General features: G+C 67.4%; 91 protein-coding genes, 2 pseudogenes and 1 riboswitch (2 of these 94 running past the window's edge). Of the genes and pseudogenes, 61 read left to right on the plus strand and 32 right to left on the minus strand.

The genetic code is table 11. The annotated features are described in order from the left end of the window. Nucleotides 1-2,664, plus strand: partial view of a two-component regulator propeller domain-containing protein gene (locus ACAH41_RS10985; RefSeq protein WP_325654443.1) — the 3' portion only. The gene continues 447 nt to the left of window position 1, outside the view; 2,664 of the gene's 3,111 nt are visible here — the last part of the coding sequence; the start codon falls outside the window, past its left edge; its stop codon occupies nt 2,662-2,664. On the opposite strand, the gene ACAH41_RS10990 is transcribed toward ACAH41_RS10985, so the two are convergent. Further along, entirely contained in the window at nt 2,661-3,056 is a 396-nt protein-coding gene (locus ACAH41_RS10990; RefSeq protein ID WP_325654445.1) for a hypothetical protein, read from the minus strand. The genes ACAH41_RS10985 and ACAH41_RS10990 overlap by 4 nt on opposite strands. A 139-nt stretch (nt 3,057-3,195) precedes the next feature. Between ACAH41_RS10990 and ACAH41_RS10995 the strand changes: the two genes are divergently transcribed. From ACAH41_RS10995 to ACAH41_RS11010, 4 genes are all read left to right on the plus strand, one after another. Beyond that, nucleotides 3,196-4,107, plus strand: coding sequence for a DUF4743 domain-containing protein (locus ACAH41_RS10995; protein WP_325654447.1), 912 nt, complete (start codon nt 3,196-3,198; stop codon nt 4,105-4,107). Between the two features lie 167 nt (nt 4,108-4,274). After that, a complete protein-coding gene (locus ACAH41_RS11000) occupies nt 4,275-4,826 on the plus strand; it encodes a cytochrome b (RefSeq protein ID WP_325654450.1) in 552 nt (183 codons plus the stop codon). A gap of 80 nt (nt 4,827-4,906) precedes the next feature. Then, a complete protein-coding gene (locus ACAH41_RS11005; RefSeq protein WP_325654453.1) occupies nt 4,907-5,491 on the plus strand; it encodes a YceI family protein in 585 nt (194 codons plus the stop codon). 58 nt (nt 5,492-5,549) lie between these two features. Beyond that, nucleotides 5,550-6,122, plus strand: coding sequence for a YceI family protein (locus ACAH41_RS11010; protein WP_141286271.1), 573 nt, complete (start codon nt 5,550-5,552; stop codon nt 6,120-6,122). Nucleotides 6,123-6,213: 91 nt separating this feature from the next. Here ACAH41_RS11010 and ACAH41_RS11015 read toward each other — a convergent pair whose 3' ends face one another. From ACAH41_RS11015 to ACAH41_RS11040, 6 genes are all read right to left on the minus strand, one after another. After that, complete coding sequence (locus ACAH41_RS11015; RefSeq protein WP_325654454.1) at nt 6,214-7,341, minus strand: hypothetical protein; 1,128 nt, start codon at nt 7,339-7,341, stop codon at nt 6,214-6,216. Nucleotides 7,342-7,393: 52 nt separating this feature from the next. Next, complete coding sequence (locus ACAH41_RS11020) at nt 7,394-8,083, minus strand: sulfotransferase family 2 domain-containing protein (RefSeq protein WP_325654456.1); 690 nt, start codon at nt 8,081-8,083, stop codon at nt 7,394-7,396. A 6-nt stretch (nt 8,084-8,089) separates the two neighbouring features. Continuing rightward, nucleotides 8,090-8,980, minus strand: a complete 891-nt coding sequence (locus ACAH41_RS11025; protein ID WP_325654457.1) for a sulfotransferase family 2 domain-containing protein — start codon at nt 8,978-8,980, stop codon at nt 8,090-8,092. A 24-nt stretch (nt 8,981-9,004) separates the two neighbouring features. Further along, nucleotides 9,005-9,916: a sulfotransferase gene (locus ACAH41_RS11030; RefSeq protein WP_325654459.1), complete on the minus strand. Its 912-nt coding sequence runs from the start codon at nt 9,914-9,916 to the stop codon at nt 9,005-9,007. A gap of 223 nt (nt 9,917-10,139) precedes the next feature. Then, nucleotides 10,140-11,084, minus strand: a complete 945-nt coding sequence (locus ACAH41_RS11035; RefSeq protein WP_325654461.1) for a hypothetical protein — start codon at nt 11,082-11,084, stop codon at nt 10,140-10,142. A 90-nt stretch (nt 11,085-11,174) separates the two neighbouring features. Then, the gene (locus ACAH41_RS11040; protein ID WP_325654463.1) at nt 11,175-12,230 is read right to left on the minus strand and encodes a hypothetical protein; all 1,056 of its coding nucleotides are present in this window, start codon (nt 12,228-12,230) and stop codon (nt 11,175-11,177) included. Nucleotides 12,231-12,687: 457 nt separating this feature from the next. Between ACAH41_RS11040 and ACAH41_RS11045 the strand changes: the two genes are divergently transcribed. From ACAH41_RS11045 to ACAH41_RS11085, 9 genes are all read left to right on the plus strand, one after another. Next, nucleotides 12,688-14,136, plus strand: a complete 1,449-nt coding sequence (locus ACAH41_RS11045; protein WP_325654465.1) for a mannose-1-phosphate guanylyltransferase/mannose-6-phosphate isomerase — start codon at nt 12,688-12,690, stop codon at nt 14,134-14,136. Nucleotides 14,137-14,258: 122 nt separating this feature from the next. Beyond that, the gene (locus tag ACAH41_RS11050; RefSeq protein WP_325654467.1) at nt 14,259-15,119 is read left to right on the plus strand and encodes a hypothetical protein; all 861 of its coding nucleotides are present in this window, start codon (nt 14,259-14,261) and stop codon (nt 15,117-15,119) included. Continuing rightward, the gene (locus ACAH41_RS11055; RefSeq protein WP_325654469.1) at nt 15,109-16,338 is read left to right on the plus strand and encodes a glycosyltransferase; all 1,230 of its coding nucleotides are present in this window, start codon (nt 15,109-15,111) and stop codon (nt 16,336-16,338) included. The genes ACAH41_RS11050 and ACAH41_RS11055 overlap by 11 nt, the downstream gene beginning before the upstream one ends. 43 nt (nt 16,339-16,381) lie before the next feature. Continuing rightward, a complete protein-coding gene (locus tag ACAH41_RS11060) occupies nt 16,382-19,021 on the plus strand; it encodes a glycosyltransferase (protein WP_325654470.1) in 2,640 nt (879 codons plus the stop codon). A gap of 141 nt (nt 19,022-19,162) precedes the next feature. Then, entirely contained in the window at nt 19,163-19,444 is a 282-nt protein-coding gene (locus ACAH41_RS11065; protein WP_325654472.1) for a hypothetical protein, read from the plus strand. A 97-nt stretch (nt 19,445-19,541) separates the two neighbouring features. Then, entirely contained in the window at nt 19,542-22,490 is a 2,949-nt protein-coding gene (locus ACAH41_RS11070; protein ID WP_325654474.1) for a glycosyltransferase family 61 protein, read from the plus strand. 103 nt (nt 22,491-22,593) lie between these two features. Then, nucleotides 22,594-23,697: a DegT/DnrJ/EryC1/StrS family aminotransferase gene (locus ACAH41_RS11075; RefSeq protein ID WP_325654477.1), complete on the plus strand. Its 1,104-nt coding sequence runs from the start codon at nt 22,594-22,596 to the stop codon at nt 23,695-23,697. Then, the gene (locus ACAH41_RS11080) at nt 23,694-24,497 is read left to right on the plus strand and encodes a methyltransferase domain-containing protein (protein WP_325654478.1); all 804 of its coding nucleotides are present in this window, start codon (nt 23,694-23,696) and stop codon (nt 24,495-24,497) included. The genes ACAH41_RS11075 and ACAH41_RS11080 overlap by 4 nt, the downstream gene beginning before the upstream one ends. Then, nucleotides 24,494-25,909, plus strand: coding sequence for a radical SAM protein (locus ACAH41_RS11085; protein ID WP_325654480.1), 1,416 nt, complete (start codon nt 24,494-24,496; stop codon nt 25,907-25,909). Before ACAH41_RS11080 ends, ACAH41_RS11085 begins: the two co-directional genes overlap by 4 nt. Nucleotides 25,910-25,915: 6 nt before the next feature. On the opposite strand, the gene ACAH41_RS11090 is transcribed toward ACAH41_RS11085, so the two are convergent. Both ACAH41_RS11090 and ACAH41_RS11095 read right to left on the minus strand, forming a co-directional pair. Continuing rightward, a complete protein-coding gene (locus ACAH41_RS11090) occupies nt 25,916-26,329 on the minus strand; it encodes an FdtA/QdtA family cupin domain-containing protein (protein ID WP_325654481.1) in 414 nt (137 codons plus the stop codon). Between the two features lie 4 nt (nt 26,330-26,333). Further along, entirely contained in the window at nt 26,334-27,338 is a 1,005-nt protein-coding gene (locus ACAH41_RS11095) for a GNAT family N-acetyltransferase (protein WP_325654482.1), read from the minus strand. A 99-nt stretch (nt 27,339-27,437) separates the two neighbouring features. On the opposite strand from ACAH41_RS11095, the gene rfbB reads away from it, so the two are divergent. From rfbB to ACAH41_RS11165, 14 genes are all read left to right on the plus strand, one after another. Next, complete coding sequence (rfbB, locus tag ACAH41_RS11100) at nt 27,438-28,502, plus strand: dTDP-glucose 4,6-dehydratase (RefSeq protein ID WP_325654483.1); 1,065 nt, start codon at nt 27,438-27,440, stop codon at nt 28,500-28,502. Continuing rightward, nucleotides 28,499-29,386: a dTDP-4-dehydrorhamnose reductase gene (gene rfbD, locus ACAH41_RS11105; RefSeq protein ID WP_325654484.1), complete on the plus strand. Its 888-nt coding sequence runs from the start codon at nt 28,499-28,501 to the stop codon at nt 29,384-29,386. Before rfbB ends, rfbD begins: the two co-directional genes overlap by 4 nt. After that, the gene (locus ACAH41_RS11110) at nt 29,383-30,372 is read left to right on the plus strand and encodes a hypothetical protein (RefSeq protein ID WP_370538289.1); all 990 of its coding nucleotides are present in this window, start codon (nt 29,383-29,385) and stop codon (nt 30,370-30,372) included. Before rfbD ends, ACAH41_RS11110 begins: the two co-directional genes overlap by 4 nt. Beyond that, entirely contained in the window at nt 30,369-31,412 is a 1,044-nt protein-coding gene (locus ACAH41_RS11115) for a sulfotransferase family 2 domain-containing protein (RefSeq protein ID WP_325654488.1), read from the plus strand. The genes ACAH41_RS11110 and ACAH41_RS11115 overlap by 4 nt, the downstream gene beginning before the upstream one ends. Before the next feature lie 92 nt (nt 31,413-31,504). Then, a complete protein-coding gene (locus ACAH41_RS11120; protein ID WP_325654490.1) occupies nt 31,505-32,848 on the plus strand; it encodes a UDP-glucose/GDP-mannose dehydrogenase family protein in 1,344 nt (447 codons plus the stop codon). Next, the gene (locus ACAH41_RS11125) at nt 32,845-33,855 is read left to right on the plus strand and encodes an NAD-dependent epimerase (RefSeq protein ID WP_325654492.1); all 1,011 of its coding nucleotides are present in this window, start codon (nt 32,845-32,847) and stop codon (nt 33,853-33,855) included. Before ACAH41_RS11120 ends, ACAH41_RS11125 begins: the two co-directional genes overlap by 4 nt. Nucleotides 33,856-33,930: 75 nt before the next feature. Further along, nucleotides 33,931-34,818, plus strand: a complete 888-nt coding sequence (gene rfbA / locus ACAH41_RS11130) for a glucose-1-phosphate thymidylyltransferase RfbA (protein WP_325654494.1) — start codon at nt 33,931-33,933, stop codon at nt 34,816-34,818. A 2-nt stretch (nt 34,819-34,820) separates the two neighbouring features. After that, on the plus strand, nt 34,821-35,360 hold the full coding sequence (gene rfbC / locus ACAH41_RS11135; RefSeq protein ID WP_325654495.1) for a dTDP-4-dehydrorhamnose 3,5-epimerase: 540 nt from the start codon (nt 34,821-34,823) through the stop codon (nt 35,358-35,360). Nucleotides 35,361-35,376: 16 nt separating this feature from the next. Further along, entirely contained in the window at nt 35,377-35,817 is a 441-nt protein-coding gene (locus ACAH41_RS11140; RefSeq protein ID WP_325654496.1) for a hypothetical protein, read from the plus strand. A 47-nt stretch (nt 35,818-35,864) separates the two neighbouring features. After that, complete coding sequence (locus ACAH41_RS11145; protein ID WP_325654497.1) at nt 35,865-38,396, plus strand: glycosyltransferase; 2,532 nt, start codon at nt 35,865-35,867, stop codon at nt 38,394-38,396. 20 nt (nt 38,397-38,416) lie between these two features. Then, complete coding sequence (locus ACAH41_RS11150; protein ID WP_325654498.1) at nt 38,417-39,241, plus strand: sulfotransferase family 2 domain-containing protein; 825 nt, start codon at nt 38,417-38,419, stop codon at nt 39,239-39,241. Between the two features lie 229 nt (nt 39,242-39,470). Beyond that, the gene (locus ACAH41_RS11155; protein ID WP_325654500.1) at nt 39,471-40,220 is read left to right on the plus strand and encodes a hypothetical protein; all 750 of its coding nucleotides are present in this window, start codon (nt 39,471-39,473) and stop codon (nt 40,218-40,220) included. A gap of 167 nt (nt 40,221-40,387) precedes the next feature. Continuing rightward, nucleotides 40,388-41,509 carry a glycosyltransferase family 61 protein gene (locus tag ACAH41_RS11160; protein WP_325654502.1) on the plus strand — a complete coding sequence of 374 codons (1,122 nt, stop codon included), beginning with the start codon at nt 40,388-40,390 and terminating at the stop codon, nt 41,507-41,509. A 230-nt stretch (nt 41,510-41,739) separates the two neighbouring features. After that, the gene (locus tag ACAH41_RS11165; protein WP_325654504.1) at nt 41,740-42,777 is read left to right on the plus strand and encodes a sulfotransferase; all 1,038 of its coding nucleotides are present in this window, start codon (nt 41,740-41,742) and stop codon (nt 42,775-42,777) included. Nucleotide 42,778: 1 nt separating this feature from the next. Here the strand turns inward: ACAH41_RS11165 and ACAH41_RS11170 are convergent, their stop codons facing one another. From ACAH41_RS11170 to cysD, 4 genes are all read right to left on the minus strand, one after another. Next, nucleotides 42,779-44,323, minus strand: a complete 1,545-nt coding sequence (locus ACAH41_RS11170; RefSeq protein ID WP_325654506.1) for a DUF1501 domain-containing protein — start codon at nt 44,321-44,323, stop codon at nt 42,779-42,781. A gap of 8 nt (nt 44,324-44,331) precedes the next feature. Then, the gene (locus ACAH41_RS11175; protein ID WP_325654507.1) at nt 44,332-46,335 is read right to left on the minus strand and encodes a DUF1800 family protein; all 2,004 of its coding nucleotides are present in this window, start codon (nt 46,333-46,335) and stop codon (nt 44,332-44,334) included. Nucleotides 46,336-46,594: 259 nt separating this feature from the next. Next, nucleotides 46,595-48,499 carry a sulfate adenylyltransferase subunit CysN gene (gene cysN, locus ACAH41_RS11180; protein WP_325654508.1) on the minus strand — a complete coding sequence of 635 codons (1,905 nt, stop codon included), beginning with the start codon at nt 48,497-48,499 and terminating at the stop codon, nt 46,595-46,597. Between the two features lie 112 nt (nt 48,500-48,611). Then, the gene (gene cysD, locus ACAH41_RS11185; RefSeq protein WP_325654510.1) at nt 48,612-50,471 is read right to left on the minus strand and encodes a sulfate adenylyltransferase subunit CysD; all 1,860 of its coding nucleotides are present in this window, start codon (nt 50,469-50,471) and stop codon (nt 48,612-48,614) included. Nucleotides 50,472-50,590: 119 nt separating this feature from the next. On the opposite strand from cysD, the gene cysQ reads away from it, so the two are divergent. From cysQ to ACAH41_RS11200, 3 genes and pseudogenes are all read left to right on the plus strand, one after another. Further along, nucleotides 50,591-51,379 carry a 3'(2'),5'-bisphosphate nucleotidase CysQ gene (gene cysQ, locus ACAH41_RS11190; protein WP_325654512.1) on the plus strand — a complete coding sequence of 263 codons (789 nt, stop codon included), beginning with the start codon at nt 50,591-50,593 and terminating at the stop codon, nt 51,377-51,379. A gap of 242 nt (nt 51,380-51,621) precedes the next feature. Then, nucleotides 51,622-53,517, plus strand: coding sequence for a capsular polysaccharide biosynthesis protein (locus tag ACAH41_RS11195; RefSeq protein WP_370538292.1), 1,896 nt, complete (start codon nt 51,622-51,624; stop codon nt 53,515-53,517). A gap of 648 nt (nt 53,518-54,165) precedes the next feature. Continuing rightward, nucleotides 54,166-54,999: pseudogene (locus ACAH41_RS11200) on the plus strand (capsular biosynthesis protein); the annotation flags it as partial. Between the two features lie 56 nt (nt 55,000-55,055). Here ACAH41_RS11200 and metH read toward each other — a convergent pair. Then, on the minus strand, nt 55,056-57,776 hold the full coding sequence (gene metH / locus ACAH41_RS11205; protein WP_325654596.1) for a methionine synthase: 2,721 nt from the start codon (nt 57,774-57,776) through the stop codon (nt 55,056-55,058). Nucleotides 57,777-57,913: 137 nt separating this feature from the next. After that, a riboswitch (S-adenosyl-L-homocysteine riboswitch) is annotated at nt 57,914-57,988 on the minus strand. A 205-nt stretch (nt 57,989-58,193) separates the two neighbouring features. Between metH and ACAH41_RS11210 the strand changes: the two genes are divergently transcribed. After that, nucleotides 58,194-59,210 carry a hypothetical protein gene (locus ACAH41_RS11210; protein WP_370538290.1) on the plus strand — a complete coding sequence of 339 codons (1,017 nt, stop codon included), beginning with the start codon at nt 58,194-58,196 and terminating at the stop codon, nt 59,208-59,210. Nucleotides 59,211-59,380: 170 nt separating this feature from the next. Then, entirely contained in the window at nt 59,381-59,983 is a 603-nt protein-coding gene (locus tag ACAH41_RS11215; protein WP_325654518.1) for a cyclic nucleotide-binding domain-containing protein, read from the plus strand. A gap of 14 nt (nt 59,984-59,997) precedes the next feature. On the opposite strand, the gene ACAH41_RS11220 is transcribed toward ACAH41_RS11215, so the two are convergent. Further along, nucleotides 59,998-61,446, minus strand: a complete 1,449-nt coding sequence (locus tag ACAH41_RS11220; RefSeq protein ID WP_325654520.1) for an HD domain-containing phosphohydrolase — start codon at nt 61,444-61,446, stop codon at nt 59,998-60,000. Nucleotides 61,447-61,583: 137 nt separating this feature from the next. Here ACAH41_RS11220 and ACAH41_RS11225 point away from each other — a divergent pair, with 137 nt between their 5' ends. Further along, nucleotides 61,584-62,348: an alpha/beta hydrolase gene (locus tag ACAH41_RS11225; protein ID WP_325654521.1), complete on the plus strand. Its 765-nt coding sequence runs from the start codon at nt 61,584-61,586 to the stop codon at nt 62,346-62,348. Between the two features lie 38 nt (nt 62,349-62,386). Here ACAH41_RS11225 and ACAH41_RS11230 read toward each other — a convergent pair whose 3' ends face one another. Next, a complete protein-coding gene (locus ACAH41_RS11230; protein WP_325654523.1) occupies nt 62,387-63,463 on the minus strand; it encodes a homocysteine S-methyltransferase family protein in 1,077 nt (358 codons plus the stop codon). A gap of 165 nt (nt 63,464-63,628) precedes the next feature. Here ACAH41_RS11230 and ACAH41_RS11235 point away from each other — a divergent pair, with 165 nt between their 5' ends. The 6 genes and pseudogenes from ACAH41_RS11235 to ACAH41_RS11260 form a co-directional block, all read left to right on the plus strand. Further along, complete coding sequence (locus ACAH41_RS11235; RefSeq protein WP_325654597.1) at nt 63,629-64,945, plus strand: HD domain-containing phosphohydrolase; 1,317 nt, start codon at nt 63,629-63,631, stop codon at nt 64,943-64,945. Further along, entirely contained in the window at nt 64,942-67,062 is a 2,121-nt protein-coding gene (locus tag ACAH41_RS11240) for an EAL domain-containing protein (protein WP_325654525.1), read from the plus strand. The genes ACAH41_RS11235 and ACAH41_RS11240 overlap by 4 nt, the downstream gene beginning before the upstream one ends. A gap of 60 nt (nt 67,063-67,122) precedes the next feature. Then, nucleotides 67,123-67,440, plus strand: a complete 318-nt coding sequence (locus ACAH41_RS11245) for a DUF1840 domain-containing protein (RefSeq protein WP_325654527.1) — start codon at nt 67,123-67,125, stop codon at nt 67,438-67,440. 2 nt (nt 67,441-67,442) lie between these two features. Next, complete coding sequence (locus ACAH41_RS11250) at nt 67,443-68,102, plus strand: histidine phosphatase family protein (protein WP_325654529.1); 660 nt, start codon at nt 67,443-67,445, stop codon at nt 68,100-68,102. Between the two features lie 144 nt (nt 68,103-68,246). After that, nucleotides 68,247-69,335, plus strand: a complete 1,089-nt coding sequence (locus tag ACAH41_RS11255) for a sterol desaturase family protein (protein ID WP_325654599.1) — start codon at nt 68,247-68,249, stop codon at nt 69,333-69,335. A gap of 119 nt (nt 69,336-69,454) precedes the next feature. Continuing rightward, a pseudogene (locus ACAH41_RS11260) lies at nt 69,455-70,486 on the plus strand (sterol desaturase family protein); the annotation flags it as partial. A 109-nt stretch (nt 70,487-70,595) separates the two neighbouring features. Here ACAH41_RS11260 and ACAH41_RS11265 read toward each other — a convergent pair. From ACAH41_RS11265 to ACAH41_RS11295, 7 genes are all read right to left on the minus strand, one after another. Continuing rightward, nucleotides 70,596-71,519, minus strand: a complete 924-nt coding sequence (locus tag ACAH41_RS11265) for an AraC family transcriptional regulator (protein WP_325654531.1) — start codon at nt 71,517-71,519, stop codon at nt 70,596-70,598. Nucleotides 71,520-71,541: 22 nt separating this feature from the next. Beyond that, the gene (locus ACAH41_RS11270) at nt 71,542-72,333 is read right to left on the minus strand and encodes an L-iditol 2-dehydrogenase (RefSeq protein ID WP_325654532.1); all 792 of its coding nucleotides are present in this window, start codon (nt 72,331-72,333) and stop codon (nt 71,542-71,544) included. Between the two features lie 106 nt (nt 72,334-72,439). Beyond that, nucleotides 72,440-73,678 (minus strand): hypothetical protein, encoded by a 1,239-nt coding sequence (locus tag ACAH41_RS11275; RefSeq protein ID WP_325654533.1) that lies wholly within the window; start codon nt 73,676-73,678, stop codon nt 72,440-72,442. A gap of 61 nt (nt 73,679-73,739) precedes the next feature. After that, nucleotides 73,740-75,236, minus strand: a complete 1,497-nt coding sequence (locus ACAH41_RS11280; RefSeq protein ID WP_325654534.1) for a choice-of-anchor tandem repeat GloVer-containing protein — start codon at nt 75,234-75,236, stop codon at nt 73,740-73,742. 428 nt (nt 75,237-75,664) lie between these two features. Beyond that, nucleotides 75,665-76,558: an EamA family transporter gene (locus tag ACAH41_RS11285; RefSeq protein ID WP_325654535.1), complete on the minus strand. Its 894-nt coding sequence runs from the start codon at nt 76,556-76,558 to the stop codon at nt 75,665-75,667. Beyond that, the gene (locus ACAH41_RS11290; protein WP_325654537.1) at nt 76,540-77,103 is read right to left on the minus strand and encodes a phosphonate degradation HD-domain oxygenase; all 564 of its coding nucleotides are present in this window, start codon (nt 77,101-77,103) and stop codon (nt 76,540-76,542) included. Before ACAH41_RS11290 ends, ACAH41_RS11285 begins: the two co-directional genes overlap by 19 nt. Then, nucleotides 77,084-77,788, minus strand: coding sequence for a phosphonate utilization associated transcriptional regulator (locus ACAH41_RS11295; RefSeq protein ID WP_325654538.1), 705 nt, complete (start codon nt 77,786-77,788; stop codon nt 77,084-77,086). The genes ACAH41_RS11290 and ACAH41_RS11295 overlap by 20 nt, the downstream gene beginning before the upstream one ends. 136 nt (nt 77,789-77,924) lie before the next feature. Between ACAH41_RS11295 and ACAH41_RS11300 the strand changes: the two genes are divergently transcribed. The 7 genes from ACAH41_RS11300 (at nt 77,925) to ACAH41_RS11330 (ending at nt 87,406) form a co-directional block, all read left to right on the plus strand. After that, nucleotides 77,925-78,959, plus strand: coding sequence for a putative 2-aminoethylphosphonate ABC transporter substrate-binding protein (locus ACAH41_RS11300; protein WP_325654539.1), 1,035 nt, complete (start codon nt 77,925-77,927; stop codon nt 78,957-78,959). A gap of 100 nt (nt 78,960-79,059) precedes the next feature. Next, nucleotides 79,060-80,187: a putative 2-aminoethylphosphonate ABC transporter ATP-binding protein gene (locus ACAH41_RS11305; RefSeq protein WP_325654541.1), complete on the plus strand. Its 1,128-nt coding sequence runs from the start codon at nt 79,060-79,062 to the stop codon at nt 80,185-80,187. A gap of 7 nt (nt 80,188-80,194) precedes the next feature. Next, a complete protein-coding gene (locus ACAH41_RS11310; protein ID WP_325654543.1) occupies nt 80,195-81,937 on the plus strand; it encodes a putative 2-aminoethylphosphonate ABC transporter permease subunit in 1,743 nt (580 codons plus the stop codon). A 19-nt stretch (nt 81,938-81,956) separates the two neighbouring features. Beyond that, nucleotides 81,957-83,069: a 2-aminoethylphosphonate--pyruvate transaminase gene (locus ACAH41_RS11315; RefSeq protein ID WP_325654545.1), complete on the plus strand. Its 1,113-nt coding sequence runs from the start codon at nt 81,957-81,959 to the stop codon at nt 83,067-83,069. Further along, entirely contained in the window at nt 83,066-83,872 is an 807-nt protein-coding gene (phnX, locus tag ACAH41_RS11320) for a phosphonoacetaldehyde hydrolase (protein WP_325654547.1), read from the plus strand. The genes ACAH41_RS11315 and phnX overlap by 4 nt, the downstream gene beginning before the upstream one ends. A 66-nt stretch (nt 83,873-83,938) precedes the next feature. Next, the gene (locus tag ACAH41_RS11325; RefSeq protein ID WP_325654549.1) at nt 83,939-85,639 is read left to right on the plus strand and encodes a Na/Pi cotransporter family protein; all 1,701 of its coding nucleotides are present in this window, start codon (nt 83,939-83,941) and stop codon (nt 85,637-85,639) included. Between the two features lie 123 nt (nt 85,640-85,762). Continuing rightward, on the plus strand, nt 85,763-87,406 hold the full coding sequence (locus ACAH41_RS11330) for a hypothetical protein (RefSeq protein ID WP_325654551.1): 1,644 nt from the start codon (nt 85,763-85,765) through the stop codon (nt 87,404-87,406). 74 nt (nt 87,407-87,480) lie between these two features. Here the strand turns inward: ACAH41_RS11330 and ACAH41_RS11335 are convergent, their stop codons facing one another. Together ACAH41_RS11335 and ACAH41_RS11340 are read right to left on the minus strand one after the other, a co-directional pair. Next, the gene (locus ACAH41_RS11335; RefSeq protein ID WP_325654553.1) at nt 87,481-87,927 is read right to left on the minus strand and encodes an SRPBCC family protein; all 447 of its coding nucleotides are present in this window, start codon (nt 87,925-87,927) and stop codon (nt 87,481-87,483) included. A 153-nt stretch (nt 87,928-88,080) separates the two neighbouring features. Beyond that, the gene (locus tag ACAH41_RS11340) at nt 88,081-91,641 is read right to left on the minus strand and encodes an indolepyruvate ferredoxin oxidoreductase family protein (RefSeq protein ID WP_325654602.1); all 3,561 of its coding nucleotides are present in this window, start codon (nt 91,639-91,641) and stop codon (nt 88,081-88,083) included. 175 nt (nt 91,642-91,816) lie between these two features. Here ACAH41_RS11340 and ACAH41_RS11345 point away from each other — a divergent pair, with 175 nt between their 5' ends. The 5 genes from ACAH41_RS11345 to ACAH41_RS11365 all read left to right on the plus strand — a co-directional run bounded on the left by ACAH41_RS11345 (nt 91,817) and on the right by ACAH41_RS11365 (nt 98,944). Next, a complete protein-coding gene (locus ACAH41_RS11345) occupies nt 91,817-92,443 on the plus strand; it encodes an Lrp/AsnC family transcriptional regulator (protein ID WP_325654555.1) in 627 nt (208 codons plus the stop codon). Then, nucleotides 92,443-93,153: a hypothetical protein gene (locus ACAH41_RS11350; RefSeq protein ID WP_325654557.1), complete on the plus strand. Its 711-nt coding sequence runs from the start codon at nt 92,443-92,445 to the stop codon at nt 93,151-93,153. Before ACAH41_RS11345 ends, ACAH41_RS11350 begins: the two co-directional genes overlap by 1 nt. A 1,076-nt stretch (nt 93,154-94,229) precedes the next feature. Further along, nucleotides 94,230-95,288 (plus strand): thiamine-phosphate kinase, encoded by a 1,059-nt coding sequence (locus tag ACAH41_RS11355; protein ID WP_325654559.1) that lies wholly within the window; start codon nt 94,230-94,232, stop codon nt 95,286-95,288. Continuing rightward, nucleotides 95,266-96,486: a hypothetical protein gene (locus tag ACAH41_RS11360; RefSeq protein WP_325654561.1), complete on the plus strand. Its 1,221-nt coding sequence runs from the start codon at nt 95,266-95,268 to the stop codon at nt 96,484-96,486. The genes ACAH41_RS11355 and ACAH41_RS11360 overlap by 23 nt, the downstream gene beginning before the upstream one ends. Before the next feature lie 904 nt (nt 96,487-97,390). Then, nucleotides 97,391-98,944, plus strand: a complete 1,554-nt coding sequence (locus tag ACAH41_RS11365; protein ID WP_325654563.1) for a hypothetical protein — start codon at nt 97,391-97,393, stop codon at nt 98,942-98,944. A gap of 659 nt (nt 98,945-99,603) precedes the next feature. On the opposite strand, the gene ACAH41_RS11370 is transcribed toward ACAH41_RS11365, so the two are convergent. Continuing rightward, the gene (locus tag ACAH41_RS11370; RefSeq protein ID WP_325654565.1) at nt 99,604-100,743 is read right to left on the minus strand and encodes an ABC transporter substrate-binding protein; all 1,140 of its coding nucleotides are present in this window, start codon (nt 100,741-100,743) and stop codon (nt 99,604-99,606) included. Nucleotides 100,744-100,992: 249 nt separating this feature from the next. Here ACAH41_RS11370 and ACAH41_RS11375 point away from each other — a divergent pair, with 249 nt between their 5' ends. Genes ACAH41_RS11375 through ACAH41_RS11385 form a run of 3 tightly spaced genes read left to right on the plus strand, consistent with a single transcriptional unit; the run spans nt 100,993 to nt 102,414 of the window. After that, nucleotides 100,993-101,262, plus strand: a complete 270-nt coding sequence (locus ACAH41_RS11375; protein ID WP_325654567.1) for a BrnT family toxin — start codon at nt 100,993-100,995, stop codon at nt 101,260-101,262. Beyond that, a complete protein-coding gene (locus tag ACAH41_RS11380; protein ID WP_325654569.1) occupies nt 101,246-101,542 on the plus strand; it encodes a BrnA antitoxin family protein in 297 nt (98 codons plus the stop codon). Before ACAH41_RS11375 ends, ACAH41_RS11380 begins: the two co-directional genes overlap by 17 nt. Before the next feature lie 47 nt (nt 101,543-101,589). Then, the gene (locus ACAH41_RS11385; protein WP_325654571.1) at nt 101,590-102,414 is read left to right on the plus strand and encodes a hypothetical protein; all 825 of its coding nucleotides are present in this window, start codon (nt 101,590-101,592) and stop codon (nt 102,412-102,414) included. Nucleotides 102,415-102,455: 41 nt separating this feature from the next. Here ACAH41_RS11385 and ACAH41_RS11390 read toward each other — a convergent pair whose 3' ends face one another. Next, nucleotides 102,456-103,646: an MltA domain-containing protein gene (locus tag ACAH41_RS11390; RefSeq protein WP_325654572.1), complete on the minus strand. Its 1,191-nt coding sequence runs from the start codon at nt 103,644-103,646 to the stop codon at nt 102,456-102,458. On the opposite strand from ACAH41_RS11390, the gene ACAH41_RS11395 reads away from it, so the two are divergent. Next, on the plus strand, nt 103,645-103,767 hold the full coding sequence (locus ACAH41_RS11395; RefSeq protein WP_325654574.1) for a hypothetical protein: 123 nt from the start codon (nt 103,645-103,647) through the stop codon (nt 103,765-103,767). The genes ACAH41_RS11390 and ACAH41_RS11395 overlap by 2 nt on opposite strands. A gap of 7 nt (nt 103,768-103,774) precedes the next feature. Here ACAH41_RS11395 and ACAH41_RS11400 read toward each other — a convergent pair whose 3' ends face one another. Beyond that, nucleotides 103,775-105,883: a site-specific recombinase gene (locus ACAH41_RS11400; RefSeq protein ID WP_325654575.1), complete on the minus strand. Its 2,109-nt coding sequence runs from the start codon at nt 105,881-105,883 to the stop codon at nt 103,775-103,777. Then, nucleotides 105,883-106,257, minus strand: a complete 375-nt coding sequence (apaG, locus tag ACAH41_RS11405) for a Co2+/Mg2+ efflux protein ApaG (RefSeq protein WP_325654576.1) — start codon at nt 106,255-106,257, stop codon at nt 105,883-105,885. Before apaG ends, ACAH41_RS11400 begins: the two co-directional genes overlap by 1 nt. Nucleotides 106,258-106,331: 74 nt before the next feature. Between apaG and rpe the strand changes: the two genes are divergently transcribed. Then, nucleotides 106,332-107,018, plus strand: a complete 687-nt coding sequence (gene rpe, locus ACAH41_RS11410; RefSeq protein WP_325654578.1) for a ribulose-phosphate 3-epimerase — start codon at nt 106,332-106,334, stop codon at nt 107,016-107,018. A 7-nt stretch (nt 107,019-107,025) separates the two neighbouring features. On the opposite strand, the gene ACAH41_RS11415 is transcribed toward rpe, so the two are convergent. Then, complete coding sequence (locus tag ACAH41_RS11415; RefSeq protein ID WP_325654579.1) at nt 107,026-108,009, minus strand: DMT family transporter; 984 nt, start codon at nt 108,007-108,009, stop codon at nt 107,026-107,028. Between the two features lie 137 nt (nt 108,010-108,146). Between ACAH41_RS11415 and ACAH41_RS11420 the strand changes: the two genes are divergently transcribed. Together ACAH41_RS11420 and gph are read left to right on the plus strand one after the other, a co-directional pair. After that, nucleotides 108,147-109,022, plus strand: coding sequence for a LysR family transcriptional regulator (locus ACAH41_RS11420; protein ID WP_325654580.1), 876 nt, complete (start codon nt 108,147-108,149; stop codon nt 109,020-109,022). A gap of 46 nt (nt 109,023-109,068) precedes the next feature. Next, on the plus strand, nt 109,069-109,728 hold the full coding sequence (gph, locus tag ACAH41_RS11425) for a phosphoglycolate phosphatase (protein WP_325654603.1): 660 nt from the start codon (nt 109,069-109,071) through the stop codon (nt 109,726-109,728). A gap of 11 nt (nt 109,729-109,739) precedes the next feature. Here gph and ACAH41_RS11430 read toward each other — a convergent pair whose 3' ends face one another. Beyond that, nucleotides 109,740-110,633: a TonB family protein gene (locus ACAH41_RS11430; RefSeq protein ID WP_325654581.1), complete on the minus strand. Its 894-nt coding sequence runs from the start codon at nt 110,631-110,633 to the stop codon at nt 109,740-109,742. Between the two features lie 633 nt (nt 110,634-111,266). Here ACAH41_RS11430 and trpE point away from each other — a divergent pair. After that, nucleotides 111,267-112,742 (plus strand): anthranilate synthase component I, encoded by a 1,476-nt coding sequence (trpE, locus tag ACAH41_RS11435; protein ID WP_325654583.1) that lies wholly within the window; start codon nt 111,267-111,269, stop codon nt 112,740-112,742. Between the two features lie 188 nt (nt 112,743-112,930). After that, on the plus strand, nt 112,931-113,929 hold the full coding sequence (locus ACAH41_RS11440) for an AraC family transcriptional regulator ligand-binding domain-containing protein (RefSeq protein ID WP_325654584.1): 999 nt from the start codon (nt 112,931-112,933) through the stop codon (nt 113,927-113,929). A 161-nt stretch (nt 113,930-114,090) separates the two neighbouring features. Here the strand turns inward: ACAH41_RS11440 and ACAH41_RS11445 are convergent, their stop codons facing one another. Beyond that, nucleotides 114,091-115,078, minus strand: the 3' portion of a protein-coding gene (locus ACAH41_RS11445) for a DEAD/DEAH box helicase (protein ID WP_325654586.1). 1,556 nt of this gene lie beyond the right edge of the window; only the last 988 of its 2,544 coding nucleotides appear in the window; its start codon lies off the right edge, out of view — the gene reads right to left on this strand; its stop codon occupies nt 114,091-114,093.

The raw sequence follows: 115,078 nt of genomic DNA on the forward strand, positions 1-115,078 counted from the left end.
GCCACGGACCACCGCGGCCGCATCTGGGCCGCCACCAGCTTTGGCGTGTTCTACCTGGACGGCGAACGCTGGCACGAGGTGAAGACGGCTGACGGCGCGACGCTGCAGGTGCTGGGCTTTCGCGCCTTCCTGGGTGATGGCGAAGGCCGGCTCTGGGCCGTGGCCTCGGAGGCCGGCGTGTTCTCGCTCGAACCCGGCGCCGGCGCCTTCGTGAAGCGGCGTGCGGCCAGCGAAGTCAGCGGCAGCCTGCTGCTGGACACAAGCGGCACCGCATGGATTGCCGACGACATGGGCGTGGCCGCGCTGAGCGGCCCGCCGCGCGGCATTGCGCAGCGTGCGCTGGCGCGTCTGGGCAGCGGCCGGCAGGCGACCTCGGTGCTGCGCTTCCTGGACAGCGACGGCGTGCTTTGGGGCCACAGCGACGGCCGCCTGCTGCGCCTGCCTTGCGCCGCCTGCGGGGGCGACGACACGCCGCGGCCGCTTGCGCTGCAGCGCTGGCCGCGCGACCGCGAACTGAGCGGCAGCCAGTTCCTCAGCTTCTTCGAGGACCGCGAGGGCAACCTGTGGATCGGCACCAACGGCGGGCTGGACCGCTTCAGGCCGCACAAGTTCAAGCGCGCGATGGCCGACGGCATGCCGCTGGCCGACGTGGCCATCGCCCCCGGCCCGGATGGCCGGCTGATGGCCGGCACCCACGCCATGGGCCTGTTCAGCACCGGCGCGGCCGGCACGCGCCGCGAACCGTTTGGCAAGGCCGACGACAACTTCATCACCAGCCTCTACCGCGCCCGCGACGGCACGCTGTGGGTGGGCGGTGACGGCGAGCTGCACCGCAGCGGCCCACGCGGCTACGAGCGCGAGCCCTTCTTGGCGGCTGGCGAAAACTACGAAGTCCAGGCCATGGCCGAGGACCGCGAAGGCGGCTTCTGGGTCTCGGCCGCGCTGAGCGCGCTTTACCGCCAGAAGGACGGCCAATGGCTGCGCAATGGCGGGCTGGCCGGGTTGCCGGACAAGCCGCCGCTGTCGCTCGCATCGGACGAAGGGCAGGGCCTGTGGCTGGGCTACCCCGGCAGCCTGGTGCTGCAGCTGCAGGGCGACCGCGTGCGGCGCTGGGGACCGGACCAGGGCCTGGCCGTGGGCAACGTGCTGGCCTTCCTGCAGGACGGGCCGCGCACCTGGATCGGCGGCGCCACCGGCCTGGCGCTTTACCAGGACGGCCGCATGCGCGCGGTCACCACGGCGGCAGGCGAGCCCATTGCCGGTGTCTCCGGCCTGGTGCGAAGCGCCGATGGCGAGCTGTGGCTGAACGCTGCTTCAGGCGTGATGCGCGTGGCGGCCGACGCGCTGGGGCGTGTGGCCGCAGCCGGTGGCAGCGTCGCGCTGGAAGCCGAGACCTTCGGCGTGCATGCCGGTGTCGAAGGCCTGCCGGAAAACCTGCGGCCCATGCCCTCGGCTGCCGCCACGCCGGACGGCAAGCTCTGGTTCGCCACCACCAGCGGGCTGTTCTGGATCGACCCGCGCCACGTCCCCCGCAACCGCGTGGCGCCGCAGGTGCAGGTGCTGGCGCTGGCGGCCGACGGGCAGGCGCAGCCGCTGCAGCCCGAGCTGTCGCTGGCTGCCGGCACGCACACGCTGCAGATCGACTACACCGCGACAAGCCTCAGCGTGCCCGAGCTGGTGCGCTTCCGCTACCGGCTCGACGGCGTGGACACGGCCTGGCAGGCCGCCGGCGCGAGGCGCCAGGCCTTCTACACCAACCTGCAGCCTGGCCGCTACCAGTTCCATGTGGCCGCGACGAACGAGGATGGCGTGCCCGCCGCGGCGGATGCCACCGTCACCTTCGACATCCCGCCCAGCTTCTGGCAGACCGGCTGGTTCATGGCACTGTGCGCGCTGGCGGCGCTGCTCCTTGCCTGGAGCCTGTACCGCCTGCGGCTGGGCACGCTGACGCGCCGCGTCCGCATGCGTTTCGAGGAGCGGTTGCGCGAGCGCGAGCGCATTGCCCGCGAATTGCACGACACCTTGCTGCAAGGCACGCAAGGCCTGGTGCTGAGCTTCCAGGTCGCGGCCAGCAAGCTGCCGCGCACCGACCCGCGGCGCCAGGAGATGGAAACCATCCTGGACCGCGCCGACCTGGTCGTTGCCGAAGCGCGCGACCGGGTGCACGGCCTGCGCAACCCGGACCCGTCCGAACAGGACCTGGTGTGCGCGCTGACGGCCGTCGGCGAAGACCTGGCGGCGGCCAGTGCGGCCGTCGGCGTGCGCTTCGAGGTGCAGGCCGACGAGGCCTTGCCGCCGCTGCGCGCCGATGTGCTGGGTGAGGCCTTCATGGCCGGCCGCGAGGCGCTGGCCAACGCCTTCCGGCATGCGCAGGCAACGAGCGTGCAGTTGGAGATCCGCCGCGACCGGCGCGAACTGCACTTGCGCGTGCGTGACGACGGCAAGGGCCTGGACGCCGAGACGCTCAGCCGTGGCAACCGGCCCGGCCATTGGGGCCTGGTTGGCATGCGCGAGCGGGCCGAAAAGTCCGGCGGGCGCTTGCACATTCGCAGCGAGCCAGGGCAGGGCACCGAGGTCTGGCTGTGCTGGCCATGCAAGGTCGCTTTCGAGCGGCCACCGGGTTGGCTCGCACCCCTGCGGCGACGTAGGCCAGCATTGCCCTAGGCCTTCAGCGCTGCGAGCGTGGCGGCGTGCGCGTGCGCCAGGTCCGGCGAGGCGTCGAAATGCAGCGCGTAGCGGATTGCAAAAGCATCGCTGCTGTCGCGGTCCAGCCGCAGCAGCGCACGCGCACGTTCGGCCACGGCATGCGGCGTCAGCGCGGCATCGCCGTCGGCGTCCATGGCCTCGTCCAGCATCACGATCAGGCGGCTCAGCGGTTCCAGCCAGCGCATCTCGTCGGCATAGGCCATGACCTGCAGGAACTCGCCTGCGGACTGCCGGCCATGCAGCTTCTCGTAGGCCATGCGCTCCTGCTCGACCAGCGTGCGGTGCAGGTTCAGCAAGGCCTTGCGCAGCGCGGCGCAGGCTTCGGGCGAGGGAGGCGAGGAAAGGGTCACGGTGGGGCTCCGGTGGGCTGGCGGTGAAGTAAATGGCGCGACTCTGGCACAGGCAGGGGCAGTCGCGCCACTCCCGATCGGCTGGGGTGGGCGGAGGATGGGAAGGTTGTTGGCAAAGGCGGTCTAAGATCGCCGCCACATGTTCGAGGCCAACTCCGCCGCTGCCGGTTTCCCGTCCACCCAATGGCCCTGCATCGCCCATGCGCGGGCGCAGGCCGGCCGGCCGCGGGTGCCGCTGCGGGTGGGCGGCGCGGCGGCCGGCTCGGTCGCGCAGGCCGACCTGCCAGCGCTGGCGGCCTGGCCGCAGTGGCTGCTTGTGGACGCGCAAGGCGTGGCGCTGACGGCGCCGGCCGAAGCGCTCAGCGCGGTGCTGGCCGAAGTCAACGAAGCGCTGCGGGCGCAAGGCCTGATCCGTGCCTGGCGCGACGAGCCCTATCCGCTGCTCGACGACGAAGACCGGCTTTGCGCAACCCTCGAACGCGCCTCGGCGCGCTTCTGGGGCACGCGGACCTTTGGCGCGCATTGCAATGGTTTTGTCGCCGACGCCACCGGTCGGCCGGCGCAGCTGTGGATCGCCCGCCGGGCATTCGACAAGGCCACCGACCCCGGCATGCTGGACAACCTGATCGGCGGCGGCGTGCCGCTGGGGCAGACGCCGCGCGAGGCCTTGCTGCGCGAGGCCTGGGAGGAGGCCGGCCTGTTGCCTGCGCAGATGGCGGCGCTGCGGCCCGGCCGCGTGCTGGCGCTGGACTGCGACCTGCCCGAGGGCCGGCAGGTCGAATGGCTGCATGTCTACGACCTGCCGATGCCGCCGGGGCTGCAGCCGCAGAACCAGGATGGCGAGGTGGCCGAGTTCAGGCTGATGCCAGTCGCCCAGGCGCTGGCGCATGCGGCTGCAGGTGACATGACGGTGGACGCAGCCCTGTGCACGCTGGACTTCGCGCTGCGCCACCGGCTGTTGCCAGCGGACCAGACCGAGGCGCTCGCAGCGGCGCTGGCGCCGCTGCTGGTACCGCCCGGACACGCGGCGCGCTTTGATCCGCCGCCGTGAAACCAGGTCCCCGAACAGGTCGGCGATGACGGCAACAACCAATCGTCATTCAGAAAAACTGAAGTGCTGCCTTCAATCGGCCTGAACCGCGCAATGGCTCGCGTTGCGGACACTCCAGTCCTTGCTTCACCCCACATGGCCTGCATCGGGCCGACAGAGAGTGCCACATGACCCGGTCATCATTCAATCGGACAGAACGCTACAGCGGCGTCGCCATCGGCCTGCACTGGCTGCTGGCGCTGTTGATTCTTGGCGTGTTCGGCGTTGGCTTCTACATGGCCGACCTGCCGTTCTCGATGACCCGGCTGAAGCTGTTCAACTGGCACAAGTGGGCCGGCATGACCATCCTGGCGCTGTCCGTCCTGCGCCTGCTGTGGCGTGCCACGCACCGGCCGCCGGCCGACCTGCCCGCTCCGAAGTGGCAGCTGACGGTGGCGCACCTGACCCACTGGCTGATGTACGCGCTGTTCTTCGCGGTGCCGCTGGTCGGCTGGGCCTACAGCTCGGCGGCGGGCTTTCCCATCGTCTGGTTCGGCATGCTCCAGTTGCCGGACTTCGTGCCCAAGGACAAGGCGCTGGCCGAGATGATCGAGCCCTGGCATGGCGCGCTGGCCTGGGCGCTGATCGTGCTGGCCGGGCTGCACATTGCCGCCGCGCTGAAGCACCAGTTCATCGACCGCGACGGGCTGATCAACCGCATGCGCCCCGGCCGCGGCTGAAAGCCCTCATGCCAACCAAGACTCTCTGTTGCGCCGTCCAATCGCGGCACTTCGCAAGACTCCGGACACCACCAAGCACCATGAACACTGCCACCGTCTCCTCCAAGTTCTTCAAGACCCTGGCTGCCGGCCTGCTCGTGCTGGGCGCTGGCGCCGCGCTGGCTGACCAGAAGATCGTTCCGGCCCAGAGCGACATCAGCTTCACCTCGCGCCAGATGGGCGTGCCGGTGGACGGCAAGTTCAAGAAGTGGGACGCGCAGATCGCCTTCGATCCGAAAAAGCCCGAGACCGGCAAGGTCAGCTTCACGATCGACACCGGCAGCGCCACCTTTGGCGCCGCCGAGACCGACGCCGAAGTGCCCAAGGCCGCCTGGTTCAACGTGCCCAAGTTCCCGCAGGCCACGTTCCAGTCCAGCGCCATCAAGGCTGCCGGGCCGGGCAAGGTCGAGGTCACCGGCAAGCTGAGCATCAAGGGCGCCGTGCATGACGTTGTCGTGCCCGTCACCCTGACCCAGGCCGGTGCCACCACGACGGCGGCCGGCAGCTTCACCATCAAGCGCCTGGACTTCAAGATCGGCGAAGGCGAATGGGCGGACACGTCCATGGTCGCCAACGACGTGGTCGTGAAGTTCAAGCTGGCGGTCACCGGCGTTGCGCCGCTGTGAGCCGGGCGCCCGCCATCCTCCTCATTTCCCCTCACCTGTCATCCCACGGAGTTTCCGAATGAAAACCGCCCTGATCGCTGCCGCCATTGCCCTGCTGGCCTCCACCGCCGCCCAAGCCGAATCGGCCACCTACGCGATCGACCCCGCGCACACCTACGCGACCTTCGAGATCACCCACTTCGGCACCTCGACCAACCGCGCCCGCTTCGACAAGAAGGAAGGCTCGGTCACGCTGGACAAGGCGGCCAAGACCGGCAAGGTCGACCTGACCATCGACATGAGCTCGGTCAACTCAGGCTTCGAGGCCTTCAACAAGCACCTGAAGAGCGCCGAGATCTTCAACGCCGAAGCTTTCCCGACCGCCAAGTTCGTCGGCGACAAGTTCACCTTCGCCGGTGACAAGGTGACCGAGATCGGCGGCTCGCTGACGCTGCTGGGCAAGACCAACCCGGTCACGCTGAAGGCCACCAACTTCAACTGCTACGTCAACCCGATGAACAAGCGCGAAGTGTGCGGCGGTGACTTCGAGACCACTGTCACGCGCAGCCAGTTCGGCGTCAACTACGGCCTGAACTACGGCTTCCCCGACGCTGTGCGCGTCGTGATCCAGGTCGAAGCCGTCAAGCAGTGAGCTTGAAGCGGCCTGGCCGCTGGACATGAAAAAGGCCGGCAGTGATGCCGGCCTTTTTCGTGAGTGTTGCCCTGCGCCCGGCCCGGCGTTCTCAGGCGTTGGGCGCGGTGCGGGCCGCGGCCAGGCGGTCCGCACGAGGCGTCTTCGCGTTGGACTTGCCTGCGCCAGCGCGCGCCGCTTGGCTGCGCAGACCCGCCAGCCACAGGTCCATGGCGGCAACCACCTGCGCGTGGGTGGGTGAGTCAGGCAGGGCTTCACCGAGCGTGCGTTGCAGCCAGGTCAGCGCGCGGGGCGTGAGTGTCAGCAGGTCGGCCTCGGTGCTCAGGGCGCCTGGCCGCGCCGGTGGAAGTGCCGAGATCGAGCTGCCCAGCCGCTCTTCCATCCAGGCCATGTCGTCCGCGGTGAGTTCCAGGTACGGCTTCAGCACGGAGGGCGCCAGGCGCATCTTGTCGCCTTCGATGTCACGCAGCTGCCGGGTCAGCAGGCGGATGTCCAGCTTGTCCTGCGAGCTCAGCTTGCCCTGCTTGGCCAGCCGGCGATAGAGGTACAGCAATGCCAGTCCATCCACCGACACGCCCTCGTTGTCGATGATGACCTGCGAGGCATCGAACGGGATGCCCAGCTTCTGGCAGAAGTCCAGCACCACGTCCTTGCCGGGGAATTCAGCCGGGTTGAAAGGCCACAGCACCACGTTCTCGCGGCCAAAGGCGCGGTCGAAGCGCTGGAACTTGGTTCGGTACTTCGGCAGTACGTTGCGCAGGTTGTTGAAGTCGGCCGGTGAGCCGGTCTTCAGGCGCTGCTGGAAAGCGCTTTCGATCCAGCTGGCGGCGCCGCGCACATAGGCGACGACCTTGACCTGGTCGACGTGCCGCGCCAGTGCCTCGCGCAAGTCCTTCAGCTGAGGCGCCGTGAGGTTGTGCAGCCGCTCGCCGGAAAGGATGAAGGCCTCGTGCTGCGTGCCGAAGCTGCCGTCGAGCTGCTGCCGCAGGCGGGCCTGGTTGGCTTGTACCTGCTCAGGCGTCCAGCCGGCTCGCAGCTCCTGATCGCGCAAGCTGACTTCCCCGGCAAAGATCTCCAGCAAGGCGGCGCTGCAGTTGACCTGCCTGTCCAGCACGATGTACTTGAACTTGTCGCCCAGCGAAGCCGCCCGGCCCAGCGAGGCCTGGATCGACATCGTGCCGGTCTTGGGCATGCCGATGTGAAGGTAGCAGGTGCGCATGTGGTTGGGCTGGCTGCGGCAAAAGGGGGCGGCAGCGCGCGCTGCCAGCGGGTCAGTGGGGGTCGAAGCCGTAACCGAAGCGTTCGATCACTGGCGCATACAGCTTGCGCACCAGGTCCACCGTTGCATCGTCATAGTAGCTCCGGTAGTCACGCTTCTGGCCGCCATCGATTCTTTGCGAGGTGACGTTGTGCTCGGCCACCGGGATGTCCTCCGTGATGCCGAGCCGTGCCAATGCCTCCTGGAACCCTTGGGCCAGCGCCTCGAAGCGAATCACATGATCCACGCTGTCGACAAAGACCATTGGCCCCATGACGGGCTTGTCTGCCGCCAGGTATTGTTCATGTGCCTTGCGCACCCATTCGGGGAAAGGCAGCTCGACTGCAAAACCGACAACCTCGCGGGCGCGGGTGTTCTTGCGGATGTGGCCTGAAATCTTGCCGGCTTCGGTGTGCCGGCCGCGCAGTTTCTCGTAGCGGCTGACCAGCAGGTCAAACGGATTGCGCACGCCGCAGAACTTGAAGGCCTGCTGCACCTGCGCCTCGGTCAGCAGCTTGTGATGGACCAGCATCTTGGTGGTCGTGTGATGCTTGCTCAACACGATCTTGCCGTTGCGCAAGATGCCTTGCGAGGGGATCTGTTCCCCGTCGAGTTTCTCCAGCAAGGTCTTGGCAATGGCCTTGCTGCCGGTCTGCGGGCTGGCGAGAAAGAGGTAGTTGCGCTTGGCTGAGTAGACGGCCATGACGCATCAAACCACAGGCGCGGGGATGGGGGCGCGAATTTCCATGGATGCGCCAACGGGCAACTGTGCTGACTGCACGGCTGCAGCCGCTTCGATCTGGGCGGCAGATTTCCGCTCGACGTGGCGCTGCAGCGGCGCTGGCAACGCATAGCCGAAGATGCGGAAGTCCCGCAGGCAATGGCGTTTGATCATGGCCCAGGCCTGCGCCGAGAGCTCTTCCTCGTGCCAGCCGCGGGGCGGGGTGGGCTTGGCCAACTGCGGGCTTGCCTCCTGCTGCTCCGTGCCCAGGCTCTTGTTCTGCACACCGATGGGCGCCGTGACGCCCATGCGGTTCTGAACCCGCTGCCAATCCTTGTCGATGCGCTCGACATGGCCGACGAATTTGACCAGGCGCTGGCCATCCTCGTCGCACAGGCTCTGCCATTGCGGTTTGGCGCCGTCGTCCTGCCAGCAGCGGGGATCACGCAAGAAAGCGTCGAAATTCTCACTGGCGAAGGCGGCCTGCGCGGCCTTGAAGCAATACGGCGGACGGCTTGGCAACTCGCCGTTGAGCGCGTAGGCCTCGGCCTCGGTCAGCGTCATGGGCTTGCGTTCGAGCTGGCCGATGGCATAGGTGTAGAGCGAATACAGCCGGTCGATCGGATGGCGGACAAAGCCGAAGGTATAGAAGTTCTTCCAACGTTCGGCGCCGATCAGTGCTCGCGCAGCTGCCGCACCCGAGTGCTTGTGAAGCCCCACCATTTCCCCAAGCAGCTTCTTGTGCTTTTCCCCTTCCGCGGTGGAGCCGATGATCAGGTCATTGGCTGCCAACAGCGGCGCCAGGGCCACCTCGATGCTGGTGCCCGCACACTTGTGGACGTGGACAAAAACGAAACGGCGATTCAGGGAGAGGATCATGGCGCGAACAGCTCAAATAGCGCGTTAACCGCCTCCTGCAACTATCGCGCCAGGGGCGGCTATCCCGGTGCTTGTGCCTGGCGTGTCCCACAGTGGCATCTGTTTTGCCATCTGCTGCCGGATCATGGCCTGTGTTTGTGCATCGACAAACTGATCACTTTCTGAAGCCCGCCTGGAAATCGGCTTGGACAGCATTTCGTCCACCTTGCGGTCCGGCACCTCCTGTGGCTTCAGGACCGCGTCGACAAAAGGCAGGCCTGCGAAGTCGCAAAGCTGCCGCATGGCGGTTTCCGGATCGTTGGTGATCCAGGCGTAGGGTGCGACAAACACCTGTTCGGGCCAGCGCTGCCGGGCGGCCGCGATGTGTTCGGACACGGTGTGGAAGTGGGCCAGCAGCTGTTCGGCCGTGCGGTCCAGCCAGCCCCATTCTTCGCGCGAGCGGCCGAGTGACTGCTCCTTCTTCAGGCGCTTGCGGTAGCTGGCCACCACGTCCACCGGATCGCGCGTGCAGACGATCACCCGTGCCCTGGGAAAGATCTCCAGCATCCTGGCCAGCCTGCGCACATGGGAAGGCGTCTTTTCCAGCGGTTGCCGCCCTGGGTACACCTTGTGGGCGCAATACCAGAAGAAGGTCCGGATGATGTCTGCCTCGGACAGCTCTGCACCGCCAACGCGCAAGCCGGCGCAGAGCTCGCGGAACCGCTTGGCATGCTCGTCGCCCTGGAGATAGGCCTTTGTCATCGCTGGCGCCCGCACTTCCAGCGCCGAGCGTGGATTGGCGAAGATGAAGGTCTCGTAGACATCCTTCACCGGAAACAGCTGCGGATGGCGCGAAAACGACACCTGCAAGATCGAAGTGCCCGAGCGCTCCAGCCCGCAAATAAATACCGGCTGCGCATGAACAGCCCAGGCGCGGATGTCCTGCAAAGTCCTCATTCCTACGTCCCTTGATTCACAGGTGTGCGTCGCGCTTCACCTTCTGACGGGTGGTGGCGTCGCAGCAAGTCTGCCCCAGCGGATGCGGGGGTATCCGGCTGCGCGCAGGCGATGGCGTTAAAAGTGCCAGCTTATCAGTCCTTGAACAAAGGACAAAACGGGGCTTGACACGAATTCGTGGCATATGGCAGCAATTCGACGGGCAATACCACAGCGGGCGATTTCAAATCGCACCCGGCTGAAGGGTGGCAGCCCGCTTGCCGTTGAGGTAGCTCAAATCGCCCAGCGTGATCATGCGCATCGCCTTGGCGATGTCGTAGTCGCGGGCCGCCGCGGTGTCGAGGATCAGGTCGTAATCCGCGCGCAGCGTCGCGAAATCGGGAAAGAGCGACCCGGCCATTGCGCCGCTGCGCTCGGGAATCTCCACGCCATAGCGGTCGAGCAGGACTTTGCGATCACCCTTGTACATGCCGGCCACATAGCCCACCAGCGGCGCATCGACCTGCATCGCGCCGAGAAACTCCGGCTTGAGCTTGGCCAGTTCGGTGGTCTCGTTGACCATGTTGGACGCAGTTTCCTTGTCCAGCAAATTGTTCAAGAGGCGCTTGATGAACAGCAGGTTGCCGGACACGGAGGGATTGTTCTCATAACGCTTGCGTTGAAAGCGTTCGAGGTCTCCTGGCACGCCGACGATTCGCACGAAATCCAGCAGCACGTCTCCGCCGGTCAAGGCCTTGCGGTCATAGAGCCGCAAGAACATGTTTTCGCGGCCCATGGACTCGGTCCAGGCATCGGCCAGGGTGTGCAGTGGCTTGCGCGTCAGATGGCAAAACGTGTCAAAGCTGCATGACAAATGCGACGCCTGCACATTCTGCTGGTACCAACTGGCGAGGTAGCTCAGGTGTTCGCGCACATAGAACACCACCTTGACTTGATGTCCCGCAAACAGGCGTTTGAGGATGCGGGCGCCGCGCGCGCCATGGGTGTGCAGGTCCTCGGAAGAAATCACGACCTTGCTGGCGCCGGCGATCTCCTTGCGCAGCGCCAGCACCATTGGCGATTGCTCGAAATTGCGGTCCGGCTCGGGTGTGCCCAGCCAATACGACAGCGCGTGGTGGGCTGCGCCATCCAGCCCTGCGCGGGGATAGCAGATGCCTTCCTGCGCCATGGCGTCGATGTTCAGGAAGAAGAAATCCTGGATCGACGAAGTGCCGGTCTTGTTGAGGCCAATGTGCAGGTAAACGTCAGCCATGAGGACTCAGGACAGGGACATCGGATTGGGGGCGTGGAGGCCACCGAGATGGGCAAGGCCTGGCACATGCAATGGCGCTTTCAGGCCCACGCCCTTTGAAAGCACCCTGGCGGCCGCGGCAAAGCCGAAGCCCCGTGTTTCCGCAGTGTGGACGATCAAGGCCCAGTCTTCGGCGAATGTTTCAAGGTCCGGGGTGGCATGGCCTGCACGCACCCCGCTGAGCTCGGGAATCTTTGCACCGTATTTGTGCGCCAGGATGCGTCGGTCCTGCTTGTAGCTTTGCACCACCATGTCGACCACATCGCCTGCGACCAGCATGTGGCCCCCGAACGAAGGCTTCAGCTTGGACAGCGCCGACACCTCGTGGACATATGCTGCCGCCTGCGACTTGTCGCAGAAGTTGTTGATCAGGCGTTTCGCAAACAGCAGGTTGCCGGAGACCGATGGATTGCTTTCATACGGCTTGCGCTTGAGTTTGGTGACATCCAGCCTTGGATTGACCTGTTCCAGGAAATCCTGAGCGATGTCGCCGCCCAGTAGTTGCGACCGGTCATAAACCCGAACCGACACATGCTGCTTGCCAAAAACCGTTGCCCAACGTTCAACGATGGCGTGCAAAGGCTTCTTGTTGAAATAGCAGAATGTGTCAAAAGCGCATGAGAGATGCGTACCCTGCACATTCTGTTGATACCAGCTGGCCAGGTAATTCAAATGTTCACGCAGGTAAACAACGACCTTCACGCGATGGCCCTTCAGGATCTCCTTCATCATTTCCACGCCACGGTCTGTCAGGGTATGGAAATCTTCCGACGACAGCACGGTGAGCCGGGTGTCCTCGATTTCCTTGCGAAGCGACTGCACCAGGTCGCTCTCGAGGGCTGCAGGATCATCCTTGTTGACCTTGATCCAGCGCGACAGTGCGTGATGGGCGGTGCCATCGCGGCCCGTAGTCGGGTAGCACATGCCATGGCGCAGCAGTTTTGCCGCATTCATGTTCATGAGGTCCTGAATCGACGAGGTGCCTGTCTTGTTCAGGCCGATGTGCAAAATGATGTCGGACATGGAGGATTCAGCTGCAACAAGAGATTGACACGCGGACCGCCAGCAGGGGCCACCTGTTGACTATACGTGAGCGAGCTGCGGGTGGGCGTGTGGCTTCCCCTGCGGCAGGCAAGTGCTGGCCGCTGCCGGTGGATTCCGTGAAAAACGCGTGCTCGTGGGCAGCTCGCCTGCTTGCCGCGCTGCCTGTGGCTGTCCCTTCTTGTGGGCTGGCGTTCACAAAGCTGCGCGTGGCCCGAGCTCTGCGCAGCCGGGACGCGCGGCGGGCGTGAGGGGCGTGAGGGGCGTCATGGTATGGTCAGACCTGCGTCATATTCGACAACACCGGGTGTTATTCCGCATCAACAGGGATGGCGCGCGGCTTTGATTTGTTCGATAGTTTTTATCCCGCCGGCGCGCTGCCGGTCCGGTCGTGCAAGCTCATGCCGGCCGTGTACGTAAATCCACAGCGAGTTTTTCCATGTCATCTCCCATCCCCGTCCTGCCCGTGATCATGGCTGGCGGCAGCGGCACGCGGCTTTGGCCACTGTCGCGAGCAGGCTTTCCCAAGCAGTTTCTGGTGCTTTCAGGAGACGACAGCCTTTTCCAGCAGGCAGCGCAGCGCCTGGCGGGCCTGGCGGCAGATGACATCGCCGTGGCGCCACTGGTCGTGGTCGGCAACGCCGAACACCGCTTCCTGACGCTGGAGCAGTTGCGCGAGATCGGCCACGAGCCGACAGCCGTGCTGCTGGAGCCGTCCGGCCGCAATACCGCGCCTGCTTTGACGCTGGGCGCGCTGCAGGCACTGGAAGGGGGCGTCGATCCGGTGCTGGTCGTGACGCCGGCCGACCAGACGGTCGCCGACGGCGCAGCTTTCACGGCCGCGCTGCAAAGTGCGGTGCGCGCCGCGACCGAGGGCGCGATCGTCATCCTGGGCATCACGCCGGACCGGCCGGAAACCGGCTACGGCTACATCCGCGCCGAAGCCTGTGCCGATGGCCTGCACAAGGTGGCGCGCTTCGTCGAGAAGCCGGACGAGGAGACCGCCCGCCGCTACCTGGCCGAAGGCGACTACACCTGGAACAGCGGCATGTTCGTGCTGCGCGCCTCGACCTGGATGAAGGCACTGGACAAGTTCCGCCCCGACATCGCTGCCACCACCCGCGCCGCCTGGGCCGTGCGCCAGCACGACGCCTGTTTCGTGCGCCCCGGCAAGGCCGAGTTCGCCCACGTGCCGTCTGAATCGGTCGACTACGCGGTGATGGAGCAATGCCCCGGCAGCGAGTTCGACATCCGCATGGTCGCGCTGGACGCCGGTTGGAACGACCTGGGCGCCTGGGACGCCGTCTGGCAAGCCGGCACCAAGGACGCCGCTGGCAACACCACCACCGGCGACGTGATGCTGGAAGACACCCGCAACACACTGGTGCATGCCACCAGCCGGCTGGTCAGCACCGTCGGGTTGTCCAACATCGTCGTTGTCGAGACCCCCGACGCCGTGCTGGTTGCCGATCGCTCGCGCAGCCAGGACGTCAAGCGCATCGTCAACCGGCTGACCGAAAAAGGCCGCGGCGAGCACACACTGCACCGCAAGGTGCACCGGCCCTGGGGCTGGTACGACAGCATCGACAACGGTGGCCGCTTCCAGGTCAAGCGCATCATGGTGCATCCGGGTGCTTCGCTGAGCTTGCAGATGCACCACCACCGCGCCGAGCACTGGATCGTCGTCACGGGTACAGCGGAGGTTACCTGCGGTGACAAAAAAGTTTTGCTGACAGAGAATCAGAGCACCTACATCCCCTTGGGCGAGGTGCATCGGCTGGCCAACCCTGGCAAGGTCGAACTGGAAATCATCGAAGTCCAGTCCGGCAGCTATCTGGGCGAAGACGACATCGTGCGATTCGAAGATACGTACGGCCGTACCAGCTGAGGCTGGCACTTCGCCTGTGCCGACCTGCCGGCCCGCCGGCCGGCAACAAGACGGCTACACGCTTGCACAGGAACCTGGCTTTGAATCCACAACGCTTGCCCGAACGCGTGAAGCGCTTCACCATGAGTGAGCTGCTTCACGGCGACATCAACGGCTTCATCATCAATGCCTACTTGGCCATCCAGCATCAGTGGCCGGACGAAGGCGGCTTTCGCCACTACCACTACATGCTGGTCACGCAGCCCGAGGCCCGCCCGCGGGTGCTGCGCGAGCTGGCCCTGTCGACCAGTGCCAAGCGCATCGGCACCGAGCTGGAAGACGACCTTCCGCCGGACCTGCCGTACGACCCGGCCAACAATGACCTGAGCACCTACCTGCGTGTCACGCAGAAGCTGCAGCTGCTGCATGTCATCCACGATGCGCGCGACCTGCGCGAGGCGGTGTCGCGCATCACGTTGGAGGGCATCTCCGAGGCGGTCCAGCTGGTGGTTGAAACGGCCATGGGTTCGCTTGCGCAGATGGACTCCCGCATTGCCCAAGCCGAGGCCGACGTGACTGCGCTGCGCCAGGTGGTGGCCGGCGCGGCCCTCGGGGCGTCGACCGACGAGCCGGTGGCGCCTGCGGTGCCGGCCGCGCTCTCGGGTGGCGATGACCCCGAGCGGGCTTGGCTGCGGCACGAGGTGCTCCGGCTGGGGCGGCGGCTGCACATGCTGGAGCAGCACGGGGTGCCCGGGGCTGCGCCGGCAGATGCCTCGGGTGTTGCCGCCCCGCGGGCCGGGGTGCCTCAGATCGGCCGGCTGGAAGGCGAACTGGCGGACCTGCGCAATGTCGTCATGCCGCTGCATCAGTTCACCACGGTTGACCTGAAGCGCCACCTGGCGGATTACGTCAACGCGCTGGTGCTGGCCCATGCCAACGCCACCACCTTCGACCCGCCCGGTTTCCCCGTCGCCAGCACGCAGAAAGTGGACGATGTCCTCTAACCTCCTGACCACCGTGCAGACCGACACCCTGGTCATGTTCTCGCCGCTGCCGCCGCGCAAGTCCGGCATTGCGGCCTACACCGCCGAGTTGCTGCCTTCGCTGTGCCTGAAGCGTCGCGTGGTGCTGGTCAACGAGGAAGGCCTGACGCCCGAGGTGCAGGCCGAGCTGCCGTATTGCGGCGACGCGCTGCGCGTGATCTCGCCGGCCGAATACGAGGCCGACACCAGCTTGGCCGCGCACCCTCACGTCTACCAGATCGGCAACAACCGCGATCACGTCTTCGCCTACGAAGCCTTCAAGAAGCGCCCTGGAGTGCTGGTCCAGCACGACTTCAACCTGCACTACCTGGTCGAGGACGCAACCCTGGCGCGCGGGGACGCCGTCGGCTATCGCGATGTGCTCCGCGAAGAATACGGCGAACCGGGCGCCATGCTGGCCGACCTGCGCCGCATCGGCGTGTTCTCGGAAGCCCAGAAGCAGACGCTGCCGGTCAACCGCCACCTGTTGCACCTGGCCACCGGCGTGATCGTGCACAACCACTGGGTCTACGACCGGCTGCCAACCGATGTGAAGGCCCGCACGCTGGTCATTCCGCACCACTTCTCGCCGCTGGTGATCGAGGTCGAAGGCCTGGAGCAGGCCCAGGCGCGGGCGCAGCTCAAGCTGCCGACGCAGGGTTTCATGGTGCTCTCGCTGGGCTTCATCACGCCGCCCAAGCAGATCCAGGCCACGCTCGCCGCGCTGGCCGCGCTGCGCGACCAGGGCCTGAACTTCTTCTTCGTCATCGCTGGCGAACGCAATGCCGGTTTCGACATCGACGCCATCATTCGACAGCATCGGCTTGAGGATCGTGTCATCGTCACCGGCTATGTCCCGGAGTCGGCGTTTTTCCAGTACATCGTTGCCGCGGACAGCCTGGTCAACCTGCGCCACCCCACTGTCGGCGAAAGCTCGGGCACGTTGGCTCGCGCGCTTGCCTTGGGTTTGCCTGCGGTCGTGCACAACTTCGGTCCGGCTTCGGAATTCCCGGATGACGTGGTGCTGAAAGTGCCGCTGGAACTCGGCGAGCCGCGCCAACTGGCGGCCACGCTGGAAACGCTGATGCACAGCACCGAGCTGCGGACCGCGCGTGGCCGGCGTGCCGAGCAGTACATGCGGCATCATTGTTCGGTGCAGCACTCGGCTGCGGCGTATCTGCACTTCATCGATCAGCTGTGAGCAACTTGCCGACGTGACCACCTCTGCGCCTTCGCCGACACCCTTGCCTCTGCTTCCTGCTGCGCTGCCCGACACCCCCCCTGGCGCTGTATCGCCCCCCGTGGAGGGCCTGGCCACTGGCGAAGACCTGCGGCAGCTCTATCGCGCATTCCTCGGGCGCGACCCCGAGGCGCAGCTCATCAAGCGCGGCGGCACGCGGCCGCTGCGCGGGCTGGTGCGTGAAATGGCCGCCAGTGCCGAGGTCAACCAGCAGGTGCTGCATGCGCTGGTGCAGCAGCGCCCGCTGCCGCACCGCCTGCTGTCGACCGAGGCCCTGGCCGCGTTGGAAGCCTGGCTGACAGATCGCCTGGACCTGGTGCCGGCCGACGATGGTTTGCCGCGCGCTTTGCCTGCGCTGCTGTTGGCGCTCTATCGGCTGCCGCTGGTGGCGCCGCACCTGTTGCAAGCCCATGGCGGCCTCTACACCCAGGCGCTGGAAGATCTCGCGCTGCTGGTGCAGGCCGGCGGCAGGGACCTGACCGGCAAGATCGAGTTTGCCAACCGCGAGTTCATTGCCGGCTGGCTGATGGACCGCCACAGCGGCCAAGGCCAGCTGGCGCTGGAAATCCGACTGGACGGCAAGCTGATCGCCGCCGGCAGTGCCCACAGCTACCGCCCCGACATCCACCAGCACCATGGCGGCGACGGCATGGTCGGGTTTCGCGTGCGGTGGCACCCGGGCAGCCACCCGGCAGGCCGGCCGCTGGAGCTGCGCCTGCACGAAGCCAGCACCGGCGTGCCGGTGGGGCTGCCGTACAAATTCAAGAACAGCTTTGTCGACCAGCTCAGCGTGGGCGAGCTGCTGGCCAAGGAACTCGAAGAGATCAAGCGCCGGCTCGACGCGCTGGCCGGCATGGTGCCGCAGTCCCTGAGCTACAGCGCCTTCCCGCTCGAACACTACGACCTCTACCGCCGCACCCACCGCGTACCGCCGCCACCTTGGCGCGTGGCTGCCGAGCAGCCCGGCGGGCGCAAGCCCGGCTGGCGCACCGCCTTCACCGTGCTGCTGGACGCCAGTGCCAACGACCCGATCGCCGTGCGCCAGAGCGTGGACGCGCTGCGCAACCAGGGATGGCCGAACTGGCAGGCATGGATCATGGGCGGTGACAGCCGGGTCGACCAAGTCGCAGCGCTGCTGGGCGCCGCCGACCGCCGGATCCAGCGGGTGCCGGACGGCGAGGGCTTGCGCGGCCTGCTGCACCGCCGCGCAGCCGAGCCCGAGCATTGGGCCCTGCTGTTGGAAGCCGGGGAACTGCTGAACAACCAGGCCCTGCCGTGGCTGGTGCAGACAGTGCAGCGCAGCGACGCGCTGGCGCTTTATTGGGACGAGGACCAGCTCGAATACCTGGGCGGCCGGCTGCCGCGGCGCACGCCGCGGCATGTCAACCCGATTCTGCGCGCCCCTTTCGACCCGGACGCGATGCTGGAGCTGAACATCGTCGGTACCAGCTTTGCGGTGCGCATCGACGCGCTGGAAGCCGCGCTCGGCGCCGTCTCGAGAGCGCCCGGCGGCGATGTGGCCGAACCCGAGGCCGGGCTGGCGCTGGCCGAACGTGAGCGCCTGGTCTGGGCCATCGCCCTGACCGGGCCGATGGTGCACATCGCTCAGCCGCTGCTCAGCCGCCCGCTGGCCGGGCATGCCGAAGACAGCGGCCCCGACCTGACCCGACTGATCGCCAGCGCCTCGCCGCAGGCGCTGGCGCCGCTGCTGCCGCCCGGCTGGCGCGAGCGCAGCTGGACCCGCCTGCCCGATCCCGTCACCCAGGGCGCCAAGCCGCTGGTGCATTGGCAGGCCACGCAGCCGCAGGCGGTGATCAGCGTGCTGATCCCGACCCGCGATTACGGTGAGCTGGTGCGCGACTGCGTCAACAGCCTGCGCAGCTTCGCGCGTCACCCGGACGCGCTGGAGATCCTGGTCGCCGACAACGGCAGCACCGACCCGGACACGCTGGCCTACCTGGCGCAGGCCGAGGCCGCCGGCGAGTTGCGCGTGATCCGCATCGACGAGCCGTTCAACTGGAGCCGGCTGAACAACCAGATGGCCGCCGCCGCGCGTGGCCCGCTGCTGCTGTTCCTGAACAACGACACCCGCATGCTCACGCGGCACTGGGACGACCTGCTGCGCGGCTACCTGTCGCGGCCGGAGGTGCGCGCGGTCGGTGCCCGCCTGCTGTACGAGGACATGACGCTGCAGCACGCCGGCGTGGTGTTTGGCACCGAGGACTTTGTCGCCCACGAACACATGGGCGCCGCGGTGGACGCGCCGGACAACCTGCTCAACACCCAGTTGACGCGCCGGGTCCAGGCCGTCACTGGCGCCTTCATCGGCTGCACCCGCGAGACCTTCGAGGCCGTGGGCGGTTTCGACGAAACCCAGCTCACCGTGACCTTCAACGACGTGCAGTGGTGCATGCGGGCACAGGACGCCTCGGCCGCGGCCTGCATCCTGTACGCGCCGGCCATCAGCCTGATCCACCTCGAATCCAAGAGCCGCGGCTTTGACTTCGAGGACCTGGACAAGCAGCGCCGCGCCAACTACGAGCGCGATGCCCTGGAGGCCCGCTGGCGGCCACAGATGACGGCCGCCATCCGGCTGCACCCCGCGCTCAGCCGCTGGACTTCGGCCGGCACCGCTTTGCGCTGAGCAGGTTCCCCATGGGTTGCCACAACATGGGATTGGCTTTGCCCGTTTCGATGGGATGATGCAAATCCGAATTCGATCGCGCCCGGCCACTGCGTGGCACCGCAGGGCGCCTGTCTTGCCTACCACTTCCGGAGTACCTTCATGAAAATCGCTGAACTCGCTGCCCAGATCAAGGAAAAGAACCCCGCCGCCGCCGGCAAGCTGGCCGACAAGGCGCTGGAGCGCCTGCTGCGCATCGCGCTGGTCCAGGTGCGTTCCGCCGTCGCCGAAGCCGAGGAGAACGTGCACATTGAAGGCCTCGGCCGTTTTGCCGTGCGCAATGTCGACAAGGTCGTCAAGGGCGAGAAGGTGCCGACCCGCCGCGTGATCTACGTTGCGCCGAAGCCCAAGGCGGCTTCCGAAGCCGAGCCCGCCGCCGAATGAGCTGCGCTCGCCCGGCGCACCCTGCGCCGGTGTCGAGCATCCTCCGGCCTGGCGCCTCGTGCCAGGCCGCTGAGGATTTCCGGAAAGTTTGCGCTGCATGTCACTGGTCGACTCCGCAGAACCTGGCTTGCCGTTGACAGACCCGGCCTGGTGGCCCGAGATGCTGCCGCCCGCGTTGAAGGCGGCCTTGCGGCAGTCTGGCGTCAGTGCGCCCAAGGACTTTCCCGGCGGCGCTGAACTGCTGCAGCGACTGCAGGGGCCCAGCGCCGCGCCGCCCGTCTGGATGCGTCTGGCGCATGCCCTCAACGGCGGGCCCTTGCGCGGCAAGCCCCACCCCGAAGCACACTGGTGCGAGGCGTTTCTGGCAGTGCTGGCGCTGGCCTGGGCCAATCTCAGCGAAGACCAGCGCCGCGCCCACGGCCTGTACCCACAGGCGCTGCGCTGCGCCGGGGAGCTGCAGCGCACCGAATGGCTGGACCAGCAGGTCACGCTGCATGCGCAGGCCTGGCGTGCGGGCGAGCAGCCCGCTGCGGCGCTGGTGCTGCTGCGCACGCTCAAGCGGCTGCAGCGCCTGCAGGCCTGCCAGGCACTGGTCGAACACCTGGGCGCCTGGCTGGCCAGCGTGCCGGCCGGGCAGGTGGACCCGCCCATGGCCGACTGGCCTGCCGAACTGGCAGGCGGCATTGCCGCCGTCGCACGCGGTGCCGAGTCGCTGGACACGCTGCACTGGGCCCAGGCCTGGCTGCCGCGCCTGCTGCCGAACCTGCTGGCGCGCCTGGCCGAGACGCCCCAGCCTGCCGCCTCCGACCCCGATGCGCCGCCCCCGCACTGGCTGCTGCACCGCGACCTGGCGGTGATTGCCTTGTGCACGCTGGACCTGCCGGTGTTGCGCCAGCTCGGCGAACTGCTCTGCCGGCGCCCGTTGCTGCCCACGATCTGCGTGCCGATGCTGGTCGACATGCTGGGCCGGCTGGCCCAGTTCGATGCAGCGCAGGACGCCGAGGCGCTGCTGGCGCTGGCCGCGGCCAGGCTGCCGCGCCACCCGGTGCTGGCGCTGGAGCGGGCCAAACGCGCGCTGCTGGATGGCGTGGACGAGCTGTCGCTGCTGCCCTTCTTCGAGCCCATGGACCCCGGCCTGCCGGGCTACCACGCGGCCTGCAGCTGGTTCGCCTCACAACTGGCCCAGGCTGGCGCCGAAGCCCAGGCGATGGACTGGTACCGCCGCATCGAGGCAGTCGCGCCGCTCAGCAGCCTGGACCAGCTGCGCCTGGCCCAGCTGCAGGCGCGGCACGACCCCACGGCCCAGACCGCTGCCGAAGCGCCGCTGTTCGACGAAGGCGTGACGCCGGTGCTGCAGCAGGCGCTGGCCGGCCTGGTCACGCTGCTGGGCGAAGACCCGTTCCACAACCCCGCGCTCAGCCGCGAGGCCTGGGCCAGCCGCTGCGCCGCCAGCTTGCCGGCTTTTGCGCAGGTGCTGGCTGCGCTGCCGCCGCAGCCGGTGGGAGACGTGCTGGTGGCAGTGCGCCAGCTGCGCCTGCTGGAGCGGGCCCACGCCAGCGCCGCGATGTGGCAGCAGAGCTTCCCTTTTGAATTCGACCCGGCGTACGGCCGGGTCGACCCGCTGCGCTACCTGGCGCTGCAAGAGGCCTTGTGTGGCCACCTGCAGGCATTGGCCGACCATGTGTTGCGCGGGCCGGCACCGCTGCACGGCGGCGGCGGGCGCTTGCGCCAGCTGATCGAGCTGCTGCGCTTTCGCTGCGAAGCCGCGCTGTCGCAGGACCGTCCGGCCGACGCGCTGGCCAGCATCGACCAGCTGGCCGAGCGCATCGGCACCATGGCCGAGGCCTACCTGCAGGCCTTGCGTGAACGCTGTGCACTGGCCGAGGGCGACCTGGCCACCGCGGCCGAGCTGCGCGCCGGCCTGCGCTGGGGCCGAGAAGCCGAGCTGCAAAGGCTGAGGCCTTGGCCCGCATGGCTGGCGGCAGAAGGCACAGCCGAGCAGCGCGTGCTGGAAGCCCCCGCGGTGCTGGGCCATTTCGAATCGGTGCGGGCTGACGGTGTGGTGCAACGCTTCCCACACGCCACCGCGGCCACCGGGCTGTCGCTGGTGGCCATGCGTGAGCTGCGGGTGCGCAACTCGTACCTGCTGATCGCCCGCGAGGGCGGCATGCTGCTGCCCGAGCCCTGGCACCTGTCGATGGGCGACTATCCCTACGAGCATTTGCAGGTGCTCAATCGTGGCCGCCTGGCCTGTTCGCTGCAGCCCTCGGGCGAGACCCGCCGCATCACCGAGCCGGTGCTGGTGCTGGCCAACCTGGACGCCACCTACCACCGCAACTACTACCACTGGATGGTGCTGATCCTCTCGCGTGTGCGCTGGCTGCAGGCTGAAGGCTGGCTGGACCGGCGGCCGCTGTTGATGCCGCGCGAACTGTCGGGCTGGATGCGCAGCTCGCTGCAGGACATTGGCGTGCGGCCCGAGCAGTTGATCGAATACGCCGATGGCGAAACCCTGCAGCTGGCCGACGCGCTGGTGCTCTCGCCGCTGGAGTACGCCTGCCGCCCGCTGATGGACGATCTCTGCCGCCACCTGTGGCGCGCGGCGGGGCTGGACCCGGACCAGCCGCCCACGCCGCAGCGCCTGCTTTACATTTCGCGCCTGAGCGCGCACCGTCGGCCGCTGGTCAACGAAGAAACCATCATGGCGCAGGCCAAGGCGCTGGGCTTCGAGTTGCTGGCGCCGGAAACGCTGAGCCTGCTGGACCAGGTGCGCTTGTTTGCCAACGCACGTGGCATTGCCGGTCCGCCGGGGGCGGCCTACACCAATCTCAGCTGGTGCCAGCCCGGCACCCGCGTGCTGTCCATCTTCAAGGAAGAAGTCAACTTGCCGACCTTCGTCGACCTCTCGGTCCAGCGCGGCCAGCAACACCGCTGGCTGCTGGGCCGCAACCTGCCGGGCTTCGACCGCAGCCGCGTCGTTGCAGCGCCGTTCAGCGTGTCGCTGGACCTGACCCAGCGCGAGCTGGCCTGGGTGGCTGGCGCATGATCACGGTGGCGCACGCTTGGCGGGCCGAGCGCCGGGCCGCCCCAAGCCGGCCCGCCGTCCCCTCGGGGGACCGGCCGACGTGCCCGGCGGACGAGGGGCTGACATGATTCCGTTCCTGGATTTGCGCGCGATCTACCAGCAGGACGCCGAAGCCTATGACGCGGCCTACCGCCGTGTCATGGACAGCGGCCGCTGGATCCTCGGCCCTGAACTGGCCGCGTTCGAAGCCGAGTTCGCCGCCTTCTGCGGTGCCGGGCACGCGGTCGGCTTGGGCAATGGGCTGGACGCACTGACGCTGTCGCTGCAGGTTGCCGGCATTGGTGCGGGCGACGAAGTGCTGGTGCCGGCGCACACCTTCATCGCCACCTGGCTGGCGGTGCAGCAAAGCGGTGCCACGCCGGTGCCGGTGGAGCCTGCCGCAGGCAGCTTCAATGTCGACGCTGCCGGCCTGGCCGCCGGCATCACGCCACGCACCCGCGCCGTGATGCCGGTGCACCTCTACGGCCAGCCGGCGGACCCGGCGGCCATCGCCCAGCTGTGTGCCGAGCGCGGCCTGCTGCTGATCGAAGACGCGGCGCAGGCGCATGGCGCGCTGCATGACGGCCGCCCGGCGGGCAGCTTCGGCGCGCTGGCCGGTTTCAGCTTCTACCCGGGCAAGAACCTCGGTGCGTTTGGCGATGCCGGCGCGGTCGTGACCCGCGACCCGGCGCTGGCGCAAGCGCTGCGCGAACGGCGCAACTACGGCAGCCTGGCGCGCTACCAGCACGAATCGGTTGGCGTGAACAGCCGGCTCGATGAGCTGCAGGCAGCCTGGTTGCGCATCCGGCTGCAGAAGCTGCCGGCGCACAACCAGCGCCGCCGTGAGATCGCTGCGTTCTACCACCAGCGCCTGGCCGACCTGCCTGGCCTCGCGCTGCCGCAGGTGGCTGCCGGCAACGAGCCGGTCTGGCACCTCTACGTGCTGCGCTGCGCCCGGCGCGACGCGCTGCAGGCCGCGCTGGCGGCCGAAGGCATCGAAACCTTGATCCACTACCCGAAACCGGTCTACCGCTTCCCGCCGTTTGCCGCGATGGCGCCAGCCGCGCGAAGCCTCAGCGACCAGATTTGCGACGAGGTGCTGAGCCTGCCCATCGGCCCGCACCTGAGTGACGGCCAGGTCGAGCGGGTGGCCGAAGCGGTGCGCCGCGTGGTGGGGCAACTGCGATGACTCAGCCCATTGGCAAGCCGCTGGACGCCGACGAATACGCCAGCCGCCACGACGCGCAGGTGGACGCTGCCGCGGCCGACTTCGAGTCGGTCTGCCTGCTGGCGCGCCAGCAGTGCAACCGCCGCTGGCTGGACAGGCTGCAGCCGCGCCGGGTGCTGGAGGTGGGCTGCGGCCCGCTGCTGCTGGCGCCCGATTGGCTGGCCATGCAGCCGGCCGACAGCCGCTGGGCGGTGGTCGAGCCGGCTGCGCGCTGGGCCGAGGTGGCGCGCGGTGCTGCGGCGCGCGACGACCGCATCAGCGTGGTGCAGGACTACATCGAAAACGCCGCGCCCGCGCTGCAAACGCTGGCCGCGCTGCGCGGCAGCACGCCGGAGGTCGACCTGGTGCTGGTGTCCGGCGTGATCCACGAAACTGCCGAGCCCGAGGCCTTGCTGCGCGCCGCGCTGGCGCTGCTGCGGCCAGGCGGCCACCTGCTGGTCAGCGTGCCGAATGCCGGCTCGTTCCACCGCCTGCTGGCGGTGCAGATCGGGCTGATCCCGGCGGCCAACACGCTGGGTGAACGCAACCGCCTGCTGGGCCAGCCCGTGGTCTATGGCGCGGCCGAGCTGCGCGCATTGGTGCTGGGCCCGGGCCTGACGGAAACCGGCTTCGAAGGCTATCTGTTCAAGCCCTTCACCCATGCGCAGATGGCGCCGCTGATGCCGCAGCTCGGCGAGGCCGGGCTGCAAGGCCTGATCGAACTGGGCCGCCAGTTCCCGGAACAGGCGGCCGAGATCTGCCTGGTGGCGCGCAAGCCGTGAGCACGGAGGGCGATCCCGCCGCCGAGGCGGCAGCCTATCAACGCTGCGTCGCCACCAGCCTGGCGCTGGGCCGCGCTGGCGGGCTGCGGCTGCAGCCGGAAATCTTCTGGTTGCCGGTCAGCGAAAACTGCAACCTGCGCTGCATCGGCTGCGACGACGTGGTCACCGGTTTTCGCAAGGCCTACATCTCGCCGGACGAAGCGCGCCGGCTGCTGACCGCCGGCGCTGGCGACGCCAGCTTCGCCGAGATCGACCTGACCAGCGGCGAGCCGCTGCTGCACCCGCAACTGGCCGAGCTGATCGACATCTGTCATGCGCTGCACCCCGAGGCGCGTGTCTCGGTCGTCACCAACGGCACGGTGCCGGTGCGCGGCAAGTACCGCGAGGCCTACGCGCGGCTGGACAGCATCGGCCTGTCGATCGACGGCGCGACCGCCGAGGTCTTCGAGGCCATCCGTGTCGGCGCGTCGTTCCCGCGCTTTGTGCAGACGGTGCAGGACCTGGTCGCGTTGCGCCGCGAGACCGGCCGGCCGGCGCAAATCCAGCTGTGTTTCACCGCCTGCGCGCTGAACCTGCACCAGCTGGCCGACGTGGTGCGGCTGGGCCACGCCTGGGGCGTTGATTCGGTCTATGCGCAGACCATGGAAATGAACATCGCGCCGATCCAGCAGGCCATCGGCCACCTGCACCTGGACCGCATGGACCCGGCCGAACGCAGCCGGCTGGTCGACGAGGCGCAGGCGGTCGCGGCGGCGCTGGGCATCGAGCTGTCGGCCTCCGAAGGCCTTTACCCGCTGCCGCCTGCGCCGCTGCCCGGCCCTTCGGCGGCGTTCGAGGCCCGGGCGGCCAGCCTGGGCGTGGGCGTGACGCGCCGCAACGCCGATGGCCAGCCCCTGCTCGCGGCCACGCATGTGCGCCAATGCCAGTACCCGTGGACCCAGGCGCCCGGCATCCGCAAGACCGCAGCCGGCGACTGGCAGTTGACGGTCTGCTGCTACATGACCGAGGCCGGCAACCGCCTGGTGCAGGATCGCTACGCGCTGGGCGGTGCGGCCGAGCACGGCATGCTGGACCTGTTCAACGGCCCCGGTTACTGGCAGCTGCGCGAGGACCTCGCGGCTGGCCTGACGCGCGAGGTCTGTGGCGATTGCGCGGCCGCGCTGACCCATCCGCCTTCGCTGCTGCAGCACCTGGGCTGGCGGCTGGAGGCGTTGGCCCGTGAGCATGGCCTGCCGTTTCCGGGTGGCGAGGCCTTGCGCCACTTGCTGCAGCAGTCGGGCATCGGCCCGGCGCAGGCGCGGCGGGTGCGCAAGGCCTTGCGCGAGGAGTGGCTGACCCGGTTCGACACGCCGCCCGAGTGGCTGCAGGCCGTCATGCAAAGCACCAGCGAGCTGCTGGCGCCAGGTGACTGAGTTCGCTCAGCCGCGCTTCGCCCAGCGCATGAAGTCCGCGTGCTCGCGGATGTAGTCGGCCTCGTCGAACAGGGCCGAGGCCAGCACCAGCAGGCCGGCGCCAGGCGTGAAATGGTGCAGCTCGCGCCAGATGCCGGGTGTCATCAGCAGGCCTTCGCCAGGGTGCGTCAGCCGCACGGTGCGCTGGTGCGTGCCATCGTCCATCGAAACATCGAAGGCCCCGGTGACGGCCACGTAGAGCTGCTGCAGCTGCAGGTGCGCATGGCCGGCGCGCGAGGCGCCCGGCGGCACACCGTAGGTCCAGTAGGCCCGCAGGATGGGGAAGTCGAAGTCGACGCCCGTCTCGGCAAACGAGATCGAACCCCGCTCGTCGTTGATGGTGCGGATTTGCACCAGGCGGCAGTCGTCCACATGGGCCACGGCGTCAGTCTCCGTTCTGATCTTCAGGGCAGGGTAGCAGGTAGTGTTCGTGCACCACCGCGGTGGCGCCGAAGCTTTCCTTGTAGAAAGCCAGGCCTTCGTTCAGCACCCGTCCGCCATCTTCGTTCGAATGGCCGAAGTCGAACCACTTGCCGCTGGCCTGCGCGTGCACGATGGCACGTTCGACCAGCTGATCCAGCGCCGCGCAGCGCCGGGACTGGGCGTCGGCCGCCATGTATTGCAGGTGGCAGACGGTGGCCGTCTCGAACATCACCAGCCCGGCGCAGACCCCGCTGGACCAGCGCGCCAGCTGCAGGCTGATCTCCGCCGGGAAACGGCTGGCCAGCAAGCGCAGCTCGGCCTCGCTGTGGGTCGGCTGGCTGGCATGGCGGGCCTGGAGCTCGGCCTGCAGCACGGCCCAGAACTCGGCCCAGCCGGCGCCTTCGCCGCTGCGCAGTGCTTCAAAGCTCAGCTCGGGCCGCTGGCGCATCGCCTGCGTGATCTGCCGGCGCTGGGCCTTGGGCCAGTGCGCAGCGCCCGGGCCAATCGCGCTCATCGCGTCGCAGCGCACGCGCTCGGCGCCGCAGCGGAACAGCGCGTAGCGGTCGGCCTCGCTGGGCTGGCGGTGGTAGATGTGCGGCAGCGTCTTGTAGAGCAGGGACGAAATGCCTTGCGACGGCAACCAGCGCTGCAGCGCCTGCATCAGCGCCAGCAGCTTGGCGGCACCCAGCGGCCGCGCCAGCAGCCAGCCGCCGTAGCTCAGGCCGCCGTGGCTGATGAGCCGGTCGTCCACCCGGTGCGCCGGCAGCAGTGCCAGCAGCGTGTCGCCCTGCCAGGCCAGCAGCGAGTGCTCGTCGAAACGCTCGGCGTGGTAGTCCATGTAGCCGCGGTCGAACAGGAAGCTCTGCGTCGGGCTGGCGGCCACGGTGGCGTTCCAGCGCGCGGCGTCGGCCGCGGTGTAGCGCTGGAAACGAATGGCGGGCGGTGTGAGGTCTTGCGGGGCTGGCACCGCGGCATTGTCGCGTCGGCCACCGGTTTCTGGCGACAATCGCGGTCTGACGTGGGGCTGCGCCGGCTGGCGCCCCCGCAGCATGCAACGGGAGATTCCATGATTCTTGTGACCGGCGGCGCCGGCTTCATCGGCAGCAACTTCGTCCTCGGCTGGCTGGCGCAAAGCCAGGAGCCAGTGCTCAACCTGGACCTGCTGACCTACGCTGGCAACCTGGCCAACCTGGCCTCGCTGCAAGGCGACGCGCGCCACACCTTCGTGCAGGGCGACATCTGCGATCGTGCCTTGATGGATCAGTTGCTGGCCACGCACCGCCCGCGCGCCATCGTGCATTTCGCGGCCGAGAGCCATGTGGACCGCTCCATCCACGGTCCTGGCGCCTTCATGAAGACCAATGTCGACGGCACCTTCACGCTGCTGGAAGCCGCCCGCGCCCACTGGAGCGGCCTGCAGGGCGACGAAAAGGCGGCCTTCCGCTTCCACCATGTCAGCACCGACGAGGTCTACGGCTCGCTCAAGCCCAGCGACCCGCCGTTTGCCGAAACCAACGCCTACGAGCCCAACAGCCCGTACTCGGCCAGCAAGGCTGCCAGCGACCACCTCGTGCGCGCCTGGCACCACACCTACGGCCTGCCGGTGGTGACGACCAACTGCTCGAACAACTACGGCCCGTACCACTTCCCCGAGAAGCTGATCCCGCTGATGATCGTCAACGCACTGGCCGGCAAGCCGCTGCCCGTCTATGGCGACGGCCAGCAGATCCGCGACTGGCTGTACGTCGAGGATCACTGCAGCGGCATCCGCGCGGTGCTGGCCGGCGGCCGGCTGGGCGAGACCTACAACATTGGCGGCTGGAACGAAAAGGCCAACCTGGACATCGTGAAGACGGTCTGTGCGCTGCTCGACGAGCTGCGCCCCGACCCGGCCGGCCCCTACAGCCGCCTGATCACCTACGTCACAGACCGCCCCGGCCACGACCGCCGCTACGCCATTGACGCCCGCAAGATCGAGCGCGAATTGGGCTGGCGCCCGGCCGAAACCTTCGAGACCGGCATCCGCAAGACGGTGCAGTGGTACCTGGACCACCCCGAGTGGGTGGCGCAGGTGCAAAGCGGCAGCTACCGCGACTGGCTGGCGACCAACTACACGGGCCGCAGCGAATGACCAGGCTGTTGTTGCTGGGCCCGAACGGCCAGGTTGGCTGGGAGCTGCAGCGCGCGCTGGCACCCCTGGGCGAACTGCACTTGCGCGACCGCCACCAGGGCGGCGACCTGGCTGACGCCGATGCACTCGCCGCCACCGTGCGTGAGTTGAAGCCGGACGTGATCGTCAATGCCGCCGCACACACCGCCGTCGACAAGGCCGAGAGCGAACCGGCGCTGGCCCAGCGGCTGAACGCCGAAGCGCCCGGCCAGTTGGCTGAACTGGCCCTTGAGCTGGGCGCCACGCTGCTGCACTACAGCACCGACTACGTCTTCGACGGCAGCGGCGATCAGCCACGCAATGAGACCGCGGCCACCGGCCCGCTGGGCGTCTACGGCGCCAGCAAGCTGGCCGGCGAACAGGCCATCCAGGCCAGCGGCTGCCGCCACCTGATCTTCCGCACCAGCTGGGTCTACGCCGCCCGCGGCGGCAACTTCGCCAAGACCATGCTGCGGCTTGCGGCTGAGCGCGAGCAGCTGAAAGTCGTGGCCGACCAGGTCGGCGCACCGACCGGTGCCGAGCTGCTGGCCGACGTCAGCGCCCATGCCCTGCGCCAGCTGGCACGCCAGCCCGAGCTGGGCGGCCTGTACCACTTGTGTGCCGGCGGCGAAACCAGCTGGCACGGCTATGCCACGCACGTCATCGAATGGGCGCGACGGCATGGCAAGACCATCCGTGTCGCGCCGGACCAAGTGCTGGCGATTCCCACCCGGGACTTTCCGCTGCCCGCGCCCCGCCCGTTGAACTCGCGGCTGGCCACCACCAAGCTGCAAACGGCCTTCGACCTGTGCCTGCCGCACTGGCAAGTCGGCGTGGACCGCATGCTGGCCGAGATCCTGGCGTGAGTTCACACGCCGCTGCGCCGTGGCTTTTCGTTCACGTGCCCAAAACCGCAGGCACCAGCCTGACCCAGGCTGCGTTGCAGGCTTTTGGCGAGGCGCGCTGCGAGTTCGACTACGGCGTCGGCAACCCGCACACCACCGCACGCGTGGCCGAACTGTCGCACCAGGCCAATGACCTGTTCCGGCTGCGCGAGCGGCTGCAACAGGATCAGGTCGCGATGCTGGCCGGGCATGTGCCGCTGCCGAGGTATGCGCCGCTGTTCCCGTCCACGCGCATCGTCAGCTTCCTGCGCGAGCCGCTGGCGCAGCTGTTGTCGCACCATGCGCACATCAACCGCGAGCAGACGCCGCGGCCTTTCGAGGAATTCATCCGTCGGCCGCAAGGCGCAGGCGTGCAGGCTCGCATGTTGGCCAACGTGCCGCTGGAAGCGCTGGGTGTGGTCGGCATCACCGAACGTTACGACGACAGCCTGCGCGTGCTGAACGCCAGCCTGGGGCTGGACCTGCAAGCGCAGCAGCTGAACCAGAATCCGCAGCGCGAAGCCCTGGCGCAGCCCTTGTACACGCTGCCGCCTGGCCAAGCCACGCAGGTGGACGCGCTGCTGCGCGACGAGCGCCAGCTCTACGCCCGCGCCAACCGCTTGCTGGACAGCCGGCTGGCGATGCTGGATGCCGGCCAGCCGTTCACCAATGGGGCCATCAGCGAATGCTCGGCCCAGCTGGTGTCGGGCTTCGCTTTCCGGGCCGAGCAAACGTGGCCGGTAGCGCTTGAGTTGCAGCGCAACGGCCAGCCGGAGGCGAACCTGCTCGCCACGCAGCACCAGGCCCGGCTGCGCATGCTGAATGCGCCGCGAGAGGGCTGCGTCGGCTTCGAGCACCGGTTTGCCAAGCCGCTGCAGCCGGGCGACGGCGTCAGTGTGACGGTCGCAGAGACGGGACAGTTGCTGGGCGAATGGCAGATGCCAGTTTTGAGCGCGAACCAACCATGACGCTGGAAGATCTGCTGGCCCGTATCCAGGCCACCGAACCCGAGGCTTTGGCCGGCTTGCCGCCGGCCGCCGTGCAGCGCCTGATGTGCGCCACCTTGCGCGAGCTGCGGGAAGGTTTGCTGGCCCAGCCGGACGCCGTTGACGCGCCGGTCCAGGTGCCGTTGCTGGGACGCTTCCGCCGCGTGGCAGCGCCCGGCCAGGGCTGGCGCTTCATTCCACACGCAGCCGCGCAGCAGGCCGGGCCATCTCGTGCCGGCGCGTCCGTGGACCCGGTGACGCGAGCCTGGCGAAAGGCCTGCAACAGTGTCGAGCCGGCGCTCATCCATCCTGAGCACAAGTTCCTGCTGCTGTTCTCGCCGAAGTCCGCCTGCTCCAGCGCAGTGATCTGGTTCATGCACACGATGGGGCTGGCTGGCGAGGCCAGGGCCTACAGCGAGTGGCCGCATGACTACCGGATCCACAAGCTGATGGCCAGCGATGCGCAGCGGGCGACGCGGCAGATTCCGGCCGAGCAGCTGACGGTGTTGCGAGTCGTGCGCGATCCGCTGGAGCGCGCGGTGTCGAGCTTTCGCCATGCGCTGGGCACCAGCTATGCGCGCGCCGAAATCCTGAAGAAGCTGGGGCGGGACACCTGGCATGAAGGCCTGTCCTTCCAGCAGTTCATCGATTTCCTCGCGCTCGAAGACCTGGATGCATGCAATCCTCACCACCGGCGCCAATGCCATGCGGTCGAGCGGCTGCATGCGCCGGACGTGTTGATCAATGCCAGTCGCCAGGACTTGTTCGCCGGGCTGAACGACTTCGAGCGCCGCATGGGCATGCCAGTGACTGACTTCGCCGGGCTGCGCTGGCTGCATGACGTGCAGAGCAAGCGAGTGCCGGAGCGCGCCGACGACGGACAGCCGGCCGACCAGGTGGTGCTGACGCGTGAGCAGGCCAAGCGGGGCCCGTGGCCGCATCAGTTGCTGACGCCGCTGGCCCGCGAACGGCTGACCGAGCTGTACGCCGATGACATCGCGCGTTACGCGGTGCCGCACTGATCGGCGCATTGCCCCTGCCGGCGCCTTCGGCAGCGCAGCGCAGTCAAACCGCTGCGCGACAATTCCGTCCCTGAGCCCCCAAGGAGAATTCCATGAAAGTGACCGTCGTTGGCACCGGCTATGTGGGCCTGGTGACCGGGGCCTGCCTGGCCGACATGGGCAACCATGTGATGTGCCTGGATGTGGATGCCCGCAAGATCGAGATCCTGAACGGCGGCGGCATTCCGATCCACGAACCGGGGCTGGACGAGGTGGTGCGGCGCAATGCCGCCGCCGGCCGGCTGCAGTTCACGACCGACATACCCGCCGCGGTGGCGCACGGCACGATCCAGTTCATCGCCGTGGGCACGCCGCCGGACGAAGACGGCTCGGCCGACCTGCAGTACGTGCTGGCGGCCGCGCGCAACATCGGCCGGCTGACCACCGACTACAAGCTGGTGGTCGACAAGAGCACGGTGCCGGTGGGCACGGCGGACAAGGTCAAGGCCGCCATTGCCGACGAACTGGCCAAGCGTGGCCTGGACCTCGCCTTCTCGGTGGCCTCCAACCCGGAGTTCCTGAAGGAAGGCGCCGCGGTGGAAGACTTCATGCGGCCGGACCGCATCGTCGTTGGCGCCGAGGACGAGCGCGCCGTCAACCTGATGCGTGCGCTGTACGCGCCGTTCCAGCGCACGCGCGACAAGCTGGTGGTGATGGACCTGCGCTCGGCCGAGCTGACCAAGTACGCCGCCAACGCGATGCTGGCCACCCGCATCTCGTTCATGAACGAGCTGGCGCTGCTGGCCGAGAAGATGGGCGCGGACATCGAGCTGGTGCGGCAAGGCATCGGCTCGGACCCGCGCATCGGCTACCACTTCCTCTACGCCGGCGCCGGCTACGGCGGTTCGTGTTTCCCGAAGGACGTGAAGGCGCTGATCCGCACCGCCGCCGACCAGGGCCAGGGCCTGAAGGTGCTGCAGGCCGTGGAAGATGCCAATGACGCCCAGAAGCTGGTGCTGGTCGACAAGGTCGTGGCCCGCTTTGGTGCCGACCTGAAAGGCAAACGCTTCGCGATCTGGGGCCTGGCCTTCAAGCCGCAGACCGACGACATGCGCGAGGCCACCAGCCGCGTGGTGATTGCCGAGCTGCTGGCGCGCGGCGCTTCGGTCAACGTCTACGACCCGGTGGCGATGGACGAAGCCAGGCGCATCTTCGGCGACGAGCCGCGCATCGCGTATGCCAGCGGCCCGATGCAGGCCGTGGGCGGTGCCGAGGCGCTGGTCATCGTCACCGAGTGGAAGGAATTCCGCAGCCCGGACTTCGATGGCCTGAAGGCGGCGCTGAAGACGCCGGTGATTTTCGACGGCCGCAACCTCTACGAGCCGGCGCTGGTGCGCGAATTCGGGCTGGACTACGAAGCCATCGGCCGGCCCGGCGCTGTCAAGCCTGCGGCATGAAAGTCCTGGTGACCGGCGCGGCCGGTTTCATCGGCCTGCATGTCGCGCAGGCGCTGCTGGCGCGTGGCGACGAGGTGGTCGGCATCGACAACCTGAACGACTACTACCCGGTGCAGCTCAAACGCGACCGGCTGGCGCTGCTCGCGCCGCTGCCCGGCTTCCGCTTCCAGCAGCTGGACATCGCCGACCGCGATGGGCTGATGGCGCTGTTCGCCAACGAGCGTTTCGACCGCGTGGTGCACCTGGCCGCGCAGGCGGGCGTGCGCTACTCCATCACCCATCCGCAGGCCTACGGCGAGGCCAACCTGGTCGGTTTCCTGAACATGCTGGAGGCCTGCCGCCAGCACCCCGTCGCGCACCTGGTCTATGCCAGCAGTTCCAGCGTTTACGGCGGCAACCTGAAGACGCCGTTTTCGGAAACCGATGCGGTGGACCACCCCGTCAGCCTCTACGCCGCGACCAAGAAGGCCAACGAGCTGATGGCGCACACCTACAGCCACCTCTACCGCCTGCCAACGACGGGGCTGCGCTTCTTCACCGTCTATGGCCCCTGGGGCCGGCCCGACATGGCCTACTTCAGCTTCACCAAGGCCATCCTGGCCGGAGAGCCGATCCAGGTCTTCAACCACGGCCAGCTGCAGCGGGACTTCACCTACATCGACGACATCGTGCGCGGCGTGGTGGGCGTGTTGGACCGGCCGGCCGAGCCAGACCCGGCGTTTGACGGCGTGAGCCCGCACCCCGGCCGCAGCAGCGCGCCGTACAGGGTGTTCAACATCGGCAACCAGGCGCCCGTGCCGCTGGGTGAGTTCATCGCCACCATCGAGGCCGCGCTGGGCCGCGAAGCGCACAAGGTCTACCTGCCGATGCAGCCCGGCGATGTGCCGGCCACGCATGCCGATGTGACAGCTTTGGCGGAATGGATCGGCCAGCGGCCTGCCACGCCGCTGGCCGAGGGCATTGCGCGCTTCGTGGCATGGTTTCGCCGCTACCATCGCACCGACTGAGGTTGCGCACTTCGCTTCCTCGGTTTCCGCATCTTTCCCAAGCCCGCATCATCCGGGCCTTCACCGGTTTTTTCCATGCAGCAACAACGCAAAGGCATCATCCTGGCCGGCGGCAGCGGCACGCGGCTGCATCCCGCGACGCTGGCGATCAGCAAGCAGCTGATCCCGGTCTATGACAAGCCGATGGTGTACTACCCGCTCAGCGCCTTGCTGCTGGCCGGCATCCGCGAGATCCTGCTGATCAGCACGCCGCAGGACACGCCGCGCTTCGAGCAGCTGCTGGGCGACGGCAGCCGCTGGGGCCTGAACATCCAGTACGCGGTGCAGCCCAGCCCGGACGGCTTGGCCCAGGCCTTCCTGATCGGTGAGCAGTTCCTGGCCGGTGCACCCAGCGCGCTGGTGCTGGGCGACAACATCTTCTACGGCCACGACCTGGGCCGCCGGCTCGAAGCCGCCTCGGCGCGCGAAGACGGTGCCACCGTGTTCGCCTACCCGGTGACCGACCCCGAGCGCTACGGCGTGGTCGAGTTCGACGACCAGGGCCGCGCCATCAGCCTGGAAGAAAAGCCGGTCCAGCCCAAAAGCCGCTACGCCGTCACCGGCCTGTATTTCTACGACAAGCAGGTCGTGGACCATGCCAAGGCCTTGGCGCCCAGCCCGCGCGGCGAGCTGGAGATCACCGACCTGAACCGGCGCTACCTGGAAGCCGGCCAGCTGGACGTGCAGCTGTTCGGCCGCGGCGACGCATGGCTGGACACCGGCACCCATGACAGCCTGCTGGAGGCCAGCGCCTTCGTGCAGACGCTGGAAAAACGCCAGGGCCTGAAGGCCTGCTGCCCGGAGGAAATCTGCTGGCGCAATGGCTGGATCAGCGATGAACAGCTGGCCGCCCTGGCCGCGCCGCTGGCCAAGAGCGGCTACGGCAAGTACCTGCAGCACATCATGACCGACAAGGTGTTCTGAGCATGAAGGTTCTCCAGACCGAGATCGAAGGCGTGCTGATCTTCGAACCCAGGGTGTTCGGCGACAGCCGCGGCTTCTTCTACGAGAGCTTCAACCAGAAGGTCTTCGACGACGCGACCGGCGGCGGTTTCAGCTTTGTGCAGGACAACCACTCGCGCTCGGCACGCGGCGTGCTTCGTGGGCTGCATTTCCAGAAACCACCGCACGCGCAGGGCAAGCTGGTGCGCGCAGCGGCCGGCGCGGTGTTCGACGTGGCGGTCGACATCCGCAAGGGCAGCCCGACCTTCGGCCGCTGGGTCGGCGCAGAGCTGAGTGCCGAGAACCACCGCCAGATGTGGGTGCCGCCAGGGCTGGCGCATGGCTTCCTGGTGCTGAGCGAAACCGCCGATTTTCTGTACAAGACCACCGACTATTACGCCCCGCAGGCCGAGGGCGCCGTGCGCTGGGACGACCCGGACCTGGCGATTGCCTGGCCCGATGTCGGTGGCCCGCCGCAGCTCTCCGGCAAGGACGCGGTGGCGGGTTGGCTGAAGGATCTGTAGTCAACAAGGACTCGACATGAAACTGCTGCGCTTCAACGAACCCATCCGCTTCGGCAGCGACGGCAATGTGCGCGACTACGCGCTCAGCGGCTGGTCGCTGGACGAAGGCAATGCCTCGCTGAGCTGGACGCAGGCGCTGGAGGCCAAGCTCGAATTCACCGCCCAGGCCACCACTTCGCCGATCACGCTGCACCTGGCCGGCATTCCCTTCCTGGGCAACGGCAAGCTGTCGCGACAGCAGGTCTGGGTGCACCTGAACGGCCTGTACTGCGGCATGTTCGACGCGGCCGACAACTTCGATGTCACGATGCCGATCCGCCACAGCTGGCTGGAGCCGCGCCACAACGTGCTGGTGCTGACGATGCCGCTGTCGGCCTCGCCCGAGCAGCTGGAGCTGGGCGCTGACCGGCGCCGCCTGGGCGTGGCGATGCAGAGCATCACGCTGCAGCTGGGCTGACGACACCTGCGGCCTTTCGGCCTTTCTTTTCCTGAACACGGCTTTCAATGAGCACCTCTCCCACCGTTGCACCGCATGCCGTGGCCGCCCAGCACGGGCTGGGCATCGTCGACGCGATCAGCTTCAACCACATCAGCGGCTGGGTCTGGAACCCGGACCGTCCGGACGAGCCGGTGCAGATCGAGGTGCTGGACGGCGAGACGCAACTCGCCGTGGTGCTGGCCGAGCTGTACCGGCCTGACCTGCAGAAGCTGGGCATGGGCAATGGCCGGCACGGCTTCTCGTTCAATTTCGGCCCGACCATCCTGCCACTGGCCCGCCACACGCTGCGCGTGCGCCGCCTGTCCGACGGCAGCGACCTCAGCGGTTCGCCGCGGGTGCTGGAGCGTGATGGCGGTGCGCTGGACCGCAGCACCCGCATCTATGTCGAGCAGCTGATGCAGGCCGAAGCCGCGGTGGCGCGCACGCCGGATGACCTGGGCTTTGCGCTGGCGCTGCTGGTCGAACAGATGGGCCTGATCACCCGCCGCCAGCTTGAACTTGGCGAACCGGCGGCACAAGGTCCGAACCTGGGCGTGCTGGCCGAGCTGGTCGACAGCGTTGCGCCGGCGCAGTGGGTCGGCGCGGCCGGCCTGGCGATGTCGCAGCGCTACCCCGCGGTGCTGTTGCCGACCTTCGCCCAGCCCAAGGTGTCGGTCATCATCCCGGTCTACGGCAAGTTCCAGCTGACCTATGACTGCATCCGCTCGATCCAGCAGCACCTGCCGGAAGACAGCTTCGAAGTCATCGTCGTGGATGACTGCTCGAAGGACGAAACGCTGCTCGCACCGCTGGTGTTCGGCGGCACGGTGCGCGTGGTGCGCAACGAGACCAACCTCGGCTTCGTCAAGGGCTGCAACCGCGGCGCCGAGCTGGCCCGCGGCGAGTACCTGTTTTTCCTGAACAACGACACACTGGTTCACCCAGGCTGGCTGGACACGCTGACGCGCACCTTCCGCGACGTGCCCGACGTGGGCATTGCCGGCTCCAAGCTGCTGTTCGGCGACGGTTCGCTGCAGGAAGTGGGCGGCATCGTCTGGCGCATGGGCGACGGCTGGAACTGGGGCCGCAACGGCAATGCCGATGAGCCGCGCTTCTCGTACCTGCGTGACGCGGACTACGTCTCCGGCGCCGCGCTGATGATCCCGGCCGCACTGTTCAACGAACTGGGTGGCTTCGACCTGCACTTCGCACCGGCCTATTACGAGGACACCGACCTGTGCTTCCGCGTGCGCCAGGCCGGCAAGCGGGTCGTCGTGCAGCCGGCCTCGGTCATCGTCCACCTGGAAGGCCAGACCTCGGGCACCAGCGTGACCGGCAGCGGCATGAAGCGCTTCCAGGCCGTGAACCATCGCAAGTTCTACGACCGCTGGAAAGGCGTGCTGGCCACCCATCGCTTCAATGCCCAGCAGCCTGAGCTGGAGTGCGAGCGCACGGTGAAGAAGCGTGCGGTGTTCATCGACGACAGCGTGCCCACCCCGGACCAGGATGCCGGCTCCAATGCGGCGATCCAGCACATCAAGTCGCTGCTGCGCCTGGGCTACAAGGTCACCTTCATCCCGGCCGACAACCTGGCCCGCATCGCGCCCTACACCGAGGCGCTGCAGGCGCTGGGCGTGGAGTGCCTGTACCACCCGCACTACTGGAGCGTGGAAGAGTTCTTCCGCAAGAACACCGCGCCCATCGACCTGGTCTACCTGCACCGCTTCAACAACGGCACCAAATACACCGGCCTGATCCGCCGCCACCAGCCGCTGGCGCGCGTGCTCTACAACGTGGCCGACCTGCACTACCTGCGCATGGAGCGCGAGGCGCAGATCACCTGCGACAGCGCGCTGGCCTTCAAGGCCTCGGCCGTCAAGCGGCAGGAGCTGGCGGCCATTGCCGCGGTGGACGCAACCATCGTGCACTCTGCCACCGAGCAGGAAGTGCTGGCCGAGGCGCTGCCCGGCGCGCCGGTGCACGTGGTGCCCTGGGCCTACCCGCTGCGCCCGGTGCAGACGCCAGCGGCCCAGCGCCGCGGCGTGGTGTTTGTCGGCGGCTACCGCCATACGCCGAACGTCGACGCCGCGCTGTGGCTGGTGCGCGAGATCATGCCGCTGGTCTGGCAGACGCTGCCCGAGGTGCCTTGCGTGCTGGTCGGCAGCAACATGCCCGACGAGGTCAAGCAGTTGGCCGGCCCGCGCGTGCAGGCGGTTGGCTACGTGCCCGACGTGGCCGAGGTCTACGAGTCCGCACTGATCTCGGTTGCGCCGCTGCGCTACGGTGCCGGCGTCAAGGGCAAGGTGCTGGAGGCGTTTGCCGCTGGCGTGCCCTGTGTGATGACACCGACTGCCGCCGAAGGCGTGCTGCTGACGCCCAACCTGCAAGGCCTTGTGGCGGCAGACGCTGCCGGCCTGGCGCGGCTGATCGTGCTGTTGCACAGCCAGCCGGACCGGGTGGCCGCGGCCGCCAAGGCTGGCCAGGCGATGATGAGCATCGCCTACAGCAACGACGCGGTCGACCACGCCATCCAGGCCGCGCTGGCCGTTCCCGTCTGAGTTTTTGCCCGTTTCGCGCCATGTCTGCCCGCACCGTCATCCTCCACTACCACCTGTTCAAGAACGCCGGCACCTCGCTGGACCAAGTGCTGAAGCAGAACTTCGGCACGCGCTGGGTCACGCGCGAGTTCGAGGCCCGGGCCAATGCCGCAGCGCATGCGAAGGACGTGGCGCAGTGGATCAAGGCCAACCCCGACGCGGTGGCGTTTTCCTCGCACACCATGGAGCTGCCGCCGCCGGAGCTGCCCGGCATCAAGATCGTGCCGCTGATCTTCGTGCGCCACCCGATCGACCGTGTGGCTTCGGCCTACAGCTTCGAACGCAAGCAAGGCGGCAAGGGCTTCGGCTCGGTGCTGGCGCGCCACACCACGCTGGGCGGCTACTGCGAGGTGCGGCTGTCGATGCCGCGCGACCGCCAGTGCCGCAACTTCCAGGCCTCGCGCTTCTCCCGCATGTTTTCCGAGGAACATGGCAGCGAGCTGGAGCGCTCGCTGAAGGCCGTGCGCACATTGCCGTTTGTCGGCGTGGTCGAGGACTTCGACGTCTCGATGGACAAGCTGGCAGCCTTGCTGCAGCAGGACTTCCCCGACTTCCGCGGCGCCCAGGTGGCCGCCAACGTCAGCCGCGACGTGAACCGCAGCCTGGCGCAGCGGGTTTCCGAACTGCAGGCTGAATTGGGCGACGAGGTCTACGACCAACTGGTCGCCGCCAACACCGACGACCTGCTGCTGCACCAGGCGGCCACCGAACGCGGCCGGCGCGGCGTGGCGCCGGCCGAATCGCCGCCTGTTGCCGATGAAAACCCGACTGCGGACGAAGCCGATGGTCAAGCGGGAAGTACCTGACACGGCAAACCCTTGATCCAGCTGAAACAGAAGGTATCGGCCGCGTTGCGAGCGTAACGGACAGCTTTTCGACGGGTATGCTCGGTGGAAATGTCTGGCTTCACCTGCACCCCGGTGCGGCCGGCATTCCGTTGCCAGGCGCCACATCCAGTGCGCCCCGGTCGGCAAGCTGCATCGCAGAGTAGACAGCCCCGGCCATTCGTTGCCCCGAGGGAGAGGTCGCCGCCGTATGTCGCGCTTGGTCCTGTTTCACTACCACCTGTTCAAGAACGCGGGCACCTCGGTCGACAAGATCCTGCACGAGAACTTCGGCAGCCGCTGGCTGACCCGTGAGTTCGAGGACAAGCCGGCCGAGCAGCACGCGCTGGAGCTGGCCGAGTGGCTGGAAGCGAATCCGCAAGCCAGTGCCTTCTCGTCGCACACCGCGCAGCTGCCGGTGCCCGATCTGCCTGACGTGCAGGTCATGCCCATTGTTTTCATGCGCCATCCCATTGACCGTATCGCGTCGGCCTACCAGTTCGAGCGCCAGCAGAAGGATGATGTCGGCTTCGGCTCGCAGCTGGCCAAGGGCACGACCTTGGCAGGTTACGTGCGCGCCCGGCTGGCGCTGCCGCAGGACCGCCAGTGCCGCAACTTCCACGGCGAGCGCCTGGCCCGAATGAAGCGTCCGGATTACGGTGACGAGCGCGAGCGTGCACTGGCAGCACTCCATGCCTTGCCCTATGTCGGCCTGGTTGATCGCTTCGATGCGTCGATGCGCTGGCTGCAGCAAGTCATCGAACCGGAGTTCCCGCTGTTCCATGCCTTCCCGGTGGCGGAAAACGTTTCCCGCCCCTCAGCGCCAAGCCAAGCAGACCGGCTTCGCGCGTTGGAGGATGAGATCGGCAGCGAGACCTTCGCATTGCTGGCCGCGGCGAACGCGCTCGACCTGGAGCTTTACGAGGCGACGTGTGAAATGAACCGGCACGTCGTCTGCTGACGGCGCCGGCACCGGCGCCATTGGGGGCTGACGCAGCAAGCGCTGCTTCGTTTCTGCGACGGGCCTTGACCTGACACGCCGGCGGCTGACCAAGCATGGCATCCTCCGGGTTTGCCGTGCCTCGCAAGCCTTGCTGCGCGCGGCGTGCTTATCGAGAAGGTCTTGAAATGAGCAATTTGGCGAAGCCGCAGCCGCGCCGGTCGTCGGATGTGGGAAGTGCGGTGCGGCTTCATGGCGGCAACGACGCCAACCTCATCCGCCGGCAGCCGCCGGCCAGCGCCGCCCCGCACTACATCTTCAACCGGCCGAACCTGTACATCAAGGAGTCGGCCGTCTGGGAAATCGCCGACGCCACGCTCACCGTGGACGGCACGGTGCCTGGGCACCCGCAGTTCTATGTGTTCGATGCAGCGGGCAAGTTGATCGAAGGCTTCTCCTCGGGCGGCCGGCCGTTCATTGCGGAGGATCTCATTCCCCTCCGGGGCACGGTCGGCCTGCTGGATGATCGCTTCAGCGTGTTCAACACCTGCCACCTGCTGCTGGACAAACTGACGCGGATTCCGCGCTTGGCGCCGGCCGAGGTGGACCGGTATTTCCTGGTGCTGGAGTCCACCTTCGCCAGCTTTCTGTTCGACTGCCTGGGCCTGGCCGTGTGCTTCGGGATCGTCGGACCGAGGAAGCAGAAGCTGAGTTACAAGGTGGAGCGGCTGCTGGTGACCGACGCCGCGTTTTTCAACATGTCGCATCCGGGGCAGGGCCTGGATGTCATCAGCGCAGCCTTCATCGAGGACAGGTTGCGCCCTGCCGTCGCCAGTTGGCTTGCGGCTTCGCCGGAAGCCAGTGCGCTGCCCGACCTGGGCAAGCGGTTGTACGTCAGCCGGCAGGCCGGCAAGGCACGAAGAATCGCCAACGAAAGCGAGGCGCACGAAGTCATCGCGCAGCACGGCTTCCAGGCCGTGCAGTTCGAGGAAATGAGCGTGCCTGCGCAGTTGCACTGCAGCTTGAATGCCGATGCGATGTTGGGACTGCACGGTGCCGGCCTGACCAACGGCGCCTTCATGCCTCGCGGCAGCCGACTGCTGGAATTGCTGCCGCCGCTGTGCGCCACCGCGGCGTACTGGACCATGGGCCTGGGCCTCGGCTACCGTTACGACGCGATGATCTGCGAGGCGGTCGACGGCCAGGGCGTGCCCGACTATTCAACCTGGGTCCACGACGTGAAGTTCAACCGGGACGATGTCAAGGTGCCGCCCCAGGCTCTGGATGCATTCCTGACGCGCAATCTGTGAGGTCACCCCGGTTACGTCGGGAGACGATCAAGGGGATTGGTTTTGCCGAGCCGGAAATGTATAAGCAGCGCCTGTAACATGACAAAAACCGTCGCCGGACCAGTGCATCGGTTGCTGCCACAGGCGCCACAGCCTGCACGCCGATTCCTGCAGGACGCGGCCCACACCTGCTGAAGCCAGCAGTGGCGCCGCGCTCAATCCGGCCATCGAAGACATGGGAAGGGGGAGCCATGCAGACGCAAGACGATCTTCAGCTGAAATTTGACGGCGACCTGGTCCGCCTGGTGCTGGCCGGCGGGCCGCGCCGGGCGCCAGCGGAATACCTGGGCCTGGCTGCGGCCGCACTTCGGGTGGGGGACCTGGTGCTGGCGGTGCGTCTGCTGCGCACCGCGCGCGGCCTGTATCCGCAAGGTCCGGTGGTGGCGGCCGCGGCGCAATGCGTGCAGCGCCTGTTCCCCGAGGAGTTCCGCCCGCTGGGCGAAGTGGCTTCGGTCAAGGTGTTTGGCATTGGCCTCTCGCGCACCGGCACGCGTTCACTCAACGACGCGATGGCGCTGCTGGGTCTGCGTTCGGCCCATTGGGCCGACGCGCACGGCGGCATCCTGGGCTGGGACGAGATCCTGTCGCACGACGCCTTGTCCGACACGCCCATTGCCTTCCAGTTCGAGACGCTGTACCACGCTTTCCCGCAGGCGCGTTTTGTCTTCACGGTGCGCGACAAGGCTGCCTGGGCGACCTCGATGCAGCGCCACTTCCACTGGATCCGCAGCCACCAGCACCTGCAGGATCTCTGCGCGCAGGGCACCGGCAAGGGTGTGGTTGGCCTGCCCGCCTGGCGGGTCATCCACCTCGCGCTGTACGCGAACCATGCGAGTTGGGCCGACGCGTTCGATGCACACGAGGCGCGTGTGAAGCGCTTCTTCGGCGCGCAGGTCGAGCCGAACCTGCTGCGCATTGACCTGACCGACCCGAGCACCACCGATGTCCAGAAGTGGACCGCGCTGGCGCAGTTTGTCGGCGCGCGCGAGGTGGACATTCCCTTGATGCCGTTCCCCAAGCGCAACGTCAAGACCCCGGAAGGCGCAGCGGCAACCGCTGCACCCAGCCTGCCGCCGGCCTGGACGCGCCCTTGCGGCGTGGCCCAGCTCGAACGGCTGGCCACCCGCCTTGCGGTTCAGCGCGGCATGCAGCCCAAGGGCGTGGCAAAAGCGCCCGCGGTAGGACGAGGACGCGCGAGCGAACTGGTGGCGCCTTCGGGTGCCAACTGATTCAGCCCAAAAAGCCCAGCGTGCGGTCCGCGGCTGACCAGTTGCCCAGGCGTGGCAGCATGTCGAGCAGCTGGGCGTCGCTGAGGCCCAGCCAGCGGCCCATGGTGGCGGCGTAGCGCTCCACCGGCATCGAGGGCAGCAGGGCGCCCTGGCTGAGTTGGTCCGGGCTGTCGAAGACGCCGTTGCCGCTGGACTTGCCGTAGACCGGCAGCGTGCCGTAGACATCGCCACCGCGCACCGCGCCGCCCATCACGAAGTGGTGCGCGCCCCAGCCGTGGTCCACGCCATCGCCGTTGCTGCTCAGGTTGCGGCCGAAGTCGCTGGCGGTGAAGGTGGTCACGCCGTCGTCCACGCCCATGGCCTGCAGCGCCTTGTCGAAATAGCCCAGGCCGTGCGAGAGGCGGGCCAGCGCCAGTGCGTGGCGGTCGGGCTGGGTGTCGTGGGTGTCGAAGCCGCCGATGCCGACGAAAAAGACCTGGCGCGAGACGCCCAGCGTCTGCCGCGCAGCGATCATGCGGGCCACCGCCTGCAGCTGCTGCGCCAGCGGGTTCACGGCCATCGCGCCGGTGCTGGGGTTGGCATGCAGCAGCAGCGCGTCGGTGGTCTGGTTGGTGCTGCTGCCCCACGGGCCGGCGTCCATGGCCGGCAGGGCGTTGCGCAGCGTGCCTTCGGCGGTGGCCGAGCGGCCGACGGTGGCGGCGTATTCGCGTTCCAGCACCGAGTTGTTGCGCGCGCTGCTCATCAGCGAGACCAGTTTCTGCTGCACCGTGGTCGAGCCGAAGGCGGCGCCGGAGCTGCTGCCGATGCGGATCGCGCCGCCCTGCGAGAGCTGGTAGGCGCGCGCCTGCTGGCCGGCCAGCCACACGGCGTTGCCGTAGATGGACGTGGCGGTGAACATCGAGTCGCCGTTGCCGCTCAGCAGCTGGTCGGCCATGCGGCCGCCCCAGCCTGCGGTGGCGCCTTCGGTGGCCAGCGACTGCCAGGTGCTTTGCTGGTCGTTGTGCGAGAACAGCTTGACTGGCTTCTGGCCGGTGCCGGCGAGGTACTGGGCCTTGGTCAGTGGTGCGACCAGCGGGCCGACATTGGCGACCACGCCGGCGCGGCCCTTGTTGAACAGCGCGGCCACTTCGGTCATCGCCGGGTGCAGCGCCAGCGTGCGGCCTTGCGCATGCGCCGGGGTGATGGGCAGCACGCCGCCCAGCCGCGTGTGCACGGCGGTGCTGGTCGGGTCGGCCGGCGTGCCGGCGGCGCCCAGTACCAGCGCGTTGTTGGACGCGCTGCGGGCGGTGGCGTAGTTGGCCCAGGAGGCGCTGTCGGTCGCCAGCACGGTGTTGTAGGCGTCGTTGCCGCCATACAGGAAGACGCAGACCAGGGCGCGGTAGCTGCTGCCGACGGCGGCGCTGGCCTGGCTCATCGCGGCCAGGTTCAGGCCCAGGCCGCCAGCGGTGGAGCCGGCCAGGCCCATGGCGCCAAAGCGCTTGAGCAGTTCGCGGCGGGTGGTGCGGGGCAGGGCGTCCAGCGGGGACTTGGCGGAAGACGAGGACATGATGCGGCTCACTTCTGGACGATGAATTCGGGGCTGGTCACGGCCAGCAGCAGCGCAGCGCGCACCCGGTTGAGCTTGGCGGCCGCCACCTTGTCGGCATTGCTGGCGGTGGCCTTGGGAATGACGATCGAGTTGATCGCCTCGGTCATGCCGGTGATCAGCGCGGCCGGCGGCGTGCCGGTGATCAGCCGGTCGCAGACCTTGCGGGCCAGCGTGTCGGCGTTGTCGGCCAGCGCCACGTCGGCGCTGTAGTCGGTCTGCACGTCCAGGCCGGTGGTCGTGCCGACGGTGACCTTCACACCGGCGCCGTTGGCCAGGATGTTCATCATCGCGGTGGCATAGCCGGCCACGCTGGTTTCGGTCGTGGCCTGCATTTCCGGCAGCGTCAGGCTGCGCTGGGCCGCTTCGCCGCCTGGTGGCACATAGCCGGGCCGGTAGAAGTTGAAGACCGAAGGCGCTTGCAGTGGCACCTGGCCGATGGTTGCGGCCGGATCGTCCCAGGCGCCGGTCTGCATCAGGCCGCTCAGGGACTTGGTCGGGTAGGCGCGCAGCAGTGCGGTCAGGCGCAGCACCGGCTCGCGCAGCTTGCCGTAGGCGTCGCCGCCGGCCACCGAGACGGAGCGCGCTTCGTCGTCGATCAGGATGGCCCGCACGACGGCCTTCAGGTCGCCACGCACGCCGGCGCCGTTGTTGGTGAAGACCTTGGCCACGCGCTGCACGTAGGCGGTGCTGGGGTGGCTGGTGACCAGGCGCTGGATCAGCTGGCGGCCGATGAACGGCGCGACGTTCGGATGGTTGAACAGCGTGTCCAGCGCGGCCTTGCGGTCGGCGGCCATGTCCGGCGTGGCCTGCGCGGCGATCACGCTGCCCAGGATTCGCTTTTCAACCGTCGAGTGCTGGCTGGCGTAGGCCTGCATCGGCTGGATCAGCCGGGTGGGTGACAGCGTCACGCCCGAGGCATAGGGGCCGAAGGCGTTGGGGTCGGTCGCTGCCCAGTTGTAGCCGGTGAAGACGGCCGACATGCCGAGGATGTCGTCGGTGTTGTAGGTCTCGATGGCGCGGCCATTGGCGTCCAGCTTGGGCGTGCCGTCCAGGTTCAGCTGCAGCAGGCCGATGGAGAACAGCTGCATCAGTTCGCGGCCGAAGTTCTGGTCCGGTGTGCTGCCGGTCTTGGCATTGGCCTTCTGGCTGCCCAGGTGCGAAAGGTACAGGCCCATCGCCGGGTGCAGGGCCACGTCGTCCAGCAGTGTGCGGAAGTTGCCCAGCGCGTCGCGGTTGAGCATGTCCAGCCAGCTGGCCACGGCCTGCGAACGGTTGGCACTCAGTTCCTGCATCGAGACGACGAAGATTTCCGAGAGTGCAAACGCCACGCGCTGGCGCAGCTGGTCGTCATTCTTCAGGGCGGCCGTGTAGAAGGACGCGGCAATGGTCGGGTTGCTGGCGGTGCTCTTGGCGTTGGCGGCCTGGATGCTGGCGTTGTCGCTGGCCCAGCGGGTGGTGTGCGCAGCGCTCGCCGGTTTGGCCAGCTGCTCGTCGAGCCAGGCGGCCTGCCCGATGCTCATGGCGCGGCTGATGTCGGCATCGGTCGGGCCGAAGCTGGCCTGGGTCAGCAGGCGGAAGGCCTGCGGGCGGGTTGCCGGGCCGCTGTAAGGCGTGGCTGTGGCGGCCGCAACTTCGCTGCCCTGACCGTCTTCGGTGGCCGGCGGCGTGTTGACGGTGGGGGTATCGACGGTGGGGGTGTCGGTCGGGGTGGTCGCGGTGCCGCCGGTGGGCGTGTCGGGCGTGGTGGGGGGCGTTGTCGTCGTCGAGCCGCCAGTGCTGACCGTGCCGCCATCGGTTGAGGTGCCGGCGCCGGCTTCGCTGCCGCCGTTGGCTGTCGCGGTGCCATTGCCGGCGTCGCCGCCGCCGCCGCAGGCGGTCAGCACGGCGCACACGGTGGCCATCAAGGTCCAGCGCCACGGCGGGGCACTGGGGCGCTGGGAGGAAGAAAGGTGGTGCAGTGTGCCGGCCATGAGAAACCCCGGGGTAACAAGAACCTGGGGGCACACATGGGCGGGCCCCCGACCCTTGTGGTTTCGGCGGCGCAGGGCAGTGACTGAAGTGCGGCGAGCGGCAACACCGGGCCGGTGCGGTCAGATTGCACGCGGTTGGACGGTGCGCCGCCGGCATGAAAAAACCCCGCCGCGGCCAGGGCCGGGGCGGGGTTTCGGGTCAGGGTCTGCCGTGTGGGCAGCGCCTGGCAGCGGTGGCGGGCAGGCCCGCCAGCAGGCCTCAGTCGATCATGCCCAGCGTGCGCAGGCGGGCAATGATTTCGTCGGCGGCCTGGTCGGCGCTGATGACGGCGGTGTTGACGCGCATTTCCGGGTTCTCCGGCACTTCGTACGGCGAGCTGATGCCGGTGAAGTTGGCGATCTCGCCGCGGCGAGCCTTCTTGTACAGGCCCTTGACGTCCCGGTCCTCGGCCACGTTCAGCGGCGTGTCGACGTGGATCTCGATGAACTCACCTTCGCCCAGCAGGCCGCGGGCCATCGCCCGTTCGGACTTGAACGGCGAGATGAAGGCGGTCAGCACGATCAGGCCGGCGTCGACCATCAGGCGCGCCACTTCGGAGACGCGGCGGATGTTCTCCACGCGGTCGGCCTCGGTGAAGCCCAGGTCCTTGTTCAGGCCGTGGCGGATGTTGTCGCCGTCCAGCAGATAGGTGTGGCGGCCCATCGCGTGCAGCTTCTTCTCGACCAGGTTGGCAATCGTCGACTTGCCGGCGCCCGACAGGCCGGTGAACCACAGCACGCCGGGCTTCTGGCCCTTGGCGACGGCGCGGACTTCCTTGTTCACATCCACGGCCTGCATGTGGATGTTGTGCGAGCGGCGCAGCGCGAAGTGCAGCATGCCTGCGCCGACCGTGTTGTTGGTCAGGCGGTTGATCAGGATGAAGCCGCCGGTGTCGCGGTTGTGGGTGTACGCGTCGAAGGCGATCGGGCGGTCCAGCGCCAGGTTCACCACGCCAATCTCGTTGACCTCCAGCTGCTTGGCAGCCAGGTGTTCCATGGTGTTGACGTTGACCTTGTACTTCGGCTCGGTGACGGTGGCCGTCACCAGCTGGGTGCCGATCTTCAGCAGGTACGGGCGGCCCGGCAGCATCGGCTCGTCGGTCATCCAGACGATGGTGGCTTCGAACTGGTCGGCCACTTCGGCGGGGGACTCGGCGGTCGAGATCACGTCGCCGCGCGAGATGTCGATCTCGTCTTCCAGCGTCAGCGTGACGGACTGGCCGGCCACGGCCAGCGGCAGGTCACCGCTCATCGTGACGATGCGCTGGACCTTGCTTTCCTTGCCAGACGGCTGCGCGCGGATGCGGTCACCCGGCTTGATCATGCCGCCGGTGATGACGCCGGCGAAGCCGCGGAAGTCCAGGTTCGGGCGGTTGACCCACTGCACCGGCATGCGGAACGGTTCCTTCTGCAGGCGCTCCTCGTCGATTTCGCAGGTCTCCAGGAAGCCCAGCAGCGTCGGGCCGTGGTACCAGGGCGTCTTCTCGCTGGCGACGATCATGTTGTCGCCCTTCAGGCCGGACAGCGGGATCGAGGTGATGTCGTTCAGGCCGATCTGCTTGGCGAACTCGCGGTATTCCTCATCGATCTGCTTGAAGACCTTTTCGGAGTAGTCGACCAGGTCCAGCTTGTTGATTGCCAGCACGACCTTGCGGATGCCGATCAGGCTGACCAGGTACGAGTGGCGGCGGGTCTGCGTCAGGATGCCCTTGCGCGAGTCGACCAGGATCACGGCCACGTCGGCCGTCGAGGCGCCGGTGATCATGTTGCGGGTGTACTGCTCGTGGCCAGGGGTGTCGGCAACGATGAACTTGCGGCGGTCGGTCGAGAAGAAGCGGTAGGCCACGTCGATCGTGATGCCTTGCTCGCGTTCGGCGGCCAGGCCGTCGACCAGCAGCGCGAAGTCGATGTCGCCGCCTTGCGTGCCCCATTTCTTCGAGTCGTTCTCGATGGCGGCAAGCTGGTCTTCGAACAGCATCTTCGATTCATACAGCAGCCGGCCGATGACGGTCGACTTGCCGTCGTCCACCGAGCCGCAGGTGATGAAGCGCAGCAGGCTTTTCTGCTCATGCTGCTTCAGGTACTTCTCGATGTCGACCGAGATCAGGTCCGAGGTGTGGGCCATGATGATTCCTTGGGAAATTCGGTTTTAAGCCAAGTGGCGTGCGCGGATCCGGCTCTGCCGGTCCGCTGCGCGAGCCCCCTTGGGGGGCAGCGACCGGAAGGGAGCGTGGGGGTTAGAAATAACCCTCTTGTTTCTTCTTCTCCATCGAGGCTGCGGAGTCGTGGTCGATCATCCGGCCTTGACGCTCCGACGTCTTGGTCAGCAGCATTTCCTGGATGACATCCGGCAGCGTGGCGGCTTCGGATTCGACCGCACCCGACAGCGGGTAGCAGCCCAGCGTGCGGAAGCGCACGCTCTTCATCATCGGCACTTCGCCTTCGCGCAGCGGGAAGCGGTCGTCGTCCACCATGATCAGCGTGCCGTCGCGTTCGACGACCGGGCGCTTGGCTGCGAAGTACAGCGGCACGATGGGGATGTTCTCCATGTAGATGTACTGCCAGACGTCCAGCTCGGTCCAGTTGGAGATCGGGAAGCAGCGGATCGACTCGCCCTTCTGCTTGCGGCCGTTGTACAGGCGCCAGAGTTCCGGGCGCTGGTTCTTCGGGTCCCAGCGGTGCTGCGCCGAGCGGAACGAGAAGATGCGCTCCTTGGCGCGGCTCTTCTCTTCGTCGCGGCGGGCGCCGCCGAAGGCCACATCGAAGTTGTACTTGTCCAGCGCCTGCTTCAGGCCCTGCGTCTTCCACATGTCGGTGTGGATGGACGAGCCGTGGGTGAACGGATTGATGCCCATCTCCATGGCTTCCGGGTTGTGATAGACCAGCAGGTCCATCCCGGTTTCCGCAGACATGCGGTCGCGCAGTTCGTACATCGCCCGGAACTTCCAGGTGGTGTCCACATGCAGCAGCGGGAAGGGCGGCGGCGCCGGGAAAAATGCCTTCCGGGCCAGGTGCAGCATCACCGCTGAATCCTTGCCAACGGAATAAAGCATCACCGGGTTTTCAGCCTCGGCGGCAACCTCGCGCATGATGTGGATGCTCTCGGCTTCCAGGCGCTGCAAATGGGTCAAGCTCATGGTGGTGGTATCCGTGGTGGGCTGGGAAAAGAGAGAAGAGGCAGCGGCCGCCGCCGGGCGGGCCGGAAGGATCGCTGGGTGCGGGCGCGGCGCCAGGAAGGTGGCCGCGGTCTTGGGCACCACGGCAGGGGCCGCGGGCGGGGATTTGCTGGCCGCCGGCGCAGCATCTGCTGCGCGCGGCGGCACTTCGGCGGCGCTGCGGGCCTGCGGGGCGACCGGACAGGTGTGCAGCGCCAGGCGGGCTTGAAGTTGGGCCTGCCAGGCGGCGACCGAAGGCGCGCGGCTCAGGTCAGGGCCCTGCAGGTAGACGGTCCAGTGGCCGGGCGTGGTGCGCAGCAGCCGGCCGAGAAAGTCGAGGTAGGCGTCGGCCGAGGCCAGCTTGGCCACCGGCAGCCAGCTCAAGGTGCCACGCGGCGAGATCGCGACGATCAGGCCGCCCGGCGCCGGCCGGTCCGGGTGGTCCAGCGTGCCGGCCCAGGCCAGGTGGCGCTGGCGGCTGCGGGTGGCCTGCAGGGCCGGCTCCCACTGCTCGGCCAGCCAGGCGCGGGTGGCCTGGCTTTGGGCCGCCAGCTCGCGCAGCGGATGCATGGCCAGGCCCCAGCGCGCCAGCAGCCGGGCCAGCGCACGCGGCTGAAGCTGGGCGCCAAAACGTTGTTCGGCCAGCGCCTGCACCGCATTGGCATCCCATAACAGTGACGGGCTACCGGCTTTTTCGGGCGGCAGGCTCAGTGTGGCGGTGCGCAGCGCCTCTTCCTGTTGCAGACTCAGCACCCGGCCATCGCCCTTGGGCCGGCCGCGGGCACCGACGTCGATCGCCGCCCAGCCGCCTGCCGTGAAGGCCTGGCAGGCCTTGATGATGGTGGGCACGCTGAGGCCGGTCTCGGTCCGGATCTGCGCCAGGCTGCGACCGTCCACCCGCAACTGCACCGCGCGGCGACGGCGCAGGTTCAGTTGTTGCATGTCGGGGGTGGAGGCGGGCACGAACTGAGGTCAATAAATGTTTTAGGGAGTTTATTCTGCCACTCGACATGCACAATGCCGTATCCCTCATTTGAAAACCTCATCTGAAAGTAACTTTCATGAGCATTGCTACCGCTGACGCCGCCGGCCTGTTGTCCCAACTGACGCCCCTCATCCGCGACGCCGGCAAGGTGATCATGGACATCTATGCCACCGACTTCGATGTGACCAAGAAGGGCGACGAGTCGCCGGTCACCCAGGCCGACCAAAAGGCCGAGGACGTGATCCTGGCCGGCCTCGCGAAAATCGCGCCAGGCGTGCCCGTGGTCGCCGAAGAAGCGGTGGCCGCCGGCAAGATTCCCGACGTGAGCGACCGCTTCTTCCTGGTCGACCCGCTGGACGGCACCAAGGAATTCATCAGTCGCAACGGCGAGTTCACCGTCAACATCGCGCTGATCGAAAACGGCAAGCCGGTGTTGGGCCTGGTGTTCGCCCCCGCTGTTGGCGGCGCGGCCGGCCGCCTGTTCACCGGCGCCGCCGGCCTGGGCGCCTGGCTGGAAGATGCCGAAGGCAAGCGCGAGATCAAGACCCGCGCCGTGCCCGCCGAAGGCCTGACCGTGGTGGCGAGCCGCTCGCACGGCGACGAAACCGCACTCGATGCTTTCCTGAACGGCCGCGCCGTGGCCTCGCGCACCAATGCCGGCTCTTCGCTGAAGCTGTGCCTGGTCGCAGCCGGCGAGGCCGACCTGTACCCGCGCCTGGGCCGAACGATGGAGTGGGACATTGCCGCCGGCGACGCCGTGCTGCGCGCCGCCGGTGGCCGCGTGACGGTGGTGGCCGATGGCGCCGACCTGCGCTACGGCAAGCCCGGTTTCGACAACCCGCACTTTGCCGCTTCTGGCGCCTGAATCTGTCCAGGCCCGCGGCTTGGCGGGTCTTCGCCTGTGAATCCGCCTGACCTGCTGGCAACACTGCGCTGCGCCGTGCAACATGGCAGCGGCGTGGCCGGCGTGCGCACGCTGCCGGCGTTGCTGGCCGGCGTCGAACTGGTGTCGCCGCGCCGGGCCGCTGCGGCCGGTGCGCAAGCCGTGCTGGCCTGGGCCGCAAGGCCAGCGCCGAGCGGGCGCTGGCCTGGGGTCGCGCGCATGGCCTGCAGCCGCTGTGGCTGGAAGATGGTTTCCTGCGCTCCATCGGCTTGGGCGCCGACGAGCCGCCGCTGTCCATCGTGCTGGACGACGAAGGCATCTACTACGACGCCAGCGCGCCGTCGCGGCTCGAGCGCCTGATCCGCCAGCCGCTTGACGAGCTCCGGCGCAGCCGTGCGATGGCGCTGCAGGCGCAGTGGCAGGCGATGCGGGTCTCGAAATACAACCAGGCCCGCGAGGCCTTGCCGGCCGGGCTGCGGCTGGATGGCGGCGAGGTGCTGGTGGTCGACCAGACGGCCGGCGACGCGTCGATCGGCTTTGGCGCCGCGTCCGCCATCAGCTTCGCCCGCATGCTGCAGGCCGCGCTGGACGAACATCCGCGCGCGCGCATCCTGCTGAAAGTGCACCCGGACGTGGTGGCCGGCCGCAAGCGGGGCCACTTCGGCGCGTTGAGCCCTGCGCTGCGCAGCCGCGTCACGCTGCTGGGAGAGTCGCTGCACCCGGCAGCGCTGCTGAGCCAGGTCGCGGCGGTGTATGTCGTGACCTCGCAAATGGGTTTCGAGGCCCTGCTGTGGGGCAGGCCGGTGCGCTGCTTCGGCCTGCCGTTTTACGCCGGGTGGGGGCTGACCGGCGACGACCAGCTGGCGCCGGTGCGGCGCCAGCCGGCCGAGACCGCGGCGCTGGTGCATGCCGCGCTGGTCGATTACCCGCGTTACCTGGATCCGGAAACCGGCGCCCGCTGCGAGCCCGAGCGCCTGCTGGCGTGGATGGGGCTGCAACGTGCCGAGCGCGAGCGTTTTCCGCCGCGCTTGCACGCAGTGGGCTTTTCAGGCTGGAAGCGGCCGGTGCTGCGGCGCTTTCTGGCCGGCAGCGAACTGACCTTTGCGCGCGCCGGTGCGGCAGTGGCCAGTGGCGAGCCGGTCGTCGTCTGGGGCCAGCGCGAACTGCCTGCGCCACCGCCCGGCCGGCCGGCGCCAGCGGTGATCCGGGTCGAAGATGGTTTCCTGCGCTCGGTTGGCCTCGGTGCGGACCTGGTGCGCCCGCTGTCCTGGGTGCTGGACGACCTGGGCCTGTATTACGACAGCAGCCGTCCGTCGGCGCTGGAGCGCTGGCTGAACCAGGCCAGCTTTTCGCCGGCACTGCGCGAGCGTGCCGCGGCCTTGCGTGGGCAACTGCTGGCGCTGGGCCTGACCAAGTACAACCTGGGCGGTGGCGGCTGGGTTCGGCCCGCAGGCGCTGCGGGGCGGCAAGTGGTGCTGGTGGTCGGGCAGGTCGAGTCGGACGCCGCCATCGTCCACGGTGCGCCCGGCATCCGCACCAACATGGGGCTCTTGCAGGCGGTGCGCGAGCAGCGGCCACAAGCCTGGCTGGTCTACAAGCCGCACCCGGACGTGGTGGCCAAGCTGCGCGCCCAAGGCGATGGCGAGGGCGAGGCCAGGCGCTGGTGCGATGAGATCCTGACGCAGGCGCCGATGGATGCATTGCTGCGGCAGGTCGATGAGGTGCAGGTGCTCACTTCGTTGGCCGGTTTCGAAGCCTTGCTGCGCGAGGTGCCGGTCGTGACCTGGGGTTGCCCGTTTTATGCGGGCTGGGGCCTGACCGAGGACCGGCTGCCGCAGCCGCGGCGCGAGCGCAAGCTGTCGCTGGACGAGCTGACTGCCGCAGTGCTGATCCTGTATCCGCGTTACGTCAGCCGCCACTCCGGCGCCTTTGCTTCGCCGGAGTCGGCCGCCCAGGAATTGCAGGACTGGCGTGACAGCAGTGCTGCCAATGCGGGCCCGCCCAGTCTGGGTCGACGCAGCCTGCGCCTGGCGCTGCGCTGGTTGGTGGCCTTGCGGCGCAGCGGTGTGCCGCTGCGCCAGCGCCCGGCGCTGCCGCCGCCGGAGACAAAAGACAGCTGAAATTCGTTGGAAGCCTTCACGAACTGGCGGCATGTGTCGATAAGCCCCAGGTGGGTATCGGCGAATCAGGTGTTGGCTGACATGGCCGAAAGTCAAGCGCTGACACAGTTGGCATTGCTTGCGGCCCCCGGCACACCTATTTGAGGGATCGCCAGCGCCACTTGCTGCGCATAGACTGCAATCAGTGCTGACTAGAGGGTGTTCCCTTGGTTTGTCGACCCTTTGCAAGGGTTTTGTGAGGTTTTTCGCGTCTGCTGCTGGTCATCCTGTGGATTGGGCCGGCAGTCGGGCATGTTTGTCGCTTTGCGTTGACGTGGCCTTCCCGGCCGCGCTACGTGGGCACGCTGGTCACACCGTTTTGCCGTTCGCATGATTCCGATTTCCCTAGACCGCCTGCTGTCTCAGCGCCGTACGCTGTTGCTGCAGGGCCCCATGGGCCGGTTCTTCGCCACCTTGGCGAAGACGCTGCGCGACCATGGGCAAACGGTCTGGAAGGTCAACTTCAACGCGGGTGACGAGTTCTATTTCCCCGAACAGGATGGCGCCTGGGCTTTCAATCAGCCGCCGGCAGAGTGGCCTGCCTGGTTGCGTGAACGCCTGGTCTCGCATCAGATCGATGCGCTGGTGCTGTTTGGCCAGACCCGGGCGATGCACGACGCCGCGCTGGCCGAAGCCCGTGCGCTGGGCATCACCGTCTATGTGTTCGAGGAAGGCTACTTGCGGCCGGACTACGTGACGCTGGAGATTGGCGGCGTCAATGCCGAATCTTCCATCCCGCGCAACGCGGCCTTCTACCGCCAGCTCAACATCGAGCCGCAACCGGCACCACAGCCCACGCACCAGCAGTTTGGCGAGGTGGCCGACATCGCGATGACCTATGCCACCGAGCTGTGGAAAGGCCGTGCGCGTTACCCGCATTACGAGCATCACCGCTGCTTGCATCCGGTCCGCGAAGGATTGCGCTGGGTGCGCGGTGGCATGCGCAAATGGAAGAACCGCTGGCTGGAAAGCGACATGCTCGGCTTCCTCAGCCACCCGGCGCAGCACAAGCGCTACATGCTGGTGCCGCTGCAGGTCCACAACGACAGCCAGATCATCCACCACTCGCGTTTCGGCACCGTGCCGGCCTTCATCGAAGAGGTGATGGCCTCGTTCGCGGTGCATGCGCCGGCCGAACAACTGCTGGTCTTCAAGCACCATCCGCTGGACCGGCCGTACAACGACTACCGCCGCCTGATCGCCCGCCGGGCGACGGCGCTGGGCGTGGCGCACCGGGTGCACTACATCCACGACCAGCACCTGCCGACGCTGCTGATGCACGCAGCCGGCGTGGTCACGGTCAACAGCACCACCGGCCTGCAGTCCATGTACCACAGCACGCCGGTGATCACGCTGGGCGAGTGCTTCTATGCGGTGCCCGGCATGGTGCATGCCGGCCCGCTGTCCGAGTTCTGGCGCCATCCCGGCACGGTGGACAAGCGGCTGTTCCAGCGCTTCCGCGCCCACCTGCTGCGCGAAACCCAGCTGAACGCCAGCTTCTACGCCGAAACGCCAGGCCTGCCGTCCAGCACCGAGACCAGCCGCCGCCGTGCGCTGTCTTCGGCGATGCCCAGCGCGCCGGCCCAGGCCGCAAGTTGGTCCTCGCCGACCGTGCCGACGTTGAAATAAGCCGCCTGCGGGTGGGCCAGGTAGAAGCCGCTGACGCTGGCCGCCGGGGTCATCGCCAGGCTTTCGGTCAGGCCCATGTCGATCTCGCCACAGGCCAGCAGTTCGAACATCGGGCCCTTCACGCTGTGGTCCGGGCAGGCCGGGTAGCCCGGCGCCGGGCGGATGCCCTTGTACTTCTCGGCGATCAGCTCGGCATTGCTCAGCGCCTCGTCCGGCGCGTAGCCCCACAGCTCCATGCGCACGCGCTGGTGCAGCCGCTCGGCAAAAGCTTCGGCCAGCCGGTCGGCCAGCGCCTTGAGCATGATGGATGAATAGTCGTCCTGCGCATCCTCGAACTGCTTGGCGCGCGCGTCGGCGCCCAGGCCGGCGGTGACGGCGAACAGGCCGATGTAGTCCGGCTGCGTGCCCTTGGGCGCGATGAAGTCGGCCAGCGATCGGTTGGGACGCTTCACGCCGTCGACCACCGGCCGCACCGTCTGCATGCGCAGCGGCGCCCAGCGCATCAGCACCTCGCTGCGGGTTTCGTCGGCATAGACCTCGATCACGTCGTCGTCCACCGTGTTGGCCGGCCAGAAGCCCAGCACCGCATTGGCCTGCAGCCAGCGGCCATCGATGATGCGCTTGAGCATGGCCTGGCCATCGGCCAGCACCTTGCGCGCCTCGACGCCGACGACCGGGTCGTCCAGGATCGCCGGATAAGGGCCGGCCAGGTCCCAGGTCTGGAAAAACGGACCCCAGTCGATGCACTGCGCCAACTCGGCCAGGTCGTACTGCTTCATCACGCGGCGGCCAAGGAAACGCGGCTTCACCGGCGGCTGCGACCAGTCCATCAGCGCCTTGTTGGCGCGCGCCTCGGCCAGCGTCACCAGCGGCGTGGCCTTGCGGTTGGCATGCAGCTCGCGCACGCGCTGGTAGTCGGCGTTCAGCGTCTCGATGTAGGCCGCGGCGCGGTCGTCGCTCAGCAGCTCGGCGCACACGCCCACCGCGCGCGACGCGTCCGGCACGTAGACGATGGGGCCGGCGTAGTGCGGCGTGATCTTCACCGCGGTGTGCACCCGGCTGGTGGTGGCGCCGCCGATCAGCAGCGGCGTGCCGCGCTCGCGGAAATACGGGTCGCGCTGCATTTCGGCGGCCACGTGCTGCATCTCTTCCAGGCTGGGCGTGATCAGGCCCGACAGGCCAATGATGTCGGCGCCTTCCTCGCGCGCCCTGGCCAGGATGTCCTGGCACGGCACCATCACGCCCATGTTGACGACCTCGAAGTTGTTGCACTGCAGGACTACCGTGACGATGTTCTTGCCGATGTCGTGCACGTCGCCCTTGACCGTCGCGATGACGATCTTGCCCTTGGCCTTGGCATCGCCGCCAGCGTCCACCATCGCCTTCTTCTCGGCTTCGATGTAGGGCAGCAGATGGGCCACGGCCTGCTTCATCACGCGGGCGCTTTTGACCACCTGGGGCAGGAACATCTTGCCGGCGCCAAACAGGTCGCCGACGATGTTCATGCCGGCCATCAGCGGGCCTTCGATCACGTGCAGCGGCCGGCCGCCGTCGGCCTGGATGGCCTGCCACACCTCTTCGGTGTCCTCGGTGATGAACTCGGTGATGCCGTGCACCAGCGCATGCGACAGGCGCTCGGTGGCGGGTGCTGCGCGCCAGGCCAGCCTTGCGCTGTCGTCCTTGGCTGCGCCCTTGACCTGCTCGGCCACTTCCAGCAGCCGCTCGGTCGAGTCTTCTCGGCGGTTCAGCACCACGTCTTCCACGCGCTCGCGCAGGTCCGGGTCCAACTGGTCATACACGCCGACCATGCCGGCGTTGACGATGCCCATGTCCATGCCGGCCTGGATCGCGTGGTACAGGAAGACGGTGTGGATGGCTTCGCGCACCGGCTCGTTGCCGCGGAAGCTGAAGCTCACGTTGGACACGCCGCCCGAGACCTTGGCGCCGGGCAGGTTCTGCTTGATCCAGCGCGTGGCGTTGATGAAGTCGACCGCGTAGTTGTTGTGCTCCTCGATGCCGGTGGCGATCGCGAAGATGTTCGGGTCGAAGATGATGTCTTCGGGCGGGAAGCCCACGTCCTCGACCAGCACCCGGTAGGCGCGCGCGCAGATCTCGGTCTTGCGCGCGAAGGTGTCGGCCTGGCCCTGCTCGTCGAAGGCCATCACCACCGCCGCCGCGCCGTAGCGACGTACCAGCGTGGCCTGGCGCTTGAACTCGGCCTCGCCTTCCTTCAGCGAAATGCTGTTGACGATGCCCTTGCCCTGCAGGCACTTGAGCCCGGCCTCGATCACGCTCCACTTGGACGAGTCCACCATGATGGGCACGCGCGCGATCTCCGGCTCGCCAGCGATCAGGTTCAGGAAACGCACCATTGCGGCCTGGCTGTCCAACATGGCCTCGTCCATGTTGATGTCGATCACCTGGGCGCCGTTTTCCACCTGCTGGCGGGCAACAGCCAGCGCCTTCTCGAACTCGCCGGCCAGGATCATGCGGGCGAAGACCTTGGAGCCGGTGACGTTGGTGCGCTCGCCGATGTTGACGAACAGCGACTGCGCGTCGATGGCCACAGGCTCCAGCCCGGACAGCCGCATCGGCGGCGGCGCCACGGCGATGTCGGGAGTCGAATCGGAGACGTCGGGAAGGTTCGCAGAGGCGGAGGGCATGGCGCGGTCGTGCGGCAACACGAGGAGATGAAAAGAATCGGCCCGAGCGGGCGGAGCTCACCCAGGTCGGGTGAGCGTCGTTGTCATCACCAAGCCTGACAGCGCGGGGTCACCACGCTGCTGCAACGCTCCTTGGAAGGACTGATTTTAGCGGCCTGCGACCCGCCATGGCGGCGCCCGGCCCACCCCCACGATCCAGTGCGGGTCAACTACCCTTTCGGGTAGGCCGCTCGACGAGGGGGACTCCTACACTTTTTGGCAGGCCACAAGCCACGTCTTCACATCAAGGAAACTGCCATCAAATCCCTCACCGCCCCCTTGGCCGCCGCTGCGCTGGCCTGCCTGATGTTCGCTGCCGCCTCGGCGCAAGCTGCACCCACCTACCGCATCAAGGACCTGGGCGTGGGGCCGGATGGTTATTCCAGCCAGGGCCTGGCGATCAACGACCAGGGCACCGTCGTCGGCTGGATCCAGAAGCAGCAGTACGGCGACCACTACGCCGTGGCCTTCCAGCCCGATGGCAGCATCGTTTTCCTCGGCGCGCTGCCCGGCGACACCGCCAGCTTCGCCACCGGCATCAACAACCTCGGCCAGATCGTCGGCTACAGCGGCCCCTCCGACTCGCCTGGCGCCTTCCTCTACGACCCTGTGACCGGCATGCAGGCGCTGGGCAGCTTCGACCCCGCGCACCGCTACAGCATGGCCGCCGGCATCTCGGACAACGGCACCGTGGTCGGCCAGAGCAACACGGTGGACGGCGTGCCGCACGCCTTCACCTGGACGGCCGCCACCGGCATGGTCGACCCGTTCCCCAAGAAGGGCGCGGCCGATGCCTCCGGCATCAACGCCAGCGGCCAATGGGTGGGCCACTACGACAAGACCGACGCCACCATCGGCGTGCGTGTCAGCGCCGAAGGCAAGGTCAACCAGCTCGGTGCCTTCAGCCCGCTGGCGCCCTACAGCTACGGCAAGGGCATCAACAGCAAGGGCCAGGTCGCCGGCTACAGCGCCGATCCCGACACCTTCGCCAGCCGCGCCTTCCTGTGGGACAAGAAGAAGGGCCTGATCGACATCGGCGTGCTGCCCGGCGGCCTCTACAGCAATGCGCTGAAGGTCAATGACGCCGGCCAGGTCGTCGGCATTGCCGACAAGCCCGCCCGCCGCGGGTCCACCAACGTGCCGTTCTACTACGACAAGAAGACCGGCATGGTGGACGTCTCCACCCTGATCGACCCGGCGGACCCGCTCTACGGCAAGGTTCAGTTCGACGCCGGCCAAGGCATCAACAACCACGGCGTCATCGTCACCAACGGCATCCAGGGCGAGGACTACCACGCCTATCTGCTGATCCCGGTGGAGTGAAGTGCCACGGGGCGGGCGGGCCCGCCTCGGTGCGCAAACCGGTACAAATCGGCGCCATCGCACATTGCGCTGGCGCCGGCGGCGCTTTCGGGCCAGCCCAGCGGCTAACCTGACGGAATGTGTGCCCGCCGGGTTTCCGGCGCGAGAATGGGCGCGCGTTGCCGTTGCCCATGAACTCCACCTTACCCGCCTCCTACGATCCTTACCTCATCGAGCTGGCTGCCGAACTGCTGCGGCGACCCAGCGCGCTGGCCGACCTGCAGGCCGACGAGGCGCACGTCGTTGTCAGCTACATGCGGCTGTGGCAGTGCGACGAAGGCGCGGTGCTGCTGCGCGAGGGCGAGCAGGCCGACACCGGGCACATGCTGCTGGTGATCGACGGCGAGGTCAGCGTCGAGAACACCGTCGTCAGCCGCACCGACCCGCTGATCGTCACCGTGCTCGGCCCGGGCAGCCTGATCGGCGAGATGGGCCTGCTGGACGGCGCGCCGCGCGCGGCCTCCTGCATTGCCATGACGCCGGTGCAGGCCGCGTCCCTCTCGCGCGGCGCCTTGCGCCGGCTGATGAGCGACGAGCCGGCGGTGGCCGCCAAGCTGCTGGCCAACATCTCCCAAGGCATGGCCCAGCGCCTGCGCGAAGCCGGCCGCCAGCAGCGCGTCTACAGCCAGCTGGTGCGGGCGATGCAGGAAGAGATCAACGAGCTGAACCACCAGCTGCAGCAGGTGATGGACGGCGCGCTGAACCGCGCCGCACGCCAGTCCGAAGAAGACTGAGCTGAGCGGCTGCCCTACAGCAGCCCCAGCGTGAAGGCCTTCAGCGTGGCGGCCGCGCGGGTCGAACATTCGAGCTTGCGGAACACATTTTCGATGTGGGTGCGCACCGTGCTCGGACTGATGCTCAGCGCCCGCGCCACCTCCTTGTTGCTTTCGCCCAGGCTGATGCGCCGCAGCACGTCCGCCTCGCGGCCGCTCAGCGTTACCGCGGCGCGGGCTGGCGTGCGGGGGCGCGCTCCGGCCGCTGCTGCGATGGCGGCTTCCACCACGGCCGGGTCGAACATGCCACGCGCGGCTTCGTCGCGCAGCAGCTGCGCCGCGGCGGCAGCGTCGTGCGCCGGCCGCCACGGCCGCGGCGAGCGCAGCGCCACCAACGCAGCCGAGGTGGCCAACACGCGCTGGGCCGGGGACAGCGCGGCGCCGGAGAGGCTGCGAAAGGCGCCGCTGCCGTCCAGCTTCTCCCAGGCGTAGGAGGCCAGCTCGGCCTCCGGTTTCAGGCGCTGGATTGCGCCGGCGGCGCGGAAGGTCCAGTAAGGCATCAGCCGCAGGCGCTCGCGCTCGCCGGCCGAGAGCCGGGCGGCCTTGTTCCACAGGTGATTGGGCAGCGCGGCGCGGCCAATGCCGTGCAGCAGCCCGGCACGGTGCAGCTGCGCCGCGCTGTCTTCGTCCAGCCCGAGCAGGCGCGCGGTGGCCTGCGCCGCTTCGGCCACCTGGCGGGACTGGCCGGCCAGCCACGGCAGCTTGAGGTCGGCCACGTCGGCCACCAGCGCGAGCGGTACGCGGCGGTGGGCGTCATCCGCCGTCTCGTTGGACTGCGCGGGCGCATCGAGCGCCGCCAGCCAGTCTGCCGCCGCGCTGCAAGCCAGCGTGGCCAGCGCCCCCGGGTAGCGGCTGCCGCCCGCGGCGCGCACGCGGGCCAGCGCCTCGGCCTGCCCGTGCACCTGCGTGAGGATTTCCAGTTCGCTGGCAATCGCCACCTGGTAGACCACCGCCGGCACCGCGTCGCCGCCGATCAGGCCGGGCTGGCCGCCGCCGTCCCAGCGCTCGAAGACCTGGCGCAGGCCGGCTTCCACCGCCGCGCCCATGCCGAGCTGGCGCGCAATGTCGCCCGAGACCTCGCAGTGGATCTCCGCCAGCGGCGCCACCGCGCGCTGCTCCTGCAGGCTCAGCGGGCGCAGGGTCTGGGCGAACATCTGCTCGCGGCCGGCCACGTCGTCGCCCAGCAATTGGTCGAAACCGGCCGCATTGGCGGTGCAGCCGGACCAGCGCAGCAGCGCCACCGATTCGGCCACCTGCTGCTCGGCCGCCTGGCCACCAGACGCGAGCGCCAGCCAGCCGGCCAGGCGCGCGGTGCGGTGGGAGTGGTCGGTCGGCCGGCCCATGCTGAGGTCGCCGATGAAGGCGAAGGCGCGCACGGCGTCGCTTACCGCCACGTCGGTGGCAACTGGGGAATCGGCAGGCATGGGGGAGGGAAGCGGAATGCGGCGGAGGGGCGCCAGCCTCGGTCAATCGACCGATGCCGGAATTGCGCCGGAATTTCGACACTGACGGCACGCGTTCAGAACGACGCGCACTCTAACCCTCTAAGCGGAACCGCACCATGAACACCCGTCTCACGCTCTCCTCCCTCGCCCTGGCTGCCGGTTTGCTCGGCGGCGCTGCTCCGGCGCTGGCGGCCGAACTGCCTTCCGTCGTGCTGGTACACGGCGCCTTTGCCGATGGCTCGGACTGGGCCAAGGTCATCCCGCTGCTGCAGGCCAGGGGCGTGCACGTCACCTCGGTGCAGAACGGCCTGGAGTCGCTGGCCGGAGACGTGGCCGCCACGCAGCGCGCCATCGCGCTCCAGAAGGGCAAGGTGGTGCTGGTCGGCCACTCCTGGGGTGGCCAGGTCATCACCGAAGCCGGCGTGAACGACAAGGTCGGCGCGCTGGTCTACGTGGCGGCATTTGCGCCCGGCGTGGGCGAAGCCGCTGGCGAGCTGGGCAAGGATTACCCGACGCCTCCCGGCATCGCCAAGCTGGTGGCCGACGCGCAAGGCTTCCTGTCGCTGCCGCCGCAGGCCATGGCCGAGGACTTTGCGCAGGACGTGCCGGCCGCGCAGGCCGCGGTGATGGCCGTGACCCAGGGCGCGATCCAGGCCAAGGCCTTCGGTGACAGGACGACCGTGGCCGCCTGGCAGACCCGCCCGTCCTGGTACATCGTCAGCGCCAACGACCGCATGATCGACCCGAACCTGGAGCGCGCGATGGCCAAGAAGATCGGCGCCACCGTGACCACGCTGCCGACCAGCCACGTGCCGCAGCAATCGCGCCCGGCCGAGGTGGCCGCGGTGATCCTGCAGGCGGTGCAGGCCGTCGCGCGCTGAGAGGCTGAGCGCCAGCGAGCGCAGGGCCGCCTGTCAGCTCAGGCGGCTTCTTTCAGCAGCGGGCTGAACAGCTTGTCCTGCAGGTGCCGCGGGCGGTAGTTCTTGACCTGCTGCGCGATGGCGGCGATGTGGGCCGGCGTGGTGCCGCAGCAGCCGCCGACGATGTTCAGGAAACCTGACTTGGCGAACTCGCCCATCAACGCGCCGGTCACGTCCGGCGTCTCGTCGAAGCCGGTGTCGCTCATCGGGTTGGGCAGGCCGGCGTTCGGGTAGCAGCTGACGAAAGTGTCGCCGGCAATGCGGCTCAGCTCTTCGATGTACGGCCGCATCAGCGCGGCGCCCAGCGCGCAGTTCAGGCCCACGGCCAGCGGGCGCGCATGGCGCACCGAGTGCCAGAAGGCGCCCACGGTCTGGCCCGAGAGGATGCGGCCGGAGGCGTCCGTCACGGTGCCGGAGATGATCACCGGCAGGCGCTCGCCGGTGGCTGCCATCAGCTCGTCTAGCGCGAAGATCGCGGCCTTGGCGTTCAGCGTGTCGAAGATGGTCTCGACCAGGAACAGGTCGCAGCCGCCGTCCATCAACGCCTGGGCCTGCTCGTAATAAGCGGCGCGCAGCTCGTCGAAGGTCACGTTGCGGGCACCGGCGTCGTTCACGTCCGGGCTGATGCTGGCAGTGCGCGGCGTCGGGCCCAGCGCGCCTGCCACGTAGCGCGGGTGCTCTGGCGTGGAGATCGCGTCGCAGGCCTCGCGCGCCAGGCGGGCGGCGGCCAGGTTCATCTCGCGCGCCAGGTGGCCCAGGCCGTAGTCCTCCTGGGCGATGCTGGTGGCGCCGAAGGTGTTGGTCTCGACCATGTCGGCGCCGGCCTGCAGGTACTGGTCGTGGATCTCGCGGATCACGTCCGGCCGGGTCAGCACCAGCAGGTCGTTGTTGCCTTTCAGGTCCTTCGGGTGCCCGGCCAGCGCGGCATTGCGGAAATCGGCCTCGCCCAGCTTGTAGCGCTGGATCATCGTGCCCATCGCGCCGTCGATCAGCACGATGCGCTGGCGCAGCAGCGCAGGCAGCGCCTGGGCGCGGGTGTACGGGGCAGCGGCTTGAGCGGTCGGCGTGGCAGTCATGCCCCGATTGTAGGAAACCGGCCCCGACCCCGGCGGCAGCGGGTTTGTGCAGCCTGCACGCCAGCGTTCAGCATTCCTTCAAGTTTTGCCCGCCACTGGCCGATCTACTGCCCGACAGGACCGCATTTCGCAGTGGTCCGTGACAGGGACAAGCACATGACAGCGATGGTGGCGATTCAGGATTTGCGCGTTGGGATGTTCATTCATCTGGACCTGGGCTGGATGTCTCACCCGTTCCCGCTTTCGAGTTTCAAGATTGCCTCGGTCGAGCAGATCGAGATCATCCGCGGGCTGGGGCAGAAGCAGGTGCGCTGGAGCCCGGAGCGCAGCGACGAGGCGGTGGCCGGCGCGGGCAGCGCGGCCGAAGCCCTGGCCGCAGAGGCGGCTGCGGCGCAGGCAGCGGCTGCCACGGCTGCCATTGCCGCCGCTGCCAAGCCGCCGCTGGACCCGGCTGCCGAAGCGCGTCGCCTGGCCGCCGCGCGCCAGGCCGCCGAAGTGGCCGCGCTGCGCCAGTGCGAGCGCCAGTATGGCGAGGCCTGCCGTGACCTGCGCCGCGTGACCGACCGGGTTACCGCCGCACCCGAAGAGGCCCGCGACAGCGCGCAGCAGCTCACGCGCGCGATGCTGGACAAGATGCTGCAGGACGGCGAGCTGTGCGTGCGCGTGCTGGGCGAGCCGTCTGGCGACCGGGCCACCGCGCATGCGATGAACGTCACCGTGATCTCGCTGCTGCTGGCCCGCTCGCTGAGCATGAGCGAGGCCGACCTGATGGACCTGGGCACGGGCGCCTTGCTGCACGACATCGGCAAGGCCCAGCTGCCCGATCGGGTGCGCCTGCCGCGTGACGATTTCTCTGCCGCCGAGCAGGCGCTGTACCGGGACCACGTGGCCCAGGGCGTGGTGCTGGGCCGGCGCATGGGCCTGCCGACCGGCGCCCTGCTGGTGTTGGCTCAGCACCATGAGCATGCCGATGGCAGCGGCTTTCCGAAGGCGGTCAAGCTCGACGCGATCTCGCCTGCGGCGCGCGTCGTGGCCATGGTCAACCGTTATGACAACCTCTGCAATGCCGCGCTGCCTTCGCTGTCGTTGACGCCGCACGAAGCGCTCTCGCGCATGTTCGCGCAGTCGCGCAACCGCTTCGATGCGACCATCCTCAGCGGCTTCATCCGCCTGATGGGCATCTACCCACCGGGCTCGCTGGTGCAGTTGAGCGACGAGCGCCATGCCATGGTCGTCTCGGTCAATGCCGCGCGGCCGCTGAAGCCGCGGGTGCAGGTCTTCGAGCCCCGGCCTTCCGGAGACCGCACCGTGCACCTGGACCTGGACCAGGTGCCGGACCTGGGCATTCGCCGCAGCCTGAAAGCCGAGCACCTGCCTGTCCGCGTGGCCGAATGCCTGACGCCGCGGCTGCGCGTGGCCTATTTCTTCGACGTCGAGCCCGCCCAGGCCCTGGGCCAAGAAGCCGTCGCGGAGGCCGTGTGAGCACGCCCCTGCCGGACGCCGGCTGGCTGGCCGCGTTCGACGAGCCGGCCTGGCTGGTCGACGCCGCGCAGCTGACGCTGCTGCAAGCCAACCCCGCCGCCGCTGTGTGGCTGGGCCAGCCGCTGGACCAAATGGTCGGCCGCGCGGCCGACGAACTGCTGCCCAGCCTGGAAGACGCGGTCTTCTGGGCCGACGTGCGTGCCGGCCGGCCTGGCCGCCTGGTGTCCGACACCGAGCTGCCGCGTGGCGACGGCCAGGTCGCGCAGATCCACCGCCGCATCGTGCCCGTTGCCCCGCAGGGCGAACCGGCTGCCTGCTACCTGGTCACGCTGCGCGACCGCAGCGCGGACAGCCGCGTGGCCCGCGAGCGCGAAACCCTGCTGGCCGAGCTGCGCGCCACGCTGGAGGCCACGGCCGACGGCATCCTGGTGGTCGACACCGCCGGCCGCATCCGTGCTTTCAACCGGCGCTTCGCCGCGATGTGGGACCTGCCCGCCGCGGTGCTCACCGAGCAGGACGACCCGGCCGTGCTGGACTGGATGCGCCAGTCGGTGCTGCAGCCGACCGACTACCAGCGCCGGCTCGACGAGATCGACGGCCAGCTGCTGCTCAGCGCCACCGACACCGTGCCGCTGCTCAACGGCACGCTGCTGGAACGCCACACCCAGCCGCAATGGAGCGCCGGTCGGCCGATCGGCCGCGTGTATTCGTTCCGCCCGCTGCACCGCGGCCGCGCGGCGCTGCCGCGTGAAGAGGAAGCCGCGCTGTCCTCCGGCGAAGACGAACTCACCGGCTGGCCCAACCGCAGCGCGCTGCTGACTTGCCTGGACGAGGCGGTGATCCGCGCGCGCGCCAGCGGCCAGTCGCTCACCGTGCTGTGCGTGGAGTACGACCGGCAGGCCTTGTTCGCGGTGGACGGCAATGCCCGCGCCCGTGTGATGGCGGACCTGATCGAAGGCCTGCGCGCCCACCTGAACGGCTCGCAGCGCGTGGCCCGGCTCGGTGCCGCACGTTTTGCCATCCTGCTGCCGGACGCCAGCGAAGCCCGCGCCGCGCCGCTGGTGCAGCGCCTGCTGGACACCGCTCGCCGCTCGGCCCGGGGCCTGCTGGCCACCGCTGGCGTGCCGCTGCAGATTGGCATGGCCGTCTACCCGCAGTCCGGCCTGGGGGCGGAAGATTTGCTGCAGCACGCCGAGCAGGCCTTGCACCGCGCCCAGGCCCAGGCCGGCGCGGACGCGGCCGATCCGCTGGCTTGGCTGCAAGTCCACCAGCTGACCGCCCAGCCGCTGCCCGATGGCCGCCGCCAGCAGCGGCTGGAGCGTGCGGTGCACGAAGGTCTGGCGCACCCGGCGTTCCGCCTGCACTACCAGCCGCGCGTGGACAGCCACACCGGCCAGGTCCAGGCCGTGGAGGCGCTGCTGCGCTGGCAGGACCCGGAAGACGGCCTGCTGCTGCCCGCGCTGTTCCTGCCGCTGGCCGAGCGTGCCGGCCTGATGGGCGCGCTGGACGACTGGGTCATGGAGCACGCGCTGCGCCAGGCCGCGACCTGGCGCGCAGCCGGCTGGGTCCAGTCATTGACGGTCAACGTCAGCGCCGCTGCCTTGTGCCAGCCGGCCTATGCGCGCCGCGTGGCCGCGCTGCTGGAAGCCACCGGCTGGCCGGCCCGGCTGCTGGAACTGGACCTGCAGGAGGCCGCGCTGCAGCGCGACCCGGAAACCGCGCTGTACAACCTGCAGGCCCTGCAACGCCTGGGCGTGCGCCTGGTGCTGGACGACTGGGGCACCGGCGACTGCTCGCTGGGCCTGCTGCGCCGCTACCCGTTCCATGCCGTCAAGCTGGACCGCAGCCTGATCCGCCAGGTGCCGCGCCAGGCGGCCGAAAACGCGATGGTGCAAGGCCTCGTCTCGCTGGCCCGCGCACTGGGCCTGCAGGTGCTGGCCGAAGGCGTCGAACACGCCTCGCAGCGCCAGTTCGTGACCCAGGCCGGCTGCGACGGCTGGCAAGGCCTGCTGGCCTCGGCCGCGCTGGAGGCGCGTGCCTGCGAACGCGGCGTGCTGGCACGCGCAGCCGCACTCGCCCAGCGCGTGCAAGCTCCCCCTAGGGCGGCCAACGAATAGGCACAGACCCGGCGGCACAATGCGGGCATCGCTTCCGAGCGCAATCCGTGGAGAGCCGCGATGTACAAGTTCAAGAGCAAGGCCACCGCCGACCTGATCATGCTGGCGCCCAATGGCGACCAGGTGCTGGGCCTGATCGGCAAGGCCCCCGCCGCCCAGGGCATCATCGACGTGGCCGACCTGCCGACCGCGATTGACGCACTGACCCGCGCCGTCGAAGCCGAGGAAGCTGGCAGTGGCGGGAAAGACGAAGCCGAGACCGATGAGCCGGCCAAGGCCTCGACCGATCCGGTCTCGCTGCGCCGCCGCGCCTGGCCGATGATCGAGATGATGAAGCGCAGCCTGGCCGAGAAGCAGCCGGTGGTCTGGGGCGTTTGAGCATGCAGGATGTGACCCGCGTCATTGCCGTGCGCCATGGCGAAACCGCCTGGAATGTCGACACCCGGCTGCAAGGCCAGCTCGACGTGCCGCTGAACCCACGTGGCCGCGAACAGGCCCGCCGTGCCGGCCTGGCGCTGGCGCACGACAAGCCCGACGTGATCTACGCCAGCGACCTGTCCCGCGCCTTCGACACCGCCCAGGCGATCGCCGAAGCGGTCGACATGACAGTGCTGCCGGACCCTGGCCTGCGCGAGCGCCACTTCGGCCTCTGGCAGGGCCACACCTATGCCGAGGTCGAACAGGGCTGGCCGGACCTGAGCGCCAAATGGCGCGCCCGCCTGCCGGACTTCGGCCCCGAGGGCGGCGAAACCCTGCTCGGTTTCTACGAACGCAGTGTTGCCACCGCCGCCCGCCTGGTCAGCCAGCACCCCGGCCAGACGGTGGTGCTGGTGGCCCATGGTGGCGTGCTGGACTGCCTCTACCGCGCCGCCTCGCGCATTGCACTGAACGCGCCGCGCACCTGGGAGCTGCCCAATACCGGCATCAACCGCTTGCTGTGGACCGGCGACGGCTTCACGCTGATCGGCTGGGCCGACGTGCACCACCTGGACGACGAAGTGCGCGACGAATCGGCCGACCGCGTGGGCCACGCCGCCTGAGCATCTGCCGCCCGCGCGCCCGCGGCCGGTTGCCATTTCTTGCACCTTCGCGGCTGCGCCGTTTGGCGTGCGCCGCTAGCATGCCGCGAGACCCACTTCCTGGCGGCCGCGGCTGCCCTTGCCATCATGCTTCGGCCGTTGCAAGTGATTGTGCTGGTCACGCCGCTGTTCTTTCTGCTGATGGCCCTGGAGTGGTGGGTGGGCCGTCGGCGGGGTGTGGCCTGCTACCGATTGAATGACGCGATGGCCGCTGTCGGCCTGGGTGTCTGCAGCCGGCTCACCGGCCTGTTCACCAAGCTGTTCACGACCGGCATCTACGTCTGGGCCTGGAGCACGCTGGCGCCGTGGAAGCTGCCGAACAACGCCTGGTGGGTCTGGGTGCTGGGCATGCTGGCCTACGACTTCTGCTACTACTGGCTGCATCGGGCCAGCCACGAGGTGGCGTTTTTCTGGGCCTCGCACGTGGTGCACCACCAGAGCGAGGATTTCAACCTCTCCACCGCGCTGCGCCTGACTTCCGGTGGCTGGCTGGGCAGCTGGCTGTTCTACCTGCCGATGGCGCTGCTGGGCTTCTCGCCGCTGGTGTTCGTCACCGCCAGCCTGCTGGACCTGGTCTACCAGTTCTGGGTCCACACCCGGCTGATCGGCAAGCTCGGCTGGTTCGACCGCTGGCTGTGCTCGCCGAGCAACCACCGGGTGCACCACGCGGCGAATGACCGCTACCTGGACCGCAACTACGGCGGCATCCTGATGGTCTGGGACCGGCTGTTCGGCAGCTTTGCCGAGGAGGACGACCACAGCCCCATCGTCTACGGCACGCGCAAGCCCTTGCGCAGCTGGAACCCGGTCTGGGCCAACCTGGAAGTGTTTGCCGCGCTGGCCCGCGACAGCTGGCACACGCGGGCCTGGGGCGACAAGCTGCGCGTCTGGCTCAAGCCGCCGGGCTGGCGTCCGGCGGACGTGGCGGCACGCTTTCCCGGCGCGCCGTTCGAGCTGCAGCGGCCGCCGTACGACCCCCGCTTCAGCCGCGCAGCAATGTTCGGCGCGCTGGCGCTGTTTGCCGTCGCGCTCATCCTCAGCGGCGTGCTGCTGTGGACGGCGCACCGGCAGGCGCCGCTGGTCCTGGTCGGCGGCGTGGCGCTGGTGTTGGTCTGCCTGGTGGTGGCGGGGCGCTTGTGCAGCGGCGCGACTGCGGCCGCCCGGCCGGCGGCACTGGCCGCCGAAAGCGCGTGACCTGACCCATCATTGCGTGACGTAAACGTCACGCTTTCCCCGCTGGCGCGGCGGGGCCTGCAGGGCCAAGATCGGGCGACCGCTTTTTTCGTTGCGGCCTTGCCGGGGCCGCTCGCGCCATGACGCTGCAACCCGCCCAAGTCATCGTGCTGGCCACGCCAGTCTTTTTCCTGCTGATCGCCATCGAGTGGTGGGTCGGCCACCGGCGCGGCAAGCCCAGCTACCGGGTCAACGACGCGATCGCCAGCGTCGGGCTGGGCATCTTCAGCCAGCTGACGGGGCTGTTCACCAAACTGTTTGCGCTGGGCCTTTATGCCTGGGTGTGGGAGCACTGGGCGTTCTGGCAGCTGCCGGACAACGCGCTGTGGGTCTGGCTCTCCGGCCTGTTGCTGTACGACTTCTGCTACTACTGGCTGCACCGCGCCGGCCACACGGTGGCCTTCTTCTGGGCCGCGCACGTGGTGCACCACCAGAGCGAGGAATACAACCTGTCGACCGCGCTGCGGCAAACGTCTTCGGGCTGGCTGGGCGCCTGGTTGTTCTACCTGCCGCTGGCGCTGCTGGGCTATTCGCCGCTGGTGTTCGTCACCGTGGGCCTGATCGACCTGCTGTACCAGTTCTGGGTCCACACGCGGCAGATCGATCGCCTGGGCTGGTTCGACCGCTGGCTGTGCTCGCCGAGCAACCACCGCGTGCACCACGCCGTGAACGACCGCTACCTGGACCGCAATTACGGCGGCATCCTGATGGTCTGGGACCGGCTGTTCGGCAGCTTCATCGACGAAGACAACCTCGAGCCCATCGTCTACGGCACGCGCAAGCCGTTGCGCAGCTGGAACCCGGTCTGGGCCAACCTGGAGGTGTATGCGGCGCTGTGGCACGACAGCCGGCACGCGGCGTCCTGGGCCGACAAGCTGCGCGTCTGGTTCAAGCCGCCCGGCTGGCGCCCGGCGGATGTGGCGGCCCGTTTCCCCGGTGTGCCGTTCGAGCTGCAGCGCCCGCTCTACGACCCGCAGGTCAGCCGCACTGCGCTGTGGGCCAGCGCGGCGCTGTTCGTCGCTGCGGTGTCGCTGACCTCGGTGCTGCTGTGGACCGCGCACGAACAGGCGCCTGGCCTGCTGTGGGGCGGCGCGGCCGGCGTGCTGGCCTGCCTGGTGCTGGCCGGGCGTTGCCTGGGGCGGCCACAGGAGGACACGTCGGCTGCGAACGGCCAGCCGCCGGTCGCTTCGGCGGTGAACCGCGGCTGAGTGAGCGCTTGGGTCAGCTGGCCGGCCGGCCAAAGCGTGCCTGTGCCAGGCGCCGGTAGGCCGAAGGCGTGAGCCCCTTGAGCCGCAGGAAGTGGCGGTCGAAATTGGCCATGTTGTTGAAACCCGCCTGGTAGCAGATGCTGCTCACCAGCAGCTCGGTCTGCAGCAGCAGCTCGCAGGCGTGGTTGACGCGCAGCCGGGTCAGGAAAGCCGTGAAGCTACCGCCGGTGCAGCGGCTGAAGTGGCGTGCGAACTGGCGCTGGTTCATGCCCACCAGCCGGGCCGCCTCGGCTGGGCCCAGCGGCTCGGTGAAATTCAGCTTTGCATGCTGGATCACGGCCTTCAGCGGCGCCAGTGTGGCGTCTGCCTCGAAGCGCTGCAGCTGGACGGACGACAGCAGCCGGTAGTCCGGCCAGTGCGCGAGCAGGCCCAGGATGTCCAGGAAGCGGCCCAGCCGTTCCAGCCCGCTGGCAGCCTTGAGGCCGTGGAAGCGCGTGCGCATCTCGGCGCTGAGGCCGAAGAACTCGATGCCGTGGCGTGAGCGCTCCAGCAGGGGCTTGAGTTCGTCCAGTGCGCCCACTGCTGCCAGGCCTTGCTGCAATGGCTGGTCGAGGAACTGCAGCACCAGGCTGCGCACCGCCAGCCCCTCGGGCGGCAGGTCGGTCGAGACCCAGTTGTGCGGCAGGCGCGGCCCCGTCAGCACCAGGTGCCCGGGCTCGAAAGCGCCCACGTGGTCGCCGATGAAGGCATGTCCGCGCGCGCCGACGATCAGCTGCAGCTCGTATTCGTCATGGCAGTGCCAGCGCTCCAGCGGCGTTGGGCTGCCGTGTTCGACGCAGCGCACCAGGCCGGGTTGCGGCGCCGGCTCGTAGCCCAGGCAGGGCAGCCGGATCAGGTCGTGCTCGAGTTCCGGGGTGGGATTGCGGCTGGTGCGCATGGCGGCAGTGCGGAGCCGGGGCTCAACTCATCCAGTTGCCACCGTCGACGTTCAGCGTCTGCGCAGTGATGTAGCGGGCCTCGTCGCCGGCCAGGAAGACGGCGGCACCGGCAATGTCCTGCGGCGTGCCCATGCGGCCCAGCGGCACGGCCTTGCCAACCGCGATCTTCTTTTCGCCCGGCGCCAAGCCTTCGTACTTGGCGAACTGGGCGTCCACGTGCTGCCACATTGGCGTGTCGACCACGCCTGGTGCAATGCCGTTGACGCGGATGCCGTGCGGCGCCATCGCCAGCGCGGCCGACTGGGTGTAGCTGATGACCGCGGCCTTGGTCGCGCAATAGTGGGCCACCAGCGCTTCGCCGCGCCGGCCGGCCTGCGAGGACATGTTGATCACGCTGCCGCGCACGCCGTGCGCCACCATCTGGCGCAGCACCGCCTGCATCATGAAGAACATGCCCTTCACGTTGATGTCGAACAGGCGCTGGTACGAGGCTTCGTCGGTCTCCAGCACCGGAGCCATGTCGAACACCGCGGCGTTGTTGAACAGCACGTCGATGGCGCCGAAGCTGGCGCTGGCCGCCTGCACCAGTGCCGCGATGCTGGCCGCCTGCGCCACGTCCGCCTGCTGGTAGCGCAGCGTTTCGGGATGCGCAGCCTGCAGCGCCTGCACGTCAGCGGAAGCCGCGGCGCCGATGTCGGCAATGGTGCAGCGGGCGCCTTCGGCCAGGCAGGCCCCGGCAACGGCCAGCCCGATGCCGCCGGCTGCGCCGGTCAGCAACACATGTTTTCCTGCCAGTCGGCCGGTGGGGCTCATGTCGTCTCCTTGGTTCGGCGGATGCGCCGACTGCCGTGACGATAGGAACTCTGGACCTCGCAGCAGGTACTTTCAATCCGCGCTGCCGATACTTTCCGGTCTGGCTTCAGTCCAGCAAGCGGAAGGCCATGCCGATTTGCGAGCCGTAGATCGGGTAGCGGACCTTGATGCGGTAGCCGCGCAGCTTGCTGGCGTTCCACTCGCGTTCGGCGCAAGCGCGGCGGATCAGCTCGGGGTAACGCGCGTATTCCGGCAGCCGGAAGGCTTCCGGGCCGCGGCCGAGGAACTGCACGCTTTCGACCATGTCCATGCGGTCGCCAAAGCGGCTGGGATCGTCCGGGTGGGCGATGCCGCGGATGACCGTGTCGTACAGCCGCAGTTCGGGCTGGATGTCGGGCCAGACGTCGTCGTGCAGCAGCGCGTCGATCACACAGCATTCGGTCGGCGGCTCGGCGTGGGCGGCCATGCCGCTGGTCGGGCCGCCGGCGCCGCGGCGGGCGCGGTGCGCATTGTTGTAGACCTGCACGTAGACGATGTCGTGGCCGCGGCCCTGCTCGCGGCTCAGCGGCAGCCCGAAGACGGAGGTCTGGATCACGCGGCCGTTCTGTTCGGTCTGCAGCTGCTCGGGCTGCACGCTGGAAAACTCGCGCAGCAGCAGGTCCTGCATGCCGGTGACCGGCTGGCCGTTCAGGCTGAGCGCCTTGAAGCGGCTTTCCTCCGGGCTCAGCGACGAGAAGTTCAGCCGCAGCAGGCCCGAGGGCTTGAGGCGGCGGCAGCCCAGCAGCGCGTCGATGCCGATGCCGTCGTGGCGCTCGGGGTTGTCGCGCGAGGGGTACACGATGCCGGTGGACAGCACCAGGTCGGCCTGCACGCCGCGCAGTGCGCTGGTGGCCTTGAAGGCGAGGGTTTTCTGGCGCAGCTCGATCGCGGCACGCGACTCCAGCACCCATTCGCTGAGCACCGTGTCCAGCGTGGCACGGTCGCCGAACTGCACGTCGACAAAAGTCTCGAAGGCCTGCACCGCGGCGGCGGCGCGCGCGAGCAGGCCAGGGTCCAGCCTGGTTCGTTCAGCGCCGCGCAGCATCTGCGCCAGCACTTGGGCGCCGGGGATGTTGACCAGCGTGGTCAGCGGGTCGCCGCTGCGAACCGAGGACAGCAGCCGGCTGACGGCGGACTGGCCCAGGCCCAGCGCCGCCTGGAAGGCCTTCTGGTCGCGTGCACCTTTGTCTTCGACGGCGGCCAGCAGCGCGCCGACGGCGCTCTGCAGTTCATTGCCCAGGGCTTCGGTGTGGCGGCGCAAGGCCAGGTCGGCTTCACTGGCCGAGAACGGAGACTGGGGGTTCATGCCGGCGAGGATACAAGCAGCAGCGGAAGGGCCGGGCGAGGCCCGGCCCTTGGGGCCACACTCAGGGCTTGGGCAGCACGTGCAGGACCTGGGTCGAGCTGGTCGAGCCTTGCGCGTTGGTGCAGGTCAGCACGTACGGGTAGTCGCCCAATTCCATCTGCCGGATGTTCTTGCTGCCTTCGGTCCCCACCGTGCCCGAGTTCCAGGTGCCGGTGACGGCGCAGGAGTCGGCGTATTGCGAGTACCAATCCAGCCGCATGAGTTTGCCCGGCGTCGTGTTGCTGGTGGTCATCGGCGGGTTGACCTGGTTGATGTAGAACTGCACTGCCGGCTTGGGCAGGATGGGCGCAGGGAAGGCAGCCGGGTCGACCTTCAGGATCGCGCCAGCGCTGTTGGTGCCGCCAGCGTAGGCGGGAACGTACAGCATGCCATCGCTGCCCTTGGTCAGGCCGGCCTGCACCGAGAAGGCGCTGTCGGTCAGCGAGACCACGCCCACCAGCTTGCTGGTGGCCGGGTCGATTTCGATCAGCGTGCCGTAGCTGCGGCTCGGGCCGCCGTAAGGCGCGCTGCCGTACAGGTGGCCGTTCGGGCCCACGACCAGCGGCGAGGTCGGGAATTCGCCGTTGGTGATGTCGTCGAACTTCAGCACGGTCTGGAAGTCGCCTGCGCCGTTGAAGCGGTACACCGAGCCGTAGTCGGCGCCGTTGCTGTTGGTCGTGCCGTACACATAGCCGTCGGCCGGGTTCGCCACCAGGCTGGCCTGCGGGTTGATGCTTTCGACGGTGCTGTCGAACGAATGCAGGACCTGGAAGCCGCTGCCGTCGCGGGCCATCTTGAAGGCGACGCCTTCGCCGGTGTTGCCGCCGCTCGAGGTCACGCCGTAGAGCAGGTTGTCGCTGCCCAGTGCCAGGCCATGCGGGTTGCCGCCGGAGGCTTCGCCAGCAAAGCTGTGGATGATGGCGAACTTCTCGCCGCTGGGCTGCATCTTGAAGATCGCGCCGCGGCCGAACTCACCGCCGCCGATGGCAAAGCCATACAGCAGGCCCTTGCTGTCCTGCACCAGCGCGCCGCCGGGGTAGGCACCATCGCTGCCGTTGAACACGTGCAGCAACTTGAACTTGCCGCCGGGCACGTACTTCCACAGGCTGCCGTATTGCGCTGCGCCCTCGCCGGTCGAGGCATTGCCATAGACCGAACCGTCGCTGCCCACCATCAGGTCGCCGCGCGGCGTGCCGCCTTCGGTGGCGCCGTCAAAGGCGTGCACCACCTTGTAGCCGCTGCCGTTGGTCTTGACGCGGAACACCAGGCCCCAGCCGCTGTCGGGCGAGTTGGTCAGCGCGGTGCCATACACATAACCGTCGGGCGCCTGGACCATGGCGCCATAGGGCTGGGCGCCCTTGTCTGCGCCGGGCATGGAGGCAATGATCTGGGCCGGGTCCGCCGCCAGCGCGGCGCCGTGCACGCCCCACGAGGTGATGGCCAGCAGGCTGGCCAGGGTCAGGCCAGTGAATCGGCGCTTCGACCCGCCGAGAACGACATCCGCAATGTTTCGAGACACAAGGAACTCCTAGGGGTTGGGGGAGGTGCTGACCGCGTGCTGCGGGTCGGCAACCGCTCGCGTGTTTTGGGTGCGCGACGGCGGGAGCGGGCCGTCGCCTTCATGGGGCGCAGGCCTGCCGGAAGCAGACGATGACGCGAGGAATCGTGTCCCTCGCACGTTGACCCGGCACCGCTCGGCAGAAGGCCGGAGCGGGGTTCGTGTCAGCGCTGTGTCAACGCCATGGATGTCAGCATAAGGCTTACGCCACAGTTCCACAAGATTTCTGTCGTATATGCATTGCATATTTTTGCGCGACCGACAGAAGCCTTCCAATGGGCGGTTTCAGACGCAAGCAGGACGCGTGCCTGCGGCCGGAAAGCCGGGTTGGAAAGCGAATCCGGTTGGCGCAACGCCAGGCGGCGCGGCTTGTGCGACGGGGGGGCGGTTCAGTGCAGCCGCAGCACGATGATGCCGGCGACGATCACCGCTGTGCCGCCAGCGCGTTGCCAGCCAAAGGGCTCGCGCAGCAGCAGCGTGCCAAGCAGCGCGGCGAACAGCACCGAGGTCTCGCGCAGCGCAGCGACCATGGCCACCGGCAGCAGCGTCATGGCCCACAGCGCGATGCCGTAACTGCCCAGCGACGCGAAGGTGCCGCCCAGCGCCACCGGCCAGCGTGCGGCCATGTAGGCGCGCGTGGCCGGCCACTGGGCGTGGCGCTGCCAAAGCACCAGCGACAGGTAAGGCAGGCCATCGAGCAGGAACAGCGCCGCGACATAACGCCCGGCGTCGCCCGAAACGCGCACGCCCATGCCATCCACCAGCGTGTAGCCGGCGATGAAGACCGCATTCAGCAGCGCGAAACGCAGCGCCTTGCGGCGACGCGCCGGGTCGCCTTCATGGGCATGCCGCGACAGGCCCAATGCCAGCACGCCGGCACAGATCGTCAGCACGCCGATCCAACTGCTGAGCGACAGGCCTTCGCCGATCAAGGCATGGCTGCACAGCGCGACCAGCAGCGGCGCGCAGCCGCGCATCAGCGGGTAGGTCAGCCCCAGGTCGCCATGCTTGTAGGCGCCGGCCAGTGCGGTGTAGTAGCCGATGTGGATCGCCGTCGAGGCCAGGATGTAAGGCCAGGCCGCAGCATCCGGCAGGCCCAGCCAGAGCAGCAGCGGTGGTGCGACCAGCGAGCCCAGGCCGTGGATCAATCCGGTGTCCAGCGCCTTGTCGGTGGAGGACTTGATCAGCGCATTCCAGCTGGCATGCAACAGCGCGGCGCCCAGCACCGCCAGCAACAGCCAGCCACTGCCGGGCGTGCCGCCGCTCAAGGCTGCGCCGCCCACATGCAGCGCCTTGCGCGAGCCAGGTAGTGCGCCAGATCCGGCGTAGCCAGGCCTTCGACCTTGGCTGCGTCATCCCAATGCCGCAGCTGCACCGATTCGGCGGCGCCGGGCGCTGCGATGAAGGCCCGCGCCTGCTGCGTGCTGAACACGCCGCCCTGAAGCGCGAGGCTGCGCAGCGAGTCGGCCGACAGCCGTTCGCGGTAGCCGTCGTCGGTCGCGCAAAGGTAGCGCTTGGCGTTGACGTGGCCGGCAATGGCGCGCAGAACGCGCGCGCCGAACAGTGTCTTCAGGTGTGGCAGCACGGCGGTCTGGTGGTGGTCGTCCACCCCTTGTTGGGTGGGGGTGTCGCCATGCTCGCCGGCCCGCAAGAGGTGCCCCAGGTCATGCAGCAGCGCCGCCGTCACCAGCTCGTCGTCCGCGCCGGCCTGTTCGGCCAGCCAGGCGGTCTGCAGCGCGTGCTCGGTCTGCGTGACCGGCTCGCCGCTGTACATCGTGCCGCCGTGCGCGGCGAACAGCCGCGCGATGTCAGCCAGCGTGAGCTGCATCGCTCGCTCCCTGTGCCTGCTGTGCCTTCACATGGTTCTGCAGCGTGCGCTCGCGGCTGTTCATCGTGTGCTGGAACATCGCCTCGCCAGCGGCCTCGGCGTCGCCCGCGGCAATCGCCTTGACGATCTGCCGGTGCTCGCGGGCGTAGATGGCCATCGACTCCGGCGTCAGGTTCTGCCGGCGGTGCAGCGAAAGTTCATTGATCAGCTTGCGGTAGGTGGCCGTCAGCTTGGCATTGCCGGCCAGCTCCAGCAGCCGGTCGTGCAGCTGCAGGTTGAGCTGGTGGAATTCGTTGGCGTCACTGGCCTTGACGGCGGCGTCCATCGCGTCGACCAGCTTGCGCAGCTCGCGCACCTCGGCACTCTTCAGCGTGGCGGCCAGCTTGCGCCCGACGTACTGGTCCATCACCGCGCGCACCTCGAAGATCTCCAGCACTTCGGCGATCGGCAGCTCGCGCACGAACACGCCGCGGTTTTTCTCGGTGCGCACCAGCCCGGCCTGCTCCAGCATGCGAAAGGCCTCGCGCAGCGGCCCGCGCGACACGCCCAGCTGGGCCGCCAGCGCCGCCTCCGGCAGCTTGGCGCCGGCACCCAGCTCGCCGCTCAGGATCATGCGTTCGATCTCGGTCTGCACCAAGCTTGGCAACGAGGTGCCCTGAAGCTGTGCAATGGTCGGTGTGCTCATGCCGGAATCTTAAAAGAACTCGCGCCAGTTTGGAGATTGTCAACAATCTTTCATCTTCAATCCACAGAATGCAGGCTGGTCTTGATCTTGCGAGCAACGTTGCAAGGACCATTCATCCATCTGCAGGAGTCTTTGCATGCGCTTTCTGAAAACGATGTTGGCCGCCGTGATCGGCCTGGCGGCCGCCACCGGTGCCCAGGCCGAGAAGACCTCGTTGACCGTCTACACCGCGCTGGAGACCGATCAGCTGAAGGCCTACCAGGCGGCCTTCAACCAGGTCAACCCGGACATCGACATCAAATGGGTGCGCGACTCCACCGGCGTCATCACCGCCAAGCTGCTGGCCGAAAAGGCCAACCCGCAGGCCGACGTGGTCTGGGGCGTGGCTGCCTCCAGCCTGGCGCTGATGTCGCGCGAAGGCATGCTGGAACCCTACGCGCCGCTGAACCTCGACGCGATCATGCCGCAGTACCGTGACAAGAAGTCCCCGCCGGCCTGGTGGGGCATGGACGTGTTTGGCGCCACCGTCTGCTTCAACACCGTCGAGGCCAAGAAGAAGAACATTCCGCTGCCGACCAGCTGGAAAGACCTGACCAAGCCCGAGTACAAGGGCCAGGTCGTGATGCCCAACCCGGCTTCGTCGGGCACCGGTTTCCTGGACGTGGTCGCCTGGCTGCAGATGTGGGGCGACGACGGGGGCAAGGGCGGTGGCTGGAAGTACATGGACGCGCTGCACGAGAACATCGCGCAGTACACCCATTCGGGCTCCAAGCCCTGCAACATGGCGGCCGCCGGCGAGTTCGTGGTCGGCGTGTCGTTCGAATACCGCGCGCAGGCCAACAAGGCCAAGGGCGCGCCCATCGAGTTGGTGTTCCCCAAGGAAGGCCTGGGCTGGGACCTGGAGTCCTTCGGCATCCACAAGGGCACGAAGAACCTGGCCGCGGCGAAGAAGCTGGCCGACTGGGCTTCCAGCAAGGACGCGATGCTGCTCTACGGCAAGAACTTCGCGATCACCGCGCAGCCCGGTGTGGCGCCCAAGCTGCCCAACATCCCGGCGGACTATGAGTCCCGCCTGATCAAGGTGGACTTCGAGACGGCGGCCGCGAACCGCGAGCGCATCCTGGCCGAATGGACCAAGCGCTACGACGTCAAGAGCGAAAAGAAAAAATGAACGGCGCCCCAAGGGCCGGGCTGCGCCCGACCCGCCCCCCGAGGGGATCAAGAAAACTTGGGGCGGCCCGGCGTTTTCTTACCCGCGCGGCCCAACCGTGATGCTGAACACCCAGCCCCAAGCCATGGCCGACCAGGCGTCGGCCGCTCACGAACCTTGCCTGTCGCTGCAAGGCGTGGCCAAGCGGTTTGGCGCCTTCACCGCGCTGGAAGACATTGACCTGGCCATCGCGCCGGGCGAGTTCGTCTGCTTCCTCGGGCCTTCGGGCTGCGGCAAGACCACCTTGCTGCGCATCATTGCCGGGCTGGAAACCCAGAGCGCCGGCACGCTGGTGCAGAACGGGCGCGACATCTCGCGCCTGCCGCCGGCCGCGCGCGACTACGGCATCGTCTTCCAGTCCTACGCGCTGTTCCCCAACCTCAGCATTGCCGACAACGTCGGCTACGGCCTGGTCAACCGGCGCCTGCCTCGCGCGCAGGTGGCCGCGCGGGTGGAAGAACTGCTGGCGCTGGTCGGCCTGCCGGGCAGCGGTGCGAAGCATCCGGCGCAGATGTCCGGCGGCCAGCAGCAGCGCGTGGCGCTGGCGCGGGCGCTGGCCACCTCGCCGGGGCTGCTGCTGCTGGACGAGCCGCTGTCGGCGCTGGACGCCATCGTGCGCGTGCGGCTGCGCAACGAGATCCGCGCACTGCAGCGCCAGCTGGGCCTCACCACCATCATGGTCACGCACGACCAGGAAGAGGCGTTGTCGGTGGCCGACCGCATCGTGGTGATGAACCGCGGCCGCATCGAGCAGGTCGGCACGCCGCTGCAGATCTACCGCGAGCCGGCGTCGGCGTTCGTCGCGGAGTTTGTCGGCAAGGTCAACCGGCTGCCGGCGGTGGCCGAGGGCGAGCGCTGGTTCCGCTGCGGCGCACACCGCTGGCAATGCCCCGTGGGCCAGGGCAGTGACTTCCGGCCCGGCGCGCCGGTGTTGCTGTACCTGCGGCCGGAGGACCGTGTCGTCGGTCCGCTGGCCGCCGACACGCCGGGCCTGTGCGAGGGCCGCGTCGAGCATGTCGAGTTCCTCGGTGGCAACTGCCTGGCGACGCTGCGCGTCGAAGGCCTGACTGAGACGTTGCTGCTGCAGTTTTCGCTGAACCAGATGGACGAGTTCGAGGTCGGCGAAGGACGCACGCTGCGCTTCGCCTTGCGCGCCGACCGGCTGCGCGTGTTCCCAGCCCTGGGCTGAAAGCGGCATGTTGCTCAAGCGCCTGTTGTTCCCCACCCAGGCCGGTGCCGTGCTGGCGGTCAGCGCGCCGCGCCAGCAGGTGCACTGGACCGACCGCATCGCCCATCTGGGGCTGCTGGCCGTCGCTGCGTTGCTGGCCGTCGGCCTGCTCGGCCCCTTGCTGGCGCTGCTGGCCCAGGCCTTCCGGCCAACGTCGAACGATGCCAGCCATTGGGGTGCCTTTGTCAGCTACCTGGGCTCACCTTCGCTGCTGCAAAGCCTGGGCCACAGTGTGTTCGTCTCGGTGCTCACCACGGTCATCGTGCTGCCGCTGGCCTTCTGCTTTGCCTACGCCCTCACGCGCAGCCGCATGCCGGCCAAGGGCCTGTTTCGCACCGTCAGCCTGCTGCCGCTGCTGGCGCCTTCGCTGCTGTCGGCCATCTCGCTGATCTACTGGTTCGGCAACCAGGGCGCGGCCAAGGACTTCTGGCTGGCGCTGGGGTTCGACAGCATCTACGGCGCTTCCGGCATCGTGCTGGCCGAGTGCTTCGCAGTCTTCCCGCACACGCTGATGATCCTGGTCACGGCCTTGACGCTGGCCGATGCGCGGCTGTACGAAGCGGCGGACGCCCTGGGCACGTCCGCCGTGCGCAAGTTCTTCACCATCACGCTGCCGGGTGCGCGCTACGGGCTGATCTCGGCTGCGATGGTCACCTTCACGCTGGTCATCACCGACTTCGGCGTGCCCAAGGTCGTGGGCGGCGACTACAACGTGCTGGCCACCGATGTCTTCAAGCTGGTCATCGGCCAGCAGGACTTCCAGCGCGGTGCGGTGGTGGCTTTGCTGCTGCTGGCGCCCGCGGTGCTCACCTTCGTGGTCGACCACTTCGTGCAGCGGCGGCAAACGGCCCTGCTGAGCGCCCGTGCCGTGGCGCTGGTGCCGCGCCGCGCGCCGGCGTTCGATGCGCTGATGGCTGGCTACTGCGCGCTGATCGCCATGCTGATGCTGGCGATGTTCGGCATGGCGGTGTTCGCGTCGCTGGTGAAGTTCTGGCCTTATGACCTCTCCTTGAGCCTGCAGCACTACACCCTGGGCCTGGTGGACGCGGAGATGGGCGACGCGATCTTCAACAGCCTGAAGCTGGCCGGCAGCTGCGCGCTGCTCGGCCCGCCGGTGGTCTTCGTCGGTGCCTACCTGATGGAAAAGACCCGCGGGCTGGACGCATTGCGCCCGCTGCTGCGGCTGATGGCCATGCTGCCGATGGCGGTGCCCGGCCTGGTGCTGGGCCTGGGCTGCATCTTCTTCTTCAACGCGCCGGCCAATCCCCTGCACGGCCTGTACCAGACGATGGCCTTGCTGGTGCTGTGCACGGTGGTGCACTACTACACGACCGGCCACCTGACCATGGTCACCGCGCTGAAGGCCATCGACCCGGAGTTCGAGGCCGTGTCCGCCTCGCTGAAGGTGCCGTTCTACCGCACCTTCTGGCGCGTCACGCTGCCGATCTGCCTGCCGGCGCTGATCGACGTCTCGCGCTACTTCTTCGTCAACGCGATGACGACGATCTCGGCCGTGGTCTTCCTCTACACGCCCGACGCCAGGCTGGCCTCGGTGGCCATCCTGAACCTGGACGACGCCGGCGACATCGGCCCGGCCGCGGCGATGGCGGTGCTGATCGTCGCCAGCTCCACCGTCGTCAGCCTGCTGTACCTGGCGCTGTCCGCCTGGGCCCAGCGCCGCACCCAGGCCTGGCGCGCGCCTTCCCATTGATCCTTTTCCTCAGCTCCTCATGGACCGCGACAACATCCTGCTCACCCCTGGCCCGCTGACCACCACGCTGCGCACCAAACTCGCGATGCTGAAGGATTGGGGTTCGTGGGACGCCGACTTCAACGCACTGAGCGCCGAGGTCTGCGCCGGCCTGCTGGACGTGATCCATGCGATGGACAGCCACGTCGTCGTGCCCTTGCAAGGCAGCGGCACCTTCAGCGTCGAGGCTGCGGTCGCGACCATCGTGCCACGCGGCGGCCACCTGCTGGTGCTGGACAACGGCGCCTACTGCAAGCGCATGGGCAAGCTGGCCACGCTGATGGGCCGGCGCACCACCATCGCCAGCCGCGCCGAGGACGAGCCGGTCTCGGCCGCTGCGCTGGAACGACAACTGCGCGACGACCCCAGCATCACCCACGTCGGCTTCATCCACTGCGAGACCGGCACCGGCGTGTTGAACCCGCTGGCCGAGGTGGCGGAGGTCTGCGAGCGGCTGGGCCGCGGGCTGATCGTCGATGCGATGAGCTCGTTTGCCGCGCTGCCCATCGATGCGCGCGAAGTCCGCTTCGACGCGCTGATCGCCGCCAGCGGCAAATGCCTGGAAGGTGTGCCCGGCATGGGCTTCGTGTTCATCCGCAAGCAGGTGCTGGCCGGTTGCGAAGGCAACAGCCATTCGCTGGCGATGGACCTGCACGACCAGCACAGCTACATGCAGCGCACCGGCCAATGGCGCTTCACGCCGCCGACGCACGTGGTCGCCGCACTGGCCGAGGCGCTGCGCCAGTTCGCGGAGGAGGGCGGGCAGCCGGCCCGGCTCACGCGCTACCAGGGCAATTGCGACACGCTGCTGCAAGGTCTGCAGGCGCTGGGCCTGCAGACCTTCCTCGAACCCGAGCTGGTCACGCCCATCATCGTCACGGTGATGGCACCGGACCATGCGGGCTACGACTTCAAGCGCCTCTACGCCAGCGCCAAGTCCCAAGGCTTCCTGCTCTACCCCGGCAAGCTGACCGAGGTCGAGACCTTCCGCGTGGGCTGCATTGGCGCCATCGGCCAGAAGGAAATGCAGCAGGCGGTGGACGCCATCGGCCGTGCGCTGCAAGGCCTGGTCGCGGAAAGGCGCCTGGCATGAGTGCAGAACTGAAAGCCGTTGTCTTCGACTGGGCCGGCACGCTGCTGGACTTCGGTTCCTGCGCGCCGATGGGTGCCTTCGTGCGGCTGTTCGAGCGCTATGGCGTAGTGCTCAGCATCGACCAGGCGCGCGGCCCGATGGGCATGGCCAAGTGGGACCACATCCACGCGCTGGGCCAGCTTCCCGAAGTCGCCGCGCAATGGCTGGCGCGCCACGGCCAGCCCTTCAACGACGCGGATGTGGACCACCTCTACGAAGTCTTCACGCCGATGAACGCTGCCGTGGTGGCGGACTTCGCCGAGGCCATTCCCGGCGCGCCGCTGATGCTGGCTGCGCTGCGGGCACGCGGCCTGAAGATCGGCTCCACGACCGGCTACAACCGGCCCATCATGCAGGTCCTCACGCCGCTGGCGCAGGCGCAGGGCCTGGTCACCGACAACCTGGTCTGCGCCGGTGACCTCGCCGAAGGCCGGCCGTCGCCGTTGATGATGTACCGCTGCTTCGCCGACCTGGGCGTGTGGCCGCCGCACGGCGTGTTGAAGGTGGACGACACCGGTGTCGGGCTGCAGGAAGGCCTGAATGCCGGCAGCTGGGCGGTGGGCGTGGCCGTCAGCGGCAATGCGATGGGACTCTCGTTTGCCGAGTGGCAGTTGTTGCCGGCTTCAGAACAAGGCCTGAGGCGTGAAAAAGCCGCATCCCAGCTTCGTGAAGCGGGGGCACACTATGTCGTCGACAGCGTGGCCGAGCTGCTGCCGGTGCTGGACGACATCCAGGCACGTTTGCTGCGAGGTGAACGTCCCTGAGTCGCCGAGAACTCGGGCGGCCCGCTGGCCGGCCTCGGTCAGGCGGAAAGGAAAACGTTTCTCGTCATGCTGTACCTGTTGAACCTGCTGGCGGCGATTGCGCTGCTGGTGTGGGGCACTCACCTGGTTCGCACCGGCATCCTGAAGGTGTTTGGCGCCGGACTGCGCAGGCTGATCCAGGCCAGCACCGGCACGCGCGCCAGCGCGGCGCTGGCGGGATTGGGCGTCACGGCGCTGGTGCAAAGCAGCGGCGCCACAAGTCTCATCGCCTCGTCGTTTGTCAGCCAGGGCCTGATGTCGCTGGCCTCCGCGCTGGCGGTGCTGCGCGGCGCGGACGTGGGCACCGGCCTGGTCACGCTGCTGTTCTCGTTCAACCTCGCCTGGCTCTCGCCTTTGCTGCTGCTGGCCGGCGTGGTGCTGCACCTGTCCCAGGAAGGCAGCACGGCGGGGCGCCTGGGCGGCGTGCTGATCGGCCTGGGCATCATCACGCTGGCGCTGCGCCTGATCGGCCTGGCGACCGAGCCGCTGCTGGCCGCGCCGCAGATGAAGCTGCTGCTCGGTGGCGTGCGCAACGATGCGCCGCTGGAGCTGCTGGTCGGCGCCGTGCTGGCGCTGATGAGCTACTCCAGCCTGGCCGCGGTGCTGCTCACCGCCGCGCTGGCCAGCACCGGTGTCGTCTCGCTGGAAGTGGCGTTTGGCCTGGTGCTGGGCGCCAACGTGGGCAGCGGCCTCAGCAGCTTGCTGACGACCCTGCACGCGCCCATCGAAGGGCGCCGCGTGCAGCTCGGCAACTTCCTGTTCAAGCTGGCCGGGGGCCTGCTCGCGGCGCCTTTTGTGCATTCGCTGGCCCAGTCGCTTGGCCCGCTGCGGCCGGGTGCCGGTTCGTGGGTGGTGCTGTTCCACCTGAGCTTCAACCTGGCCTGCGCGCTGCTGTTCCTGCCGGCCACCGGCGCAATGGCGCGGCTGGTCGGTCGCTGGGGCGAAACCCCTGCGGCCTCGCCCAACGCGCTTGCGCTGCATGCCAAGGGCCCGCGCCACCTGGACCCCGAGGTGCTCGACACGCCGCAGCTGGCCATGTCCTGCGCCGCGCGCGAGGCGCTGCACCAGGCCGACCTGGTCGAGACCATGCTGCGCGGCCTGCTGCCTGTGATGCGCGACAACGACCTGGCGCTCTCGGCCGAGCTGCGCCGCCTGGACGACCAGGTCGACACGCTGTATTCGGCCATCAAGTACTACCTGACCAAGATCCAGCGCAGCTCGCTGTCCGAGCGCGAGGGCCGGCGCTGGGCCGACATCCTGGCCTTCACGATCAACATGGAGCAGATCGGGGATGCGGCCGAGCGCGTGCTGCAGGATCTGGAGGACAAGAAGATCCGCCCGGGCCGCAACTTCTCCGAAGCCGGCATCACCGAACTGGCCGAGCTGCATGGTCAGCTGCTGAGCAACCACCGGCTGGCGATGAGCGTCTTCCTCAGCGGCAACGAACAGGAAGCCCGCGACCTGCTGGCCCAGAAGCGCCGCTTCCGCGACCGGGTGCAGGCCTGCGCCGCCAACCACTTCGACCGCCTGCACGGCAACACCCCCGAGAGCATCCAGACCAGCTCGCTGCACCTGGACCTGCTGACCGAACTGCGCCGCATCAACTCGCAGCTCTGCTCGATTGCCTACCCGACGCTGGAAGCCGCTGCGGTGCGCGACGCCGCGCAGGACGCCCCGCCGGTGAGCATGCCGGCAGCATCCAGGCCAATGCCTTCCAGGTCGGACTGAAGCGAGAGGCCGGTTCGTCGGGCGCCTCGCTTGCGCAGACCGCGCAATGCCGCCAGTGGCGGCCGGCGATTGAGCCTCCCTCGTCGCACAATGGCCTTCCCACCCCGTTGGAAGAGGCCCCCGATGACGCAAGCACCGCCACCCGCCGACTTGACCGAGGCTTTCCTGCTGTCCTTGCGCAGGCGCCGCCTGGTCGTCGCGATGGCGGCGGCCGGCATGGGCATGGCGGCCTGCGGCGGGGGTGGTGATGCTGGCAGCCCCGCGCCCCTGCCCCCTTCACCACCGCCGCCCCCGCCACCGCCGCCACCGCCTTCCCCTCCTGTCTCCGGCCCCGCCTGGTGGAATTTCGGGCGTGACAGCCAGCACTCGGGCGAGGGCGCCATTGCGACGCAGGACCTGAACCGCATCGCCTGGTCCACGCCGGTGGACCTGATGCCGCAGTACCAGGGCGAGACCTTGCTGGTGCACTACGGCTCGCCCGTCATCACGTCCAACAACACGGTGCTGGTGCCGGTGAAGACCCAGGCCACCAGCGGCTTCCGGGTCGAGGCCCGGTCCGGCGCCACCGGCACGCTGCTCTGGTCCGCCGACACCGACTACGCCGTGCCGGCGCATCACTGGATGCCCGGCTTCCACCTGGCGCTGTCGCGCAGCAACCGCCTGTTCGTGCCTGGCGCCGGTGGCAAGGTCTACGTGCGCGATGCGGCGGACTCGGCGCAGGGCGCCCTGCAGCCGCTGGTGTTCTACGGCAGCGCGGCCTACGCGGCCGCATCGGCCCAGCTCGATGCGGCCGTCTTCATCAACACGCCGATCACCGTCGACGCGGCAGGCAACGCCTTCTTCGGCTTCGTCGCGAATGCCGGCAACCCGGCCGGCCTGGTCAGCGGTTTTGCCCGGCTGGGCGCCGATGGCAGCGGGCTGTGGATTGCCGCGGCCGATGTCTCTGGCGATGCCAGCGTCGTCAAGCCGGCCATGAATTGCGCGCCCGCGCTGTCGCCGGACCTGGCGACCGTGTACGTGCTGGCCAACGCGGTCTCTGCCGGCTGGTCCCAGCATGGCGTGCTGCTGGCCCTGGACAGCACCACCCTGGCGCCGCGTGCCCGGGTGGCATTGCTGGACCCGCAAACCGGCGACCCGGCCCAGGTGAGCGACGACTCCACCGCGTCACCCACCGTCGGCACGGACGGCGACGTCTACATCGGCGTGCTGGAGTCCAGCCAGGGCCAGCACAACTACCGCGGCTGGCTGCTGCATTTCGACAGCACCCTGGCCACCACCAAGGTCCCCGGCAGCTTCGGCTGGGACGACACGGCCTCTCTGGTGCCGGCGAGCATCGTCGGTGGCTACACCGGCAGCTCCAGCTACCTGCTGGCCGTCAAGTACAACAACTACCTCAATGCCGGCACCGGCGACGGCCTGAACCGCATGGCCGTGCTGGACCCGAACGCCACGCAGGTCGACCCGATCTCAGGCGAACCGGTGATGCGCGAGGTCATCACCGTGCTGGGCGTGACGCCCGAGAACCCGGGCTCGGCCGCGGTCAAGGAATGGTGCGTCAACACCGTGGCGGTGGACCCGCTGACGCACTCGCTGCTGGTCAACAGCGAAGACGGCGTGCTCTACCGCTGGGACCTGGCCAGCAACACGCTGAGCCAGCGCATCAGGCTGACCGGCGGCCTCGGCGAGGCCTACACGCCCACGGCGATTGGCGCCGACGGCGCGGTCTACGCCATCAACCGCTCGACGCTGTTTTCGATTGCGGGCTGAGGGGGGGCGACTTCGCACCAACCGTTCGGGCTGAGCTTGTCGAAGCCTTTCGCCGCGGTGGGCGCAGTGCCGCTTCAGCCCGGAATCTCCGGCTCCACCAGCCGCGCCAGCTGTTCCAGCGACTCCTGCCAGCCCAGGTAGCACATCTCCAGCGGAATGACGTCGGGGATGCCTTCCTGCACGATGTCGATTTCGGTGCCGCAGATCACGGGCTTCAGTACCACGGTGACTTCCATCGTGCCCGGCAGGTTCGGATCGTCGAAGCGGTCGTTGTAGCGCAGGCGTTCGTTGGGCACCAGTTCCAGGTACTCACCGCCGAAGCTGTGGCCGTTGCCGGACCCGAAGTTATGGAACGACATCTTGAAGCCACCGCCGACACGGGCGTCCATGTGGTGGACCTGGCAGGTGAAGCCGTAGGGCGGCAACCACTTGGCCATGGCGGCAGGTTCCAGGAAGGCGCGGTAGACCTTCTCGGGCTTGGCACGGAGGACGCGGTGGAGTTTGACGGCACGGGTGGTCATGGCGAAGGTCCTTTGCGGTGAAAAGGTGATCGGAGAAGGCAAAAGCCACCAGCATGGCGGCCTGCTTCTTCACGACGATCATGCCCCTGCCGGTTCGACATCGGCGGCTCGGGATCAACCCTGAAGCCACGGCCGCCGAAGACGATCCCTCGCTCAAGCCGCCTTCGCCAACCCACCCTGGCGCCAGCGCGCCATCAGTTCATCCCACTTCTTGCGCGCCGCCACCAGGTGCTTCGCCTTGACGTGCCCGTAGCCGCGGATGTCTTCCGGGATGCGGGCGATCTCGATGGCCTGGGGCAACGTCTGCGCGTTCAGGCTGCGCAGCAGTTCCTCGACGCATTCGCGGTATTCGCCGATCAGCGCGCGCTCGGTGCGGCGCTCTTCGGTGTGGCCAAACGGGTCGAAGGCGGTGCCGCGCAGCGCCTTCAGGTGGCGCAGCGCGCCGAAGGCCTTGCGGACCCAGGGGCCGAAGCGCTGCTTGATCAGTTCGCCGTGGTCGTTTTTCTTCGAGAACAGCGGCGGTGCGAGGTGGTGCACCAGCTTCACGTCGCCTTCGAACAGGGTGGCGATCTTGTTGGTGAAGGCTGCATCCGTGTGCAGGCGGGCCACTTCATATTCGTCCTTGTAGGCCATCAGCTTGAACAGGTAGCGCGCGACGGCTTCGGTCAGCCGGGTGCTGTTCAGCGGGGCTTCGGCCTGGCGCACGTGGTCCACGAAGGCGCTGTACTGGGCCGCGTAGGTTTCGTTCTGGTAGGCCGTGAGGAACTCCACGCGGCGCTTGACCAGCTCTTCGACCGAAGGCTTCTTGACGAACTGGATGACCTGCGCCGCCGTGTACAGCGACTGCACTTCAGCCAGGTTGTGCGCGCTGCGCCGGCCCCATTCGAAGGCGGCCTTGTTGTTGTCGATCTGCACGCCGTTGAGCTCCATCGCGCGCATCAGCGAAGCGTGGGTCAGCGGAATGCGGCCCTTTTGCCAGGCGTAGCCCAGCATCAGCGGGTTGGTGTAGATCGAGTCGCCCAGCAGCTTGACCGAGACTTCCTCGGCGTCGAACGATGCGAAGTTCGACGGGTCCACCGCGCCGGCCACGGCCGCCTCGCACTCGCCGGCCGGGAAGGTCCATTCGGTGTCGGTGACGAAGCTGGCGGTCGGCGTGCGGTGGTTGTTCATCGCCACGAAACTGCGCTGCGGATGCAGCACGCTCAGCGTCGTCTTGCTCGCGGTGACGATGGCATCGCAGCCGATCACCAGGTCGGCCTTGGCGGTGTCGACCTTGGTGGTGTGGATGGCTTCGGCCGTCTGCGCGATCTGCACATGGCTCCAGGTCGCGCCACCCTTTTGCGCGAGGCCGGCCGCGTCCTGCGTGATCACGCCCTTGCCTTCGATGTGCGCGGCCATGCCCAGCAGCTGGCCGATGGTGATGACGCCCGTGCCGCCCACGCCGGCGACGACGATGCCCCAGGCGGTTTCGGCCAGCGGCAGCGTCGGCTCGGGCAGCGGCGGCAGGCTGCTCAGGCTGGCGCGCTTGTCGGCCTTGGGCTTCTTCAGCTTGCCACCTTCCACGGTGACGAAGCTCGGGCAGAAGCCCTTCACGCAGGAGAAGTCCTTGTTGCAGCTGTTCTGGTTGATCTGGCGCTTGCGGCCGAACTCGGTCTCCAGCGGCTCGACCGAGACGCAGTTGCTCTGCACCGAGCAGTCGCCGCAGCCTTCGCAGACCAGCTCGTTGATGACCACGCGCTGTTCCACGTCGGCCATGGTGCCGCGCTTGCGGCGGCGGCGCTTTTCGGTGGCGCAGGTCTGGTCGTAGATGATGGCCGTGGTGCCCTTGATCTCGCGGAACTCGCGCTGGATGCGGTCCAGCTCGTCGCGGTGGTGCACCGTGACGCCTTCGGCCAGCGCTACGCCGTCGTACTTCTCCGGCTGATCGCTGACGATCACCAGCCTGGCCACGCCTTCGGACGTGAGGCTGTTCATGATCTGGATGACGGTGTGGCCCTCGGCGCGCTCGCCCACGCGCTGGCCGCCGGTCATCGCCACCGCGTCGTTGTAGAGCACCTTGTAGGTGATGTTCACGCCCGCGGCGATGCTCTGGCGGATCGCCAGCAGGCCGGAGTGGAAGTAGGTGCCGTCGCCCAGGTTGGCGAAGATGTGCTGCTCGTTCGTGAACGGTGCCTGGCCGACCCAGGGCACGCCCTCGCCACCCATCTGGGTAAAGGTCTCTGTATTGCGGCCCGGCATCCAGCTGACCATGTAGTGGCAGCCGATGCCGGCCACCGCGCGCGAGCCTTCGGGCACGCGGGTGCTGGTGTTGTGCGGGCAGCCGGAGCAGAACCAGGGCGTGCGGTCGCCGGTCTTGATCTCCAGCGCGGCCAGCTCGCGCTCCTTGGCGGCGATCGTCTCGATGCGGCGGTCCATGCGTGCGGCGATGTCGTCCGGCACGCCGAGTTTCTTCAGGCGCTTGGCGATGGCCTTGGCGATGATGGCCGGCGTCAGGTCGGCCTTGGCGCGCAGCAGCCAGTGCTCGCTGGGGTTCGGCCGGCTCCACTCGCCGCCGGAGAGGTCGCCCTCGGCTTCTTCGAACTTGCCGATCACGTTGGGCCGCACGTCGCCGCGCCAGTTGTACAGCTCTTCCTTCAGCTGGTATTCGATGACCTGGCGCTTTTCCTCGACGACCAGGATCTCCTGCAGCCCCTGCGCGAAGTCCCGCGTGATGGTGGCTTCCAGCGGCCACACCACGTTGACCTTGTGCACGCGGATGCCCAAGGCGCGGCAGGTGTCGTCGTCCAGCCCCAGGTCGTGCAGCGCCTGGCGCATGTCGTTGTAGGCCTTGCCGGAGGCGACGATGCCGAAGCGGTCGTGCGGCGTGGCGACCACGTTGTAGTTCAGCTTGTTGGCCCGCACATAGGCCAGCGCCGCGTACCACTTGTAGTCCATCAGCCGCGCTTCCTGCTCCAGCGGCGCGTCCGGCCAGCGGATGTGCAGGCCGCCTGGCGGCATCTGGAAGTCTTCCGGCAGGAGGATCTTCACGCGGTCCGGCGACACGTCCACCGTGCCGGCGGATTCGACCACTTCCTGGATCGTCTTCATGCCGGTCCACACGCCGGAGAAGCGGCTCATTGCAAACGCGTGCAGCCCCATGTCCAGGATCTCCTGCACGCTGCTGGGGAAGAAGGTCGGGAAGCCGCAGGCCTTGAAGACGTGGTCGCTCTGGTGCGGCGCGGTCGAGCTCTTGCTGACGTGGTCGTCCGCGGCGATGGCGATCACGCCGCCGTGTTTGCTGGTGCCGGCCATGTTGGCGTGCTTGAACACGTCCAGGCTGCGGTCCACGCCCGGGCCCTTGCCGTACCAGAGGCCGAACACGCCGTCGTACTTGGCCTTCTCCGGGAACAGATCCAGCTGCTGCGTGCCCCACACCGCGGTGGCGCCGAGTTCCTCGTTCACGCCGGGCTGGAAGACGATGTGCTGCTTCTCCAGGTGCTTCTTGGCCGCCCACAGCGCCTGGTCATAGCCGCCCAGCGGCGAGCCGCGGTAGCCGCTGATGAAGCCGGCGGTGTTCAGGCCGGCCATCACGTCCCGGGTGCGCTGCAGCATGGGCAGCCGCACGAGGGCCTGCACGCCGCTCATGAAGGCGCGGCCGGTGGGCAGCGCGTACTTGTCCTCCAGCGAGACCGATTCCAGGGCCTTGCGAATCGAGTCGGGTAGCGGGGCGTTCATGCTGCGTATCTCCTGGGCCGGCGGGTCCGGTGGCTTGAGCGGTGGCTGGGCGCGCGGGTGGCTTGTGGCCAGGCGCGCCGCAGCCTTGGCGGTGCCGTCAGTGTAGGAAGAAGCGTGCGAGAAGTGCTTTCTTTCGATTGCCATGTCGTGCGCCACCGCGCAACAATCTTTCGCCATGAGTGTCAAAGAAGAATCCAGATTTCCCAAAACCAGGATTCAAGGGAAAACCCTTGGGAAGACTGCCGCGACTGACGAGGCCGCAGCAGACGAGCGCGCCGCCCCCGTCACGCTGCCGCAAGGCCTGGCCGCGCTGGACCGCTACGACGTGCTGCTGCTGGGCGAACTGCAGCGCGACGCGCGCCAGTCCAACGCTGAACTGGCGGCCGCCATCGGCCTGTCTGCCGCGCCCACCTGGCGGCGCGTCAAACGGCTGGAGCAGATCGGCGTGATCACCGGCTACCGCGCCGAGATCGACCGCCGCCGCATCGGTCTGGGCGTGCTGGCCTTCGTGCGGGTGGACACCGAGCGGGACAACGCCGAGTCCATGCGCGCGCTCGAAGCGGCGATCCGCGAACTGCCTGAGGTCATCGCCTGCCACTACATCAGCGGCGCCGGCACCTTCGAGCTGCAGGTGCTGGTGACCGACCTGGACGCGTACTCCCGCTGGACCATGGACACGCTGTTCAAGCTGCCCAACGTGAAGGACCTGCACACCAGCTTCTCGCTGGGCGAGATCAAGTCCAGCGCCGCGCTGCCGCTGGGCCACCTGATGCCGGGCGACGGCCGGCGCGGGAGCAACTGATGCACCGCGCGTTCATTGCGGCCGGGCTGCTGCTGCTGGCGGCCGGCGCCCACGCCGCAGACACGCTGCCCGCCGTCAACCTGGTGCTGCAGTTCCGCCTGCAAGCCATCGCCGTTTCACCGCAAGGCGGCAGCCGCGACGTGGTCGTCTCCACCAGTCACCCGGTGTCCCCTGGCAATGGCGGTTGGGTCGTCAGCACCGCGCCGTCCAACAGCGGCGCCGCACCCGCGCTGCCGCTGATGCAGGTCCGCAACGGCGGCCAATCCGAAGTCGCACTGACCCAATGGCGGCTCGCCCCGCAAACCCGCTGGTACGTCACTGCCGGTGCCCACGGCACCGCAGCCAGCGGCGCCGGCCAAGCCAACGCCGCCAACCCTTCGATGGGCCTCTCCGGCGGCGAAGAACCCCTCGCCGAAGCCACCCGCCTCTGGGTCGCCCCCACCTGGCCCGGCGGCAACGCCCCGGTCCGCGTGCAATATCGCGTCGAATGGCCGTCCGCCGCAGGCCAGGGCGCTCGCCCGGCGGATGCGGCCTGGATGTCCGGCGAGGTGCTGGCGGCGATGGGGCAATGGGTGATGCTGGGACGGCTGGCGAGGCCGAGCGGCACGGCGCCGAATGGGCCGGATAACCCTGGCACGCGGACCTGGCGCAGTGGGAATGCGGCGGCGTCTGCGGCGCAGCAGTTGGAGGTGCGGGTGTTGCGACCATAGGGCGCAGGCGATGTTAGGGGAAGTGGGCTTCGAGAATGACGGCACATGCTGCCGCGCGAACTTCTTAGCGGCCGCGGCCCAGTATTCCTTCGAGCGACTGAGACCTATCTGACTTGAATTACCTAGCCGGCGGCGCGCTGCAGAACTCTTCCTGCTAGGGTCGGACCTGGGTTGTGGCATGGCGCGATAGCAGCTGACGAACAAATTCGCGAGAAATCCTTCTGCGGAGAAGGATGGTTTTGACCTAGCGCTGGGGGGCGTCCGCTAGCGCGGTCCAGCGCTTCTCATGGCGACCCCGTCCGTGTCTTGTCCGCCGCTCTTTTCCCTCGGGAGGCATCGACAGAAATGGGAAAGCAGGGTCGAAGGATGTAACAGATTACGTGAATGCCGCTACCATCGCAAATTCTTGCTCTACCGTAGACAAGACTGGTCATGCTGCATGCAGGAGCATAGAAGGGGGAGCTGTGGGAGATGGATGTCTGCTGTGCGAAGCGCTCAAAGACAGCACTTCCGATGCACCCGAGGTATGGAACAGAGTCATCCTTGATACGACGATGTTCTCTGTTCTGCCTGCAATCGGGCCGCTAGTACCGGGTCACGTCATGGTGGTCAGCAAGACTCACCACCCAAGTCTAGCCGCGATGGGCATGCCTGGACTCAATGGCTACGAGGAGGTCCTCACTGCCCTTAGAGACCGTTGGCCCCATTTGACTAACGATCTTCTTGAGGCGGAGCATGGCGGCGTTCCTGCCGTCAAAGCGGGGCCATGCATTATTCATACGCATATAAATATATTGCCTCTTGCATCGAACTATCTAAATATTCTTGATAAAGAGCTTTCGGTAGTCTGCGAAGGCTCAAAGTTGTCAACGATTCTAGAGCGTAAAAGCCCGTATTTTTTAATGAGATCGGGCTCGTTGCTTCGGCTCTACGATGGAAGAGGCGGGCAATCTCAGCTTGTTCGTCGCGCAATATCGGAGCTGCAGGGGAGGGTTGATTGGAATTGGGCGATATATCCTCGCGAAGACTGGATCCGTGAAACCGTTGCAATGTGGGCTTAGCGAAAAGGTGAAGCTATGAGATTGGATCCTGATGAGATGCCATCTTGGCTAAAGGCAATTCCTCAGTCGCGCTCCGAGAGAGTCGTTGCTGGTATTGATGAGGACGACTGTGCTGTACTCAGGTTGGGCCAAGCGCTACTCATCGTTACGGCAGATTATCTCAATGCTAGACCGATCGCATTGGAGCTGGGGTTAGGGGGGCTGGAGGATTTGGGCCGGTTGAATGTGTTGGCGAACCTCTCAGACCTTTGCGGGACCGGGGCTGAACCCCAAGCATTCATGTCGGCAATTACTATGCCAAGAGAGGCTTCCCAGGAGGACTTTGAGCAGGTGATGAATGGTATTGTTAGCGAGTGTCGAAAATGGGGTATTCCGCTCGTGGGGGGCGACACAAAGCTTGGTGCCTCAATGGCATTGCTTGGGATTGCAATTGGTAGCGCAAAATCCGAAGAAAATCTGACGCTGAAGCGGAATGCCAAAGTTGGTGACTTGATTTGGCTATCAGGTGCAGTTGGCGGGTGCAACGCCGCAGTTCTCTCTTTGGTCGAGGATATTGGTGTTTGGGGAAATAGGGAATGGGCGGCAGATGCAATACTTCGACCCAATTTACCCTTGGGCTATTCAAGAGAGGTCTCGGAAGGGCGTCTAGGGCACGGTGGAATTGATATTAGTGACGGCCTAGGTAACGATCTCTATCGACTTGCTCGCGCAAGCGGGGTTGGGCTCCGAATTCATGCGGACAATATTCCGGTATCAACCGAAATACAAGGCATTGCTAAAAAAATCGGTGTGCCGGCTTGGGCGTTTTCTTTTGGCGCAGGCGGAGACATGCAGTTCGTTGTGACGAGCCCCACAAAACACGCTATAGCAATGGAATCGATAGGTCTATCGTGCATCGGCGAGGTGCTCCAAGAGGGGCAGATGACGTTGGAGGCAGGTGGTGTTGTCGGTATATTGCCATCTGGTGGACATCGAGACGCAAGAAGGGTGAGCTTTGCGGAGGAGATTCGCTCCTTAGTCATTTCGGTTGCCGAAGAATTCAATAGCCAGCGTGAAAAAAATGACTGGAGATGAAGATTTAGAGAGAGCACGCACGGAAATCGCCAGGCTTCTTCTGGAGCAGTGTAGTCAAGGTCGTCAAACGACTTCTCTTCCATCCGAGATGGCGGCTTGCGGGCAGTTCATTGGCGGCGATGCTGCCAGAAGAAGTCAACGTGGCGCGCATGGCACTGCGGCGGCTTTAACCGTGCTTGGGACTCTCCACTCGGTCCAGTCAACGGCGCTTGTTTGCCGAGTGCTAAAATATATGGAAAGGGAGTGGTTGGAATCGAATTCGATGGATGAGCCGAATCATGATAAAACCAACGTAATAAAAATAGCTGAGACACTACTTGCGGTACTGAAAATTCCGCCTGGAGTTGCCTCAACTGAAAACCTCGCGCGCAATCTGGCCGAGAGGCTAAAAAAAAGTAAAAAGAATGGACCGGGATGGGCTTATTTCACCGATGGTAGTGACGGGGTTATAGATGAATTGCCAACTGCTTTCGCGCTTCGGGCTCTTGCTGCGTATGGTTCCGATGACTTAGTCCCGATAGCTGAATATTTGCTGAAACGTGTCACGGATGCCGCTGGAAGTCTCGCTGTCGAAAATAACAGTGATATTTACGTACACACATTTTCACTTTTTGTTCTATCGCATTCCGATATACGCGGATTGAGCGCTCCTGTCTCTGATTACAAAAAGGCTTTTTCTGCGATTTGGAATCGCCTTAGTGCGATACGCGAAAACGTCGAGCAAAATCTCGAATATTGGAAGGATGAGAATAAGAGTTTTTATGTTCGCGTTCCATGGCAGCTATATCTTCTTGCTTTGGCCGCAAAGCTTGGAAGCAAGAGGGTTCTGACAAATGTTGCTACAGAAGCAAGGATTACATCACTTGTGACGGAGGTTAACTCCAAGAAAGGATTTCGATATCCTCATTCTGGTGATGTTCCCTCTTCCCGGACAAATGCAATATTATATGAAATACTAGGCCTAGTTAAAATGGCCCGGCAGCAATCGCAGTGGCTGCCCGCCCTGAGGGCATTGAACGCCATGGGTGAGGCAATGAATTCGCGGATTGCAACCTGGGCCGTGTCTGTGGTGGCTGCCGCTGTAATTGGATACAGCATATATGCGTGGGTGATGGATCCCACGAAGACGATCGGGGATCTAGCTGGGGAGTTTTTGTCTGTTATCTTGCTTGCATTGTTGCACCGCCGAAATGCTTGAGTTTTCCGACCTCCTATACGGCAGAATTACCCTCCCAGAGTGGATATCTCCATTTCTAAGAATCCCAGAGTTCATTCGGCTGCGCGGAGTAAGATTATCAAACGTCGATTCCTATGAGTTTAAGGATTTTAGCGGGCCCAATCGTTGGGACCACGGTGTAGCTGTAGCCGCGCTCGCTTGCCGTTGCGCGACTAGGGCTAGGTTGGATCAAACGCAAACGGCCCATTTGGTCCTTGCTGCTTTGCTACATGATGTGGCGACGCCACCTTTTGCGCATACGGCAGAGTATGTCGTTGAGAATTTTGATCACGAAGTTGAGACCCAGCGGCTACTCACTGCGACGTTCTCTGAGTACAGCTCCCCGGACTTGCCAATCTACGCTTCCGAATTGCCGGCATTTAAAAATGCATGCTTGTCTCTGGGCAAAAAGCTTCGGGTGGCAATCGATGCGGACGAGGTGGCGGCGATGATTACTGGCGGAGGGGAGCTCGGGTATTTAGTGTCCGGTACATTGGACTTGGACAACGCGGACAATGTAACCCGATCATGCGTATACCTTGGGATCGAGGTTGATCGTACTGTCCCCCTGCGACTTGCGGACTGGCTAGCTACACAAAAGTCTGCCCCCACAGGGTTAGATCAAGTGTCAGATCCTGCCGTTCAACAGTGGTTGGCTTATAGAAGCGAGCTGTACCGGATGTTCTTTGAGTCCTCTGATCAAGAAACTGGGCGGCAGGCATTCTTGCAGCACCTAATCCGACGGGCGCTTCGAACCTCGGTTCCTCGTTCTCAGATCTTGTGGACCACGGATGACGGTTTGTTGAGAACGATCTCCGATCTTGATGATTCGATTGAAGTGCCAGGTTGGGCATCTCTGCGACAAATGACCCAAAGATATCGACTCATGGAAGAAACCGTAAAGATCGCGGAAATAGCAATTACTGATCCTGAAACTTTGCGTGTACTGCGTGTTCCTCAGGCCGCGACTTGGATCGAGCGGGAGCTCTCGACCCCAGATCTGGAACCATTTGTAATGGTGTCAGCGCGACGTTTTGGCGGAGCCTCCTCTCCCATTCATCTCCTTCCGCCTCCGATTGGCGCTTTGTCCGTATTTAAGATTGGTGCGCTGCCAAAATATTTTCATTTCCCGGATTGGATGCGTGCTGATATTCCAAGAGCGATTGAGGGTAGGCGACTTATATCGGCAGTTCACGAAACCCTGGAGAGAAAAGTTCATGCTTGGGCGAAAGATCGCCCCTGGCTGAAAAATTCCGCACGCCGCGAGAGAGATGTTGCAGAAAATCTCAAGTCAATTGGGGATTGGAGTTTTCGCCTGTCGAAGAATGAAGGGCTGCACCCGTATCCGGGAACATTTGTGCACGCAATACCGTCTGCGCTAATCGGCGCCCTGGGCTTAAAAGGGGCGGTGGTGCTGGATCCTTTCGGTGGAACAGGGCAGACCGCCTCGGAGGTCATCAAGAGTGGGGGTACCGCTATATCTGCAGACTCGAACTCGGTCGCCACTCTTATCGCTAGAGCTAAGCTAACTTATCTTTCAAGGGAGCAGCGGGACATCATAAGATCTATTCGGCTCGACGAGCTCAGATTGGCTCGTGCAGTAACGCCGCCGTCGGTTGAGCTTATTGGCAAATGGCATCACCCTGATACCATAGCGGAGATTTGTCAGATCAAGGGGTTTATCGACGCCCACACGGATGCAACTGTCCGACAACTGCTCCTTGCCGCGCTTTCCGCGGTTCTTCCGGCGACGACGGCCCGTAAGGGTAAAGAGCATGGTTTTTTTGCTGATAATACTCCCTTGGGGGCGGCGTACACGGAGCCGCCTTATCAGCCGGCGTATATTCCTTTTCTTCAGCGAGTCTTACGAAATTTGGATTTAATAGATAAGCTATATGCCTCGATAGAAGCAAACGGTCGGGTGCCGGAAGAGGAGTTGAGTCGTGCTTCAATATTGCGGGCCGATTCAAGGATTGCCGATGCGGCGACCTATAATATATCGCCTAATTCAGTCGATGCTATAATTACCTCGCCGCCATATTTGTGCATGGTGGACTATTCTTTGGGTCAGCGGCTCTCATACTATTGGCTGGATCCCGATAGATTGGAGTTGGATTTTTCTCATGAAATAGGTGCAAGAAGAAGGAGGTCTAATCCAGTGAGTGCGCGAAATAAATATCTGGATGACCTTAGGGCCGTCGCTAAAAATGCATCCAATCTGTTGCGGGAAGGCGGGTATTTTGCTACCGTTCTGGGCGCGCCCGTAGCGAATGCGTTTCTTGCTGATAGGGATATGCATGACGCCTACGACGAAATATTGCGGGAGGCTGGATTTTCTTTGCTTTGGAAGCACTGGCGAGACATCCACTGGCACCGGAATCATGGCTATCAGCGGCTGCGCCAAGAAAGGATTTCCGTTCATGTGCTTAAAGGTGGATGAGGATTCGCTGGGAGCGGGAATTTGTATTCCCGGCGACCCTGCAGTCGTCGAAAAAAGAGATTCGTGAACATTTGGGCCCGAGGTGCAGGGGGTGTCGGCCATGGTGTAGATGATATCTGCCTCCCAGCTCACGTCGTCCGGCTTGATGCTCCTTTTTGCGCATGTAACTGGCTTGAACTGATTTCCTCAATTCGGTCTAATGCTGTAAAGCCAGCAATGACGTATGCTGAGCTCGCCTTTTGGGCAGTATCTGGTGCCAGTGCCCCGTTCGATGCGTTGATTATTTCTGCTGGCGGCGGGAATAAGTTTTCCTAAGCAAGTTTGGTGCACATCTCTTGCGCTGATTCCCTTGAGAGTCAACAACTGACCGCAATCCGCTTGGGAGAAACTTGTCCGGTGGAGTTTATTGCGGGACTCTGCGCAGGCCGTTGGGTTTTGAATTTAAACACTGGTGCGCTACCAAGCTTACAGTGTCGCAAATGCCGCATTTGGGTAGAGAGCCAAGATGACTCATTGCGGTAACGCTGGAGCAACTGCTGCCGTGCATAGCTTGGACCGCATCGTCAACTGAGTTCGTGCAATCGAATCCGGGCGCAGGGGATGTCTATGAGCAAGCCAAGCGCGACAGGTGGCCGCTATCCGCGCAAGGTTGGATGGGCTCACCGCACCAACTTCCCATCCGTCCCCAACATCGCAAAGTCCACGTAGGCAGAGCCGGTGCGGCCCTTCTGGCTGAAGTTCAGCGTGAAGTTGCCGACGTCGATGCCTTCGGGGGTGCTGAGGGCTTCGCTGACGGCGTCTGGCGCGAGGCGGGCGGCGCGCTTGAGGGCGGAGACCACGGCTTTGGCGGCGATGAAGCCTTCGAGGGAGCGGGTCGAGAGGTTGGGATCCTTGGACTCGGCGCTGAGGGCCAGGTATTCGCGCACCACGGCGCGCTTGTTGTCGGCCGGTAGCGGCAGCACGGTGGTGAAGGCGTAGCCGCGCGCCGCGGTGGCGCCGATCTTCTTCAGCACCAGGTCGGGGTCGATGATGGACATGCCGTAGAGCTGCGCCGTGCCACCGGCCGCGCGGTAGCGGGTGACGAAGTCGATCGCGGCGGCGGTGGTCGCGCCCAGGAAGATGGCCTGCGGCTTGGCGGCCAGCATGCGGGTGACGGCGGCCGAGGTGTCCGTGGTGTTGCGGGCGTAGGAGGCCGTGTCCACCAGCGTCACGGTGCGGCGCTGGGCGGCTGCGTTGGCGCCGGCGAGCACGTCCTGGCCCAGGCCGTCGTCCTGGTAGACCAGGCCCACGCGGTTCAGGCCCAGGTTCGTCAGGTTCTCGAACAAGCGGTCCACTTCGTCGTGATAGCGCGCCTTGACCACGAACATGCCCTCCGCCCTGGCCACACTGGTCGCCCCGGACACGGCACCCACCATCGGCATGCGAGCCTTGGCGAGCACGCCGTCCTTGGCCAGCGCCTCCAGGTTGGCCGTGCCCACGGTGCCGATCATCGCCACCGGCGATTCGGCGACCATCAGTTCCTTGACCAGCCGCACCGTGTCTTCCGGCTTCTGCGCATCGTCGCGCGTCACCAGCTTGACCTTCTGCCCCCGCACGCCGCCAGCGGCATTGACAGAGTCGAGGTACAGCTTCGCGCCGGCATGGATCGCCTGCCCGGTGACCGCCTGCGGCCCGCTGAACGGCGCCACTTGGCCGATCACGATGTCGGCCCGCGTCGCAAAGTGCAGCGTTGCCAGCAGGGCGACGGCTGCCAGGCGCAACGGGCGGAGCAGGGTGGAGGAAGAAGGTACTGCAGGCATGCGGCGCTTTCGTGAGGCGGATGATCGAAGCAGCGAGCCCCGCCGTTTTGCGGCAGCACCCGGGGCAGGACAGGCCGGCTCTGCGCCGGCACGCATGGACCCACCGGCCTGCTGTCGAAAGAAAGCAGAGCCAGCCGAGTCCAACCCGCCATCATCGGTAAAAACCCGCAGTGTGCGATGTGGGAAACCGCAACACGACAACCGGGGTCGTCGGTTGACAGCCTTCATTTTCGGTAGCTACATTAATTGATGGAAATCGAATTCGATCCAACCAAGGACGTGGTCAATGTGGTCAAGCACGGTGTGTCCTTGGCGGTGGCCGCCCAATTGGACTGGGATGCCGCTCTGGTCTGGATCGATGAGCGCTACGAGTACGGCGAACTGCGCATGGTTGCGCTCGCTCCCGAGACCCAGACGCTGTACTACGTGGCCTTTGTGGACAGAGGCGAAGCGCGCCGGATCATCAGCTTGCGTCGCGCCACCCGCCGAGAGGTGAAGCACTATGTCGAAAATTTCTAAGCGCCCGATGGTGGTGATGCCCACCGTGAAAGAGGACAAGGCCATCGTGGCTGCGGCCAAGTCCGACCCGGATGCCCAGCCACTCACGCCCAAGCAGCTGAAGGCCATGGTGCCGGCAAAGGTTGCTTTGCGCGGCCGGCCCAAGTCCGAGAGCAAGAAGCTGCTGGTCTCGGTGCGCTACAGCCCTGAGGTGGTGGCCTATTTCAAGTCGACCGGCGAAGGCTGGCAGTCCAGGATGGATGGCGTGCTGCGCGACTATGTTGAGCGGCAGTCGCGCTGAGCGGCGTTCAGCCGAAGCAAGTTGACCGAATGGTTCCGGGAGGGCGAATGAAGAAGTGGATCGCAGCGGCGGCGCTGGCATTGGCTGCTGGCTGGGTGGGTGCCATCGAGCCGGATGTCGCCACTCCGATGGCGTGTCCGCAATGCGGCGAATGGCGGGTGACCTACGCCAGCCGTGAAGGTGCGGTCGGCGCGGTGCTGTCGATAGACGAGACCGTGATCAAGGTACCCAGTTGCGGTTCCTTCGCGTACCGGTCGGCGGTGCCGGTGTTTTCTTTGGATCCTCGGGGGCAGGGGCGCTATCAACTGGTGACGGACGTGACGCCCATGGACGAGCAAATGGGGGCTTGTTCAATGGGGAAAGCGCCCTTTCGCATGTCCCTCTACCTCGTGAATCGGTTCAATGCGGAGGCTGGTGTGGCCGGCCTTGAGCTGCGCTCGGCCGGCGATGAGGTGCCGCTGTTGTCGCTGTCGGCCTGGAATCTTCAACGCGACGATCCTTGCGGATCGGGCGGCAGCGAGGGGCAGGCTGCGTGCCTGATCTTGCGCAACACCGAGGTGTACGCAGAACTGGCAAAGGAGGCGTACGGCAGTGCTCTGGAAGCCAAGACTGGGGCGCAGCGCAATGCCTTGCGCATGTTCAATCCGGCGCTGTTTGCGGCGGAAACCATGAAAGCCTGCCGCAAGCGAGAAGCACAAAGTGGTGGTTTCGATTGGCCAGAGGCCAATGCGCAGGCCTGCCAGCTGGATCAGCTTGTGTCCAAGTTGGCAGAGCTTCGAGCTTGGCAGGCTTGTTTGGCTCCGGGAATGAAGCCAAAAGGGCAGTGCAAGCTGCCCACGGACAAGGTTCGAAGCCTGGTCAAGGCGTCCTGAATCTCAGCGAGGGATGGCGTGCGGATTTGACGAATCCCCGCTCACCCCTTCGGCCACAGCACCCACATCTTCAACCCCTGCTTCATGCGCCCGGCATTGGCTTCAGCTTCATCGCCCCAGCCCCAGAAGAAGTCGGCGCGGACGGCGCCGGTGATGGCGCTGCCGGTGTCCTGGGCCATGACCAGGCGTTGCAGGGGCTTGGTGGACAGGGGTTCGGTGGTGTCCAGCCACACGGGGGTGCCGTAGGGCACGCTTTGGGGGTCGACGGCGATGGAGCGGCCGGGGGTGAGGGGCACGGCTTGCGCGCCCTTGGGGCCGACAGTGGGGTCCAGCAGCGGCTCTTCGCGGAAGAAGACGTAGCGGGGGTTCTGCCAGAGCATTTCCTGCACGCGGCGGGGGTTGCGGCGCGCCCAGTCCTTGATGCCGGGCCAGGAGGCTTGCGCGGGTGTGAGCTCGCCCTGGTCGATCAGCCAGCGGCCGATGGACTTGTAAGGCTGTTCGTTGTGGCCGGCGAAGGCCAGGCGGATGAGGCGCTGGCCGCCGTCGGGCTCGGTGAGCATCAGCCGGCCGGAGCCCTGGATCTGCAGGATCAGCGCGTCCAGCGGGTCTTCGACCCAGGCGATCTCGCGGCCCTGAAGCGCGCTGCGCGCGGCCGGCAGGGTGTCGAGCTGCTGGCGGGTCCAGTACGGCTTCTTCGGCACCAGGTCGGCCGGCGGTCCGTAGAGCGGCACCTTGCGGTTCCAGGCCGGCCTGCGGCTGGCGGCGACCTCGGGCTCGAAGTAGCCGGTGAGCAGGCCGGCCGGGTCGCCGTCCAGCGACTCCACGCGGTAGACCTGCAGCTTGCTTTCGGCCCACAGGCGCAGCAGCAGGCCATCGGGCAAGCCGCTGGTCTGGCGGACTTCGGTGCACAGCGTGGCCCAGGCCGTGGGCGGGTTCTGGCAGCCCTGGCGCATGGCCGGCCACCAGTCACTGAGCTGTTCGTCCTGCCAGCCGGGCAGCTCGGAGAAGGAGGCCGGCACCCAGCGCGAGCGGTTGCGCTCGACGGTGCCGGCGGGCGGCGGCAGGCGGATGACCGGCGGCGTGGGCGCGGTGGTGGGCTGGCCGGGCGAAGCCGAGCCGGGCGTGCCGGGTGGCGTGACGGCGCAACTGGCCAGCAGCACCGTCAAGGCCACAGCGGCCAGCGCACACAATGGCCGGTCAACAATTCTTCTCAACAAACGCGGAGACGGCATGGGGTGGTTTGTGCTGGAGGCCTTGGGCGCCGGGGCGTTGCTGGTCTTTGTGATCTGGTGGACGATGTTCTCGGGCCGGCGCGGCGGCGAGCGGGACCGCTCGGAGGACGACAAGCCCTGAGCTTGTCTCAGGCGGGTGGCTTCGATGGCTTGAAAAAGCTGCCCGGCGCCTGGCGCCAGCGCTGGCGCAGCGCGGCGTAGATGCGGCCGCGGTCGCGCAGCTTCAGGCCTTGCGAAACCATGGCCAGCCGGAAGGCCAGCGCGAAGCTCACGCCCAGGTTCAGCAGGCCGGTGACGGGGATGCCGGCGATGCACCACCAGAAGCCCGGTTCGTTGAGCAGCGGCCAGCCCAGCGTGCCCAGCGCGGCGAAGATCTGGCCGGTGGACAGCGTGACGTGGCGCACCTCCAGCGGCAGGCCGAAGATGCCGGCCAGTGCCGGCACCAGGCCCAGCATCATCCCCAGCGAGACATTGGCGGTGACGCCGGCGATGTTGTCGCGCCACCAGCGTGACCAGCGCAGCGCGCGGGCGGCGCCCAGGCGCTGGATGAAGCGCGGGTTCCAGGCAATGGCACTGTCCAGCCGGTGGAAGACGAACCAGTTCTCGGCCCAGCCGGCGATCAGGCTGGAGGCGAACAGCAGCACGCCGGTGAAGGCGGCGTACAGCGCGGTCGGCCCGAGCAGCGTGGTGCTGTGCAGTGCGTAGTGGGCCTGGGCCTGGCCGATCAGCGGTGCGCCGAAGGTCAGCCAAGACAGGATTTGCAGCCCCAGCACCACCGGCACCACCGCACTCAGGTTGCCGACGATGCCGGCGAACTGCGAGCGCAGCAGGTGAGCCACTTCGTCAACGAAGCGCTGCAGCGCCGCGTCGCTGGATGAGATGCCTTCGAGCCGGCGCGCGAGGCTGGGCGCGGTCATCGCCGGCTGCTTGGTGGCGACGGTCCAGTGCAGCAGGTAGATCACGACAAAGCTGATCGCGTAATTGCTGCCAGCGCTGAAGCCGGCCCAGAAGGCGGGCAGGGCCAGCGCGGTGAGCATGAACTTGACCATCGTCGTCAGGCCGATCACCGCGCCGCCGCCCGCAGCCATGCGCAGCATGTCGCGGTATTCGGTGCTGTCGCGGGTGATGTAGTGCTCACCGGTGTCGGCGCTGCGCTCGGTCACCTTGCGCGCCAGCAGCGCGTAGTGGCGGGTGAACAGCTTGCCGATGCCGCGCCGCTCGATGCCGGCGCGCACCAGCTCGCCCAGCAGCCGGCGCAGGTCCGGCGCGGGGTCACTGCCCATCAGGCAGGCCAGCAGCGCTTCCATGCGCTCGGCCCGGCCACGCAGCTGATTGATCTGGAACACCAGGTCGACCGAGATGCCGTAGTCGTCCAGGTGGCCGCGCACGCTGTCGGCCGCGGTGAGGCCGGCCGCCAGCACCGCGCGCAGGTAGTGCGCCTGCTGGGCCAGCGCCTGCATGGCATGCGCGCTGCCAGCATCGTCCTGCAGCTCGCGCAGCGAGGCGCGCAGGCCTTCCGCGGCCTGCACCACCTGGTGGAACGGGCGGTCGGTGCGCAGGGCCGGGTCCATGCGCTGGCGCATTTCGGCTGACAGGCCGCTGGCGCGGAACTGGCTCGCCAGCAGCTGGATGGACTCGACCATCACCGCGCGCCAGGGGCGGGCGTCAGCGTCCGGCACGAACAGCGCCAGCGTGCGATGCAGTGTCTGGTTGTCGATGGCCTCAATCCAGGCCGTCTCGGCCTCGTCGTCCTCGAACAGCAGCAGGAACAGCTCGCCCAGGTCCTGGGTCTGCGGCGTGCCGGGCAGCGTGGCCAGGCGCAGCCGCTCGGCCAGCTCGCTGAAAAAGCCCTGGCGCGGCGAGAAACCGAAGTCGGCCAGTAGACCAGTGGCGTCCAGCCCGGCCATCGAGCGCTGCAGCAACACGCTGATGCGCTCCCGGTGCTCGGGGTTGCGGTCCAGCATGTTCAGCAAGTGGCGCAGCCGGCGCAGCGGCCACGGCGTGGGGCTGTTGCCGGCGGCGGGCGGCGGCGGCTCGGCGGCCGGTGGCGGGGCCAGTTCGACCGTTGCCGGCACCGGTGCCGCCACGGCGGGTGCCGCTTCGGCGGCGGCCGGCTCGGCCGGCACGCTGCGCAGCCACTCCAGCAGCCGCACCATCCACAAATGGCGCTCGACCGCCGGGGCGTTGGGATCGGCTGCGTTGAGCAGCGCCGTCAGGTCCCAGCGCTGGCCTGCCATCAGTGCAGGGCCTGCGGCAACAGCAGCTCGAACTCGGGCACTGGCGTCTCGAACCAGTGCGCGTCTTCGCTGATGCAGAAGAAGGTGCCCTTCATCTGGCCGCGGGGCGTGGCCAGCCGGGTCCAGCTGGTGTATTCGAACTGTTCGCCGGGCTTGAGCACCGGCTGGTGGCCGACCACGGCCAGCCCGCGTACCTGCTCTTCATGGCCGGCGCTGTCGGTGATGATCCAGTGTCTGGCGACCAACTGGGCGGCCACCGGGCCGGTGTTGCGCACGGTGATGGTGTAGGCGAAGGCATAGACCTGCTCGGAAGAAGAAGACTCTTCGGGCAGGTATTGCGTCACCACCGTGCAGGCGAATTGGGCAGGGGTCATGGGCGAATCCTAGCAAGCCCTCCTAAAATTCCCGGTTTTCCTCGTCAGGCCACGGCTTTTTGCCGCTCAATTCCATGTCCAGCAAGACCTTCCGCATCGCGCCCAGCATCCTGTCCGCCGACTTTGCCCGCCTGGGCGAGGAGGTGCGCAACGTGCTCGCCGCCGGTGCCGACTGGATCCACTTCGACGTGATGGACAACCACTACGTGCCGAACCTGACCTTCGGCCCGATGGTCTGCGAAGCGCTGAAAAAACACGCCGTGAAGCCCGACGGCACGCCCGCGCCGATCGACGTGCACCTGATGGTGCAGCCGGTGGACGCGCTGGCCCAGGCCTTTGCCAAGGCGGGCGCCGACATCATCACCTTCCACCCCGATGCCGCCACCCACGTGGACCGCACGCTGCAGCTGATCAAGGCCGAAGGCTGCCAGGCCGGCCTGGTGTTCAACCCGGCGGCCGGCGTCGACGTGCTGGAGTGGGTCATCGACAAGGTTGACGTGGTGTTGCTGATGAGCGTGAACCCCGGCTTCGGCGGCCAGAGCTTCATCGAGAACACGCTGCGCAAGGCCGAGCAGGTGCGCAAGATCATCGACGCCTCCGGCAGGGACATCCGCCTGGAGATCGACGGCGGCGTGAAGGTCGACAACATCCGCCGCATCGCCGACGCGGGCGCCGACACCTTCGTGGCCGGCAGCGCGATCTTCGGCAAGCCGGACTACAGGGCCGTGATCGACCAGATGCGGGCCGAGCTGGCGCGCTGAAGACGGCTCACGGTGCCGCGGTGCACGGCGCGCCGGCCTGACTGGCGCGCGCCCGTGCAGCAGGCGCTGCTGCACTGCGTTGCGCGGCGGTGTGCAGCAGCAGCGCACCGATCACCATCGCCACGCCCAGCAGCTCGCGGGCGCTCGGCACATGGCCCAGCAGCGCACCGAGCAGCAGGGCAGAGACGGGGACCAGGTTCAGGAAGGCCGTGCCGGTGACGGCGCCCAGCGTCTTCACGCCGCGGTTGAAGGCCAGCACTGCGAGCGCCGAGGGCACCAGGCCGATGTAGGCCAGCGGCAGTGCGTGGTCCGCCACCAGTGCCAGCGTGGGCCAGCGGCTCCAGCCCAGCAGGCTGCTCAGCACCGCGGCGGCCAGCAGCAGCGGCCAGGCGGCCACGGCTGTCCAGGTGCTGAAGGTCAGCACGTCCAGCCGGGCCCAGCGGGCGCTGCCGCGGGTGTAGGCAATCCAGCCCAGCGTGCCGACCCAGGCGGCCAGGTCGCCGCGCCATGTCGTTGTGGTGACGCTGGGGCTGCCGGTCTCCTGTTGCAGGCCCACCCCGGCGACGATGCACACGCCCAGCAGCGCCAGCGCGGTCCCGAACAAGGTGCTGCGCGTGGGGGCCACGCCGTCCCGCCACCAGCGCACCATCTGCGTGGTGATGGGCATGGTGGCCATGATGACCGCGCCATGCGAAGGCTGCGAATGCGCCAGGCCCCACAGCACCAGCACGCTGAAGAAGCCGAAGCCAGCCAGCCCCATCCGCGCGAAGGGCAGGGCGTCCGCCCGCAGGCTGGCCAGCGGCAGCGGGCCGCGCAGCCGCAGCAGGGCCAGCAGCACCAGCGTGGCGCCGGTGTAGCGCAGCAGCGTGAACCAGGCAGGATCCAGCTCGCGCAGCAGCGGCTTGCCGACCAGGAACAGGCTGCCCCAGGCGACGGTGGCGAAGACCAGGCTCAGCATGGCCGAACTGCGGGAGGTCTGGGTGGTGTCCATGGGGATGTGCCTTCTGCGATCAAACGATGGACTGCAGTCTGGGCGGCCTTCGCATGCGCATCCATTTGCATGTTTGGATCGGGTGTTCGGCCAAAGCGAACGGACAGCGCGGCGGCCCGTCCGTACCATCGCTGACCATGGAGCTTTACCAACTCAAGACCTTTGTCGCGGTGGCCCGCGAGGGCAACCTGACGCGCGCCGCCGAGCGGGTCTTCACCAGCCCGCCGGCCGTCAGCGCGCAGCTCAAGGCGCTGGAGGACGAGCTGGGCGTCAAGCTGTTCGACCGCTCGGCCCGCGGCATGACGCTGACCGAACCCGGCCAGCGCCTGCTGGACGAGGCCGAGCGCACGCTGGCCGCCGCCGGCCGCATGCGCAGCGCTGCGGCGCAACTGCGCGGCGAGGTGCAGGGCGTTGTGCGCATGGGCACCGTGAGCGACCCGGTGGCGCTGCGCCTGGGCGACGCGCTGGTGCGGCTGGCCGAGCGGCACCCGCAGGTCTCGCTGCAGCTCAGCCAGGGCCTGTCGGCCGACCTGCTGCTGCAGGTGCAGCGCGGCGAGTTGGACGCGGCCTACGCGATGACCGACCTGGAGAGCATGGCCGGGCTGGAGATCCAGCGCCTGGGGCCGGCCGAGCTGGTGGTGGGCCTGCCCATGGGGCTTGCCGACGCCGCGCCCAGCCTGCAGGCGCTGGTCGCGCTGCCCTGGGTCGGCACGCCGCCCACCTGCACCTTGCGCCAGCACCAGGAGCAACTGTTCGCCGCGGGCGGTGGCGTCTACCGGCCCGGTGCAATGGCCGACACCGAAGGGGCCGTGCGCAGCATGGTGGCCAGCGGCCTGGGCGCAGGCATCGTGCGGCGCGACCAGGCTGAGGAAGCGCAGCGCCGCGGTGAGCTGGTCATCTGGCCCGGCTGGCAGGGCCGCACCTGGATCTGCTGGGCCTCGCGGCCGGCGGGGCAGGTGGCGCCCGCGGTGCAGGCCGTGGGCGCGGTGGTGCGCGAGGTGTGGAGCGCTTGAGCGGGGACAATGCCCGCTTCGACTCTGCTTGCCGAATGTGAACGCACTGCCCTTGCGCCCCCGCGATTTCGACGCCGCCATCGTGGACCTGGACGGCACGATGGTGGACACGCTGGGTGATTTCGACCTGGCGCTGAACCGCATGCTCGCCGAGCTGGGCCTGGCGTCGGTCGGCCGCCCGTTCATCGAGCGCACGGTGGGCCAGGGCTCGGAACATTTGATCCGCTGCACGCTGGCCGAGGTCGGCGCGCCGGCTGCGCTTTACGAGGGGGGCTGGGCGGCTTATCAACGCCACTACGACACCGTCAACGGCGAGGCGGCCGAGGTCTATGCCGGCGTGGTCCACGGCCTTGCTGCAATGCGCGCGGCGGGTTGGCGCCTGGCCTGCCTGACCAACAAGCCGGGTGTGTTTGCCACGCAGCTGCTGGCCCGCAAAGGCCTGGCGCCTTTTTTCGAACTGACTTTTGGCGGCGACGCGTTCGAGCGCAAGAAGCCGGATCCTCTGCCGCTGCAAAAGACCTGCGAGGCGCTGGGCACGCTGCCGGCGCGCACGCTGATGGTGGGCGACTCGCGCAACGACGCGCAGGCCGCGCGTGCGGCAGGTTGCCCTGTCGTGCTGGTGCGCTACGGCTACAACCACGGCGAGCCGGCCGAAAGCGCCGCGCCGGATGCCGTGGTGGACAGCCTGGTCGAACTGCTGCGCTGAGCGGATGCGCTTCAGCTGTCCAGGTCGAACCCGAAATTCAGGATTGCGGTTGTCGGGCGGCGGATGGGCTGGAAGCGCATCGCCCGCACCGCTTCCATCGCCGGCTGGTCCAGCCGCGGGTTGCTGCTTTGCACCACGTTGGTCTCGGTGACCTCGCCAGCGTTGTTCACGTCGATGCGGATCTGAACCGTGCCTTTGCGCAGCCGGCGCATCAGCGAATCCGGGAACTGCGGTTCACGGCCGTTCAGGATGACCAGTTGCACGGGGCTCAGGTCTTCGACCGGGGCCGGTGGCGGCGGCGCGGGCGGCTTGGCCACCGGCGGCGCGACGCTGGGCGTGGCCAGCGCCACGGCCTGTTCGGCCGGCGCGGTCGCGGTCGGCGCAGGCGCCGGGCCCGCCGCGGGAGGGCCGCCGCTGGCGCCGGGGTTGCTGGTGGCCAGCTGCGCGCCGGTGGCGAGCGAGACCGGGCCGTCTCCCAGGGGCGGGCTGGCCTTGGCCTGCGGGGCCACGGCAGCAGCCGCTGTTGCCGTGGCGGGCGTGTGGTTGAGGCCGGCGTCCTTGGGGATGTCCTTGGCCGGTTCCTTGGTGGCCACGGCCGGTGCGGCGGGCGGGGCCACTGGCGCCGGGGGGCGCGCGGGCGCAGGCGACGGGGCCTTGGCGGTTTCCTTCGCCGGCTCCTTGGCCGGCTCGGCGTGCATCTTGATCCAGTACATCGGCCGTGCGGCTTCGCGCTTGACGCGGTCGCTCAGCTCGAAGCCTGGCGGTGGCGCAAGGTCGTCGTCGGCGGGGGCAGATGCCGCAGCGGCGGTTTTGGCAGGGGTGGCCGGTTTGGCCGTCTGGGCGACAGCAGGCAGGCCTGCCAGCAATGCCACCGACAGGCAGGTCACAACGACAGCAGAGTCCATCTTTGTTATTCAGCCAACGGGCCGGCCGCGGAGATCGTCCGCGGCGCAGCAGGTTCAAGAAACGGCCGGGGTGGGGCCGACAACTCGGGAGGCCGGCAAGCCGGCAGGGCCAGGGTAGCCAGATGCCCAGCAGCGCGGCGAAAGATTCAGGTTCAGGAAGGGTGCGGGTCTCCGTTCTGGCATGGATCATGACTGGCGCGCCGATGCGAGGCGGCCAGCCTGGGATGCGCATGAACGCTTTGCGGGCCGCTTTGTGAGCGACTGTGACAGCCAGTGTCGCAAAGCGCTTCGCGGCCTGTCCATGCGGACGGACCCGCGTCAGACGCCCGCCCGCGTGGCGGTTCAGCCCCGGTTCGCGCCGGGGGCACTGCTACACTTTGCCCCATGTTCACCTCGCGCAAATGGATGGCGTCGTCTCACGACCGGGGAGCCTGGCCCTGGCGCCGCTCGACCTGAGCCTCGTTTGCCGTTGCCCGGTCTGCATTTCGCAGCCGGCTCCCTGGGCGGTGCGTGTGCACCGTCTCGCCACCTCGGCCCAAGTCTTAGCACGTATCGTTCCAATCGCTTGCATTGGGTCACGTGCGCGCATGCGGTGTTCGCACGCACGAGCTGGGCAGCCAGGAGAACTGATCCGTGATCACTGAACTTGAATTCAAGAGCCTCGCCGCAGAGGGCCACAACCGCATCGCGCTGATTGCGGAAGCCTTTGCCGACCTCGAAACGCCGCTGTCGCTGTACCTGAAACTGGCCGGTGGCCTGGCCAACAGCTTCCTGCTGGAATCGGTCGTGGGCGGCGAGCGTTTCGGCCGCTACTCCTTCATTGGCCTGCCGGCGCGCACGCTGCTGCGCGCCACCGGCCAGCGCACCGAAGTGGTGACGGATGGCGAAGTCATGGAGGTGCACGAAGGCAATCCGCTGGACTTCATCGCCAGCTACCAGCAGCGCTTCAGGCCGGCGCTGCGACCCGGCCTGCCGCGCTTCTGCGGCGGCCTGGCCGGCTACTTCGGCTACGACACGGTGCGCTTCATCGAGAAGAAGCTGGCCGACACCACCAAGCCTGGCGGGCTGGACACGCCCGACATCCTGCTGCTGCAGACCGAGGAACTGGCGGTCATCGACAACCTCTCGGGCCGGCTGTACCTGATCGTCTGGGCCGACCCGTCCAAGCCCGAGGCCTATTTCAAGGCCAAGAAGCGGCTGGGCGAGCTGGCCGACAAGCTCAAATACAGCGTCACCGCGCCGCCGGTCAAGCGCGGCCCGAGCTACGCGGTGGAACGCGAGTTCGACAAGGCCGACTACCTGGCCGCGGTGCTGAAGGCCAAGGAATACATCGCCGCTGGCGACATGATGCAGGTGCAGATCGGCCAGCGCCTGAAGAAACGCTACACCGAGAGCCCGCTGAGCCTGTACCGCGCGCTGCGTTCGCTGAACCCGTCTCCGTACATGTATTTCTATGACATGGGCGACTTCCAGATCGTCGGCGCGTCACCCGAGATCCTGGTGCGCCACGAGCACAGCGAGCAGGGCGAGAAGATCGTGATCCGGCCGATTGCCGGCACCCGCCCGCGCGGCGCCACGCCCGAGCTGGACCAGGCGCTGGAGACCGAGCTGGTCAATGACCCGAAGGAGCGCGCCGAGCACGTGATGCTGATCGACCTGGCACGCAACGACATCGGCCGCATCGCCAAGACCGGCTCGGTCAAGGTCACCGAGGCCTTCGTGGTGGAGCGCTATTCGCATGTGATGCACCTGGTCAGCCACGTCGAAGGCTTGCTGAAGGACGGCATGAGCAACCTGGACGTGCTGCGCGCCAGCTTCCCGGCTGGCACGCTGACCGGGGCGCCGAAGATCCGCGCGATGGAGATCATCGACGAGCTGGAGCCGGTCAAGCGCGGCATCTATGGCGGCGCCTGCGGTTACCTCAGCTTTGCCGGCGACATGGACGTGGCGATCGCGATCCGTACCGGCATCGTCCAGCGCAACACGCTGTACGTGCAGGCGGCCGCCGGCGTGGTGGCCGACTCGGTGCCCGAGATGGAATGGCAGGAGACCGAGGCCAAGGCGCGCGCGCTGATCCGCGCGGCGGAATTGGTGGAAGAGGGCTTCTGAGCGCCCTGTGCACCCTGTCACGGCGCCCGGGTTCCTTCGCATGGGCGTGCGCTGACGCTTCGGGTATGGTTGCGACTTGCAACCGCACGATCGTGCTTTTTTACGCGCCACCCTGAAAAGGGGGCGTATTGCGCGTGTTTGAAGCCAGCAGTCAGCCGTTCACCCGCCCCGCCCGCTCCGGAGGGGGCATGAACACCATTCCATTGCGCCAGCTCAGCGCCTACCGGGCCATGCGCGATGGTTTTTCGCGTTTCGGCATGGACCTGGACATGCTGCTGATGGCCGCTGGGCGCCTGCGGTCGCTGGATGAGGTGCTGCCGCTGATGGACTTGGCGGACCTCTTCGACATGGCCTGGCGCGCCGCCGTGGCACACACCGGCGACCCGGCCATCGGCCTGAAGATGACACCCCGCCAGCCCATGCTGGGCTTGGGCGGCATGGCCCACCTGGTGCTGGCGGCCGAAGACGTGCGCTGCGCCTTGCAGCAGTTCTCGCGCTTCACCGGCGTGATCTCTCCCACCACCTCGGTGGGGCTGGAGCTGGGCGCCGAGCGCTGCCGTGTCACGCTGCGGGTGTCGCCCGGCCACCAGCCCGTGGCGCAGCAGCGCTATGACTTCATGGCAGCCACCTTGATGCACGGTTTTTTGTGGGTCTGCGGCCAGCAGGTCCAGCCCACGGCGGTGGACCACCCGTTTCCGGCGCCTGCCGACCCTTCGCCCTGGCTTGAGGCCTTTGGCGCGCCGGTGCATTTCGGCGCGTCCGAGTTTGCGTTGGAGTTTCCGCCCAGCATCCTGAGCCTGCCCGTGCCCACTGCCGATCCCTCCATTGCCGACCTGAGCGAACGCCTCGCCACCCGGCTGCTGGAACAGCAGGGCGGCAGCCTGGTGGCGCAGGTGCGGCAGGTGGTGAGCCGGCTGCTCGCACGCGGCGACCCGCGGCGCGAGCAGGTGGCGGGCGCGCTGTGCATGAGTGAACGCACGCTGCAGCGCCGCCTGAACGAGGCTGGCACCAGTTTCCACGAACTGGTGGACGAGACCCGGCGCGAGTTGGCCCAGCGCTTTCTGGACAGCGGTGGTGCCACGCCCACCGAGATGAGTTTCGCGCTCGGCTTCTCCGACCCCAGCAATTTCTACCGAGCCTGCAAGCGCTGGTTTGGTCGCGGCCCGGGCGATTACCGGCCTTCCTGACGCGCCAAAGCGTGGGTTGGATGCGGCCCCTGCAGTTTGCCGCACCGTCGCTTTCCTGTGCCTTCCCCCTGGTCCGAAGGTAGGCTGGGGCATGCCATTCTTCGTCGGCTTCGAGCAGTTTGGCGTGCGCGCACTGAGCCGCTGCGTCGGACAGCGCCGCGTCACCGCAACCAGGGCTCGAACGCCTTGGCCAAGCGTTGCAGCACGGCGGTGTCGGGCAAGGGCAGGCGGACGCTGGCCTGGCCGCTGACCGGATCGCGTTCGATCGTGATGGGCGCGGCGCCAGGCGCTGCGCCCGCGGCTGCACGCGACGTTGCCAGCCCCTGCAACAGTGCGGCGCCGGCTTCGAGGATGGCGGCCCAGGGATCGGCCGGTTCGGCGCGCGAGGGTTGCCCCACGGCTGCTGGCGCCGTCGCCAGCGTGGGTTCGGCCATCCCGGTGCTTTCCGCAAGCACGCCCACCGCGTCGCCGGCTGGCGACGGTTCGACCGTGGCCGAGCGGGTGGCGTTGGTGTCGGTTGCAAGGGGCGGCTCCGCGGCAGGGTCCCCGTCGGCCTCGCCCATCGCGCCGGCCACCTGCTCCACGCTCTCCATGAACTTGGAAAGGCGGGTGCCCTGCAGGAACACTTCTCGCTCGCCGCCATCCAGCACGCCTGCGAACAGCGACTTCTTGAACGCCAGCACCGAGAGCATGCCTTCCTCGATGCTGCCCTGGCCGACGAAGTTGACCACCTGTACACCGCGCGACTGGCCCATGCGGTGCACACGGCCGATGCGCTGCTCCAGCACCGCCGGGTTCCAAGGCATGTCCATGTTGACCACCACGGCCGCGGCGTGCTGCAGGTTCAGGCCCACGCCGCCGGCGTCGGTGGAAAGGAACAGCCGGCAATTCGGATCGTTGTGGAATTGTTCGACCAGTGCGCCACGCTTGTCGCCTGGCACGCTGCCGCTGAAAAGCACGTGGCCCCAGGCGCGCTGGCCTTCACCTTTGCGCTTGCGACTGGCCAGGCGGCGCACGATCAACTCATGCGTGCCCAGCCACTGGCTGAAGACCACGGCCTTGGCGGATGGGTCTTCGAGCAGTTCATCAAGCAGTGTCATCAACTCGTCGACCTTGTGGCCGTGGTCGGTCTCGTGGTCGAGCAGCCAG

The sequence above is a fragment of the Ideonella sp. genome (assembly GCF_041287625.1).
In the GTDB taxonomy this organism is placed as follows: Bacteria; Pseudomonadota; Gammaproteobacteria; order Burkholderiales; family Burkholderiaceae_C; genus Ideonella.

What these genes read in the sequence shown, in the direction of transcription:
- ACAH41_RS11390 (WP_325654572.1), bottom strand. Translation starts at nt 103,646, where the DNA reads ATGCCGTCTCCGCGTTTGTTGAGAAGAATTGTTGACCGGCCATTGTGT.
- ACAH41_RS11400 (WP_325654575.1), bottom strand. Translation starts at nt 105,883, where the DNA reads ATGGCAGGCCAGCGCTGGGACCTGACGGCGCTGCTCAACGCAGCCGAT.
- ACAH41_RS11170 (WP_325654506.1), bottom strand. Translation starts at nt 44,323, where the DNA reads ATGTCCTCGTCTTCCGCCAAGTCCCCGCTGGACGCCCTGCCCCGCACC.
- ACAH41_RS11045 (WP_325654465.1), top strand. Translation starts at nt 12,688, where the DNA reads ATGTCATCTCCCATCCCCGTCCTGCCCGTGATCATGGCTGGCGGCAGC.
- rfbB (WP_325654483.1), top strand. Translation starts at nt 27,438, where the DNA reads ATGATTCTTGTGACCGGCGGCGCCGGCTTCATCGGCAGCAACTTCGTC.
- ACAH41_RS11120 (WP_325654490.1), top strand. Translation starts at nt 31,505, where the DNA reads ATGAAAGTGACCGTCGTTGGCACCGGCTATGTGGGCCTGGTGACCGGG.
- ACAH41_RS11115 (WP_325654488.1), top strand. Translation starts at nt 30,369, where the DNA reads ATGACGCTGGAAGATCTGCTGGCCCGTATCCAGGCCACCGAACCCGAG.
- ACAH41_RS11220 (WP_325654520.1), bottom strand. Translation starts at nt 61,446, where the DNA reads ATGCCTGCCGATTCCCCAGTTGCCACCGACGTGGCGGTAAGCGACGCC.
- phnX (WP_325654547.1), top strand. Translation starts at nt 83,066, where the DNA reads ATGAGTGCAGAACTGAAAGCCGTTGTCTTCGACTGGGCCGGCACGCTG.
- ACAH41_RS11380 (WP_325654569.1), top strand. Translation starts at nt 101,246, where the DNA reads ATGTCGAAAATTTCTAAGCGCCCGATGGTGGTGATGCCCACCGTGAAA.
- ACAH41_RS11335 (WP_325654553.1), bottom strand. Translation starts at nt 87,927, where the DNA reads ATGACCACCCGTGCCGTCAAACTCCACCGCGTCCTCCGTGCCAAGCCC.
- ACAH41_RS11150 (WP_325654498.1), top strand. Translation starts at nt 38,417, where the DNA reads ATGTCTGCCCGCACCGTCATCCTCCACTACCACCTGTTCAAGAACGCC.
- ACAH41_RS11145 (WP_325654497.1), top strand. Translation starts at nt 35,865, where the DNA reads ATGAGCACCTCTCCCACCGTTGCACCGCATGCCGTGGCCGCCCAGCAC.
- ACAH41_RS11035 (WP_325654461.1), bottom strand. Translation starts at nt 11,084, where the DNA reads ATGGCGCAGGAAGGCATCTGCTATCCCCGCGCAGGGCTGGATGGCGCA.
- ACAH41_RS11050 (WP_325654467.1), top strand. Translation starts at nt 14,259, where the DNA reads ATGAGTGAGCTGCTTCACGGCGACATCAACGGCTTCATCATCAATGCC.
- metH (WP_325654596.1), bottom strand. Translation starts at nt 57,776, where the DNA reads ATGCGGCTGTCCGGGCTGGAGCCTGTGGCCATCGACGCGCAGTCGCTG.
- ACAH41_RS11005 (WP_325654453.1), top strand. Translation starts at nt 4,907, where the DNA reads ATGAACACTGCCACCGTCTCCTCCAAGTTCTTCAAGACCCTGGCTGCC.
- ACAH41_RS11210 (WP_370538290.1), top strand. Translation starts at nt 58,194, where the DNA reads ATGTTCGCTGCCGCCTCGGCGCAAGCTGCACCCACCTACCGCATCAAG.
- ACAH41_RS11355 (WP_325654559.1), top strand. Translation starts at nt 94,230, where the DNA reads ATGAGATTGGATCCTGATGAGATGCCATCTTGGCTAAAGGCAATTCCT.
- rfbA (WP_325654494.1), top strand. Translation starts at nt 33,931, where the DNA reads ATGCAGCAACAACGCAAAGGCATCATCCTGGCCGGCGGCAGCGGCACG.
- ACAH41_RS11265 (WP_325654531.1), bottom strand. Translation starts at nt 71,519, where the DNA reads ATGCGCACCAGCCGCAATCCCACCCCGGAACTCGAGCACGACCTGATC.
- ACAH41_RS11250 (WP_325654529.1), top strand. Translation starts at nt 67,443, where the DNA reads ATGCAGGATGTGACCCGCGTCATTGCCGTGCGCCATGGCGAAACCGCC.
- ACAH41_RS11015 (WP_325654454.1), bottom strand. Translation starts at nt 7,341, where the DNA reads ATGCGCACCTGCTACCTTCACATCGGCATGCCCAAGACCGGCACGATG.
- ACAH41_RS11350 (WP_325654557.1), top strand. Translation starts at nt 92,443, where the DNA reads ATGCACCGCGCGTTCATTGCGGCCGGGCTGCTGCTGCTGGCGGCCGGC.
- ACAH41_RS11160 (WP_325654502.1), top strand. Translation starts at nt 40,388, where the DNA reads ATGAGCAATTTGGCGAAGCCGCAGCCGCGCCGGTCGTCGGATGTGGGA.
- apaG (WP_325654576.1), bottom strand. Translation starts at nt 106,257, where the DNA reads ATGACCCCTGCCCAATTCGCCTGCACGGTGGTGACGCAATACCTGCCC.
- ACAH41_RS11140 (WP_325654496.1), top strand. Translation starts at nt 35,377, where the DNA reads ATGAAACTGCTGCGCTTCAACGAACCCATCCGCTTCGGCAGCGACGGC.
- ACAH41_RS11245 (WP_325654527.1), top strand. Translation starts at nt 67,123, where the DNA reads ATGTACAAGTTCAAGAGCAAGGCCACCGCCGACCTGATCATGCTGGCG.
- ACAH41_RS11000 (WP_325654450.1), top strand. Translation starts at nt 4,275, where the DNA reads ATGACCCGGTCATCATTCAATCGGACAGAACGCTACAGCGGCGTCGCC.
- ACAH41_RS11305 (WP_325654541.1), top strand. Translation starts at nt 79,060, where the DNA reads ATGCTGAACACCCAGCCCCAAGCCATGGCCGACCAGGCGTCGGCCGCT.
- ACAH41_RS11155 (WP_325654500.1), top strand. Translation starts at nt 39,471, where the DNA reads ATGTCGCGCTTGGTCCTGTTTCACTACCACCTGTTCAAGAACGCGGGC.
- ACAH41_RS11040 (WP_325654463.1), bottom strand. Translation starts at nt 12,230, where the DNA reads ATGTCCGACATCATTTTGCACATCGGCCTGAACAAGACAGGCACCTCG.
- ACAH41_RS11070 (WP_325654474.1), top strand. Translation starts at nt 19,542, where the DNA reads ATGTCACTGGTCGACTCCGCAGAACCTGGCTTGCCGTTGACAGACCCG.
- ACAH41_RS11365 (WP_325654563.1), top strand. Translation starts at nt 97,391, where the DNA reads ATGGAAGAAACCGTAAAGATCGCGGAAATAGCAATTACTGATCCTGAA.
- cysQ (WP_325654512.1), top strand. Translation starts at nt 50,591, where the DNA reads ATGAGCATTGCTACCGCTGACGCCGCCGGCCTGTTGTCCCAACTGACG.
- ACAH41_RS10995 (WP_325654447.1), top strand. Translation starts at nt 3,196, where the DNA reads ATGTTCGAGGCCAACTCCGCCGCTGCCGGTTTCCCGTCCACCCAATGG.
- ACAH41_RS11340 (WP_325654602.1), bottom strand. Translation starts at nt 91,641, where the DNA reads ATGAACGCCCCGCTACCCGACTCGATTCGCAAGGCCCTGGAATCGGTC.
- ACAH41_RS11080 (WP_325654478.1), top strand. Translation starts at nt 23,694, where the DNA reads ATGACTCAGCCCATTGGCAAGCCGCTGGACGCCGACGAATACGCCAGC.
- cysN (WP_325654508.1), bottom strand. Translation starts at nt 48,499, where the DNA reads ATGGCCCACACCTCGGACCTGATCTCGGTCGACATCGAGAAGTACCTG.
- ACAH41_RS11215 (WP_325654518.1), top strand. Translation starts at nt 59,381, where the DNA reads ATGAACTCCACCTTACCCGCCTCCTACGATCCTTACCTCATCGAGCTG.
- rfbC (WP_325654495.1), top strand. Translation starts at nt 34,821, where the DNA reads ATGAAGGTTCTCCAGACCGAGATCGAAGGCGTGCTGATCTTCGAACCC.
- ACAH41_RS11020 (WP_325654456.1), bottom strand. Translation starts at nt 8,083, where the DNA reads ATGGCCGTCTACTCAGCCAAGCGCAACTACCTCTTTCTCGCCAGCCCG.
- ACAH41_RS11325 (WP_325654549.1), top strand. Translation starts at nt 83,939, where the DNA reads ATGCTGTACCTGTTGAACCTGCTGGCGGCGATTGCGCTGCTGGTGTGG.
- ACAH41_RS11295 (WP_325654538.1), bottom strand. Translation starts at nt 77,788, where the DNA reads ATGAGCACACCGACCATTGCACAGCTTCAGGGCACCTCGTTGCCAAGC.
- rfbD (WP_325654484.1), top strand. Translation starts at nt 28,499, where the DNA reads ATGACCAGGCTGTTGTTGCTGGGCCCGAACGGCCAGGTTGGCTGGGAG.
- ACAH41_RS11290 (WP_325654537.1), bottom strand. Translation starts at nt 77,103, where the DNA reads ATGCAGCTCACGCTGGCTGACATCGCGCGGCTGTTCGCCGCGCACGGC.
- ACAH41_RS11370 (WP_325654565.1), bottom strand. Translation starts at nt 100,743, where the DNA reads ATGCCTGCAGTACCTTCTTCCTCCACCCTGCTCCGCCCGTTGCGCCTG.
- ACAH41_RS11270 (WP_325654532.1), bottom strand. Translation starts at nt 72,333, where the DNA reads ATGAGCCCCACCGGCCGACTGGCAGGAAAACATGTGTTGCTGACCGGC.
- ACAH41_RS11165 (WP_325654504.1), top strand. Translation starts at nt 41,740, where the DNA reads ATGCAGACGCAAGACGATCTTCAGCTGAAATTTGACGGCGACCTGGTC.
- ACAH41_RS11420 (WP_325654580.1), top strand. Translation starts at nt 108,147, where the DNA reads ATGGAGCTTTACCAACTCAAGACCTTTGTCGCGGTGGCCCGCGAGGGC.
- ACAH41_RS11030 (WP_325654459.1), bottom strand. Translation starts at nt 9,916, where the DNA reads ATGAGGACTTTGCAGGACATCCGCGCCTGGGCTGTTCATGCGCAGCCG.
- ACAH41_RS11175 (WP_325654507.1), bottom strand. Translation starts at nt 46,335, where the DNA reads ATGGCCGGCACACTGCACCACCTTTCTTCCTCCCAGCGCCCCAGTGCC.
- ACAH41_RS11075 (WP_325654477.1), top strand. Translation starts at nt 22,594, where the DNA reads ATGATTCCGTTCCTGGATTTGCGCGCGATCTACCAGCAGGACGCCGAA.
- ACAH41_RS11440 (WP_325654584.1), top strand. Translation starts at nt 112,931, where the DNA reads ATGAACACCATTCCATTGCGCCAGCTCAGCGCCTACCGGGCCATGCGC.
- ACAH41_RS11310 (WP_325654543.1), top strand. Translation starts at nt 80,195, where the DNA reads ATGTTGCTCAAGCGCCTGTTGTTCCCCACCCAGGCCGGTGCCGTGCTG.
- ACAH41_RS11225 (WP_325654521.1), top strand. Translation starts at nt 61,584, where the DNA reads ATGAACACCCGTCTCACGCTCTCCTCCCTCGCCCTGGCTGCCGGTTTG.
- ACAH41_RS11025 (WP_325654457.1), bottom strand. Translation starts at nt 8,980, where the DNA reads ATGATCCTCTCCCTGAATCGCCGTTTCGTTTTTGTCCACGTCCACAAG.
- ACAH41_RS11065 (WP_325654472.1), top strand. Translation starts at nt 19,163, where the DNA reads ATGAAAATCGCTGAACTCGCTGCCCAGATCAAGGAAAAGAACCCCGCC.
- ACAH41_RS11415 (WP_325654579.1), bottom strand. Translation starts at nt 108,009, where the DNA reads ATGGACACCACCCAGACCTCCCGCAGTTCGGCCATGCTGAGCCTGGTC.
- cysD (WP_325654510.1), bottom strand. Translation starts at nt 50,471, where the DNA reads ATGCAACAACTGAACCTGCGCCGTCGCCGCGCGGTGCAGTTGCGGGTG.
- ACAH41_RS11395 (WP_325654574.1), top strand. Translation starts at nt 103,645, where the DNA reads ATGGGGTGGTTTGTGCTGGAGGCCTTGGGCGCCGGGGCGTTGCTGGTC.
- ACAH41_RS11430 (WP_325654581.1), bottom strand. Translation starts at nt 110,633, where the DNA reads ATGGACTCTGCTGTCGTTGTGACCTGCCTGTCGGTGGCATTGCTGGCA.
- ACAH41_RS11345 (WP_325654555.1), top strand. Translation starts at nt 91,817, where the DNA reads ATGAGTGTCAAAGAAGAATCCAGATTTCCCAAAACCAGGATTCAAGGG.
- ACAH41_RS11125 (WP_325654492.1), top strand. Translation starts at nt 32,845, where the DNA reads ATGAAAGTCCTGGTGACCGGCGCGGCCGGTTTCATCGGCCTGCATGTC.
- ACAH41_RS11235 (WP_325654597.1), top strand. Translation starts at nt 63,629, where the DNA reads ATGGTGGCGATTCAGGATTTGCGCGTTGGGATGTTCATTCATCTGGAC.
- ACAH41_RS11315 (WP_325654545.1), top strand. Translation starts at nt 81,957, where the DNA reads ATGGACCGCGACAACATCCTGCTCACCCCTGGCCCGCTGACCACCACG.
- rpe (WP_325654578.1), top strand. Translation starts at nt 106,332, where the DNA reads ATGTCCAGCAAGACCTTCCGCATCGCGCCCAGCATCCTGTCCGCCGAC.
- ACAH41_RS11300 (WP_325654539.1), top strand. Translation starts at nt 77,925, where the DNA reads ATGCGCTTTCTGAAAACGATGTTGGCCGCCGTGATCGGCCTGGCGGCC.
- ACAH41_RS11010 (WP_141286271.1), top strand. Translation starts at nt 5,550, where the DNA reads ATGAAAACCGCCCTGATCGCTGCCGCCATTGCCCTGCTGGCCTCCACC.
- ACAH41_RS11375 (WP_325654567.1), top strand. Translation starts at nt 100,993, where the DNA reads ATGGAAATCGAATTCGATCCAACCAAGGACGTGGTCAATGTGGTCAAG.
- ACAH41_RS11055 (WP_325654469.1), top strand. Translation starts at nt 15,109, where the DNA reads ATGTCCTCTAACCTCCTGACCACCGTGCAGACCGACACCCTGGTCATG.
- ACAH41_RS11330 (WP_325654551.1), top strand. Translation starts at nt 85,763, where the DNA reads ATGACGCAAGCACCGCCACCCGCCGACTTGACCGAGGCTTTCCTGCTG.
- ACAH41_RS11385 (WP_325654571.1), top strand. Translation starts at nt 101,590, where the DNA reads ATGAAGAAGTGGATCGCAGCGGCGGCGCTGGCATTGGCTGCTGGCTGG.
- ACAH41_RS11275 (WP_325654533.1), bottom strand. Translation starts at nt 73,678, where the DNA reads ATGAACCCCCAGTCTCCGTTCTCGGCCAGTGAAGCCGACCTGGCCTTG.
- ACAH41_RS11230 (WP_325654523.1), bottom strand. Translation starts at nt 63,463, where the DNA reads ATGACTGCCACGCCGACCGCTCAAGCCGCTGCCCCGTACACCCGCGCC.